Source organism: Achromobacter sp. RT286_PF, assembly GCF_059760425.1.
This window is the reverse complement of sequence record NZ_JCBAMR010000006.1, coordinates 113,562-216,286: the sequence shown is the minus strand read 5'-3', so window position 1 is coordinate 216,286 and position 102,725 is coordinate 113,562. Positions and strand designations below refer to the sequence as shown.

The following is a 102,725-nucleotide window of genomic DNA, read 5'->3' as shown; positions in this document are numbered from 1 at the left end:
TCATACCTGCTACTTTAACTATCAGAGTCACATTTGTGTTGTATTGTTTTTTTTTTTTTTAAAAGCAAAGGACGGAATACGTTTTTTGTTCCGTGGTCTGGTGGGTGGGGAGTTGTGTGAAAGAGACACCTTTCCCCCGCCGCCGCCTGTCGTTCCCGGCGGCCCCGCCGTCGTGGTGGCCGCCGACGGCACGCCGCTGCGCAACTACCCCAGCCGCGACGGCATCTGGCGCTATCCGGTCACGCCGGACCAGGTGTCCCCGCGCTACCTGGAAACGCTGCTCACGTACGAGGACCGCTGGTTCTACTGGCATCCCGGCGTCAACCCGGTGGCGTTCGCGCGGGCCGGCTGGCAATGGGCCACGAACCGCCGCATTGTTTCGGGGGGATCAACCCTGACGATGCAGGTCGCCCGCCTGATTGACCCCCAACTGGCGGGCAAGCCCTCGCGCTCCATGTCGGCCAAATTGCGACAGGCGTGGCGCGCGGTGCAACTGGAAATGCACTACAGCAAGGATGAAATTCTGTCCTTGTACCTGACCCACGCGCCCATGGGCGGCATCGTGGAAGGCGTGGAAATGGGTTCGCGGCTGTGGCTGGGCAAGGCTGCCCGTGATCTCGGCCCCGCCGAGGCCGCCATGCTGACCGCGTTGCCGCAAGCGCCCTCGCGCCTGCGTCCCGACCGCCACCCCGAGGCCGCGCAGGCTGCGCGCGACAAGGTGCTGGACCGCATGGCCGAACTGGGCCGCTGGACCCCGGCGGAAGTTGCCGATGCCAAGATCGAAAACGTGATCGCGCCGCCGCTACGCGCACGTTGGCTTGCGCCCCTGGCCGCACAGCGGCTGTTGCAGGAAGCAGGTACCAAAACCACCGCAAGGCGGCCGGGCCAGCGCCCGCCGCTGGTCGCATCGACATTGGATGCTGACATGCAGGCATCGGTGGAACGAATGTTGCTGGACCGTGTCGATAATTTGCCGCCCAAGGTTTCCATGGCGGTGCTGGTGATGGATAACGATACGCTGGAGGTCAAGGCTTACGCGGGGTCCGCCGATTTTTCCGACGATACCCGTTATGCCCACGTGGATATGGTGCGTGGCGTGCGCTCTCCGGGTTCTACTCTTAAACCGTTTCTGTATGCGCAGGCGCTGGACGAAGGGCTGATTCATTCGGAAAGCCTGCTGATCGATGCACCCATGTCATTCGGCGGTTATGCACCCGGCAATTTCCAGGCCGCTTTTTCGGGCCCGGTCAGTGTGGCGCAAGCGTTGCAGCGGTCGTTGAATGTGCCTGCGGTGGACTTGCTGGACCGTGTCGACCCCGCCAGTTTCGCGTCGGTTATGCTGACTGGCGGCGTGCGGTTACGAATGCCGGCCGGGGCTGCCCCAAATTTAAGCTTGATTTTGGGCGGGGGTGGCACCACATTGGAAGAACTGGTCGGCGCTTACCGGGCTTTGGCCCGCGATGGCGTCTCGGGACGGCCCCGCCTTCGGACGGAGCAGCCTCGAATCGAGTCCCGTATGATGAGCCCTGGAGCCGCCTGGATCGTTCGCGATATTCTTGAAGGCGGCGGGCATCCCGACCGGCCTTTCTACCAGTCGGGCAGCCCGACCCGGCGGCTGGCCTGGAAAACCGGGACCAGCTTTGGTTTCCGGGACGCCTGGGCAATCGGGGTGACCGACAGATGGACGCTAGGCGTCTGGGTGGGTCGCCCGGACGGCACGCCGAACCCCGGTTTTTTTGGGGCGAATGTGGCGGCGCCGTTACTGCAAGATATTGTGGCCGCGTTGCCGGAAGGCGCGCAGCAGGTCCGTAGCCGGCCCGAAACGGTGCAGGCGGCGGTCACATGTTGGCCACTGGGTTATCGGTTGGGCAGCGTGCCGTCGGGGCAATGTCCCGAACAGCGCGCCGCGTGGCTGTTGAACGACACGGCGCCGCCGTCATTTGCCGGTTACGCCGACGCTACCCAAGGGCCGTTGCGCGTGGGTGGCGTGGCCAGCGGTTCGGTCCTTCGGCCCGTGCCGGGAAGCCGGCAAGTGGCGCTGGATGTAGATGTGCAAGGCGCCGAAGGAGAAGTATGGTGGATGCTTGATGGCCGCGTGGTGAATCACGGCGCGTCGAGTCATCCGTTTAAATTAGTGCTGGCGCAAGACGGCCGGTATACGCTAACCGTCATGGACACGCTAGGCCGCCACGATAGAGTGGTTTTTGAAATCGCTGGCGTTACGCCATGATCGGCATAGAATATGAATCGTGTATTTGACCGCTTCGATGCAATACGGAGGAAGCGTGATTTCTCAAGAGCTTGAAGTCAGCCTGCATATGGCTTTCGTCGAGGCCCGTTCGGCCCGGCACGAATTTATTACCGTCGAGCACCTGCTGCTGTCGCTGCTCGACAACGCTTCGGCAGTCGAGGTTCTGCGCGCATGCGCGGCCAACCTCGACGACTTGCGCCGCAACCTCCGTCAGTTCGTTTCGGAAAACACCCCGGTGATTCCAAGCGGCGCCGAGGTCGACACGCAACCGACGCTGGGCTTTCAGCGCGTGATTCAACGCGCAATCATGCATGTTTCCGCAGGCGGCACCGGCAAGAAACCGGTGACGGGCGCAAACGTGCTGGTGGCCATTTTTGGGGAAAAGGACTCGCATGCCGTGTACTACCTGCAACAGCAGGGCGTCACGCGCCTGGACGTGGTCAATTTCCTGTCGCATGGCATTACGAAACAGCCCCAGGTGGAGTCCGCCGCCGTGCAGAAAGAGCAGCAGACCAACGGTGAAGAGCAGGGCGAATCGCGTCAGTCGCCGCTTGACCAATACGCCACGGACCTGAACGCCGCCGCGCTGGCGGGCCGCATCGATCCCCTGATCGGACGCGAGCACGAAGTCGAGCGCGTCATTCAGGTGTTGTGCCGACGCCGCAAAAACAACCCGCTGCTGGTCGGTGAGGCCGGCGTGGGCAAGACCGCCATTGCCGAAGGCCTGGCCTGGCGCATCACGCGCGGCGAAGTCCCCGAAATCTTGCAAGCCGCCCAGGTCTTTTCCCTGGACATGGGCGCGCTGCTGGCGGGTACCAAGTACCGCGGTGATTTCGAACAGCGCCTGAAGGGCGTGCTCAAGCAGATCCGCGGCAACCCCGACGCGATCCTGTTCATCGATGAAATCCATACGCTGATCGGCGCCGGATCGGCCTCGGGCGGCACCTTGGACGCGTCCAATCTGCTCAAGCCGGCTCTGTCTTCGGGCCAGCTCAAGTGCATCGGCGCCACCACGTATACCGAATATCGCGGCGTCTTCGAAAAAGACCACGCGCTGTCGCGTCGCTTCCAGAAGATTGACGTGCCGGAGCCCAGCGTCGAGCAAACCGTGCAGATCCTGCGCGGCTTGAAGAGCCGTTTTGAAGAACACCACAGCGTGCGCTATTCCGCTGCCGCGTTGTCGGCGGCCGCTGAATTGTCAGCCCGCTTCATCAATGACCGCCATCTGCCCGACAAGGCGATTGACGTTATCGACGAAGCCGGCGCCGCCCAGCGCCTGCTGCCGCGCTCGCGCCAGAAGAAGGTGATCGGCAAGGTGGACATCGAGAACATCGTGTCCAAGATCGCCCGCATTCCGCCGCAGTCCGTCTCCAACGACGACCGCAGCAAGCTGGCCACGCTGGACCGCGATTTGAAAACCGTGGTGTTCGGCCAGGACGGCGCCATCGATGCCTTGTCCGCCGCCATCAAGATGGCGCGCTCGGGCTTGGGCAAGCCGGAAAAGCCTATCGGCGCTTTCCTGTTGTCCGGTCCCACCGGCGTGGGCAAAACCGAAGTGGCGCGTCAACTGGCGTTCACCCTGGGGGTCGAGCTGCTGCGTTTCGACATGTCGGAATACATGGAACGCCACGCGGTGTCGCGCCTGATCGGCGCGCCTCCGGGATACGTCGGATTCGACCAGGGTGGCCTCTTGACCGAAGCCATCACCAAGCAGCCGCACTGCGTGCTGCTGCTGGACGAAATCGAAAAGGCGCACCCGGATGTGTTCAACATCCTGCTGCAGGTCATGGACCATGGCACGCTGACCGACAACAACGGCCGCAAGGCGGACTTCCGCAACGTCATCCTCATCATGACGACGAACGCGGGCGCCGAGACCTTGAACCGTCCGTCGATCGGGTTTGCCAATTCGCGGATGCTGGGCGACGAAATGGCGGAAATCCGCCGCATGTTCACGCCCGAATTCCGCAACCGCCTGGACGCAATCATCCCGTTCGCCGCGTTGGACCGCGAGGTCATCCTGCGCGTGGTGGACAAGTTCCTGATGCAGCTGGAAGATCAGTTGCACGAGCGCCGCGTGGAAGCCGTGTTCACCACGAAACTGCGCGAACACCTTGCCAAGGAGGGGTTCGACCCGCTGATGGGCGCGCGTCCCATGCAACGTCTTATCCAGGACACCATCCGCCGCGCGCTGGCCGACGAACTGCTGTTCGGCAAGCTGGTGGACGGCGGTTCGGTTACGGTGGATCTGGACGACACGGGCAAGGTGACGCTGGACTTCGACGACAACGGGAAACCGCCGTCTTCGGATGCGCCGGACAAGCAGGAAGTTGAACTGATCGATTGATGACTGCGGACAGCCAGCCGCTGATCGAGTGCGAACATTGCGCAAGCGTTTATCGCCGACATCAGCTTGAACCTGGCGAGACCGCCAATTGCGCCCGCTGCGGGGCCACGTTGTGGCGCTACAGCGGGCTTACTTTGTCCAATTGGCTGGCGCTTGCCATCACGGCCCTGATCGTTTTCGGGGTGGCTAACGCCTACCCGGTCGCTTCCATGTCCGTGCAGGGCATGGTGCAAGAAGCGTCCCTGCTGGACGCCATTTCCATTACGTGGCGCCAAGGCCACTGGGTGGTCGCCGTGATGACGGGGCTGGCCGGTTTTGCCTTGCCGTTGCTGCAACTGACCGTATTGCTGTGGGTGCTTGGCCCTTTGTCGCGGGGCCACGAGCCCGTCGGATTCCGCGGCGCCATGCGTCTGCTGGGCTTCCTCTCGCCGTGGTGCATGGTGCCGGTGTTTTTGCTGGGCGTGCTGGTCGCGGTGGTCAAGCTGGCGGGCATGGCGGCGGTGCAACCCGGTATCGGCCTGGGCGCCTTCGGCCTGCTGACTGTTTTCCTGACGATGCTGGGGCGCTTGTCGCCGCACGTACTGTGGCGTTACGCCGAAACGGCGGGCGTGGCCCCCGTGCATATTCCCGAAAGCGGTCCGGAAACCGTGCTGGCCGGCTGCCATGTTTGTGGCCAGGTGCAGGCCCTGCCGCGCGATGCCGATCCCGAAGAAGAACATCACTGCGTGCGTTGCGATGCCATCGTGCATTACCGCAAGCCGGATCACTTGGCGCGCACCTGGGCGCTGCTGCTTGCCGCGGTCGTGTTCTATATCCCGGCTAACGTCCTGCCCGTCATGCAGGTCAGTTCGGTGTTGGGCGACAGCGCCCATACCATCCTGGGCGGCGTCGTCGAGCTCTGGCAGATGGGGTCCTGGGATATTGCGCTGATCGTGTTTATCGCCAGTGTGGCCGTCCCGCTGACCAAGCTGTTGGCGCTGATACTCTTGCTGCTGACCGAGCAATGGCGCAGCACCACCAATCTGCGGCCGCGTACCCGCTTGTATCAGATGGTCGAGTTCATAGGCCAATGGTCGATGCTGGATGTTTTTGTCGTTATATTGCTGGCGGCGCTGGCCGATTTCCAAGGGCTGATGGAGATCAGCGCCGGCGCGGGGGCGGCGGCGTTTGGCGTCGTTGTGATCCTGACCATGCTGGCGGCCATGAGCTTCGATCTGCGCCGCAGTTGGGATCTTGAAGGCGAGGTCGACGTCGACTTCGACGCGCCCGAGATCGAGGGCCGGGCGCATCCGGCCCAGGCGGCGCATCATGCGCCGTCCGTGACAAGCAGGGAAGTGGGCTAGCAACAACCGTGGTTCCCGCTCAAGAAGAAAAAAGGAAAGTAGATGTCCGACCAAGCACCCGGTGCCGGTGAAGAGAAGTTCAAATCGCCGACTATCTCGCGCAAGCAGAAGCGCCGGATTTCATGGATATGGCTCGTGCCCATCGTGGCTGCGCTGATGGGCATGTCGCTTGTCATACGCACCTGGATGCAGGCCGGCCCGGATATCTCGATCTCGTTCAATACGGCCGAGGGGCTGGAAGTGGGCAAGACGCAGCTGCGCTACAAAGACGTGAACATCGGCACGGTGAAGTCCATCGGCTTTAATTCCGACCGCAGCAAAGTCGTGGTGAAGGCCGAGCTGGCCAAGGAAGTGTCGGACCTGGCGCGTGAAGGCACCAACTTCTGGGTGGTGCGTCCGCGTCTGGACGTCAGCGGCGTATCGGGCCTGGGTACCTTGTTGTCGGGCGCCTACATTGGCGTGGACGCGGTGGAAGGCAAGAACGGCGAGGAAAAGGCCACCAAGTTCAGCTTTGAAGGGCTGGAAATCCCGCCTGCCGTCACGCATGACCGGGCCGGCAAGCGCTTCATGCTAAAGGCGTCGGACCTGGGGTCCCTGGACATCGGCTCGCCGGTCTATTTCCGTCGCATCAATGTGGGCCGCGTCATCGGCTACGAGCTCGACAAGACCGGCACGGCGGTCAACGTCGAAGTGTTTGTCGACGCGCCCAATGATAAGTTCGTCACCAACGGCACGCGCTTCTGGAACGCCAGTGGCGTGGACTTCAGCGTCAACGCCGATGGCCTGAAGGTACGCACGCAGTCGCTGGTGTCGATGGCGGTGGGCGGCGTGGCATTCGAATCGGTGCAAAGCGTGCGCGATGGCAGCGCCGCCGCGCCGGCCGACGCGCACTTCGATCTTTACCCCACCGAGGCCGCCGCCAAGGCCAACCCCGACGGCGAAGCCTTCCCGATCCGCATGCGCTTCGATCAGTCGATTCGCGGCCTGACCGTCGGAGCGCCCATCGACTTCAACGGCATCACGCTGGGCAACGTTACGCAGATCAATCTGGACTTCGACCCCGCCACCAAGCGCTTCTATTCCATCGTGGACGCCACGCTGTACCCGGAACGCCTGGGCCGCGTGTACGAAGAAGTGCGCGAACGCGCGCTCAAGGACGGCGACGAGGCCGGCAACCGCCTGCTGGGCGTGATGATCAAGTACGGGCTGCGCGCGCAGCTGCGCACCTCGAACCTGCTGACGGGCCAGCTGTACGTGGTGCTGGATAACTTCCCGAATGCCAAGCCGGTGGAATTCACCCCGTCCGACCCCGCCGTAATTCCTACTATCCCGGGCAACCTGGATCAGTTGCAGCAGCAGGTCAGCAACATCGTTGCCAAGATCGAGAAAATTCCGTTCGACAAGATTGGCGAGGATCTGCGCACCACCCTGGCCAGCACGTCCAAGCTGATGAACCGGCTGGACAAGCAGGTGGCCCCGGAGGCGCAGGGCATGCTCAAGCAGGCCCGCGAATCCATGGCGAACATCAACTCGATGCTGGCTTCCGACGCGTCCCTGCCGGTCAATACCGAAAAGGCCATGCAGGAACTGAGCCGCGCCGCGCGCTCGTTGCGGGCATTGGCCGATTTCCTGCAATCGAACCCCGAAGCCTTGCTGCGCGGCCGTGGCAAAGACCCGATTCCCGGCTCCGGCCCTGTCAGGAACTAAAGAATCATGACTTTATCTTCCCTGCGTCCTGTCCTGTCCTTGCTGGTGCTGAGCGCCGCCCTGGCCGGCTGCGGCTCGTCGCCGCCCGTGCATTACTACACGCTGCAAGGGCCCGCCGCGCCGTCCACCGCCGCGCCCGCCGGCTCCGCGGACTTTTTGATCGAGGTACAACCGGTCAGCCTGTCCACACAAGCCGACCAGCCCCAGTTGATGGTGCGCACGGGCGACGGCAGCGTATCGGCACTGTATTCCGAGCGTTGGAGTTCGCCGCTGGGCGACGAGCTGCGCGGCGCCTTGTCCGATGCTCTGAAGGGCGAATTGGGCGCGCTGGACGTGCAGATGGTCAAGCCTGGCCCGGGCGCGCCCGTGTGGCGGGTGCAAACCGACGTCCAACGCTTCGAGCTGGTCTCGGGCAGCATGGCGCAGCTGGATGCCACGTGGCGCGTCCGGCCGGTCAATGCCAAGGGTACGGGGTTGCTGTGCCGCAGCGTCGTAACCGAAAAGGTGTCCGAGACGGGCATTCCGGCGCTGATCGCGGCCCAACAGCGCGCCGTCGTGGCGCTAGCCGGTGCCATGGCGTCCGCCATACGCGGTCAAACCCCGGCGGGCTCGGCGTCCGTGCAGATGCTGGGATGTTCGCCCCTGAAGGACTCGCCGAAAGACCAGGACTGACATGGGCGCTTCCCGGTAAACCTGCGCCAAGTCAACTGGTTAACCTAGGGTTAACCTTAATACAAGCCGGGTTGCAACCTGTTTAGCATACGGTCCTACCCATACTGGGTTTCGTTCGAGTCCAGTATCACCTTTGCCATGCGACAGGAAGCAATCTCTTATGGCCAGCACGACCCTCGGCGTCAAAGTTGACGACGCACTGCGCGACCGCCTGAAGGCGGCCGCGAACAAGCTCAACTGCACGCCCCACTGGCTGCACAAGCAGGCAATCCTTTCTTATCTGGACAAGATCGAGCGTGGCCATCTGCCCGCCGAAATGTCGCACCTGGGCGTGGACGCCGGCACGGAAGACGACACGGGCGATGCGCCCGCTGCGCCCACGCCACCGTTCTACGAGTTTGGGCAGGACGTGCAGCCGCAGTCCGTGCTGCGCGCCGCGATTACCGCTGCGTATCGCCGCCCCGAGCCCGAATGCGTGCCGCTGTTGCTGGGCCAGGCCCGCGTGCCCAATCTTGAAAAAGTGCACGCGATGGCCTCCGACCTGGTCAAGAAGCTGCGCGGTAAGCGTAGCGGCGGTGGCGTTGAAGGGCTGATCCAGGAATTTTCGCTGTCCAGCCAGGAAGGCGTGGCGCTGATGTGCCTGGCCGAAGCGCTGCTGCGCATTCCCGACCGCGCCACGCGCGACGCGTTGATCCGCGACAAGGTCGCCCGTGGCGACTGGAAGTCGCACATGGGCGGCTCGCAATCGCTGTTCGTCAACGCCGCCACCTGGGGCTTGATGATCACCGGCAAGCTGGTGGCCGTCAGCAGCGAACAATCGCTGTCCAAAGCGCTGACCCGCTTGATCGGCAAGGGCGGGGAACCCCTGGTGCGCAAGGGCGTGAACATGGCCATGCGCATGATGGGCGAACAGTTCGTCTCGGGCCAGACCATCTCTGAAGCCCTGGCCAACAACCGCAAGATGGAAGCCCGCGGCTTCCGCTATTCCTACGACATGCTGGGCGAAGCGGCCACCACGGCCGAAGACGCCGAGCGCTATTACGCGTCGTATGAGCAGGCCATCCACGCCATCGGCAAGGCCGCGGCCGGCCGTGGCATCTATGAAGGTCCGGGCATCTCGATCAAGCTGTCCGCGCTGCACCCGCGCTATTCGCGCAGCCAGCGCGAACGCGTCATTGCTGAACTGCTGCCGCGCGTGAAGGCACTGACGGCGCTGGCTCGCAGCTACGACATCGGCCTGAACATCGACGCCGAAGAAGCCGACCGCCTGGAAATCTCGCTGGATCTGCTGGAAGCGCTTTGCTTTGCGCCCGAACTCGAAGGCTGGAACGGCATCGGTTTCGTCATCCAGGCTTATCAAAAGCGCGCGCCGTTCGTGATCGACTACGTGATCGACCTGGCCCGCCGCAGCCGCCATCGCATCATGGTGCGCCTGGTCAAGGGCGCCTACTGGGACAGCGAAATCAAGCGCGCCCAGGTCGACGGCCTGGAAGGCTACCCCGTCTACACCCGCAAGCTGTACACCGACGTCGCCTACCTGGCCTGCGCGCGCAAGCTGCTGGGCGCACCCGAAGCGGTGTACCCGCAGTTCGCCACGCACAACGCATACACGCTGGCAGCCATCTACCAGCTGGCCGGCCAGAACTACTATCCCGGCCAATACGAATTCCAGTGCCTGCACGGCATGGGCGAGCCCCTGTACGACGAAGTGGTCGGCCCGCTGGCGCAAGGCAAGCTGAACCGGCCGTGCCGCATCTATGCGCCGGTCGGCACGCACGAAACGCTGCTGGCTTACCTGGTGCGCCGCCTGCTGGAAAACGGCGCCAACACCTCGTTCGTCAACCTGATCGGCGACGACAGCATTCCGGTGGAAACGCTGGTGGCCGACCCGGTGGACGCGGCGTCGCGCATTGTGCCGCTGGGTGCGCCTCACGAAAAGATTCCGCTGCCGCGCGAGCTCTACGGCAATCTGCAACAAGGGGCGCGCGCCAACTCGGCCGGCCTGGACCTCACCAACGAACACCGTCTGGGCTCGTTGTCGGCCGCGTTGCTGGCCAGCGCGGGCACGCCGTGGCGCGCCGGCCCCATGTTGGGCGAAGGCGAACAGGCTTGGGACGCGGCGCGCGCCGTTGAAGTGCGCAACCCGTCCAACCTGCGCGATGTCGTCGGCCACGTGATCGAAGCGCAAGCGGACGAGGCCGGCGCCGCCTTGCGCGCCGCCGCCAATACCGCGCCCATCTGGCAATCCACGCCCGTGGCGGAACGCGCGCAGTGCCTGCGCCGCGCCGCGCAATTGCTGGAAGAGCAGATGCAGATGCTGCTGGGCCTGATCGTGCGCGAGGCCGGCAAGTCGCTGCCGAACGCCATCGCCGAAGTGCGCGAAGCGGTGGACTTCCTGCGCTACTACGCGGACCAGGCCGAACGCGAATTCAGCAACGACACGCACCGCCCGCTGGGCACCGTGTTGTGCATCAGCCCGTGGAATTTCCCGCTGGCCATCTTCACCGGCCAGGTCGCGGCCGCGCTGGCCGCCGGCAACACCGTCGTGGCCAAGCCCGCCGAACAAACGCCCTTGATCGCGGCGCAAGCCGTGGCCATTCTGCGCGCCGCCGGCGTGCCGGCTGGCGCCGTGCAGTTGCTGCCGGGCCGTGGCGAAACCGTGGGCGCGCAGCTGGTTGCCAGCCCCGCCGTGCGCGGCGTGATGTTCACCGGGTCGACCGACGTGGCGCGCATCATTGCGCGCACGCTGGCCGACCGCCTGGACGACGACGGCCACACCATTCCGCTGATCGCCGAAACCGGCGGCCAGAACGCCATGGTGGTGGATTCGTCCGCGCTGTCCGAACAAGTGGTGTTCGACGTGTTGAGCTCGGCCTTCGATTCGGCCGGCCAACGTTGTTCTGCGCTGCGCGTGCTGTGCGTGCAGGAAGACAACGCCGACCACGTGCTGACGATGCTGCGCGGCGCGATGCGCGAGCTGTCCGTGGGCAACCCTGACCGCCTGTCGGTGGACGTGGGCCCGGTGATCGACACCGACGCCCGCAACGGCATCCAGCGCCACATCGAGACGATGCGCACCGCCGGCCATCGCGTGGACCAGGTAGAACTGAACGGCGAATGCCGCCACGGCACCTTCGTTCCGCCCACCATCATCGAAATCGACCACATTAGCGAATTGACGCGCGAAGTGTTCGGGCCGGTGCTGCACGTGGTGCGCTATAAGCGCGACGAACTGGATGCCTTGCTGGATGCCATCAACGGCACCGGCTATGGCCTGACGTTTGGCGTGCACACCCGCATCGACGAAACCATCGCGCACGTGACGGGGCAGGTGCATGCCGGCAACGTCTACGTCAACCGCAACATCGTGGGCGCGGTCGTGGGCGTGCAGCCGTTTGGCGGCGAATGCCTGTCGGGCACGGGCCCCAAGGCGGGCGGCCCGCTGTATATGTACCGCTTGCTGGGCACGCGCCCGGCCGGCCTGCCGCCGGCGCTGGACGCCGCCGCGCCGCTGCCCCAGCGCATCGCGCTGCCGGGTCCCACCGGTGAAACCAACACCTATATGGTCGAACCGCGTGGCGCCGTGTATTGCGTGGCCGCCACCGAAGCCGGTGCGCGGGCGCAGTGGTCGGTTGCCCGTCTGACCGGCAACCACGCCTGGTTTGCGGACACGCCCGCTGCCCAGGCGCTGCTGGCCACGCTGGACGCCGAGCAACAAGGGCAAGCCGGCATCCTGGCTGACGATGAGGTCGATCAGGCCGACTACCAGGCGGTTCTGTTCGAAGGCGATGGCGACGCGCTGCAAGCGCTGAACCAGCGCATCGCGCAGCGCCCGGGCGCCATCCTGTCGGTGCATGGCCTGACGTCCGACGCCCTGGCGGCCGGCGCCAGCTACGTGCCGGAGCGCCTCTTGACCGAGCGTTCCATCAGCGTCAATACGGCCGCCGCCGGGGGCAACGCCAGCCTCATGACGATCGGCTAAGGGTGACCGAGGGGTAACCCTCGATGACCGAGGGTTATCTCCAATATCGGGCAGGTTGCACTGGAACGAAAATCCGGTCGCACTTCAAGTCCGGATGTCGCAACCCGACATCCGGACTTTGCAGAAAATGCATACGCGGGACCGGGCCACAGCCCGGCTCGCGGTAGTAGAAAAAACCAAAAGCCTGGCTAAAAGCTCAGGTATAACAAGGCCTTAAGACCAAGGCCAACTGTCCCGATACCCGGAGGGTTTTCCCATGAAGTTCCGCACCACTTTGAAGCTTCTCGCCGCCAGCATCGCCGCTGTGGGCATGACGGCCGCCGCGCAGGCCGCCGACATCAAGCTTGGCTTTGCCGCCCCGCTGACCGGTCCGCAATCGCACTACGGCGAAGACATGCAGAACGGGCTGAACCTGGCTTTGGAAGAAGCCAACAAGAAGGGCATCAAGGTCGATGGCCAGCCCGCCAAGTTCGTGCTGGTGTCGCGTGATGACCAGGCCGACCCGCGCGTGGGCGTGCAGGTGGCGCAGCAGCTGGTCGACCAGGATGTCGTGGGCATTCTGGGCCACTTCAATTCGGGCACCACCATTCCCGCGTCGCGCGTCTACCATGAGGCCGGTCTGCCGCAGATCGCCATGGCGACCTCGCCGGAATACACCAAGCAAGGCTACGAAACCACGTTCCGCATGATGACCAGCGACACCCAGCAGGGCGCCGCGGTCGGCAAGTTCATGGTGCAGAACCTGAAGGCCAAGAAGGTCGCCATCATCGACGACCGCACGGCTTACGGCCAGGGCCTGGCCGATGAAGTGGAAAAGGCCGTCAAGGCTGCCGGTGGCGAAGTGGTCCGCCGCGAATACACCACCGACAAGGCCAACGACTTCACCGCCATCCTGACCAACATCAAGGGCGCGGCGCCCGACGCCATTTTCTACGGCGGCCTGGACGCGCAGTCCGGACCGATGAAGCGCCAGTTGGCCACGCTGGGCCTGAAGGCGCCGCTGGTCTCGGGCGAAATGACCCGCAGCGACACCTTCATCAAGCTGGCCGGCGACGCCGCCAACGGCACCTTCGCCTCGCTGGCCGGCGTGCCGCTGGACAAGATGACCGCGGGCAAGGACTTCGAACAGCGCTATCAGGCGCGCTTCAAGAAGGCGCCGGGCGTGTACGCGCCGTACGCCTATGACGGCGCCTGGAACATGATCACGGCCATTGAACAGGCCGGTTCGTCCAAGCCCGAGAAGTACCTGCCGGTGCTGGCCAAGCTGGACCGCAAGGGCGCCACCAGCGAGCACATTTCCTACGACGCCAAGGGCGACCTGAAGGAAATCTCGGTCACCATCTACGAAGTCAAGAACGGCAAGTGGGAGATGGTTGAAACGATGGTCAGCCAAGCCAACTAAGGCCGGCTGAACCCGTAGGGCGGACGTGCCGGCGCTGCCGGCGTCCGCCAACGCTTTGCGCACACGCCGCTCGGCGTGTCGCCGCGAGCGCCGCGTTCCATGCATCATGGCGCGGGCCGCTGCAGCGCGATTTTTCCAGGCTTATTTTCGCGGCCCCTATGGATATCTTCATTCAACAACTGATTAACGGCGTCACGCTAGGCAGCGTGTACGCCCTGGTCGCCCTTGGCTACACCATGGTGTACGGCATCATCGGGCTGATCAACTTCGCGCATGGCGACGTCGTCATGATCGGCGCCATGGCGGCCACCACGATCGCCATTTCACTGGTGGGCGGCGACCCTGGCGTGTCGGCGTTCGTGGTGCTGGGCGTGGGCCTGCTGGTGTCCGTGCCGCTGTGCATGGCGGTGGGCTGGACGGCCGAACGCGTCGCCTACCGGCCGCTGCGACGCGCGCCCCGGCTGGCTGCGCTGATCACCGCCATCGGCGTGTCCATCATTCTGCAGAACGTGGCCATGATGGCCTGGGGCCGCAATTACTTGAACTTCCCGCAGGTGCTGTCGCCGCGCGTGTTCGAGTTTGCCGGCGCGCGCATGAGCACGCTACAGATCGCCATCGTGGTGATCGCGGCGCTGATCATGGGCGGCCTGCTGGCCATCGTGCACAAGACGCGCCTGGGCACGGCGATGCGCGCCACCGCGCAGAACCGCGAGGTGGCGGGGTTGATGGGCGTGAACATCAATACCGTGATTTCGGCGGCGTTCCTGATCGGCTCGGCGTTGGCCGCCGTGGCGGGCATGATGGTGGCCACCTATTACGGCGTGTCGCAATACACCATGGGCTTCATGCTGGGCCTGAAGGCGTTTACCGCCGCGGTGCTGGGCGGCATCGGCAGCATGGTGGGCGCGATGGTCGGCGGCCTGTTGCTGGGCGTGATCGAATCGCTGGGGGCCGGATACATCGGCGACATCACCGGCGGCTTCCTGGGCAGCCATTACCAGGACGTGTTTGCGTTCTTCGTGTTGGTGCTGGTGCTGATCTTCCGCCCCTCGGGCCTCTTGGGCGAACGCGTGGGAGACCGGGCATGAACACCTCCTTGAAACACAGCGGGCTGTCGACGCGCAACCTGATTGGCATTGCGCTGATCGGTGTCGTGCTGGCGGTGCTGCCCTTTGTGATCGGCATGGCCGGCCAAAGCTGGGTGCGCATCCTGAACTTCGCGTTGCTGTACGTGATGCTGTCGCTGGGCCTGAACATCGTGGTGGGCTTTGCCGGGCTGCTGGACCTGGGCTATATCGCGTTCTACGCGGTGGGCGCCTACACATGGGCGCTGCTGGCGTCGCCGCATTTCGGGCTGCACCTGCCGTTCTGGGCGATTCTGCCGATTGCGCTGGCGGTGGCCTGCCTGTTCGGCGTACTGCTGGGGGCGCCCACCTTGAAGCTGCGGGGCGATTACCTGGCTATCGTGACGCTGGGGTTTGGCGAGATCATCCGCATCTTTCTGAACAACTTGAATGCGCCGGTCAACATCACCAACGGGCCGCAGGGCATCAACCGTATTGATCCGTTCAAGGTCGGTGAATTCACGTTCGGGCGTACCGAGACCTTGATGGGCATCCGCTTCACCGGGCCGGAAAAGTACTACTACCTGCTGCTGGCGCTGACGCTGATCATCATCGTGGTATGCGTGCGTTTGCAGAATTCGCGTATCGGCCGCGCCTGGGAAGCCATCCGCGAAGACGAAATCGCGGCCAAGGCCATGGGCATCAATACGCGCAACATCAAGCTGCTGGCGTTTGCAATGGGGGCGTCTTTTGGCGGCGTGGCCGGTGCGTTGTTCGCGTCGATGCAAGGCTTTGTCAGCCCCGAAAGTTTCTCGCTGATGGAGTCGATTTCGATTCTGTGCATGGTGGTGCTGGGCGGTATGGGCCACATCCCGGGCGTGATCCTGGGCGCGCTGATCCTGGCGGCCTTGCCGGAGTTCCTGCGGGCCGTGGTGGAACCCTTCCAGCACATGGTGTTTGGCGCAGTGGTGCTGGACCCTGAAGGCATCCGCATGCTGTTGTTCGGCCTGGCGATGGTCTGCGTCATGCTGTTCCGCCCGGCCGGCCTGTGGCCGTCGGCGGTGCGCAAGCGTGAACTGTCCACCAAGACGCAAGGGGGTCCGGCATGAGCAAACTGCTGCAAGCCCAGGGGCTGGGCAAACGCTTTGGCGGCCTGCAAGCGCTGTCCGACGTCAGCTTCGATATCGAGCAGGGCGAAATCTATGGCCTGATCGGCCCGAACGGCGCGGGCAAGACCACGCTGTTCAATGTGCTGACCGGCCTGTACATCCCGGAAGACGGCAGCTGCACGTTCAACGGGCAGTCGATGTCGGGCAAGAAGCCGCACGAAGTCGCCCACGCGGGCCTGGCGCGCACGTTTCAGAACATCCGGCTGTTCGCGAATTTGTCGGCAATTGAAAACGTGATGATCGGCCGGCACCTGCGCACGAAGGCGGGTGTGTTCGGCGCGGTGCTGCGCACACGCCGCACGCGCGCTGAAGAAGCGGCCATCGAGGCGCGGGCGCAGGAACTGCTGGACTACGTGGGCATCGGCCATCGCGCCAACGACGTTGCGCGTTCGCTGCCGTATGGCGACCAGCGCCGTCTGGAAATCGCCCGCGCCCTGGCCACGGACCCGAAGCTGCTGGCGTTGGACGAACCGGCGGCCGGCATGAACGCGTCGGAAACGGTGGTGCTGCGCAAGCTGGTCGAAAAGATCCGCAACGACGGCGTCACGGTGCTGCTGATCGAGCACGACATGAAGCTGGTGATGGGCCTGTGCGACCGAGTGCTGGTGCTGGAATACGGCAAGGTGCTGGCCATGGGCAAGCCCGCTCAGGTGCAGCGCGACCCCAAGGTCATTGAAGCGTATCTGGGCGCGGGCGCCGCGCAAGACCCGCAGATTCACAAGGAGAGCCCGGCATCATGACGGCATCCCAACCCTTATTGGAATTGCGCGGCCTGCAAGTCGCGTATGGCGGCATCCGTGCGGTGCGCGGCATCGACCTGCGCGTGGACGCAGGCGAACTCGTGTGCCTGATCGGCGCCAACGGCGCGGGTAAAAGCACGACGCTGCGCGCCATCTGCGGCCTGGTGCCGCTGGCGGGCGGCGAAATCGTCTATGACGGGCAGTCCATCGTTGGCCAGAAGTCGCACGAGCTGGTGCGTCGCGGGCTGGTCATGGTGCCCGAAGGTCGGGGCATCTTCGGCCAGCTGACCATTGAAGAAAACCTGGCCATGGGCGCGTACATCCGCCGCGACGCCGCGCAGGTCAGGCAAGACACCGACCGCGTGTTCACGCTGTTTCCGCGTCTTGCCGAACGCCGCAAGCAGGCGGCCGGCACCTTGTCGGGCGGCGAGCAGCAGATGGTGGCCATGGGCCGCGCCATGATCGCGCGCCCCAAGCTGTTGCTGCTGGACGAGCCCTCGATGGGCCTGGCGCCCTTGATGGTCGAGAAGGTGTTCGAGGTGGTGCGCACCATCGCCAGTGAGGGCGTCACGATTCTGCTGATCGAGCAGAATGCGCGCCTGGCGCTGGAGAACAGCCATCGCGGCTATGTGATGGAATCGGGCGAGATCATCCTGTCCGGGCCGGCCAGCCAGATGCTGCACGACCCCAAGGTCAGGGCGGCGTATCTGGGCGAAGTCGAGGACGCTCCGGCCTGACGGCGACGCGCGCTTTGACGTGCGCAACAAAAAAAGCCCGGCATGTGAATGCCGGGCTTTTTCTTGCGGATGCGAATTGACGCGCCTAGGTGGGCTTAAGCGGGCCTAAGCGATCTTAAGCGGGCACAGGCACCACCCGCTTCTTGCCGATTCGCAGTGCAATCACCGCGGCGATCAGGCCCGTGGCGCCGGAAATTAAAAAGGCCATCATGTAGCTGCCCTGGGCTTCCCGGATCGCGCCGGCCATCCAGGCGGCGCTGGCTGCGCCCAGCTGGTGGCCCGCGACAATCCATCCAAACACAATGCCGGCGTCGCGTTCGCCGAAGGCTTCCGTCGTCAGCCGCAAGGTGGGCGGCACGGTGGCGATCCAGTCCAGGCCGAAGAAAATGGCGAAGATCGACAGGCTGTAGAACGAGAAATCGGAATAGGGCAGGTAGATCAGCGACAGGCCGCGCAGGGCGTAGTAGACAAACAGCAGCTTGCGCGGGTCGTAGCGGTCGGTCAGCCAGCCGGATGCCGTGGTGCCGACCAGATCGAACACGCCCATCAGCGCCAGCAGGCCGGCGGCTTGCACTTCCAGCATGCCGTGGTCGCCGCACAGCGCGATCAGATGCGTGCCGACCAGGCCGTTGGTGGTGAACCCGCAAATGAAGAACGTGGCGAACAAGAACCAGAATGTGGGGGTCTTCGAGGCCCGGGCCAAGGCGCCAAAGGTGGCGGCCAACATGCCGGTGCGCGGCGCGACGGGGGCGGGCGGCGCGTCGGGGTCGCTGCCGAATGGCGTCAGGCCGACGTTGGCCGGGCGGTCGGGCACCAACCACCAAGCCAGCGGCACCATGGCGGCAGCAGCGGCTGCAACCGTCCACACCACGCGCGTCCAATCCCCGGACGAGGCCAGCGTGGCCAGCACGGGCAGGAAGACCAGCGTGCCGCTAGCGGTGCTGGCGGTCAGCAAGCCCATTACCAGGCCCCGATGCTTGGTGAACCAGCGGTTCACGATGGTGGCGCCCAGCACCGAGGCCACCGCTCCGGAACTCAGGCCCGAGAACACGCCCCACGTCATCAGCAGGTGCCAGGGCTCGGTCATGTAGGCGCTGACGGCGCTTGAGGCGGACATCAGCACCAGGGCGCTGATCAGCACCCGGCGCAGGCCGAAGCGTTCCATCGCGGCGGCGGCGAAGGGGCCGACCAAGCCATACAAAAAGATGCCAGCCGCCGCCGCGAACGAGATCGAGCTGCGGCTCCAGCCGAAGGCTTCCTCTAGTGGCACCAGCAGCACGCTGGGCGTGGAGCGCAAACCGGCGGAAACCAGCAAGGCCAGGAAAATGACGGCAACCACGACAAAGGCGTACTTTTGTCCGGCGCGCTGAAAGGGAAGCGGAGGTTGGGCTATACTCATGTTACTGACCGGTACGTATCTGGTTTGCGATCAGCGAATAGTACGTACCGGTCAGTAACATCGTCAAGCGATTTTTCGGCGATTTGTTTTTTGAAGGCGCGGCCGTCCGCTCGTGTTGCGGGAACGCCATTCGCCTTCCGTTTCAGGAGTCCAGCATGGCCAGCAAGCCTTCCAATGCCTCAGGCGCCACCGCAAAAGCCGGCCCCAAGCCGCTACTGGCGGCAGACCGCATCCGCAAGACGGCACGCGAAATGTTCTACCGCGACGGCATCCGCGCCGTGGGAGTTGACGCCATCGTCAACCAGGCCGGCGTGACCAAACCCAGCCTGTACCGCAGCTTTTCGTCCAAGGATGAATTGGCGGCGGCCTATCTGCGCGACTACGACGCCGAATTCTGGGCCCGCTTCGACGCCGCCTGCGCCGCGCATCCCGGCGATCCGCGCGCACAGTTGCTGGATTATCTGTCGGGGCTGGCAACGCGGGCCGTGGCAAACGGGTATCGCGGCTGCGGGCTGACCAATGCCGCCGTTGAATACCCTGAACCCGAACACCCCGCGCGCGCAGTGGCCGTCGAGCACAAGCTGCAATTGCGCCGGCGCCTGAACGAGATGGCGTTGGGCATGGGCGCCCGAGACCCCGCGGCCCTGGCGGACGGCCTTCTGCTGTTGATTGAGGGCGCGTTTGTCTCTAGCCAGCTGTTTGGCGAAGGAGGCCCGGCGGCGCGGGTTGCCGACATGGCCGACAAGCTGATCCAGGCGCATCGGGCCGGCTGAATGGGGGAGGGCGCTGCACAAGACTAGTGCTTAATGTGGTGCTGCATGCACCGTTATGGTGGTGTTTGTCCCCATTGCGCAACGATTAAAAAAATGCTTGAAGTTTTTATTGCGACGCAACAAACGCGGATCTAACATCAAGTCGTGTTGTTCCACATCGCGCTTTCTCAAGGAGAGAATCATGAGCGATACCGCGTTGAAAAATGCCCGTATGTCGGATGCGCTGGAGCGGTCCTTGATCCGCGAGGCCGTCAAAGCGGAAACCTTGTCCGGCCCCTTCAACCGCGGTCTGTGGTTGCGCCTGAAGGTGCGCATGGCCTCGTTGGGCGGCGCCGTCGGCGAAATCCTGCACGACATGGACGCCGGTCGACAGCAGCATCCGGTGATCTCCGCCCGCCACTGAAGCGCCCGGGGCCAGCTAAAAAAACGCCAGCATATGCTGGCGTTTTTTTTGGGCGAGCCCGCTTCAAGCCACCATGTCGATAAGCAGATAGCCATCAAGAATGACGATCCCGACGGTGGCGCCGACGGCGGCCCAGGCCCAGGCGCCGCGCAGCGCGTATGCGCCCATCACCTGTTTGCGGCAGGCCAGCACCACCAGCGGTCCCAACGCGAAGGGCAGCGCCAGGCTCAGGATGACCTGGCTTAACACCAGCAGTTCGTCGGGGTCCTTGCCACCGGTGAAGATCAACAGGCCGACGGCCGCCGCGCCGGCGATCAAGCGCGTGGCCAGCGCCCGGCGCCGATCCGACCAGTTGCTGCGAATCTGAAACCCCTTGGACAGGATGCGCCCGGCCAGCACGCCGGTAATCGTTGAACTTTGGCCCGCCGCATACAAGGCAACGGCAAAGACGATGGCGGCGCCCACGCCCAGCGTGTGGCCGATGACGGCATGCGCGTCGTCCAGGCTGGACACGATCAGGCCGGATCCGGACAGCGATGCCGCCGCCACGATCATGATGGCCGAGTTGATCAGCATGGCCACGCCCAACGACACGATGGTGTCGTTGCGCGCCAAGCGCATGGCCATGTCGCGCGCCGAAGCTGGCAGGGACTGCGCGCGCTCGGCCAACGAGCCGGAATGCAGGTAGAGGTTATGCGGCATCAACGTGGCGCCCAGGATGCCCAGCGCGATCAGGAAACCTTGGGGGTCGCGCAACGCCTGGCCGGTCTGCGTCATGCCGTGCGCCACGGCGGTCCAGGCGGGGTTCGCCTTGAACAGCAGGAAAACGAATGACGCGGCAACCACGCCCAGCAACACCGCGATGACGCGCTCATGGCGGTCGGCATTGCCGCGCGTCAGCGCCAACACCGCGAATGTGCCGACGCCGGTCACCGCCACGCCGGCGATCAAAGGCAGGCCGAACAGCAGGCGCAGCGCAATGGCGCCGCCGATGAGTTCGGCCAGGGCGGTAGCCAGGATGGCGGCCTCGCCGGCCAGCCAGGCCGCCTTGGACCAGCGCGGCGACAGGTGGCGGGCCGTCAGCGTGGCCAGGTCTTGGCCGGTGGCCAGCGCCAGGCGCGATACCAGAATCTGAAAACCCAGCGCCAGGAATGCGGAGCAGATGACGACCATCAACAGGCCGTATCCAAAGCCGCTGCCGCCCGCGATGTCGGTAGCCCAGTTGCCCGGATCGATGTAGCCCACGGCCACCAGGATGCCCGAGCCGACCATGCGCCGCAGGTTGGCCGACACCCGCGCGTCCTGAGCCAAGGCGGCCTTGCCGCCAGAAATTGCGTAGATGAATCCGGTCATGCGGCACTCCTGAGAATGGTTCTCATTTTCTGGAAGTGCCGGAAGACCGTCAAATTGATTTTGCCCAAGCCCGGGATAGGGCCGACCAATGGCGCGCCCGGGACAGGACGCGCCATTGGCCAGGCGCAGCGCTTAGGACTTGAGCTTGGCGTCCATGGTGATCTTGGCGTTCAAGACCTTGGACACCGGGCAGCCCTTTTCAGCCTTGCGGGCGGCGTCTTCGAACGCCTGCGCGGTGGCTCCCGGGATGACGGCTTCCACGGTCAGGTGCACGGCGGTGATGGAAAAGCCGTCGTCGACTTTGTCCAGCGTCACTTCCGCCTTGGTGTCCAGGCTGGTGGCCACCAGGCCGGACTCGGACAGGATGTTGGACAAGGCCATCGTGAAGCAGCCTGCGTGCGCCGCGCCCAGCAGCTCTTCGGGGTTGGTGCCCGGCGTGTCGCCAAAGCGCGTGTTGAAGCCATAGGGCTGGGCCTTGAGCGCGCCGCTTTGCGTGGAGATCGTGCCTTTGCCCGTCTTCAAGTCGCCCGACCAGGCGGCGGATGCGGTTTTCTTCATAGTGACTCCTGTAGAGGGGGCGCGCGCGTGGTGCGCGGCCGGTGCAAAAAACGACCGCCGTTGACGGCGGTGTGCGTTGCCTTGCAAGGCATGAACGATGATACGGCGATGCCGGGGGGCGGACGCGGAATCCACCGGTGCGCAACGGCAAGCCGATGTAACGGCCCACGGCCATCAGGCAAAATAGCGGCATCCGTTTCAACCGTCCCAAGAGCTGCTGTCATGTCTCGCACTTTTCTACGCTATGCCTGCGCCGTTGCGCTGGCGCTGCCCGCCTTGTCCGCCCATGCCGAAATCGTCATTGGCGTGGATGTGTCCACGACCGGCCCCGCCGCCGCCATCGGCATCCAGACCAATAACGCCATTCGCCTGTGGCCGCAGACGCTGGGCGGCGAACCGGCGCGCTATGTGGTGCTGGACGATGGCACCGACGTCAGCCGCGCGGTGAAGAACATGCGCAAGCTGACGTCCGAAGACAAGGTCGACGCCATCGTCGGCCCCAACACCACGGCGGCTGCCCTGGCCGCGCTGGACGTGATGGCTGAAACCAAGACACCCATGATTGCGCTGGCCGCCTCAAGCGTCATCGTGGAACCTTTGTCCGACCCCAAGCGCGCCTGGGCGTTCAAGATGCCCCAGAACGATTCATTGATGGCCACCGTGCTGGTGGACGACATGAAGAAGAAAGGGTTCAAGAACGTGGCCTTCATCGGCTTCGCGGATTCCTACGGCGACAGCTGGTGGAAGGAATTCACCGCGGCGGCCGGCACTGACTTGAAGATCGTGGCCCAGGAACGCTTCCAGCGCACGGACGCGTCGGTGGTGGGGCAGGCGTTGAAGGTGATTGCCGCCAAGCCGGACGCGGTGCTGATCGCAGGCGCGGGCACGCCGTCGGCCCTGCCGCAGAAGACGCTGCTGGAACGCGGTTACACCGGCGCCATCTACCAGACGCACGGCATCGGCACGCTGGAATTCCTGCAAGTGGGCGGTCGCGATGTGGAAGGCACGCTGTTCCCGACCGGCCCCGGCGTCGTGGCGCGCGAGCTGCCCGACAGCAACCCGGTCAAGAAGGTTGCTGTGGAATTTGCCGACAAGTATGAAGGCCAGTACGGCGCCAACACGTTGACGCAATTCGCGGGCGACGCCTATGGCGCCTGGATGCTGCTGGATTCGGCAGTGGGCCGGGCACTGAAAACGGGCGCCAAGCCCGGCACGCCGGAATTCCGGGGCGCCTTGCGCGACGCCCTGGAAAACACCCGCGACCTGATCGTTCCCAATGGCGTCCTGAACATTTCCAAGGACAACCACCAGGGCTTCGACGAGCGTGCGCGGGTGATGGGCGTGGTCAAGAACGGGCGCTTCTCGTACGCCCAGTAGCCGCTGCCATGGATTTCTACGTACCGTAACGTTTGCTAACGCTCCATAGGGCAACGGACGCTAAAAGCGGGCTTAGGCCCGCTTTTTTACGCCCATATGATTAGTGTAGAAATCATTTAATAGCGTATTATTTTTAGCGAAGCCATGCACCTAGAAATAGATTCGGGAGAAATCATTCATGACCTTGCTGCAATCCAAACGCTTGCTGTTGGCCCTGGGCCTTGGCGTGTTGGCCGCGTGTTCGGACTCGGGCGGAGACAAGCCCGCGCCCGCTGCCGGCGGCGCGCCGGCTACCGCAACCAGCACGCTTGACGCCGCCAAGGCGGCCGGCAAGATCCGTATCGGCTATGCCAACGAGGCGCCGTTTGCGTACATGGACAGCAAGGAAGCCAAAGTCACCGGCGAATCCGTCGAGATTGCGCGCGTGGTGCTCAAGCGCATGGGCATCAATGAAGTGGAAGGCGTGCTGACGGAATTCGGCTCGCTGATTCCCGGCCTGGCCGCCAAGCGTTTCGACATCATCGCCGCCGGCATGTACGTCACCCCCGAACGCTGCCAGCAGGTCGCGTTTTCCCACCCCACCTACGGCGTGGGCGAGGCCTTCCTGGTCAAAGAGGGCAACCCCAAGAACCTGCACAGCTATGAAGACGTGGTGAAGAACCCCGACGCCAAACTGGGCGTTGTCGTGGGCGCCATCGAAGGCGAGTACGCAGAAAAAGTGAAGGTGCCCGCCGGCCAGGTGGTGGTCTTCCCCGACGCCGTCAGCGCCTTGTCCGGCGTGCAGGCGGGCCGTGCGGACGCCTACGCGGCCACGGCGCTGACCATCAACGACCTGATGGGCAAGACACAGGCGGGCAGCGGCCTGGAAAAGGCGGAGCCCTTCACCGACCCGGTGATCGACGGCAAGGGTGTGCGCGGCTATGGCGCGTATGCCTTCCGCACCGACGACAAGGCCTTTGCCGATGCCTTCAACGCCGAACTCGCCAAATTCATCGGCACCGACGAGCACAAGAAACTGGTGGCGCCGTTTGGCTTCACCGATCAGGAACTGCCGCAGGGTGTGACGGCCGCCAAGCTCTGCGCCGGCCAGTAAGGAGCGCCGATGCAAGTCGTTTCCGAACACATCGCGACACTCGTGCCGCCCTTGCTTGAGGGGCTGGTGGTGACGCTGCAAATCATGGGGGGCGCCGTCTTATTGGCGGTGCCGCTGGCCCTGGTATCCGGAATCGGGCGCTTGTCGCCCGTGCGGCCATTGCGGTGGCTGTCGTCCGTGTACGTTGAAGTCTTCCGGGGCACGTCGGCCCTGGTCCAGCTGTTCTGGTTCTATTTCGTGCTGCCGCTGTTTGGCGTGCAACTGCCGGCCATGCTGGTGGGCATCGTAGTGCTGGCCCTGAACGCGGGCGCCTATGGGGCCGAAGTCGTGCGCGGCGCGATCCGTGCCGTGCCGCCCGGCCAGCGCGAGGCGGGCGTGGCGCTGAACCTGACTCGCGCGCAGATCCTGCGGCGCATCGTGGTGCCGCAAGCGATTCCGGCCATGCTGCCGCCCGCCGGCAACCTGCTGATCGAACTGATGAAGAACACCGCGCTGGTCTCGCTCATCACCATCACGGACCTGACCTTCCGCGGCCAGCTGTTGCGCAGCGAAACCCTGCGCACGACCGAGATCTTTGCCTTGATGCTGCTGATGTACTTTGCCGTCGCCCTGGTGATCACGGCCGGCGTGCGCGCCCTTGAGCGGAGGGTCCGAGTCCGATGACACCGATATTCGATTGGGCTTTCGCGCTGGAGATCCTGCCTACGCTCGGTTCGGCGCTCATCATCACGATCGAGGCCACGGTGCTGGGCATGCTGGTGGCCGTCACCCTGGGTCTGGTCCTGGCGATGATGCGGCGTTCGCGCCTGCGCATCGTGTCGCTGCCCACCGCCTTCGTGATCGAGTTCATCCGCAGCACGCCACTGCTGGTGCAGATGTATTTCCTGTTCTATGTGCTGCCGCTGACGGGGGCGCAGATGTCGCCGCTGGCCACCGGCATTGTGGCGCTGGGGCTGCATTACGCCACGTATTGCGCCGAGGTCTACCGCGCCGGCATCGAAGCGGTGCCGCGTGGGCAGTGGGAAGCGGCCACGGCGCTGAACATGTCGCGCTGGCGCACGGCGGTGGGCGTGGTGTTGCCGCAGGCGATTCCGCCCGTGGTGCCGGCGCTGGGCAATTACCTGGTTGCCATGTTCAAGGACACGCCGCTGCTATCGGCCATCACGGTGGTTGAACTGCTGCAACAAAGCAAGATGATCGGGTCGGCCACGTTCCGGTACACCGAACCGCTGACGCTGGTGGGCGTGCTGTTCCTGGCGTTGAGCCTGGTGGCGGCATGGGGTGTGCGCGGCCTGGAGGCCCGCCTGCAACGATATGGAGGAAAGCGATGAGCGCCAGCTTGACCATCAAGAATCTGCACAAGCGTTACGGAGAGCTGGAGGTGCTGCGCGGCATCAATCTGGAAATTCCAGCGGGCCAGACGGTGGCCGTGATCGGGCCGTCGGGTTCGGGAAAATCCACCTTGCTGCGGGTGCTGATGACGCTGGACCAACCCACCAGCGGCGACATTGAAATCGACGGGCAGCCGATGTGGACCGATGATCAGGGCCGGCCGGTGGGCGTCAATTCCGAATACCTGCGGCGCGTGCGCGGCAAGATCGGCATGGTGTTCCAGCACTTCAATCTGTTCCCGCACATGACGGCGCTGGGCAACACGATGGAAGCGCCGGTGCACGTGCTGGGCATGACGAAGGACCAGGCGCGTGAACGCGCCGTGGAATACCTGGACATGGTGGGGCTGGGCGACAAGCTGGACGTTTACCCCGCGCAGTTATCCGGCGGCCAGAAGCAGCGCGTGGGCATCGCGCGCGCGCTGGCGATGTGCCCGGAAATCATGCTGTTCGACGAAGTGACCTCGGCGCTGGACCCCGAGCTGGTTGGCGGCATCCTGGAGATCCTGCGCAAGCTGTCGGCCCGCCGCAGCATGACGATGATCATCGTGACGCACCAGATGAAGTTCGCCGAACGCAGCTCGGATCGCACGCTGTTCTTCGACCAGGGCAACATCGTCGAGGACGCTGAATCGTCCGTGCTGTTCAGCCAGCCGAAAGAAGCGCGCACGCGTCAATTCCTGGATTCGGTGATCGAAGGTCAATAGGGGCAGCGACCGCACGCATTTAACCCTGACGGGGGCGATGGGATTGCGGCCGGTGTCATGGCCGGGGCGCTATGCTTTCGCATCCCAAGCCCGGAGGCCTACATGAGTCACCTGTTCAGTCCCACGTCGGTTGGCAACGTCCAGCTGTCCAATCGCATCGTCATCGCGCCGATGTGCGAATACTCGGCCGAAAATGGCTGTGCCAACGACTGGCACATGATCCACCTGGGTCACCTGGCCCTGTCCGGTGCGGCGCTGCTGTTTACGGAAGCCACCGCCGTCGAGCCCGACGGCCGGATTTCGCCGGGGGATCTGGGCCTGTGGTCTGACGAGACGGAAGCGGCACTGGGCCGCGTGGTGGCGGCGGTGCGGCGCTATTCGCCCATCAAACTGGGCATCCAGCTGGGCCACGCGGGGCGCAAGGCGTCCAGCGACGCGCCCTGGAACGGCGGCCAGTTGGTGCCGCCGTCGGCAGGCGGCTGGCAAGGCTGGGCGCCGTCGGCCATCGCGCACAAGGCCTCCGAACCGCCGCCCCATGCGCTGGACGAAGCCGGCCTGGCGCGCGTGCGCAACGCCTTCGTGGACAGCGCGCGGCGCGCCATCAGGCTGGGCTTTGACGCCATCGAAGTGCATGCCGCGCACGGCTATCTGCTGCATCAATTCCTGTCGCCGGTAGCCAACCAGCGCGACGATGCCTATGGCGGGTCGCTTGAAAACCGCATGCGCTTTCCGCTGGAAGTCTTCCAGGCGCTGCGTGAAGTCGTGCCGGCGTCGATGGCTTTGGGCGTGCGCGTGTCGGCCACTGACTGGGTCGAGGGCGGCTGGGACCTGGACCAGACCATTGCGTTCGCGCATCGGCTGAAGGCGCTGGGATGCGAGTTCATCGACGTGTCCAGCGGCGGCGTATCGTCGCAGCAGCAGATTCCCGTGGCGCCGAACTACCAGGTGCCGTTCGCGGCCGAGATCAAGCGGCAGGTTGGCATGCCGACGATCACGGTGGGCCTGATCACCGAGGCGCAGCAGGCAGAGGACATCCTGGCGCAAGGGCAGGCCGACATGGTCGCGCTGGCGCGCGGCATGCTGTATGACCCGCGCTGGCCGTGGCATGCGGCCGCGCAACTGGGCGGCCAGGTCGCCGCGCCGCATCAGTACTGGCGTTCGCAGCCGCGTGAGTTCAAGGAACTGTTCGGCGAAACGCGCTTCGGCCAACGCTGACATCCCGGCCAGCCGGGGCGCAAAAAAAATCGCCGCGTATCGCGGCGATTTTTTTGTCCGAACGAGGATAGCTTCGGATTACTTCAGGCGTGCGTAGGCCTGTTCCAACTCGCGCGCCATCGCATCGGCAAAATCGGCGCTGGTCGGGTCCAGTTGCGACAGCAGGCGCGCCAGCACCACGTTGTCTTCTTCGCCGTTCCAGATCTTGATGTACGTGCCTTCCTTGTACCCATGTTGCTGGCGGAAGATGTTCAGCACGTTCTTGGACACGTACTGGGTGTAGGCGTCGTTCCAGCTCATTTCGCACGCCGTCATGGTCTGCTCCAGCACCTTGTAGCTGGCGCGGCCGCAAACGGCCAGGCCGCCGATCAGCTCCAGCAGTTCCGGCACGGGCAGGCCGTCCAGCGCGTAGGCGCGGCCATCAAGCGTGACGGAGGCGGGCGTGGCCAGGTCTGCCATCAGCGCGCTGGCCGCCTCGGCTTGCTGGCCGCCAGCCTGGACGATGGTGTGCGACAGGTAAAAGTGCAGGATGTCGACCAGTTCCATTTGCACCTGGGGCAGGTCGATGGTCTGCTTTTTCCACCATTTCCAGCCGTAGTGCTCAAGCGCCTCGGCCGATTCGACGAAGGCGGCGCGCAGGAAGCGCGAACCGCCGTTGACCCAGTCAGGATTGATCATGCTGTTCAAGTGGTCTTGCAACTTCAGCATCGTGGCCGCCTGGGCCTGGTTCAATCCGACAACGTTATTCACTTTCACTCCGTAATTCTTCAAGGGTCTTTGCGACAGCGGCGGAAATGTTAGCACCATTGCCGTGCGCGTCCGCCCGGCTTCAGCTGTCCTTGCGATACGCAGACGCCTTCAAGGGCGGCAGCTTGCCCGGCGACATGCCGCGCGGCTTGCGCGCGCTGCCGGCCGCCTTGAGCAGCATGAAGGCGAAGAACGCCAGGAACACGGCGGGCATCAGCTGATCGAGCTCGAAGTGCGAAGCCCGCAGGGCGCGGAACGCGATGTTGACGGCCGCCCACCCGGCCAACACGCCGCCGATGGTCAGGATGATGCCAACCTTGCGCTGGCGGGCGCGCCCCGCCAGCGATGCATCGGCCGCGTCCGACGGGGCAGTGGCGCCCGGCGCGCCGGCGGACGAGCGCGGCGATGCGGTATTGCCCCAAGGGGCGGTGGACAAGGAATCGCCCGTGGCGGGCGCGGGCACGGCTACCGTGGCTGTCGCCTGAGCGGACGCACGGCGCTTTTCCGGCACCTTGCCTGGCGTGACGCCGCCCGCCTGCGACAGGTTTTCGATGTAGCGCGCGAAATCGCCGTCTTTGGGCTCCAGGTCTATCGCCATGCCAATTCTCCGATCAGTTGCTGCGCCGTTGCCGCGCCGGCTGGCGGCGCTTGCGCACCATCGCCAGCAGAAGCCCGCATCCTAGCAGCACTGAGAGGCCCGCGCCGATCATCATGGCGATCTGCTGCGCATTTTCAGCGGTACCCAGACTGCGCGCGGTGATGTAGCCCGGCGCCAGCATCAGCGGCATCCATAGCAGGGCCGACATGACGTTGGCCAATTGGAAGCGGTGATGCGCCATGCCCATCACACCGGCCACCGTCGGGATGGTCGAGCGAATCGGGCCGAGGAAACGGCCTATCAGTACCGACGCAAAGCCATAGCGGTAGAAAAACAGCCGCGCACGCGCCACGCCGGTGCGTTGCTGCTTGAGCGGCCAGCGGCGCAACACGCCCGGGCCGGCCCAGCGCCCCAGCCAATAGGAAATTGCATCGCCGACGATGGCGCCCGCGATGCCCCACGCGATGACGCCCCAAGGGTCCAGCGTGCCGGCGCCGATCAAGCCGCCGGTCAGCAACATCAGGGCCGTGGCGGGGATGAACAGGCCCACCAACACCAGCGATTCCCCAAGCGTCAGCAGGAAGGTGATCGGGCCGGCCCACGCCTGGTTGGCCTCGATGAACAGCCCGATTTTGTCGATATATTGATCCATGAAGGCGAAGTCTGAAAATTAGCTGAAAGCAATCGGGTATCTTAACGCCTACCTGGATGGCCAAATGTTATCTAGGCTGTCTGATTGATGCGATGCGACTGACGGGGTTGATTGGGAAACTATGGATTCGGTAACACAAGCGGTGCTGGGCGCGGGCATACAGGGCGTCATGCTGGGGCGGTTTCAGGGGCGCCGGGCGTTGGTGTACGGGGCGGCGTTGGCAACGGTGCCCGACCTGGACGTGCTGATGCGCTATCCCGACCCGGTGTCGCTGATGACCTACCACCGGGGCTTTTCCCATTCGATATTCGTGCTGACCGGGCTGGCGCTGTTGCTTGCCTGGCTGATACGCAAATATTGGCCGCAGGCGCCGTATAGCGGCAAGCGGCTGTTCCTGACCTTATGGCTCGTGCTGGTGACGCACCCGGTGCTGGACGCGTTCACCGTGTATGGCACTCAGCTTTTCTGGCCACTGACGCCCGTTCCCGAAAGTTGGTCGGCAATCTTCATCATTGACCCGGTCTATACCGTGCCCTTGCTGCTGGCGGTGTTCTTCGCCATCGCCGTCGGCATGACGGGCCGCGCGCGGCGCCTGATGGCCGGCGCGCTGATCTTCAGCACGGCGTACCTGGGTTTCGGCCTGGCCAGCCGCATGGTGGCCGAAGACCGCGTACGCGACGCGATGCGCCAGGAAGGCATTGCCGTGACCGAGCTGCGGGCCGTGTCGATGCCGTTCAACACCCTGGTGTGGCGGGTCATCGCCAAGACGGCGGACGGCAATTATTACGAAGCCGTCAGCAGCCTGCTTGACCGCGACCGGCCGGAATGGCTGCGCCAGCCGCTGAACCTGGACCTGGCCCGGGTGCTGGACGATGTGCCCTTGCACCAACGCCTGCGCTGGTTTACCGATGATTGGCTGCGCTATGACGCCATTGGCGACGCGCTGGTCGTCAGTGACCTGCGCATGGGCATGGCGGGCCATTACACCTTTCGCTTCAAGATGGCCGAGCGCACGCCCGGCGGCGGTTGGAAGCCGGTGACGCCGTCCACTTGGCCTAGCGAGCGGGGCGGTTGGGCGGAATTGAAGCTGGTGCTGGCGCGCATCCTGCATGCGCAGCCGCCGTTGCCGCTGGCGCAGTGGTCCACGCTTGCCGACCGCTAATCCTCCGCGTTGAGTCCACGCGGTCCCAGCTCCCAAGCCCCCGGCGCCCCGGGGGCTTTTTCTTTGCGGCAACGATCGGTATTGACCGCGTTCCGCGCCCGCATTATTCTTGTTCTCTATTAAGGAACCCAGGTTCCGTTTTATGGAACAAGCATGAGCATTCTCGATGGAGTCCAGCGCGTCCTGTCGCTCTACGCGGACGGCGCCATGGAGCTGAGCTTTACCGACGTCGCGGCGCGCCTGGCCATGCCCAAGAGCACGGCATCGCGCCTGCTGAACCATATGCAGCGTTACGGCATGCTGGATCAGGACCCCGCCACGCGCCGCTATCGGCCTGGCGCCTTGCTGGCGCAGGCGGTACGCGCCGGCATGGCCGCCACCCCGCTGGACGAAGCCTGCCGCGATGTGCTGGTACGGCTGTCCGAAGACAGCGGGCTGACCGCCTACCTGTCCACCTTGAACCAGCGCGAAACCGTGGTGCTGCAACGTTTGAACGGGTCCCATCCCGTGCAGGTGCTGTCGCCGCCCGGTTCCCGCCGCAACGCGTCGGGCACCGCCATGGGCCGCGCACTGCTGTCGCGCTTGAGCGATGCCGAATTCCAGGCGCTTTATGGCGCCGACCCCGCGCAGCCGCTGCCCACTGAAGGCCGCGATTGCCCCGCTACCGTGGGTGACCTGGCGCGGCTGGTCGAGCAGACGCGCGCCGATCACTACGGCGTCGCCATCGACCAGGCCATGCCCGGCATCGGCGCCGTGGCCGCCGCCGTGCGCGACCCGGCCACTGGCGAATTGCGCGGCCTGTGCCTGTCGTTCGTGTCGTTTCAGGCTGATGCCGAGCGCGTGGCGCGCTTGCGCGAATTGGTCCTGACGCAAGTGGCCGGCCTGGGCCGCAAGTTGAACGACCCCTACTGGCTGACCTGAATTCTTCCCTTTGCCTTGTTGATGGAATCTTCCCCATGAACCTTTTGCTACTCAGCAATTCCAGCAGCGACGCCGGCTACCTGGTGCACGCCATGCCGGATATCCGCGAGCTGATCGAATCCTTGCCGCAAGGCGCGCCCGCCGTCTTTGTGCCGTTCGCCGGCGTCACGCGTGACTGGGACGACTACACCGCGCTGGTGGTATCCGCGCTGGCGGACACCGGCCTTGCCATCGAAGGCCTGCACCGCGCGCAAGACCCGGTAGCGGCGCTGGAAAAGGCCGCCGTCATCATCGTGGGCGGTGGCAACACGTTCAACCTGCTGGGCCAGCTGCGCCGTCAAGGCCTGCTGGACGTGGTGAAGCGCCGCGTGCGCGCGGGCGCCGCGTATCTGGGCTGGAGCGCGGGCTCCAACCTGACGTGCCCCACCATCTGCACCACCAACGACATGCCCATTACCGACCCGGGTGGTTTCGACGGCCTGGGCCTGATCACGTTCCAGATCAACCCGCACTACACCAACGCGCATCCCCCCGGCCACCGAGGCGAAACGCGGGCCCAGCGCCTGGCCGAGTTCTGCACCCTGAATCCCGACATGCCGGTGTTGGGGCTGCCCGAAGGCGCGGGGCTGCGCGTGCGCGGCGCCAAGGTGGCGCTGGTCGGCCCGCATGATGCGCCGTTGTTCCTGGGTCACACCGAGCCGCGCGTGTTCCGCCCCGGCCCGCTGGAGATCGCGGCATGAAGCAGGTGATAGACACCATCGAACTCCTGTCCTCGGCGCACATCACCGGCGAGGCGGTGGCGCGGGTGCTGCGCGACGCGGGCGATTGCGAGGTGCAAGTCACGCACCTGGAACGCGACGGCGCGGCAACCGATTTTTTGTCCATCGTCATTCCGGGCCTGGATGCATCCGCGCCGCAACTGGGCATAGTCGGCCGCCTGGGCGGCATCGGCGCGCGGCCTGCCGTGACCGGCCTGGTGTCCGATAGCGACGGGGCGGTGGTGGCGATTGCCGCGGCGCTCAAGCTGATGGCCATGGCGCGCCAGGGCGACGTGATGCCGGGCACCGTGCGCATCCGCACGCACATCTGCCCGCGCGCCGGCACGCGTCCGCATCATCCCGTGCCGATGATGCGCTCGCCTTTTCCCATGCGCGAAATGATGTCGCACGAGGTGGACCCGCGCATGGACGCCATCCTGTCCGTGGACACCACGCGCGGCAACCGCCTGGTGAACAAGCGCGGCGTGGCGCTGACGCCGGTGGCCAAGCAGGGCTATCTGCTGCGCATTCCCGAAACGATGCTGGACGTGATGGGCTGGGTCAGCGGCGAACTTCCCGTGACGCTGCCTTTGACGACGCAGGACATCACGCCCTACGAAAACGGCCTGTGGCACGTGAACTCGCTGATGCAACCGGCGATCGTCACCGACGCGCCTGTCGTTGGCGTGGCGCTGACGGCGCAAACCACCGTGCCCGGCTGCGCCACCGGCGTGACCAACGCGGTGGATGCCGACGTAGCGATGCGTTTCTGCATAGAAATTGCCAAGCTGTATGGCCAGCGCACGATGACGTTCTTCGATGATGCGGAATGGCGCGCGCTGCAATCGCGATACGGATCCATGGCGCACTTGCAAACCGTTGGGCATGACGATGGCGGTGCGGCATGAGCGCCGCCGTGACACGTCGCGTGGCGTTCTTCACCATCGGCCAATCGCCGCGCAGCGACGTCGTGCCCGAAATGGCCCGCCTGCTGGGCGAGCCCGTACACATCGATGAATTTGGGGCGTTGGACGGCTTGGACGCGGCCGCGCTGGCTGCGATGGCCCCGCGCGACGGGGAATATCGCTTTGCCACCCGCATGCGCGACGGCACGCAAATCGAGCTGGACGCCGCCGCCGCCGAAGCCCGGTTGGCCCAGGTGATGCGGCAGGCGGACGACGCCGGTTACGACGCGCTGGTGCCCCTGTGCACGGGCACCGCCATCGCGCCCATGCGCACCTTGGTGGTTGAGCCGCAGCAGGTCGTCGACCACCTGGTCGCGGGCCTGTCGCAGCACTGCCGCAACGTGGGGTTGGTTGTGCCCCTGGCTGAACAGGTCGACTTCTTTCACCTGGCGGTGCCGCTGGCCTGCGGCACGCAGATCGTGCACGCATCGCCCTATGAAGCCGATGCGCTGCGGGCCGCGCAGAACTTCGCCCAAGCCGGTCAGGCCTTGGCATCGTGCGACCTGATCGTCATGCATTGCATGGGCTATGGGCAGCAGATGCGCGACGCGGTAGCCCAAGCCTCGGGCCGGCCGGTGCTGTTGTCCAACCGCATCGTGGCGCAGGCCTTGTCGCAATTATTGGAATAAAGCCGCCGATGTTTCAGCACGGCGTGGCGGTGGCATTTTCATGCCGCCGTCATGCCGGATGAGCGGCATGGGGAGACGAAGCTGTCTTCGTCAATTTATTGTTGGGAGTTGTTTTCATGTTCAGCCGTACCTTGCACCGCGCCGTTGGCGCCTTGTCCGCCGTTACTGTCTTGACGGTCTTGCCCGCGCTGTTGGCGCCTGCCCACGCTGCCGACGCGTGGAAGCCCACCAAGCCCGTGCGGCTGCTGGTGGGCTTTGCGCCCGGCGGCTCGGCCGACACCTTGGCGCGTCTGCTTGCCGATCCGCTGTCCAAGCGCCTCGGGCAGTCCGTTGTGGTTGAAAACCTGGCCGGCGCCGGCGGCAACATCATGGCGTACCGCCTGTCGCAATCGGCTGCCGACGGCTACACCATCGGCATCGCGGCCGCCGGTTCCATGGCCATCACGCACGTCCTGAATCCCAAGGGCACGAACTACAAGCCGTCCGACTTCACGCCGATCACGCTGGCTGCGGTGCAACCCAACGTGGTCATCGTCAACAAGGACGTGCCGGCCAATAATCTGGCCGAGTTGAAAGCGTATTTTCAGAATACGCCAACCGCTACCTACGGCACGGCGGGCGTGGGCATTTCCAACCACCTGATCGCCGAGACCATGCTGTACAAGTTGGGCGTGAAGGTGCCGCACGCGGCCTATCGTGGCGCAGCGCCGGTCATCACGGATTTGCTGGGCGGGCACATCGCCATGACGATGGACAACATCTCGACCGCCGCGCCGCTGGCCTCGCAAGGCAAGGTCAAGGCGATTGCCGTGGCCTCGCTCAAGCGCGCGCCGCAGTTGCCCAATGTGCCGACGCTGGATGAGCAAGGCCTGAAGGGCTTCGACATGCCAACGTGGCAGGGCGTGTTCGCGCCCGCGGGTTTGCCGGCCGACGTGCTGGCTGCCTATTACGCCGCGCTGCAAGACGTGCTGAAAGACCCGGCGCTGGTTGAAAAGATGGCGGGCCTGGGTTCCGAGCCGGTCACGGAAATGACGCCGGAGAAGACGGCGCAGTTTCTTGAGAAAGATCGGCAGCAATGGGCCGATATCGTGAAGGCCGCGAACATTAGCCTGGAGCAGTAAAGCAGAAGGGCCCGCAAGGGCCCTTCTTTTTTTGCTGGGGGATATCGGGTCGGAAAAGATCCGGCCGAAACGAATCAGGCCGAAACGAATCAGGCCAGAAAATATACTAGTCCGGTACGCGCGCCGCGATTTCAGCGATCAGGCGGCGGGCCGCTTCCAGCTTGTCGCCCGCCGGCAGCGGGTGCGCGCCTTGCTCGTCGAACAGCACCAGTTCGGTGGTGTCGGCGTCCATGACCTTGTGCGCCAGGTTGCCCACCAGCAGCGGGATGCCCTTGCGCTGGCGCTTGGCTTCGGCATGTTCGGCCAGCTTTTCGGTCTCGGCCGCAAAGCCCACGCACCACGGGCCGTTTTCCAGCTTGGCCACTTCAGCCAGGATGTCCGGATTCGGTTCGAATTCCATCACCGGCGCGCCGCCGCCTTCGCTGGTCTTTTTCAGCTTTTGCGTGCTGACGTTCTTCACGCGCCAGTCGGCCACGGCAGCCACGGCGATGAAGATGTCGGCGTCCGCCGCGCTGGCCATGACCGCGTCGTGCATCTGGCGCGCCGTCATGACGGACAGCGCCGTCACGCCGCGCGGCACGGGCAGGAACGTAGCGCCGGTAATCAAGGTGACGCGAGCGCCCGCTTCACGCGCGGCGCGGGCCAGCGCGTAGCCGGTCTTGCCCGACGAACGGTTGCTAAGCACGCGCACCGGGTCCACGGGTTCGGACGTGGGGCCGGCGGTCAACAACACATGGCGCCCGGCCAGCAGCTTGGGCTGAAAGAAAGCGATCAGGTCGGTCAGAAGCTCGTGCGCTTCCAGCATGCGGCCGTCGCCCGTTTCGCCGCAGGCCTGCTCGCCAGCCGACGGCCCCAACACGCTGACGCCATCCGCGCGCAGTTGCTGCACATTGCGCTGCGTGGCCGGGTTGGCCCACATCTCGCGGTTCATGGCGGGCGCCACCAGTAACGGGCAGGCGCGCGCCAGGCATAGCGTGGACAGCAGATCGTCGGCCATGCCGTGCGCCAGCTTGGCCATGAAGTCGGCGCTGGCGGGCGCGATCAGCACGGCGTCGGCGCCGCGCGTCAGGTCGATGTGCGCCATGTTGTTGGGCACGCGCGCGTCCCAGGCGTCCACAAAAACCGGGCGGCCCGACAGGGCCTGCATCGTCACGGGGGTGATGAAGTGCGTGGCCGCCTCGGTCATCACCACATCGACGGTGGCGCCTTGTTCGGTCATGCGCCGCACCAGCTCGGCGATTTTGTAGCAGGCGATGCCCCCGGTCAGACCGAGGACGATGCGTTTGCGGGCGAGATCGAGCATGAGGGCGTGGCGGCGGGTTCAGCGCCGTGAAATCAAGGAATGGAGGGTGATTTTATTCTGCATTGCGGCATTGCGCCGTTCGTCATGCATTCAGGGGGTATCAAGCGAGGCAAAAGCCGGGGGGGGGCAGGGGCGGCCGGGGCAGAGCGCCCCGGCGCGAAGGCGTCAGGCCTGAGGCTTCTTACGGGCGCGGAGCAACTCGTCCAGCACCAGCAGCACGGCGCCGCAGCTGATACCCACGTCGGCCAGGTTGAAGGCCGGAAAGTAGGACTCGTTCCAGTAGAAGAGCAGGAAGTCCACCACGTGGCCATAAGCAACACGATCAATGACGTTGCCGATGGCGCCGCCCAGGATCAACGTCAGCGCCAGGCTGAAGCGCGGCTGGCCATGCGTGCGACGCAGGATGATCGTGATGACCACGGCGGCCACGCAGCCCAGGCCGGTGAACAGCCAGCGCTGCCAGCCTTCCTCGGACGCCAGGAAGCTGAACGCCGCGCCGCGGTTGTACATCAGCGTGAAGTCGAACACCGGCAGCACGTTGACGCGTTCGCCATACTGAAACGAGGTGTTGAAGTACACCTTGGTCAGTTGGTCCAGCACGATGATCAGCAGCGCCAGCGCCAGCCAGCCGCCCACGCGCGCGGGCGCGGCGCGGGTGGCTGGGGCGGCCGAGGCTCCGGCGTCAGAGGGGCGGGCCATGTTCACGCCTTGTCGCGCGCTTCGCCCGAACCGAACAGGTTCGACACGCAACGGCCGCAGATCTCGGGGTGGTCGGCGTCCTGGCCAACGTCCAGGCGCCAATGCCAGCATCGTTCGCACTTTTTGTGCGTCGACGGCGTGACATCGATGCGCGTCTCGCCTTCACCCGCGTGCACGGTGGCGCGCGACACGATCAGCACAAAGCGCAGGTCGTCGCCCAGGCTGGCCAGCAGTTGCTGGTCGTCGCCGCTGGCGTAAAGATCCACTTCGGCCTGCAACGACGAACCGATATCACCCGCCGTGCGCACCTCTTCCAGCTTGCGCTGGACTTCGGCACGAATGGCGCGCAGGCGCGACCACTTTGCGGACAGCGCCTCGGCGTCGGCAAACGGCGGCAACGCGTGGTAGACCTCGGTGAAGATGGTCGTGCGCGCGGCGTCGGCCTGGTGCTTGAGTGCCGAGCCAACCAGTTCCTTCCAGGCTTCTTCGGCCGTAAAGGACAGGATCGGGGCCATCAGCTTGAGCAGCGTCTGGGTGATATCCAGCAACGCCGTCTGCGCCGAGCGGCGCGCCACGCTGCCCGGGGCCGACGTGTACAGGCGGTCTTTCAGGATGTCCAGGTAGAACGCGCCCAGGTCTTCCGAGCAGAACGTCTGCAAGCGCGAGACCGCCGGGTGGAAGTCGTAGCGTTCGTAGTTGGCCTGCACTTCGGCCTGCATCTGCGCCGTCATGGCCAGCGCGTAGCGGTCGATTTCGAACAGGTCGCCGTAGGGCACGGCTTGCGACACCGCGTCGAAGTCGGCCACGTTGGCCAGCAGGAAACGCAGCGTGTTGCGGATGCGGCGGTAGCCTTCGACCACGCGCTTCAGGATTTCGTCCGAGATGGACAGCTCGCCCGAATAGTCGGTAGAGGCCACCCACAAGCGCAGGATTTCCGCGCCCAGCGAGTCGGACACCTTTTGCGGGGCGATCACGTTGCCCACCGACTTGCTCATCTTGCGGCCTTGGCCGTCAACGACGAAACCGTGCGTCAGCAGCGCCTTGTACGGCGGTTGGCCGTACAGCATGCAGCCGGTCAGCAGCGACGAATGGAACCAGCCGCGATGCTGGTCCGAACCTTCCAGGTACAGGTCGGCGGGCCAGCCCAGTTCGGCGCCGTGCGAGCCGGCGAAGTCGCCGTCCTTGCCGCCCAACACCGTGGCGTGCGTGCTGCCGGAATCGAACCAGACATCAAGCGTGTCGCGGTTCTTTTCGTATTGGTCGGCTTCGTCGCCAAGCAGGTCGCGCGGTTCAAGCGCTTGCCAGGCTTCAATGCCGCCTTGCTCAACACGCTGCGCCACCTGTTCCAGCAATTCGGTCGTGCGCGGATGGAGCTCGCCGGTTTCCTTGTGCACGAAGAAGGCCATCGGCACGCCCCACTGGCGTTGACGCGACAGGGTCCAGTCCGGGCGGTTCGCGATCATGGCGTGCAGGCGGGCGCGGCCCCAGGCCGGGTAGAAGGCCGTGGCGTCGATACCGGCCAGCGCCGATTCGCGCAGGGTCGGGCCGCCGTCTTTAGGGGCCACGTCCATGCCGGCGAACCATTGGCTGGTGGCGCGATAGATGATCGGCGTCTTGTGGCGCCAGCAGTGCATGTAGCTGTGCTTGTGCTTTTCGACGTGCATCAGCGCGCCGGCTTCGGTCAGCGCTTCGACGATCTTGGGGTTGGCGTCCCAGATGGACAGGCCGCCGAACAGCGCCAGGCTGTCCACGTACTTGCCGTCGCCCATGACGGGGCTGATGAAGTCGGTGTCTTTCATGCCGTGCGCCTTGCACGACACAAAGTCTTCAATGCCGTAGGCCGGGGCCGAGTGCACGACGCCCGTGCCCGAGTCGGCCGTGACGTAGTCGCCCAGGTAGACGGGGGCGCGGCGATCGTAAGCCGGGTTGAACTGCGCCAGCGGATGGCGGAATTCGATTTCGGACAGCGCTTGGCCGGGCGCCGTGGCGATGATTTCGCCTTCCAGGTTCCACGACTTCAGGCACGCTTCTACGCGGTCTTTGGCCACCAGCAGCAGCGGGCCGAACTTGGGCGCGGGCGATACACGCACCAGCGCATATTCGATTTCGGGGTGCACGTTCAGCGCCTGGTTGGACGGGATGGTCCAGGGCGTGGTCGTCCAGATGACGATCGCGCCGTTGTCCACCGAGTCCAGCCCGAAAGCCGCCGCCAGCTTGGCCGGTTCCGCGAACGGGAAGGCCACGTCAACGGCAGGGTCGACGCGGTCGGCGTATTCGACTTCGGCTTCGGCCAGTGCCGAACCGCAGTCAAAACACCAGTTCACGGGCTTCAGGCCACGGAACACATAGCCCTTGTCCAGGATGCGGCCCAGTGCGCGGATTTCGTCGGCTTCATTGCTGAAGTTCATCGTCATGTACGGGCGATCCCATTCGCCCAGCACGCCCAGACGCTTGAAATCCTTACGCTGGCGGTCGATCTGCTCAAGCGCGTAGGCGCGAGCCTTCGACTGCACTTCGGCCACGGGCAGGTGCTTGCCGTATTTCTTTTCGATCTGGATTTCGATCGGCATGCCGTGGCAATCCCAGCCGGGCACGTAATGCGCGTCATAGCCGGCCATGTTGCGGCTCTTGACGATGATGTCCTTCAGGATCTTGTTGACCGCGTGGCCGATGTGAATGTCGCCGTTCGCATAGGGCGGGCCGTCGTGCAGCACGAAACGCGGCCGGCCGCGGCTGGCCGCACGAATCGCCTGGTAGACGTGGTTTTCCTCCCACTGCGAAATCCAGGCGGGCTCGCGCTTGGCAAGGTCGCCCCGCATGGGGAAGGGGGTATCGGGCAGGTTGAGGGTCTTTTTATAGTCCATGAACGGCAAAATAGGCGCGCGCGTTTCGCGCGTCTTCGGCGATGGCGGCAGTCAGGGAAGGGAGGTCAGGAAATTTTTCTTCGTCCCGCAGCTTGTGCAGGAATTCGACGCGTACGAGTTTACCGTAAGCGTTGACGGTGTCGTCGAGCAGGTGTGACTCAAGTAGCACTCGGCCACGGTCTTCAACGGTTGGGCGCACGCCCAGGCTGGCCACGGCGGGCAACGGCCGGTCGGCCAGGCCATAAACCTGCACCACATAAATGCCCGAGCGCGCGGCGCAGCGTTCGGCCACGCGCAGATTCATCGTGGGGTAGCCCAGCGTGCGGCCCAGTTTCTGGCCGTGGATGACGTGGCCGCTGATATGGTACGGATGGCCCAGCAGATGGCGCGCACGGTCCAGATCGCCTACGGCCAAGGCCGTGCGGACTTCGGAACTGGAAATGCGATGACCTTGCTGGTCGGTGACGTCGGCAAGCGTCTGCACCTCGAATCCGTGGTGCATGCCGGCTTCACGCAGCAGGTCGATGTCGCCGCTGCGTTTATGGCCAAAGCGGAAGTCCTCGCCCACCAGCAGCCACTTGGTTTGCAGGCCCTGCACCAGCAGGTTTTCGATGAAGGCGTTGGCCGACATCTCGGCCAGCCGGGCGTTAAAGCGCTGCACCACGACTTGGGAAACGCCGTAGCGCGCCAGCGCCGACAGCTTGTCGCGCAGTCCGGAAACCCGGGTCGGCGCCAGTTCGGGGCGTTGGTTCAAGGTGGCGAAGTATTCCCGCGGATGCGGTTCGAACGTCATCACGGAAGGGGTAAGCCCGCGTTCGCGGGCGGCTTCGCAGACGCGCGCCAGCATGGCTTGATGCCCGCGATGGACGCCGTCGAAATTGCCGATCGTCAGCGCGCAAGGAGCGCGCCGGTCGGGCGGAGGCAGGGATCGGTAGATACGCAGCGATGGTTTCACGAGCGAGAGTTTACAATTTTGGATTCCGGGTTTGTTCCAATCCCCCCAATCGTTCACGCGCCGACCGGTTTTCATGGCGCGGGAAGAGGGCGGACAAGCCCGTTGCGCCAAGCGAACCGCGTCCCAGCCGGGCGCGTTGGGGGCCATCATTGGATTCTTTATCTTGCCGGAAACACAACTTTCTAAGCGCCGCCTTGTCATCCTGATTTCAGGGCGGGGCAGCAACATGCAGGCGCTGGCCGAGGCCTGCCGAAATGAGGGCTGGCCGGCTGACATTGCCGCCGTCATCGCCAGCCGCCCTGACGCGGGCGGCCTGGAATGGGCGGCCGCCCAGGGCATTCCCACCGCGGCCCTGTATCACAAGGACTACGCCAGCCGGGACGCTTTCGATGCCGCGCTAGCCGCCGAAATCGACCGCTATGCGCCCGATTACGTCATCCTGGCCGGCTTCATGCGCGTGCTGACGCCGGGCTTCGTCAACCATTACGCCGGTCGGCTGGTCAACATTCACCCGTCGTTGCTTCCGGCGTTTCCCGGCCTGCATACCCACGCGCAAGCGCTGGCCACGGGCGTGCGGGTGCACGGTTGCACGGTGCATTTCGTGACCCCGGTGCTGGATCACGGCCCGATCATTGCGCAGGGCTGTGTGCCGGTTCTGGCCGGTGATACGCCCGAACTGCTGGCCAACCGCGTGCTGGCAGTAGAACATCAGGCTTTTCCGGCCGCTGTGCGCTGGCTGGCCGAAGGCCGGGTTACCCTGACAACCGACCATCGAGTGGACGTGCAGGGGGATCCCGCACGCCTTTTCACCTGGTCGCCGGCCGCCTGAGCGGCCCCGAATCGCTTTTACCGGGCGGAACTCCTCCGCCCCACTGGAACACACCATGACTAAACCCCAATCTCCGCGTTCTCGTCCGGCAGGCTCCCCGAGGGCCGCTTCCGAAGGGCGCGACGGTCGGTCCTTTTTCTCGCGTCCGAAGGGCGAAGCCCGCGAGGCGCCGGCGCGCGAGCAGCGTACCGAGCGAGGGCGCGATGAGCGTCCCGCCCGCGATGCGGGCCGCCCGGCGCCGCGCGCGTCGTTTGACGCCCAACGTGGCGAAGGGCGCGGCGAAGGCCGTGCCGGGGCGCGCGGCGATCGCGGCTCCTTTGGCGGCGATCGCGGCTCGTTCGGAGGTGAGCGCCGGGAAGGGCAAGGCCAGGGCCGCCCGGCCCCCCGCCCGTCCTACGACGCCCCGCGCGGTGAAAACCGTGGCGGCGAGCGCGGTTCCTATAGCGCGGAGCGCCGTGGTGGCCAAGGACAAGGCCAAGGCCGCCCGGATTCGCGTCCGTCCTATGGCAACGGCCCGCGTGGCGAGAATCGTGGCGGCGAACGTGCTTCCTATGGTTCGGAACGTCGTGGTGAACAAGGGCAAGGCCAAGGCCGCCCGGATTCCCGTTCGTCCTACGGCAACGGCCCGCGTGGCGAGAATCGTGGCGGCGAACGTGCTTCCTATGGTTCGGAACGTCGTGGTGAACACGGCCAAGGCCAAGGCCGCCCGGATTCCCGTTCGTCGTACGGCAACGGCCCGCGTGGCGAGAATCGTGGCGGCGAACGCGCGTCCTATGGATCGGAACGTCGTGGTGAACACGGCCAGGGCCAAGGCCGCCCGGATTCCCGTCCGTCGTACGGCAACGGCCCGCGTGGCGAGAATCGTGGCGGCGAACGTGCTTCCTATGGTTCGGAACGTCGTGGTGAACACGGGCAAGGCCCAGGCCGCCCGGATTCTCGTCCGTCCTATAACAATGGTCCCCGTGGTGAAAGCCGTGGCGGCGAACGCGGTTCCTACGGGGCCGAGCACCGTGGGGGTGAACGCGGTTCCTCCTATGGCGCCGAGCGCCATGAACGTCAGCCGCGCCCGTCCTACGACGGCCCCCGTGGGGATGACCGTGGCGAACGCGGCCAGTATGCCGGCCCGCGCGGCGGTGACGCCGGGCAGGGCAATCGCGAACAGTCGTCGCAAAAGCCGCAGTTCAACCGTCCGCGCCAATCGTATGCGGCCATCCGCATCGATCAAGTCCAACGCGTGCTGGGCGAAATTCTGCAATGGACCTATCCGGCCGACGCCGCGCTGTCGCACTGGCTGCGCCACCACCCGAACCTGGGCGCGCGCGATCGTTCCGAGGTCGCCGAAGCTGTTTACGACGTGCTGCGTCACCTGCGTCGCTACCGCCAATTCGGCGAAAGCGGCGTGGGTCCCGCGTCGCGTCGCCTGGCTATTCTTGGTTTGAACGCCACCCTGGGCGCCGAAGCGCTGGAAGAGGGCCTGGATGCCGCCGAAGCCGAATGGCTCAAGCGCGTGTCGCAGATCGATTTGTCCACGTTGCCGCGCGCCGTGCGGGGAAGCATCCCTGATTGGCTCGACGAGCGCCTGGCGCTGATGGACAGCCCGGACACGCTGGTCGAAGCGCTGAACCGTCAGGCCAGCCTGGATCTACGCGTCAACCCGCTTAAGGTCGAACGCGACGCCATGCTGACGGAACTGCAACAAAGTGCAGGCCGCTACGAGCCCGTCGCCATGCCGTTTTCGCCCTGGGGCATCCGCATGGAAGGGCGTCCGGCGATCAACCGCTGGCCGCAATTCGAAAACGGCAGCATCGAGGTTCAGGACGAAGGCAGCCAGTTGCTGGCCCTGCTGGTCGCGCCGCGCCGTGGCGAAATGATCATCGATTTCTGCGCGGGCGCCGGCGGCAAGACGCTGCTGCTGGGCGCGCTGATGCGCTCCACCGGCCGCCTGTACGCGTTTGACGTGTCGGCCGCGCGCCTGGCCCGTGCCAAGCCGCGCTTTGCGCGCAGCGGTCTGTCGAACGTGGTGCCGGTTGTGATCGACAGCGAGAACGACGCCCGCGTAAAGCGCCTGGCCGGCAAGGCGCAACGCGTGCTGGTGGATGCCCCGTGCAGCGGTATTGGCACCTTGCGCCGCAATCCCGACCTGAAGTGGCGCCAGCACCCGCAGGCACTGGCCGAACTGGGCCAGTTGCAGGAGCGCATTCTGAACAGCGCCGCGCGATGCGTGGCGCCGGGCGGACGCCTGGTGTACGCCACGTGCAGCCTGCTGGCCGAAGAAAACGAAGTACAGGCCGAGCGCTTCCTGGCCAGCCATCCCGACTTTGAACGCGTGGACGCGGCCGAGATCCTGGCTTCGCGTTGCGAAAACCTGAAGCTGGAAGGCCCGTATCTGCAACTGCGTCCTGACGTGCACGGCACGGACGGCTTCTTCGCGGCGGTATTCGAGCGCAAAAAGAAGGGCGCGGCCACCGACACGGCAGCGGGTGCGGACGCCGTTGTGGCAGCGGAAGCGGCCGACGCCGATCTTCTGGAAGATGGCATCCCTGACGAGCAATCGGATCGGGAACTGGAAACGGCGACCGCGACGGCCACCCCGCCGGCAGCCGTTGATTCCGAGGCTGGGGACGATGCCCAGCTGATTCCTGAGTCGGCAGCGTCTGAGGCGGTATCCGATCCGGCAGCCGACGCCGGTAAGCAGGACAAACCCGCCTGACGCTCCGGGTGGGCGGCGACACGGTCGGTGGGCGGGTCCTGCGATCTTCGGATTGCTCCCCGCTTGCCGGGCCGAGCCTACCGGGCCGGCGCCACGCCGATGGTCGCGCTATAGCGCCGGGTGCCCAGCGTCTTGTTCTGGTATTTCACTTCCCAGGCCAGGGTGTCGGCGCCCGGTTGATCCGCGGCGTACACCACCTGCGATACCGGCACGGCCTTGTAAGCGCACCGCCCGCTGTCACTGGATTGGCCGCGCGTCTGCACGATGCTGGCCTTGCCCAGCGTCGGGTTTTGCGTGATCACCACTCGTGGCGCCCGCAGCGCCAGGCAGTCAGACCCTCGTATCTCGTAGTACGACGCCAGCACGGTTACATCGCCGGACTTCAAGTTCTGCGCTAGCGCGGGTGTGCGGGCGGTCAGCGCCATCATCGTCAAGGCCGCGAAAAATAAGGGACGGGTTTTTCTGAACAGCATGAGTGGGGCAAAAGAGACAGTTTTGGACCGCATTGAGCGCAACAAACAGGCATCGCAAGGCGCCTCGGCGGGCGGAACGCTGTTTGCTGACAGGAACTTTAGTACCGGAATGTAGCCAAAACCTGGTGTCTTTGCGAATACCCCCCACATAGAAGGGGTAGCCGGCCTCGAAGGCCGTCTATCGGCGAGACCAGCCTCGCGATCGGCCTGAAGCGGTCGCGAGAGAGGGTTTTTGTGCTCTGAAATCGGGGCTTAGTCCTTGATTTCGCTCAAAAACTATTTTGAAACTCCCTTGTCATAAGTCGGCAAAGGTAAGCTAAACTTCAGGCACTTAACAAGCGAGGCTCATAACAGCTTTATGGATTACATCCTCTCCTTCATTGCCGGTGGTCTGACCCAAGCCTCTTGGTGGCAGATCGTCGTATTCACCTTGGTCGTGACGCACATCACGATTGTTGCGGTCACCGTCTTTCTCCATCGCAGCCAAGCGCACCGCGGTCTGGATCTCCATCCTGCCGTCATGCATTTTTTCCGCTTCTGGCTCTGGATGACGACCGGTATGGTCACCAAGGAATGGGTTGCCATTCACCGCAAGCACCACGCCAAGTGCGAAAAGGAAGGCGATCCTCACTCGCCCATGTTGTTCGGCATCTGGAAGGTGCTGTTCCGCGGCGCGGAGCTGTATCGCGAAGAATCGAACAACAAGGAAACCATGGCCAAGTTCGGCCACGGTACGCCTGACGACTGGCTCGAACGCAACGTCTACAGCAAGCACAGCTTGTGGGGCGTGCTGTCCATGCTCGCCATCGACGTCGCCCTGTTCGGCGCGGTCGGCGTGACGGTGTGGGCGGTTCAGATGGCCTGGATTCCCTTCTGGGCAGCCGGCGTCGTCAACGGTATTGGCCACTATTGGGGCTACCGCAACTACAACAGCCCGGACACCAGCACCAACGTGTTTCCGTGGGGCATCGTGATTGGCGGCGAAGAGCTGCACAACAACCACCACGCCCACGGCACGTCGGCCAAGTTCTCGGCCAAGTGGTACGAATTCGACATCGGCTGGTGCTACATCAACATCCTGAAGTTCTTTGGCCTGGCCAAGATCAAGAAGGTTGCGCCCAAGCTGAAGCTGGACGACACCCGCACCGGCATCGACCTGCGCACGCTGCAAGGCGTGATCACGCACCGCTACGAAGTCATGGCCCGCTATGCGGACGTGATCAAGAGCGCCGCTCGCGAAGAGATGAACAAGCTGAAGGCCTCGCGCCAGGAAGGCAACGCAGACTGCGACTACACCAAGTTGCGCCAAGTGCGTCGTGCCATCCACCGCAACGAGGAAATCCTCCAGCCTGAACAGCTTGCCGCCGTGGATAGCGCCATTGCCAAAAACAAGTCGCTGTCGACCTTGGTGCAGATGCGTCGTGAACTCGGCCGCATCTGGGAAAGCTCCAGCGCCAGCAGCGAACAGCTTCTTCATGACCTGCAGGCCTGGTGCCAGCGCGCCCAGCAAAGCGGCATCGCCGGGCTCGAGCAATTCGCTCAGCATCTGCGCCGCTACGCGGCATGATGCTAGAGAAGCTCAACCCTGAACAACGCGCCGCAGTAACGTTAGAACCGCAGCACGCCCTGGTCTTGGCCGGGGCGGGCAGCGGCAAGACCCGGGTACTGACTACCCGCATGGCCTGGCTGATTCAAACCGGCCAGGCTTCGCCTTTTGGGCTTCTGGCGGTTACGTTCACCAATAAGGCCGCGCGTGAAATGCTGGCGCGTATGTCGGCGATCTTGCCGATCGATACGCGCGGCTTGTGGATCGGCACGTTTCACGGCCTTTGCAACCGCATGCTGCGCGCGCATCACCGCGACGCCGGCTTGCCGCAAAGCTTCCAGATCCTGGATGTGACGGACCAGCTTGCCGCCATCAAGCGCCTGATGAAGGCCAATGGCGTCGACGACGAAAAGTATCCGCCCCGGGACGTCCAGCGCTTCATCAACGGCGCCAAGGAAGAAGGCCTTCGTCCGCAAGACGTCGAGGCCTATGACGCCCATCGCCGCCGCCTGATCGAGATCTATCAGCTGTACGAAGCTCAGTGCCAACGCGAAGGCGTGGTCGACTTCGCCGAGCTGCTGCTGCGCGCCTACGAATTGCTGTCGCGCAATGCGCCGGTACGCGAGCACTACCAGCGCCGCTTCCGCCATATTCTGGTCGACGAGTTCCAAGACACCAACACGCTGCAATACAAATGGCTGCGCCTGCTGGCCGGCGGTGGCGCGGCCATCTTTGCCGTGGGTGACGACGACCAATCCATCTATGCGTTCCGAGGCGCGAACGTCGGCAATATGTCCGACTTCGAACGCGACTACGCGCACGGCACCGTCATCCGCCTTGAGCAGAATTACCGCTCGTTCGGCCACATCCTGGATTCCGCCAACGCGCTGATCGGCCATAACAGTGGCCGCCTGGGCAAGAATCTTTGGACGGATCAGGGCGAAGGCGAACCGGTGCGCGTCATCGAACAGCCCTCCGACGGCATGGAAGCCCAATGGATCGTGGACGAAATCCGTTCGCTGATCCACGACGGCAGCCTGCGCCGCGAGATTGCCGTGCTGTATCGCAGCAACGCGCAGTCGCGCGTGATTGAGCACGCCATCTTCTCGGCCGGTATTCCGTACAAGGTCTATGGCGGCCTGCGCTTTTTCGAGCGCCAGGAAATCAAGCACGCCCTGGCGTACTTGCGCTTGATGGCCAATCCGCATGACGACACGTCCTGGATGCGCGTGGTCAATTTCCCGACGCGCGGCATAGGCGCTCGCACGCTAGAGCAACTGGCCGACGCGGCCCGCGCGCACGACACCAGCCTGTACGGCGCGGTGGCCCTGGTGGCCGGCAAGGGGGGTTCCAACCTGGCGCAGTTTGCCCAGCTGATCCACCGCCTGATCGAAGAAACGCGCGATCTGCCGCTGCCGGAAATGGTCGAGCACATGCTCGAAACCAGTGGCCTGAACGCTCACTACAAGGCGGAGCGCGAAGGCGCCGAACGGCTGGAGAACTTGAACGAATTGATCACGGCTGCGGCCGTGTTCGCGTCGGAAGAAAACTACGATGGCATGCCTGCCGGCGTGGTGCCCGACCAGGCCACGTCGTCAACGCTGATGCCGGGCGTCGTCGACGCGCCCATCGTGGCCTCTGACGGGCTGACGCCGTTGGCGGCGTTCCTGTCGCATGCCGCGCTTGAAGCCGGCGATAACCAGGCCCAGCAAGGCCAGGACGCCGTCCAGCTCATGACGGTGCACGCCGCCAAGGGCCTGGAGTTCGACGCGGTTTTCATCACCGGTCTTGAAGAAGGCCTGTTCCCGCACGAGAACAGCATCCTTGAGCAGTCCGGGCTGGAAGAAGAGCGGCGCCTGATGTACGTGGCGATTACCCGCGCACGGCAGCGTTTGTACATCAGCCTGGCACAAAGCCGGATGCTGCATGGCCAGACGCGCTACGCGATGCGCTCACGCTTCCTTGACGAGATTCCCGAAGAGCATCTGAAGTGGCTGTCGCCCAAGGCCGGCTTGGCGCCGGTCAGCAGCACGGGCGCCGGCTGGGGCGGCGGCAATCGGGGTGATGCGTTCGGCCGCAAAGCCACCAATACCATTGCGCCGCGTCAACCTCGCGGCATCGCAAGCGGTGTCACGGTGGGCGACAAGCAGTATCGTGTGGGTCAGGGCGTGCATCACGCGCGGTTTGGCGATGGCACGATTATTGGCTTGAGCGGCGCTGGACAGGACGCCCAGGCGGAAATCCAGTTTCGTGACGTGGGCGCCAAAACCTTGGCGCTGGGTATCGCGAAGCTTGATATTGTTCAGGGTTAAACATGGCCAACAACGAGTCTCCGAAAGCCGAGCTGGCGTCCCTGCGTGCCGAGGTCGATGAAATCGACCAGCAGATCATGCTGCTGTTGGGCGTGCGGTTTCGCTGCACGGACATGATTGGTGAATTGAAAACCAATCACGGAATGGACCTGGTGGACCCGCAACGGGAAAGCCAACAGGTCGAACGCATTCGACGCCTGGCGGAAGAGGCTGGCGTGCCGCCCGCGTTGGCCGAGACCATTCTGCGCGAGGTGATCGACACGGTGATCGATCACCACACCCGCCTGCGCGAACGTCCTTACTCGTAATAAAAGAAGCGGGGGGCCAGTCGGCCCCCCGTTTTCCATAGCGATCCAAGCTGGTGCCGCTGTGCCGCTGTTGCGGGTTTTGCAGCGGTTGCAGCCGTGCGTTTGGATCATCCTTCGCTTTGGTCGATTTCTTCCAGCGAACCCTGGATTTCCAGCCATTGCTCTTCCAGCTCGTCCATGCGCTTGCCGTGTTCGCCGTGCTCGGCCATGACCTTTTGGCGCTCGGCGCGGCGGGCGTCTGAATACAGGTCGGCGTCGGCAATGATGGCGTCAAGCGCGTGCAATTTGACGCGCAGCTTTTCCATCTCGGCCTCGACCTTGGCCAACTTCGACTCCAGCGGTTTGCGCAGTGCGGATAGGCGTTGGCGCTGTTCGGCTTCAGCGCGGCGTTGCGCCTTGCGGTCCACGACGGGTTCGCTGCCGTCGGCATTTTCGCGCGCGGCTTCGGCGCGTTCGCCGGCGTTGCGGGCGGCCAGCCAGTCGCGGTAGTCTTCCAGGTCCCCATCGAATTCGCGCACCGCGCCATCCGCGACAATCCAGAAGCTGTCCACGGTAGTACGCAGCAGGTGCCGGTCGTGCGATACCAGCAGCATGCTGCCGCCGAAGTCGGCAAGCGCGGCGGCCAGGGCTTCGCGCGTTTCGACATCCAAGTGGTTGCTGGGTTCGTCCAGCAGCAGCAGATTGGGTTTTTGCCAGACAATCAAGGACAACGCCAGGCGTGCTTTTTCGCCACCGGACATCGGGCCGACTTTGCTGGTGACCGTGTCGCCCGAAAAGCCGAAGCCGCCTAGGTAATTGCGCAGCTCTTGTTCGCGCGTGTCCGGCGCCAGCCGTGCCAGATGGGCGATAGGCGTGCTGTCCACGTCCAGCATATCCAGCTGATGCTGGTGAAAGTAGCCAATCGCCAAGCCACGCGAGGCACGCCGTTCGCCTGCTTGCACAGGGATCTCTTCGGCCAGCGTCTTGATCAGGGTACTTTTGCCGGCGCCGTTGGCCCCCAGCACGCCGACACGGCTGCCCGCGCGAACCATCAACGTCACATCGCGCAGAATCGGAATGGCGTTGCCTGCCGCGTCCGTATACCCGGCCGACAGGTGTTCCAGCGTCAACAGCGGGTCGGGCACCTGGTCGGGCGAGGGGATGCGGATGTCGATGCCGGCTTCAGCGTGCAGCGGCGCCAGCACCTGCATGCGCGCCAGCGCCTTGACGCGGCTTTGCGCCTGCTTCGCCTTGGAAGCCTTGGCTTTAAAGCGGTCGATAAACCCTTGCAGGCGGGCCGTCTCGCGCGTCTGGCGTTCGTAGGCGATGTTGGTCTGGCGCAGGCGCTCGGCGCGTTGCGTCAGGAAATCACCGTAGCCACCGCGATACCGCACCAGTTTGGCGTGGTCGAAATGCAGGATGGACTTGGCCACCGCGTCCAGGAATTCCGTGTCGTGGGAAATCAGCATGACGGTGCCGGGATAGGCCCCCAGCCATTTCTCCAGCCACAGCATCGCGTCCAGATCCAGGTGGTTCGTGGGTTCGTCCAGCAGCAGCAATTCGGAAGGGGCCATCAGCGCGCTGGCCAGTGCCAGGCGCATGCGCCAGCCGCCCGAGAAGCTTTCGACCGGCAGCATCCATTCGTTGGGCTTGAAGCCCAGGCCGGCCAGCAACTGCTCTGCGCGCGAGGCGGCGCTCCAGGCGCCGGCTTCGATCAGCGCCGCTTCCACTTCGGCGATTTGCGTGCCTTGGTCGTCCGTCAGTTCGGCGCGGCGCGCCTGCAATTCGCGCAAGTGCGTGTCGCCGTCGATGACAAATTCACGAGCCGGGCGGTCGTCGGCGTCCAACTCTTGCTTGACGCTGGCAATGCGCCAGCCCGCCGGCAGGTTCACGGTGCCGGCATCCAGGTCCAGCGCGCCGGTCAGCAGCGCGAACAGCGAGGACTTGCCTGCGCCGTTCTTGCCAACGATGCCGACGCGCTCGCCGGGGTGTACGACAAATTCAGCGCTATCTAACAGCACTTTCGTGCCGCGGCGCAGGGTCAATCCAGTGGCGCGTATCACAGGCTGAGTTGCTCTCGGGTAAGCAGCAGGATCTGGTCCGACGCTTCTTCCGTGTCCAGCCAGACGGGCGAGAGCTGCGGGAAGGCGGCTTCGAAGAAGTCGCGCTCGTGACCGATCTCAAGCACGATCACGCCTTCAGGTGCCAGGTACTGTGGTGCCGACGCCAGGATGCGCCGCACCAGGTCCATGCCGTCGTCGCCACCCGCCAAGGCCAGCTGCGGCTCATGACGGTATTCCTGGGGCAGCACGTCCATCGAACCGCTGTTCACATAGGGCGGATTGCAGATGATGACGTCGTACTGGCAAGCCGGCAGATTGTCGAAGAGGTTGCTGGCATGCAGGTCCAGACGGTCGGCCAGGCCGTAGTCGTCGACGTTGCGGCGGGCAACTTCCAGCGCATCGGCCGACACGTCCACCGCGTCAACGTGGGCATTGGGGAAGGCCATGGCCGACAGGATGGCCAGGCAACCCGACCCGGTGCACATGTCCAGCACATTTTCCACGGCGTAAGGGTCCTGGAACCACGGGGACAGCCCTGCGTCCAGCAGTTCGGCAATGGGCGAACGCGGCACGATGACGCGCTGGTCCACGTAGAAGCGGTGGCCGCGCAGCCAGGCCTCGTTGGTCAGGTAGGCCGCGGGCACGCGCTCGGTCACGCGGCGTTCCAGCAGGTCCAGCACGCGGTCGCGTTCTTCACGGACCACGCGGGCGTCCAGGAACGGGTCAAGCGTGTCCAGCGGCAGGTGCAGCGCGTGCAGCGTCAGATAGACGGCCTCGTCCCAGGCGTTATCGCTGCCGTGCCCCAGCGCCACCTGGGCGCTGTTCAGGCGCGACACACCATAGCGGATCAGGTCGCGCAGCGTCAGCAATTCTTGGCGGGCGGATTGATACATAACAGGCCTTATATCCCCGTCCAGCATGCCGAACCGGGAAAAAACACGCCCCCTGTGAAGGGGGCAGAGCGCTTGCGCAGCGTGCGAAGCGCGGGGGTCTCTTTATTTCAGCAGCAGGTTTTCCAGCGTGCGCCGATAGATGTTTTTCAGCGGTTCCAGCGAAGCCACTTCGACGCGCTCATTCACCTTGTGGATCGTGGCGTTGCCGGGACCGAACTCGATCACCTGCGGGCAAATCTTGGCGATGAAGCGGCCATCGGACGTGCCACCCGTGGTGGACAGTTCGGCGGTCACGCCGGTTTCGCTGTGAATCGCCTGCACCAGCGCATCGGTCAACGAGCCGCGCGGGGTCAGGAAGGGCTCGCCGCCCAAGTCCCAGTCCAGCTCGTATTCCAGGCCGTGCTTATCCAGCACGGCGTGCACGCGCGCCTTCAGGCTTTCAGGCGTGCTGGCCGTGGAGAAACGGAAGTTAAACAACGCAACCGCTTCGCCGGGAACCACGTTGGTGGCGCCGGTGCCCGAGTTCAGGTTCGACACCTGGAACGTCGTGGGCGGAAAATACTCGTTGCCCTGGTCCCATTCAATCGAGACGATTTCGGCCAACGCGGGCGACAACTGGTGCACGGGGTTGCGCGCCAGATGCGGGTAGGCGACGTGGCCCTGGATGCCCTTGACCGTCAACTTGCCCGACAACGAGCCGCGGCGACCATTTTTGCAGGTGTCGCCCAGCACGTCGCCGGAAGTCGGTTCGCCGACGATGCAGTAATCCAGCTTTTCGCCGCGCGCCTTCAATGCGTCGCAGACGATGGCGGTGCCGTCGATGGACGGGCCTTCTTCGTCGGACGTGATCAGCAGCGCGATCGAACCGTCATGCTGCGGGTGGGCCGCCACGAATTCCTCGGCCGCCACCACGAAGGCAGCAATCGAGCTTTTCATGTCGGCCGCCCCACGGCCGTACAGCCAGCCGTCGCGTTCAGTGGGCACGAACGGGTCGCTATCCCACTTTTCGCGTGGACCCGGAGGCACCACATCGGTGTGACCGGCAAACACGGTCAGCGGCGCGGCGCTGCCGCGACGTGCCCACAGATTGGTGACGCCGCCCTGTGCGATGGTTTCGCACGTGAAGCCGATGCGCTCGAGCCGGGCGGCCAACGCCGCCTGGCAGTCTTCATCCGCCGGCGTGACCGACGGGCGGGCGATCAGGTCCTTGACCAGATCCAGTACGGCTGACGTGCTCATTACGCCCTCAGCAGATCATTGATGCTGGTCTTGGCGCGCGTTTGCGCGTCGACACGCTTGACGATGACGGCGCAAGCCAGGCTGTGCGAGCCGTCGGCCGACGGCAGCGAGCCCGGCACCACGACGGAACCCGACGGCACGCGGCCGTAGGTGATCTTGCCCGTGGCGCGATCGAAAATCTTGGTGCTTTGCGACAGGAACACGCCCATGGCCAAGACCGAGTTTTCTTCCACGATCACGCCTTCGACGACTTCCGAGCGGGCGCCAATGAAGCAGTTGTCTTCGATGATGGTGGGGTTGGCTTGCAGGGGTTCCAGCACGCCGCCGATGCCCACGCCACCCGACAGGTGCACGTTCTTGCCGATCTGCGCGCAAGAGCCGACGGTGGCCCAGGTGTCAACCATGGTGCCTTCGTCAACGTAGGCGCCGATGTTCACATAGGAGGGCATCAGCACGACGTTGCGGCCGATGAACGAGCCGCGGCGCGCGACAGCGGGCGGCACCACGCGGTAGCCGCCTTGCTTGAAGGCGTTGTCGCCGTATTCCGAGAACTTGAGCGGCACCTTGTCGTAGAACTGCAGCGGCGCCTGGCCCATGATGGCGTTCTCGTTCAGGCGGAACGACAGCAACACGGCCTTTTTGATCCACTGGTGCACGACCCAGTCGTCGTTGATTTTCTCAGCCACGCGCAGGCGGCCCAGATCCAGCCCGTCGATGGTGTGTTCCACCGCTTCGCGCACTTCGGCGCTGGCGTCGGAGGGAGTCAGGTTGGTCCGGTCGTCCCAGGCTTTTTCGATGGTGGTCTGCAGGTCGAGAGTCATAGCGGCTCAGCTTTTAAAGGTTGATCAAACAGAAGTATGTACAAAATGGGCGATGCGTTCGGCTGCTTGCACGCAATCAGCCAAAGGCGCCACCAACGCAATACGGATGCGGCCGTGGCCGGGATTGACGCCATGCGCTTCCCGCGCCAGGAAACTGCCCGGCAGAACGGTAACACCGGTACGGCCATAAAGGTCGCGCACAAACGCCGTATCCGAGCCCGGCGTGGCCGCCCATAGGTAGAAAGAGGCTTTCGGGCGTGACACATCCAGCACGTTTTCAAGTATGGGGACGACCGCGTCGAATTTTTCGCGATACAGGCGGCGGTTGTCTTTCACATGCGCCTCGTCGGCCCAGGCCGCGATGCTGGCCGCCGACACCAGGGGGCTCATGGCACTGCCATGATACGTGCGATACAAAAGGAACCGGCCGATCAGCGCGGCGTCGCCCGCCACAAAACCCGACCGCAAGCCTGGCACGTTGGACCGCTTGGACAGGCTGGAAAACGCCACCAGATTGCGGTAGTCGTCCCGGCCCAGGCGGCGCGCCGCCTGCAGGCTGCCCAGGGGGGCATCGCCTTCGTCCAGATAGATCTCGGAATAGCATTCGTCCGACGCAATCACAAAGCCGTAACGGTCGGACAGCTTGAAGAGGACTTCCCATTCATCCAGCGACATGACGTTACCGGCGGGGTTGCCCGGCGAGCACACGAACACCAGCCGGGTCTTCTTCCAGACGGCGTCAGGCACCTGATTCCAGTCGCTGGAAAAATTGCGCAACGGATCGGCGTTGACGAAGTAGGGCGTGGCGCCGGCTAGCAGCGTCGCACCTTCGTAGATTTGGTAGAACGGGTTGGGGCAGATCACGACAGACCCAGCGGACGGGTCAATCACGGTCTGGGTAAAAGCGAACAGCGCTTCGCGCGAACCCAGGGCGGGCAAGACCTGCGTGTCGGCGTCTGGGGCGGGAATGCTGTAACGGCGCGCCAGCCAGGCAGAAATCGCCTGGCGCAGCGCGGGATCGCCCTTGGTGGACGGGTACACGGAAAGCCCATCCATATGCCCGCGAATGGCGTCCGCCACGCATTCGGGCGCGGCGTGCTTGGGCTCGCCAATCGACAAGTTGATAGGCGTCAGACCGTTCTGCTGCGCGGCGGCGCAAGCCAGCAACGCGCGCAATTTTTCGAACGGGTAGGGGTGTAAAGCATCGAGGCGCGGATTCATGACGCAAGATTTTAACAAGCAAGCTACAATAGCGGGCTTGACCTTTAGCGAAGGTGGCGAAATTGGTAGACGCACCAGGTTTAGGTCCTGACGCCGTAACAGGTGTAGGGGTTCGAGTCCCCTCCTTCGCACCATACAACTGAAAGCCGTTGCTTGGCCCCCAGGGGCCGTGCTGAGTGCCGGCAAGGCGCTTTTGAATCAACGGCTTAGCGGGAATGGTGGGTGCCGATTGACTGCCCATAACAACTAGAATTTGCAGTCTTTCAGCCCCATCTTGGCCGCATTCCTCCGCACACAATAGATGGCCTGGCGCCGGCGCCGTTGGTGCCCCGGTTAGCTAACTACCCGAATGCATCCCCGGAATGCATCCCCGGGGTGCACCAACGGCGTTCAATCCGCTATCAGTTCTTGACCTTGATACGGTCGCGACGCTTTTCGGTTCTGGGTTCGACATCGCGGCCCAATTCCACGTCCATCAGGATGGCGGCATGGACTTTGGCGCGGCTGGCTTCGATGCGCGGCACGCATGCCCAGCCTCGATCGGCGGCCACCGACAATTTCTTGTCCAGTTCTTGATGGCGACGACGCTTGTTTTCCGTCGACATATTGCTGAGTTCTTGATCGGTGATTAAGCGCATGGGTTTCTCCTTGGTGAAACGATGTGGTTGCGATGGACATGGGTATTGCGAACAGGCGTGCGCCTGCATGGCGCGCGTGTATGCCAGGTCGCGCCACGATGTGTTTTTGTTATTCGGGAAATGGGGCGGGGGGGCGGGGCCGGGAATCGGGGGGCCCGCAGGGTGAAGCCAAGATCAAAGAGCGGGCGTAGTTTGACAGCTTAAATATTTATTGCAAGTCATTGAAAAATAAGAAGAAAAAGATATAAAAACCCCGCGTTCCATATACTTTTCCAGCGCTTTGGATACTTTCCCAGGGCCCGCGTTAATCAAGCCCGATATGCCGCGCGGACCAGGGTTTATCCTGATGCCCGCAAGGCTTGACACCCCTATGTCCAGCCCATAAAGTCACCGCACAGATTTAGATAAAAGACCATCTGTAGGGTGGTCTTTTATTGCGCGCAGTTTGCGTCGACCTCTTACAGAAATAATTCCAAGAGGAGACGACTGTGCAATCATCGACCGTAAAAATACGTGGCATCGACGATGTCATCGCTTTTATCGACTCACGCCCCGCTATCACCGGGCGGGCAGGCCTGATCTGGTGGCTGGCCCTGGGTGGACTGTTCCTGGATGCGTTTGCCAACTCCGCGTTAAGCGCGGGGCTGGGGCCCATGACGCGCGACCTGGGCCTTGCGGCCGGTCAAGTCGCGCTGATGACCTCGTTTGCCGCGTGGGTGGCCATTGCGTTCAATCCCATCGGCGGTTGGATGGCGGATCGTTGGGGCCGGATCCGGCCCTTGGTCATCGCAAAATTCCTGGCCGTCATCGGCGCGCTGCTGGTGATGTTTGCACCCAGCTTCGAAGTCATTCTGGTCGGCCGGTTTTTCGTAGGCGCCGCCTACGGAATCGACTTCGCCATCGCGATGGCCGTCCTGGCCGAATTCACCCCGCTTAAATTCAAAAGCCGCCTTAATACCTGGCAGGGCATGTGGTACACGGCCGTGTGCACGAACCTGCTGCTGGCGCTGTTGTTTTTCTCATGGGATGTGGGCGATTCCATCTGGCGTTATTCGGTTGCGGCTACCGCCGTCTTCGCGGTCGTGATCCTGCTGCTGCAAATGCGCTACATGGTGGAAAGCCCGATCTGGCTGGCCCGCAAAGAGCGTGTCGAGCAGGCGGCGCGCGCCATGACGCGCATCTACGGGCAGCCGTTCGCGGCGGCGCCGATGCACGAGCGTGTGCCGGTGGTCAACCAGGCCAGGCGCGGCATTGCCAACGTGCTGTTGATCTTTCGTGGCGTTTACCTGCCGCGCACGATCCTGGCGGCAACGGTCCAGATCGGCCAGTCGATCCAGTATTTCGCCGTGGGCTGGTATCTGCCCTTGATCAGCGCCGCGCTGTTCGGCAAGGACTTCGTCTTCGCCACCATCGGCGCGCTGGTGTTCAACGTGTTCGGCATTTTTGGCGGCTTTCTGTCGCCGTACATCGGCCGCAAGCTGGGCCTGCGCCGGGCGTCGGCATTCGGCTTTGCCGCGGTGTTTCTGATGCTGCTGATCCTTGGTACCTTCCACGGCAAGATGCCGCTGTGGCTGGCCGTTGTGGTGCCGTCGCTGTTCATCCTGTTCCATTCGGGCGGGCCGGGGGCCAACGGCAAGAGCCTGTCGTCGCTGTCGTTCCGCAGCGAACTTCGCGCGGGCGCCAACGGCATCATCGGCGCGCTGGGCTCCACGGGGGCCGCGATCGGACTGCTGGTGTTTCCGCTGTTTCGCGAAAACTACGGCCTTGAAAAGACCTTCCTGATTCTCTCCATCGTGCCGCTGATCGCCAGCATCATCTGCTTCACGATCAAGTGGGACCCCACCCGCACCCCCATCAACCCGGACAACGAAGCCGACGCGCCCCAGTTCAAGGACGACGCCGTGCTGCCTGCCCTGGACCCCGCCATTGGGAAAGCCTCGCGATGACAAACAACAAAGTGATTCTGGCCATAGACGAGGGCACGTCCGGCACGCGGGCGGCCACGGTGTCTCAGCACGGCCATGTATCTTGCCTGCAATACGTGGCGCTGCATGTCGACTCGCCCCGGCCGGGTGTTGTGGAGCAGGACGCTAACGACATCCTGGACCGCACCGTCCAGGTCTGCCGGGATGCCATCGCACAAGCGGTCGCCGAGGGGCAGGAAATTGCTGCGCTGGCGCTGGCCACACAACGGGCCACGGCCGTGCTGTGGGACACGCAGACAGGGCGTGCGCTGGTCCCGGCCATGGTCTGGCAAGACACGCGCTTTGTCGACGAACTGGACCAACTGGCGCCGGAATGGGACGCCCGGTTGCGAGAGCGCGTCGGTCGGCCGGTGGGGGTGCGCTCGTTGTATCTCTGGGCGGCGCGTCACCTGCGCGATTCACCGCTTGTTGCCCAGGCGTGGCGCGACAAGCGCTTGGCCTTCGGCACCGTGGACACGTGGTTGCTGTGGCATTTTTCACAGCGGCGCGAATGCGTGACCACGCCCACGAACGCGACCTCCGCCGGCGCGTACGTGCTTGCCGACCATCGTTACTACCTGGAGTGGATTCAGGAGCTTGGCTTTCCGCACGAGCTGCTGCCGACCCTGCGCCAGGACGCGGATGATTTCGGTAGAACTCGTCCGGAGCTCTTGGGTATCGACGTGCCAATCCTGGCGTCGGCCGGCGACCAGCACGCGGGCGCCATCGGCCTGGGATGCCTGAACCGGGGACAGGCGATGTGTGTGCATGGCACGGGCAGCTTCGTGGACCTGGTCATCGGCACCGAACCTCCCTTGGAAGCCGGCATGTCCGACGGGTCGTTGACCATGACGGCCCGGCGTCAGTCAGGCGTGTCGCACTTCGCGGTCGAAACCTTTGTGGCAACAACCGGGTCGGCATTGAACTGGGTCTGCGAAAAGCTGAAATGGTTCAAGGACGCCCACGAGATCAGCGCGTTGGCCGACACGGTGAACGCGTCGAACGGCGTGACCTTCGTGCCGGCCTTGACCGGGCTGCGCGTGCCCCGGATGGAAGCCGCGGCCCGCGCGTCGCTGACGGGCGTATCGATGGCCACGACGCAGGCCGAAGTGGCCTACGCCATTCTGGAGGGCATCGCGCATTCGGTGGCCAGCTGCATCGAAGCGGACGAGCAAGCCTCCGGCGTGCGGGTGTCCGAACTGGTCGTGGGCGGCGGCCTGTCGCGCAGCGACCCCTTGTTGCAGATTCAAGCGGACTTGATCGGCATTCCCATTCGTCGCATGCAAGAGGCCGATCGCGCCAGCTTGCGCGGCATCGCGTATCTGGCGGGCTCGGCGGGCTTGCTGTGGCCGTCATTGCACGAGGCCTGCAAAACCATCGTGACCGACGCCGTGTTTCGGCCCGCCGTTGACGCCGACGAACGTCGTCGCCGCCGCGCCTTGTGGCACGCCCGGGTGGGGTCGGAATTGGGCCACGTCAAACAGTTCAAGCAAGACAACCAGGAGGCATTGCACAAATGATCGGGTGGCTATCCAGAAAGCCCAGGAAGGACCGGGCCGACATGACCAGCACCGAACCCCTGCGCCTGAACCGGCACGAACAGCTGGATCGGTTGGGCAGCGAGCAGTTCGACATCCTGATCGTGGGGGGCGGTATCACCGGCGCCTATGCGGCGCTGGACGCCGCCTTGCGCGGCTATCGCGTGGCGTTGATCGAAAAGGACGACTTCGCCTCGGGCACCTCGTCCAAGTCCTCGAAGATGGTGCATGGGGGCTTGCGCTATATCGAACAGGGCAACCTGGGCTTGGTGCGCCATTCCCTGCATGAACGCCAACGGCTGCGGCGCAACGCGCGGCATCTGGTGCAGCGTCTGCCGTTTTTGTTTCCCATCCTGGAACGCGACGGGGTGTTCGACAAGCGCCTGTCCAAGGCATTTGAAAGCCTGCTGTGGACGTATGACGTGGCAGGCGGATGGCGCGAGGGCATCCTGCACCAGAAGCTGACGGCGGCCGAAGTGCTGTCGCATTGCCCAACGTTCAAGGAAGACGGACTGCTGGGCGGTTTCCTGTATTACGACGCCCGCGTCGACGATGCGCGCCTGACGCTGACGGTGGCGCGTACCGCCGCCTTTCACGGCGCGGCGGTGGCCAATCATGCGAAGGCGATCGAGGTCACGCGTGACACGCACGGCAAGGTGGACGGCGCGATCATCCACGCGGACAACAAAGAAATCCGCGCGCGCGCCCGGGTCGTCATCATGGCGACGGGCGTCTGGCTGCGCGATTGGACCGGGGCGAAAAAAGGCGATGAACCCGTGTTGCACGTGCGCCCGGCCAAGGGCGTGCACGTGGCGGTGCCCTGGATCAAGGTCCGCAACGATTGCACGGTGACCATTCCCGTGCCCGGTCGCAGCCGGCGCGCCACGATCACGCGCTGGGGCGACGTGTCTTACCTGGGTACCACCGACGAAGACTACGAAGGAAACCTGGACGATGTGTATTGCACGCGGCGCGAACTGGACTTCCTGCTGGAAGGCGCGCGCTCGGCGCTCAAGACCGATCTGCAAGCCGAAGACGTGGTGGGCAGCATCGCCGGCTGTCGCCCCCTGGTGGCGCCGCCCGGGGGCAAAACGCTGGAGATCAAGCGCAACCACGAAATCCGCGTGTCCGGCGACGGGCTGGTAACGATAGTGGGCGGCAAGCTGACCACGTCGCGGCATATGGCGGAACAGACCATCGACGCCGCGCAACAGGTGCTGGGGCAGCGCAATGCCTGCCAGACCAAGAAGGCCTATCTGCTGGGCGCCGCCGGATACGACCCGCAAGCCATCGTGGCGTCCGGCGGCATGTCGGCGCATCTGGGCGAACGCTATGGCACCGAGGCGCGCTTTGTCAGCGACTTGATGCAGGCGTCGCCGGCTTTGCTGACGCCGATTGTCGACGGCTTGCCCTACACCGAAGCCGAGGTGCTCTACGCCGTGCGCCATGAAATGGCCGGCACCGTTGAAGACGTGCTGGCCAGGCGCATGCGCACGCGCCTGATGGCGCGCGACGCCTCCGCGCTTGCCGCCGGCCGCGTCGGACAGATCTTGCAGGCGGAACTTGGTTTGCCGCCCGCCACCATCGCGCAGCAGGTGAACGACTACCTGGCTGCCATCAAGCACGAAAAATCCATACTCATGGGAGACGAACAATGATCAGCAAAGAAGCCATCAAGCGCGGCTACAACCGTGGCAATTACGTCGTGGGCGCACACACGCCGCCTGCCTATGCCGCCACCTTGACCGGCGCAGGCGCTGGCACCGAACCCGGCCTGCAACGCGACCCCGTGCGCGTCAGCGATGCGCAGGTCGATGCCCTGCGGCACGTGGCCGACAACGTCATGACGGCCACGGCCGACGTCGTGGCCTGGACGCGCGATTGGTGGGCGGGGTCCATGGTGTCGGAAACCGGCGGCAAGCCTGCTACGCCGCAAGCGGTGATCGTGACGGTGTCATCGGTGCAGCAGGTGCAGGCGGTCATGCGTTACGCCAACGCCGAAGCCATCCCGGTCACGGTGTCGGCGGGGCGCAGCAATGTCACCGGGGCCGCCTTGCCGGTGCGCGGTGGCATCGTGCTGGACGTCTGCCAGCTGAACCAGCTGATCGGCGTGGACCGCGAAAGCCAGATCGTGGAAGTGGAAGCGGGCATGTTCGGCGACGTCTTTGAACAGACCATCCAGAATGAATACGGGCTGACGATGGGCCATTGGCCGTCGTCGTTCGGCATCAGCACGGTGGGCGGCTGGGCGGCTTGCCGGGGGGCAGGGCAGTTGTCCACCCGCTACGGCAAGATCGAAGACATGGTGTTCGGTATGGACGTTGTACTGGCCGACGGCAGCCTGATCACGGTGGGCGGCTATTCCCGCGCGGCGGTAGGCTCGGACCTGCAGCAATTGTTCATCGGCTCTGAAGGCACGCTGGGCGTGATCGTGCGGTTGCGCCTCAAGCTGCATCGCCTGCCCGATTACGGCCGCGCCATAGCGTACGGTTTCAAGACATTCGCCATCGGCCTGGACGCGTGCCGCGAGATCATGCAGCGCGGCGCCAACCCGGCGGCGTTACGCCTGTATGACGAACTGGAAAGCGGGGTGCAGTTCAATCGACCTGACCTGAACGTGCTGCTGGTGGCCGACGAGGGCGCACGCCAGATTGTGGACGCCGTCATGCAGATCAGCGAAGGCGTCTGCGAAGAACTGGGCGAAAAGCTGGACGGCGACGCCATCTTTGAACGCTGGCTGGAAACGCGCTATCTGACCGGCAAGAGCGCCGAGGGCTTCAAGCGCAGCCCCGGGTTCGTGGCCGACACGCTTGAAATGTCGGGCCGCTGGAGCGACCTGTCCGCCATTTACAGTGAAGTGGTGGCGGCGGTGAACGCGGTGCCCGGCACGTTGGCGGGTTCCGCGCACCAGTCGCATGCTTACGTCGACGGGGCCTGCCTGTATTTTTCGTTGCGCGGCGACGTCGAGGTGGAGCGGCGCGCCCAGTGGTATCGCGCCGCATGGGATGCCGCCAACGCCGTGCTGATTAAATACAATGCGGCGCTCAGCCATCATCACGGCGTGGGCCTGCTGCGGGCGCCATACATGCAGGAATCGCTGGGTAGCGCTTTTAACGTGCTGCTTGCGGTCAAGCGTCAGTTGGACCCGCAAAACATTCTTAATCCCGGCAAGCTGGGCTTGAGCGATCAACGCCATTATGGTCAGGAAAGTCGATAACCATGGATAGGTCATTTGGGGCATGCCTGGCGCGTCATCCAGTCATTGCGACGCTTTATGGGCTTGAGCAAATCAACACGTTCGTGGGCAGCGTGGCCGAGATCGGCATCGTGGCCAACGTTGAGTTGCGCAAGCTGGCGCCGGTCATCGCCACCTTGAACCGCGCGGGCAAATTCGCGATCGTCAATATCGACAGCTGCGAAGGCCTGTCGCAGGACAAGGGCGGGGTGGAATACCTGGCTGATATCGGCGTGGCCAGCCTGGTTTCAACCCGCGTGGCCACCATTCAGCGAGCCAACCGTGCCGGTATGGTCACGATGCAAAAAGTATTTGTGACCGACCGTTCTACCTGGCCGCGCAGCGTCAAGGCGCTGGAACAAAGCGACCCCAACCTGGTTCAGCTGATGCCGGCGCCGATGCTGGCGCACATGGCCCCCCAAGACCTGAAAGCCCTGCCGCCCATCGTGGCGTCGGGCTTTGTCTGCAACCAGGCGGACATTGCCACGGCCATGAGGCACGGCGCGGTGGGGGTGTCGACCAGCGATCCGCAACTGTGGAGCCTGGAAGGGCGGCAGCTTAAGGGCTGAAAACGGGTAATCCAGCCCGCCGTCTCTACGGCACTTCGTCCAGTTGCGCGATCTGCGCGTCTTCCGGGAAGCCCTGCGTGCGGTAGCGCGCCGGGTAGCCCTTTTCACGCGCCAGCAGCGGTTGCAGCAGGTGCGCGGCCTGTTCCCATGACACCACGCGCACTTCGCCGATGTTGTCCTCGGAGTCTGGGCGCACCAGCGCAAGACGGTCCACCTTGGGCAGCGACGTGTCCACGCCGCGCGTCCAGGACGCCAGCGAAAACGACATGACGGGCTCTTCGTCGCTGGTGAAGAGGTTGTAGTTGGCCACGAAAATGTCCTGGCCCTGTTCTTCGTGGATATGGTCCAGCGCCTCTTTCTGCGCGTCGTATTCGGATTTGTCCAGCAGGCGCTCCAGATGCGCAAGCCGCTGCGCCAGCGCAGGGTTGCTCGGCACGTATCGAAGCGGTTGCCGATCTTCGTAGTGGTACATATGCGCGCTGACCGACCGCCCTTGCATGAGCGCTTGGTGCGCCACTTCCACCATGTTCGCCAAGCCAACGTCATCGTTGTCGCCGGCCACCAACAGCACGTCGCGTGTAGGCACCATGAACACCGGCCGGCCCCGCACCGGCACACGTTCGATCATGTCGGGCAGCAGGGCCCGGCTGATGTCGTAGCCGTCTGCCCAGGCGCCCCGATAGACGCCGGCAGCAATCTCGGCAAAGTCGTCCGGCGCGTCGCGCAGGTTGTCGATGGCAACCGCCAAGGCTTGGTCGAACGTCAATTGCCAAGCGGCCTCGGGGCCGTTGGTCAGGGTGGAGATGGCGTCTGGGTGGTCCAGCGCCAGCAGCACCACGCAATCCTCGCCAAAGGGCAGGTAGGCGGGATGGAACGCGGAATCGTCGCCTTCGGTGCGCACATGGTGCAGGCGCACGTCTTCCAGGGCGGTGCGGCTGCGGATAACGGCCCGCAGCATGGGGCGCGCCACCGTGGCCTGTTGCGGCGTCGACTGCTTGCTGCTGGCCAAGGCCGAGACAAAACCCTGCAAGGCGCGCTGTTGCTGCGCGCCCCGGGTGTTGTAGTAAGCGTGATAAGCGTTGTGCAGGTTGAAGAACGAACCTTCGCCCAGCAGCAAGCGGAATTCATCGGCCTTGTAAGTCAGGTCGCCCTCGAAGCCTTGCTTGCGAGCCGCCGCCACGAACAGTTTGGCAAATTGATCCGGCGTAGGCCTGCGCCGGAACAGCGTGTCGAAAAAACCCATGTGCCCGCCTTCAATCAGATGCTGGACGGCGCTTTGACCGTCCACGACGGGTCATTGTGGCCACGGTTCCGGGCCGCGTCCAGTGATAACGCCGCGGGGATGCGGCGCGCTTGCTCAGGACACCGTAAGTCGGAACTCAATACGCTCGGGGGGTTACCTTTCAGGCTCAAATCCCCACGATGACGACGTCACCCTTGCAGGCGAATTACCCCGGCCCATCGCACTATGACCGCATGACGATTGCGTTGCATTGGTTGACGGCGATTCTGGTCGTGGGCTTGTTTGCCCTGGCGGAAATCTGGAGCTTCCTGCCACGCGGCACGCCGACCCGTCGGCTGCTGCAATCGCTGCACATTTCGTTCGGCTTGCTGTTCACCGCGGTGTTCGTGCTACGCGTCGTGTGGCGGTCCACTGGTGGCCGGCGCCTGCCGCCCGCTGCCACCGGCTTGATGGGCCTGGCTAGTACAGGCGTACACGGGCTGCTGTACCTGTTGATGGCCGCGCAGATCGTGCTGGGCTTTCTGTTTCGCTGGGCGCAGGGAGAACCGTTTGCTTTCTTCGGGTTGTTCGACGTGCCCCGGTGGATTGCGATCGACCGCGAACAGCGCCACTTCATTGGTGGGCTGCACGACACGGTGGCGTGGACGATCATCGCGTTGGCCTTGGTGCATGCGCTGGCGGCGTTGGTTCACCATTACGCCTTGCACGATGGGGTGTTGCGCCGGATGCTGCGCAGCCGCTGAGGGCGGTGGGGAAAAATCGGCGCATGAGGTGAAATCGGGGCGGGGCAGGTTGTACATTACGCACTGTCACCTGCCTTATTCCTACAGGATTTTCCCATCATGACCGCACCAGAAGTCGTAATTTCCTCGTCGATCCACTGCGCCAATGACCGCCCCTTCGTGCTGTTTGGCGGCATCAACGTGCTGGAATCCCTGGATCTGGCGCTGCGCGCGTGCGAAGAATATCAACGCGTGACCCAAAAGCTGGGCATTCCGTACGTTTTCAAGGCGTCGTTCGACAAGGCCAACCGATCTTCCATCCATTCCTACCGGGGTCCCGGCCTGGAAGAGGGCATGAAGATCTTCGAAGCCGTCAAGAAAGAGTTCGGCGTGCCGGTCATTACCGACGTGCACGAACCCTGGCAGGCGGCGCCCGTTGCTGAAGTGGTGGACATCCTGCAATTGCCCGCCTTCCTGGCGCGTCAGACGGATCTGGTGGTGGCGCTGGCCAAGACGCAGCGCATCGTTAATATCAAGAAGCCGCAGTTTCTCAGCCCGACCCAGATGCTGAACATCGTTGAAAAGTTCACCGAAGCGGGCAACGACAAGCTGATCCTGTGCGATCGCGGCACCAGCTTCGGCTACGACAACCTGGTGGTCGACATGCTGGGTTTCGGCGTGATGAAAAAGGTGTCCGGCAACCGGCCCTTGATTTTCGACGTGACCCACGCGTTGCAGCAGCGTTCCGCCTTGGACGCCGCCTCGGGCGGTCGCCGCGAGCAGGTTGCCGAACTGGCGCGCGCGGGCATGGCGGTGGGCCTGGCGGGGCTGTTTCTAGAGGCTCACCCCGACCCGAAGAACGCCAAGTGCGATGGACCCAGCGCGTTGCCGCTGGACAAACTGGAACCCTTCCTGACCCAGCTCAAGCAGCTGGACGATCTGGTGAAATCCTTTGCGGACATCGATATCGAACCCTGACGCGCGCGGGCATGCCATCGACGGCAGCTTGCTATACGATCCAGGCCACACCACTACAGGGAGGCCCGGATGTCTTTTTACGTAATCGTCGCTGTTCGAAAAGAGCCCATCAGCGGGCACATTGCCTATGTGCGCTGGGGCCAGGCCGAGCGGGGCGTGCCAGGCTGGGTCACCGAGCCGGTCACGGCCTCGGCGTCCGAGGTGATTGACGTGATCAAGGAGGGGGCCGACGTGGAAACCGCCATCAGCGTGGACGGCACCAGCGTGGCGCTGCGCCCCGTGCGCGTGCTGACCACCGACGACGGCCACGAACTGCTGGCGTCCGTGCCGGTGCCTAGCTCGACCTTGCACACGCTGTTCGACCTACCCGAGTTCTAGGCGGCTTGGCGGCGGCCTTCGGCAAAGCTTTTCAGCGCGTCGTCGGTCAGGCGGTAGCGGACCCACTCATCCAGCGGCACCGCGCCGATCGATACGTAGAAGTCGATTGCCGGCTTGTTCCAGTCCAGCACGCTCCATTCCAGCCGCCCGCAGCCGTTGGCCACCGCTTCTTGCGCCAGGTGGCGCAGCAGGTCCCGTCCGGCCCCGATGCCGCGATGCTCGGGCGTGATGTACAGGTCTTCCAGGTAAATACCGTTCTTGCCGAGCCAGGTGGAATAGCTGTAGAAATAGACCGCATACCCGATAGGTTTGCCATCCGCCAGGCACATCAGCGCCTTGGCGGGCGCCTGCTGGGCAAAAAGGGTACGGGCGACGTCGTCTGCGCTGGCGATTACTTCGTGCGCGGCGCGCTCGTACACGGCCAGTTCAGTAATGAAGGCATAGATCTGGGCCGCATCCGAGGGGATGGCGGGGCGGATGGCGATATTCACGTTGACTTCCTCCAAATAGGAGGGCCATGCTACCCGCTATTCCAGGCGCTTGCTGACGGGCGATCCGGTCTGACGCGTACACGAAGGAGACATCCTCGATGGCTGAGTCTGGTTCTGCCGCAGCTCGCACGCCGCCGCGCAAGGGGCGCCGCGTTTCCTGGATCTGGCTGGTCCCGGTGGTGGCCGTCATCGGCGGATTGCTGCTGGTGGTGCAGGCCTGGCTGAATGCAGGGCCCACGGCTACCGTCCACTTCCAGACCGCCGAAGGCCTGGAAGCGGGCAAGACGCAGGTTCGCTACAAGGAAGTCAATGTCGGCCTGGTTGAACGCGTCAACCTGAACCAGGACCGCACGGGCGTGGTGGTCACGATCCGGGTGGACAAGGACGCCGCCAACCTGTTGCGCGACGGCACGGTATTTTGGGTGGTGCGCCCGCGGCTGACGCTCAGCGGGGTGTCGGGCCTGGGCACGCTGTTGTCGGGCTCGTATATTGGCCTGGACCCAGCCGGCGGCCAGGGCAAGGGCGGCGCCCGCAGCGAGCGTAAAAGCGAATTCACCGGTCTGGAAGTGCCGCCCGAGGTTGCGCAGGACCGGGCCGGAAAGCGCTTCACGCTACACGCCAACGATCTGGGCTCGCTGGACGTCGGCTCACCCGTGTACTACCGCCGCATTGCCGTGGGGCAGGTGGTGAACTACCGGTTGGCCAAGGATGGCGATGGGGTCGATGTGCAGGTGTTCGTCGACGCGCCGAACGATTCCTACGTCAATGAGAGCACGCGCTTCTGGAACGCCAGCGGCGTCGACTTCAGCGTGGATGCGCGCGGTTTGCAGATGCGGTCCCAGTCGCTGGTTTCCGTAATTGTGGGGGGCGTGGCATTCGACACCCTGGAACGGGCGGCCAGCCAGCCCGCGGCGGCGGGCGCGGCGTTCCCGCTTTTCTCCAGCGAAGAGTCGGCCCGGGCCGAACCGGACGGCGCGCCGCTGCACGTGCGCATGCGTTTCGATCAATCTGTGCGGGGGCTGGTGGTGGGGGCGCCTGTCGACGCGTATGGCGTCACGGTCGGCAAGGTGGACGCCATCGACCTGGACTTTGATCAGTCGGCCAAACAGTTCTACGCGCTGGTATCCGCCACGCTGTACCCGGAGCGGCTGGGCGACAAAACGTTCCACCAGATCAAGAACTTCGCGGGCCCGGATGTCAAACACCCCAGCGGCAGGTTGATGACAGCCTTGGTCGCACGGGGCACCCGGGCGCAGTTGCGCATCGGCAACTTGTTGACCGGCCAGCTGTATGTCGCGCTGGCGGAATTTCCTGATGCGCCCGCCGCCACTTTCAAGATGGAAGATCGACCGTTCATCCCCACCGTGCGCAATAACCTGGACCAGCTGCAACAGCAGTTGAACAGCATCCTGACCAAGGTCGACAAGGTGCCGTTCGATGCCATCGGTACGGAACTGGCCGGGGCGCTTCGGGGCGCATCGCGCCTGGTCAAGCGGCTGGATACGCACCTGGCGCCAGAGGCGCAGGCCGTGCTGAGGCAAGCAAACCAGTCGTTGGCGGCCGTGAGCGCGTTGCTGGCCCCCGAGTCCGCGTTGCCGCTAAATACCGATACGGCGCTGCGTGAGTTGGGTCGCGCGGCGCGATCGTTGCGGCAGTTGGCGGATTATCTTCAGGCCCATCCCGACGCGCTGTTGCGGGGCCGGGCGCCGGATGCGGCGCCCGGGCGGTAGGTAGACACCGGCGTGCACGGTTTTGGGCATGACACTTGCTGGAAGCTTCTACGAACGGTTGCAGCACTGCGGCCGGCGGTGCGGTATCCGAGGGGGGACCACCGAATGGATCATAGTGAAATGATGGTGCGCATGATTTCCCAGCCGGTCGCGCCGGACCAGCTGGACGGCTGGGACGGCGTGTTGTCCGCGTATGCGGACTGCCTGTTGCAGGTACAGGGCAAGCTGACCGACGCGGACGTGAGCCGCTTCCTGGATGTCGGCGCCTTGGTTTTTCGTTCGTGTTGCCAGGACGAAGCACGCCTGCGGTGGACAGCTGAGGAACTGGCGGCTTTTCACCGCAAGCCGGAATGCGGCGCGTAGGCTTGGCAACAACGCGCTGACAATAATCGCCTGGAACAAAGAGCGTTCAGTACAAGCATTGGCTAAGCGCGAATTTACGGCCAAATGCATGGACCTCGTCACCGTCCACCGCCGCCGCCACATCCCAGTGGCCGCCGCGCGTCACCAAAAACGATTGCCCGGTCAGCGCATGCCGTAATGCAAAGCGCCAAAAGGCCGGTTCGGAGCCGATGGGCTCCAGGTCGTGGGGCCCGATCATCAGCCGGGTGGGGCGGGGGGTGGCGCCCAGCGACCATCGCACCGCAATCGTCAGGAAGGCGAACCGCGCGGACATCGACGACGGTTGAACGCAAAGGACTCGAATCTTGTTGCTCATGGGCGCCACCTTTTGCAGGTGCTTCTGAGCGTAGCAAAGACCCGCGTGACGTTCCATACCGCCTTTGCTGTATTTCGGTCCCAATGGTCTGACGATTGGCAGCATCGCGTGGACTTGCGTGATGCCGCCAATCAAGGCGCGTTACGCATCCGGCCCCGGCGCCACCGCCCGCGTCACGCGAGGCAGCAGGATCAGCGCCAGCGCCGGCATCAATGCAAACGCCGCGAACAGCCAGCCCGCGGCATGCCGAGCCCCTTCGACACCGCCAGGGTCGGCAAGCCCCGCGCTATTGACGACCACGCCGGCCAGCGCCGCCGTTACCGCCGCCGCGTAGAGCTGCACGGTGGTAATCGACGAAGACGTCAGCGTCTCTTCGCCCTTGGGCGCCGCGTTGAACACTTTGGTCAGCAGATGCGGCCAGGCCAGCCCGATGCCGAATCCCACCCCCGCCAACGCAACAATGTACGCGCCAAGGCCGGCCGGGGTGGCAAGCAGTGACGCCTGCGGTGTCATGATGCCCAGACCGATCAGCGACCCCAGGATCACGATGGGGCTGATGCGTATCAGCCGGTCGGCGTCGCGGCCCGTCCGGGTGGCACTGGGCATGGCGGCCAGCGTCCAGCCGGCGCCCATGGCAGCGGTCAGGTAGCCCGCCTTCAGCGGCGGCATGCCGTGGATGACTTGCAGGAAATAGGGCACGAATATCTCGGTGGCGATAGCGGCCACCACCAGGCACATCGTCGCGTACAACGCGCCCAGCGGCGCGCGCAGGCTATAAGCGCCGGTGGGCAGCAGGCGATGGCGAGCGCGGGCGTCGACCCGGGCGATAAGCAGGGCAATGATGAGCCCCGCCCCAATGCCCGCCACGTTCCACACTAGCTGCGTCGACAGGCTGGCCAGCGTGACGGCGATTACGGAGGCGACCAGCAAGGCCAACGTGCGCAGCGGCAGCACCGAACGCGGCGCAGGCGGTACCGACGCCCGTCCGCCCACCTTGAATGCGACGATCAACGCCAGCACGGCGGCAACCGGTAACAGGGCCCAGAACGCCAGCCGCCAGTTTCCCGACTGCGCGAATATCCCGCCGATGGCGGGCCCGGACAGTGTTGCAACGCCCCACATGCAAGACACCAAGGCCATGGCGCGGGACCACAACGGGGCGTCGAACACCAGCCGGATCAATGCGTAGCTCAACGCGAAAAGAATGCCGCCGCCCAACCCTTGCACGCTGCGTCCCGCCAGCAGTACCGGCATGCCCGGGGCCATCGCGCAGATGACGGCTCCGGCGCTGAAGACGGCCACGGCGAACAGGTAGGCGCTGCGCGGCCCTAGTGTTTCGATCAGCTTGGCCGACAGCGCGGATCCGATGATGGACGTCACCACGAACAGCGTCGTGTTCCAGGCGTAGTACTCCAGGCCGCCTATGTCCTCGATTACCGTGGGCAGGATGGTGGTGACGATATAAACGTTGATGGCGTGCAGCGCGACGCCGCCCGCCAGGGCAATCGACCGCAGGGCATTGGCGCCTTGAAGCAGGTCGGCCCACGAAGCGCTGGGGGCGGCGGGCTCAAGGATGGGGCTGGTGGGCACAGGCGCTCCGATAATTTAAACAAGCAAATGCTTTGATAATACGTGTGTTGCAGAAAGCGCACAACGCGGGCAAGGGAGGTTCCTTGCGGCGTGTCTCGATCCGGCTCCTGACCGGGTCCAGACTCCGACCCCGACCGAAGCCGGACCGTATCAAGGCCTGCGTCGCAAGCCACGAAGCATCAAGTCCAGGGTGTGCAGCGCATCATCAAGGCGATCCGATTCGCCGGCCGAACCGGCGATCCATAACGCGCTGTCCGTCAGCCCGCCATTGATGAAATTGGCGATGGCCCGGGGGTCGGCGGTTTCAATGAGCCCGTCGTCGATCAGTTGCTTCAGCAACGCCGCCATGGAGGCAATGCACTGCGACTGCGCCGCGTTCGGCCCCGCGCCCAGCACCGCCGGAGCGTCTTGCAACACAATCCGCCGAATGGCCGGCTCGGTTGCCATTCGCAAATACGCGTGGCAGCGTTCGCGCAGCGCCGTCCACGCGTCCGGAGCTTGATCCGAAATATCCTTCAAGCGCCGGTCCATATCGTCGTCGATCTGTTGGACCACCGCGGCAAGCAAGCCTTGTTTGTCATTGAAATGGTGATACAAGGCTCCTCGCGTCAACCCGACCCGGGCGGTCAGATCGTCCATGGACGTGGCGGCATAACCCACGTGTTCGAACGCGTGACGGGCGGTGGCAAGCAGCTTGGCGCGAGTCGCTTCGATCATTTCCGCGCGGGTGCGGGGCATGTGCGTCTCCCATGACATACGGTGCGCAGGTTAATTGACATACGGAATGTATGTGAATAGGATCCGCCTGTCCACCCAATCAGCAAAAGGTCTTCGGTGTCCAATCCGTATCGTGAGTTATTCAACGCGCCAGGCGCCCTTGGTTTCGTCCTGGCCGGCGCCATCGCGCGCCTGCCGTTGCCGATGATCGGGATCGGCATCATCACGATGCTGTCGGAAGTGCGGGGCGCTTACGGCATGGCGGGCGCTGTTGCCGCCACGTTTGCGTTGGCGACCGCGTTGCTGGCCCCGCGCATTTCGCGGCTGGTGGACCGTCATGGGCAAGGGCGCGTGCTGCCCGTCGCCGCGGGGATCTGCGTGGCCGCATTGCTTGGTTTATCGGCCTGCGTAGAGTGGAACGCGCCGGACTGGACGCTGTTCCTGTTTGCCGCGCTGGCGGGCACGTTGCCCAGCATGCCCGCGATGATCCGTGCGCGTTGGACCGAGATCTTTCGCGACCAGCCGCAACTGCGTACCGCCTATGCGCTGGAGTCGGTCGCTGACGAGGTCAGCTTCATCCTGGGTCCGCCCTTGGCCGTGGGCCTTAGCGTGGCGTTGTTTCCGCAAGCGGGGCCGCTGGTTGCCGCGTTGCTGTTGGCGGTGGGTGTGACGGCTTTCGTCTTGCAGCCCGCCACGGCGCCCACGGTGCAGGCCGTCCCGGCCGGGCGGCAGGCGTCGGTGTTGCGCATGCCGTCGATGTTCGCGCTGGTGGCCATGATGGCGGCCATGGGCGTCATCGTGGGCACCATCGACGTCTTGAGCGTGGCCTTCGCCCGCGCTCAGGGCGTGCCGGCGGGGGCAAGCCTTGTGCTGTCCACCTACGCACTGGGTTCGTGCGTGGCGGGGCTGGTGTTCGGTGTCATGAAGTTCCGGATGCCGCTGGCCCGCCTGCTATCGATCGCGGCGGCCGTGACGGCATTCACGACGTTGCCGCTGCTGCTGGTGAACGACCTGGTGACCTTGGCGTTGGGCGTGTTGCTGGCCGGCCTGTCCTTCGCGCCCACCATGATCATCGCGATGGCATTGGTGGAAAGCAGCGTGCCCGGCCAGCGTCTGACGGAGGGGCTGACCTGGCTGGTCACCGGGCTGGGGGCCGGCGTTGCGGCGGGCGCGGCGATAGCGGGCTGGGTCGTGGATCACCATGGCGTGCAAGCCGGATTCTGGACTGCCACGGTAGCTGGCGCGATCGTGTTGCTGGTGGCTTTGCCCGGCGCGCGCCGGCAGGGGGTGGCACGCGTCCCGCTGTAAAGCAAGGCGTCGCTAGAATGGCGGCTCCGGCGTGCTGTGGGGGCGCGCCGTTCACAGGAGCACGCATGTCCAGAACCGTTGTCAATCCCGATACCGTTTTCAACACCGTCCAGTACGGCTTCAGCCAGGCGGTGATCGTTACCGGGCAGCGCAGAATGCTGTTGTCTGGCCAGGTTGGTGTCGACATTAACGAACGCACCGTTGGCCCCGGGCTGCAAGAACAAACCCAGGCGGCACTGGACAATATCGAACGTGTGCTGGCCGCCGCGGGCACCAACCTGGCCCAGGTCATCATGCTGCGCATCTACATCTGCGAGACCGCGCGAGAGGATCAGGAAGTGATCGCCCAGGCGCTGCGCGCTCGCTTTCCAAACGACCCGCCGCCGTCCTCATGGATCATCGTCAGCGGGCTGTCACTGCCGGAATGGCTGGTGGAGATCGAAGCGGAAGCCATGCTGGATTGACATGGGCTTTGGCTAGGGCTTGTCGCGCCAGGGCGTCGAGGCGAAGGCTTCGCGCAGATGCGCCAGGAAACCGGCGGTGCGGGCCGATTGCTCCTGGCGCGACTTGACCAGCGCCACGACGTTGGCATCCGGCAAGTTCCACCCCGCCAGCAGCGGCACCAGCGCGCGCGCCTTCAGATGTTCCGCCACGTCCCATTCCGAACGCGCAACGATGCCGTGCCCGGCCAAGGCCCACTGCACGGCGGCCGCGCCGGTGTTGCTGGATAGCACCGGCGATACGCGTACGCCCACGGCGGGGCCTCGGCCGCGCTTGAATCGCCATAAGGTCACGTCTTCGTCGTTTTCGCGCAGCGCGATGCAGTCATGGTCGCGCAGGTCTTCCGGTTTGGCGGGCGCGCCATGGCGCGCCAGGTACGCCGGCGACGCGCACAAGATGCGGCGGTTGGGCGCCAGGGGGTAGGCCACCAACGTCGAGTCGCGCAGCTCTCCGATGTGGATCATGACGTCCCAGTTGTCCGTGGCCAAGCGGGGAGGGCCATCGGACAGCGTCAGGCTTGCGGTGATGTTGCCGCTGGTTTTTCGGAATTCCGCCACCAGCGCGGCAACGTAGCGTTGCCCGAAGCCCAGCGGCGCGACGACGCGCAAATGCCCCGCCACCACACCCCGGCGGCCGGCCAATTCGTCGGCCAGATCGCCGAGTTCGCCGCAGATCTGGCCGGCGCGCAACGCCAATAGACGGCCTTCGTCGGTCAGTGCGGTGCCTTTGCCGGATCGGTTTACCAGCCGGACGCCCAGACGCTTTTCCAGTGCATGCAGCCGTTGCGTAACGGCCGGGGGCGTCACGTCCAGCGCCCGGGCGGCCTGCGCAAGCGAGGGCGTCGCCGCGAGACTCAGGAAAAATCGCAGGTCGTCCGTTGTGATCATTCAGTTTCGACTTAATGAAAAATTAAGCTGACATTAAACACGTGCGCGTCGCGTGACGCCATACTTGGACCGACCAAATCAGAATATTCCGCATTGCCTTCGCCTTTTTCGAGACCCACTCATGACTCCCGCCACCCTTGCCGCCACCGTCGACAGCCTTGAAACCCCATGCCTGCTGCTGGACGAAACGCGCATGACGCGCAATATCCAGCGGCTGGCCACGCTGATGGCCAAGCACGGCGTGCAACTGCGCCCACACCTGAAAACGCCTAAGTCGATCGAGGTGGCGCGCCGGGTGATGAGCGGCCCCCACGGGCCGGCCGCTGTTTCGACCTTGCAGGAAGCAGAGCAATTTGCGGCCGCCGGCGTCACCGATCTGCTCTACGCAGTGGGCGTGTCGCCGGGCAAGCTGCCGCGTGTGCTGGCGCTGCGCCAGCGCGGCGTGGACCTGACGGTGGTTGTCGACAGCCTGGACGCGGCGCGCGCGGTAGCGGCGCAGGCGCAGACCAGCGGCGGCGGGATACCCGCGTTGATCGAAATCGATTGCGACGGCCACCGGGCAGGGGTGCAGCCGGGTAACGCCGAGCAATTGCTGGCCATTGCGCGGGTGCTGCACGCGGCCGACAGCCTGCGCGGCGTCATGACGCACGCCGGCGAATCCTATGGCTGCCGCAGCGTCGACGCCATCGCCGACATGGCCGAGCAAGAGCGCGCCGCTGCGGTCGGCTGCGCCCAGACCATCCGTGCGGTTGGACTGCCGTGCCCGGTTGTGAGTGTGGGGTCGACACCCACCGCCCATTTCGCCCGCAACCTGGACGGCGTGACGGAAGTGCGCGCGGGCGTGTATGTGTTTTTCGACTTGGTGATGGCGGGCCTGGGGGTCTGCTCAATGGACGACATCGCCGCCTCGGTGCTCACCACGGTGATCGGACACCAGCCGGATAAGGGCTGGATACTGGTTGACGCCGGGTGGATGGCCATGTCGCGCGACCGCGGCACCGCCAAGCAGGCCGTCGACCAGTTGTACGGCGTGGTCTGCGACGTAAAGGGAAACGTCTACCCCGATCTGCTGTTGGCCGAAACCAACCAGGAGCAGGGCATCATCAAATTGCGCGCGGGCAGCACTGCCCGCCTGCCGGACCTGCCCCTGGGTACCAAGCTGCGCATCCTGCCCAACCACGCCTGCGCAACGTGTGCCCAGCACGAGGCCTACGAAGTCGTTCGACCCGGCGAGCCCGGCGTGGTGGCGCACTGGGAACGGTTTCGCGGCTGGTGAATCGGCGCCCCGCGGGGGGCCGCCTATAATGCGCACGCCTCAACGATTACGGGGGAGACGTTCGCATGCAGTACGAATATTTGTTCTGGTCCATGGCCGCCATGGTGGCGGCCGCGCTGATCGGCGGTTCGCTTTGTGGCCGCCTGCGCTCGGTCAAGCAAGTGCTGCTGGGCGTGCTGGCCCTGGCCGTGGCCATCTGCGCTGCCGTTGTGCTGCTATCTCACCAAGGCGGCTTTGGCGACTTGTCGGCGATGCTGTCCATCGCCGCCTTCATGTTCAGCCTGGTGATCGGCACCGCGGCATCCTTGCTCACGCGGCGCATCCTGCAACGCCGCTGAGCCTTTATCTGTAGCCTTTACATCACTCTTCGGCGTCGAATTCCTCGGCGTCGTCCTCGTCGTCCTCATCCTGCTCCAGCGCGTCGTATCCCTTCCAGGTGATACGCCAGCGCGCGGCACCGGCATTGGCGGCGGTTTCGCTCACTTGCTTGACCAGGCCGGCATCGGCCAACAGGTCCAGATGATGCGCAATGACCTGCAAGCCCTGTTCTTCGGGGTGCGGCGCCAAAGCGGCGTTCTTGATGTCGTGCGTGCTCAGGTTGGGGCCGGGCGCGTCGCGCAGGGCGCCAAGAATCGTGACGACCAAGTCGAAATCGCGTTGCATGATGTTCACCGTAAGAAAAATAGTAGGCTGACAATAGCAGAGTTCCGTGGCGTGAATGCGACGGTGCGCAAGGCCGGGTTACAGTCGATGGTTCTCGACAACCGACACATACCTACAGAACTTTATGAAGAAACCCGCTGAACGCGATTGCCTTGCGGTGATCCCCGGTTATTCGGGCCAGGCCGCCAAGCTTTACCTGACGCGTGGCGAAGACGAGCGCATCGAAGGCGTGACGATTTTCGACTTGCTTGGCCACGTCAAGCAACAAGGCGACGCCGATGCCGCCGCCGCCTGGATCGGCGAATGGCTGGCCCAGGAAGCCGACAACCGCAGGGCGCGCCGTACGCAGCTGCAGGCGCAGATGTTCATCTGCAAGCTCACCGGCGATGACAAGAGTGCGTTCCTGGCCGCCCAGAAGCCGCTGATCCGCGTCCTGACCGATGCAGGGGTGCGCTGCCGTAGCGTAGCGGCCACGTCTGGGGCCGCTCGCCAGTCGCTGGGCCCAAATGTCAAAAAACATTAGGCGAAGGCTGTTATAGTCGCGCCTGGGCGTGAGATTGCACCTTCACGGTGCGTGCGTCCAAGCGGGCCCAGCCCGCTGATCAAGGAAGATTGAACATGGAAATAGTAAGTCGGCACCTTGCCGACGTAGAGGGCGGCGTCGAGCTGCTCACGACGCTGGATGGCGAGCCCATCAGCGTCTACGTGGTGGTGGGCGTAACCGATCTCAATGCGATCGCTGACATCGTCCCCATCGAAAAAGTCGAAGCCGGAGCGGATATACACGCTTCAAATGTCGACAATGTTGATAATGCGCAAGAACAAATCGACCCGGTCCTGGAAAATATGAATCCCGGCGACGTGGCGGTTTTCCTTTGCTCGGGATCCGATGCTTTTGGCGCGGCTCTCGATCTGTTGGGTTTACCTATCGACCAGTAAGCCTGACGGCAAACCAAAGTGCTGATCCGAATGACGTATGAAAGACGTATGCGTTAAGACAGCATTTATATAAGCCCCGATTGTTTTTTTATGTTGTATGGGTGTTTACACCTATGCAGGGACAAGTTTTGCCTATGAAAACGTGCAAATTTTCAACGCAGTTTCTCTTTGTTGCATTATTGGCACGTATTTTTTAGGATTATGTTGACTTGTGAGGGGAACATAACGATAGTGTCGGCACACGATCACAAGCGTTGCGATTTTCGTTCAGTGCCGTGCCTTTTCCGGCTCAGCGTTATTGTTCTACTGTCCCCTCCTTGATTGATTCGTGACCTCCGGGCATTTGCCCATTATCTCTAGGAAATACAGTATGGAAACCGGCGTCGTTAAGTGGTTCAATTCGGAAAAAGGCTATGGCTTCATCACCCCGGAAGCGGGTGGTAAGGATCTGTTCGCTCACTTCTCCGAAATCCAGGGTTCTGGCTTCAAGTCTCTGGAAGAGAACCAGCGCGTCAGCTTTGTGACGGCCAATGGCCCCAAGGGCCCGCAAGCCACGAAGATTCAGGTCCTGTAAAGGTCTGAGTTTTCGCAAAAAAGCCCCTTCGGGGGCTTTTTTTGTTTTTGCGGCGCGCTATTCTGCACCTGCCAGCGCGGCCACAGCGCCGCGCTGGCCTGTACCGCTTCAATGTCTTCAGGACGGCTTCCATGACTGCTTCTTCGCCGATGGCCCTAACCACGCAACCGACCGATGTCGTGGCCTTCTGGGCCGATGCAGGGCCGCAGCAGTGGTATCGCAAAAGCGATGCGTTCGACGCCGAGTTCCGGCAGCGCTTCGAAACGGCGCATTGGGCCGCCGCGTCGCGGCAGCTAGATGCCTGGCAAGAAGATGCCGATGGCGCGCTGGCCCTGATGATTTTGCTGGATCAGTTTCCTCGCAACGCGTATCGCGGCACGGCGCATATGTTCGCCACCGACCCATTGGCGCAGTATTTCGCCGAACGGGCTATCGCGGCAGGGCACGATCTGGCGGTGCAGCCGGTGATGCGGCAATTCTTCTACATGCCGTTCGAGCATTCGGAAAGCCTGGTCATGCAAAACCGTGGGGTTGCGCTGATGGAGCCGCTGGAGCCGGATACGCTGCGCTGGGCCATCTTGCATCGGGACATCATCAAGCGCTTTGGTCGCTTCCCGCATCGCAATGCCGTGTTGGGGCGACAGACCACTCAGGCCGAACATGAGTTCCTGGCTGCCGGCGGATTTGCCGGCTGACCGAGCTTGCACCCCATGCGCTGACGCGAAGTCAGTGGGTATCGGCATGTATCTTTTCATACCAATGTGAAAATATTCGTCCTTATATGCCCCGCGCCTGCCGACAACCTTCGCGCATGCGTCGACCATTCGCATATTTGACGTTTTTCCGGGTTCACCAATACACTGAGTTCAGCGAGATTTTCAAGCGACGCGGTCTGCGTCAACTTGTCGCCGTCAGTGGTGCTGCGGTTGCTTCCTCTCCCATCCTTGATGATCTGGCGCCCCGCGAGAAATCGCATCTTTTAGGTTCAAGGACAATCCATGGCAACCGGCATCGTTAAGTGGTTCAACGCCGAAAAGGGTTACGGCTTCATCATGCCCGACGACGGCAGCAAAGACCTTTTCGCCCATTACTCTGAAATCCGCAGCGAAGGCTATAAGTCCCTGCAGGAAAACCAGCGCGTCACCTTCGAGGTTGGTACCGGTCCCAAGGGTCCCAGCGCCAAAAACATCAAGGTCGCGGCCTGACGCTTTGCGGGTAGCGCCCCGGGTGCGCCCGGTGTTCGGCCCATAAAAAAGCCCCCACACGCAATGTGTGGAGGCTTTTTTTTACGACAAACGCAACGCGTCGGCGCGCGCGTCTTAATGCCTTGCTGTCTTAGTGCCTTAGTGCCTTAGTGCTTATGCACGGCCGGAGTCGACAGCTTGTCGACCAGCGCGATACCCAATGCGGACAGTATGAACAACGCGTGGATGATTGTTTGCCACATGACGCCGGCTTCGGTGAAACGCGCGTTCGGCGTACCGATCGTGCCCGCCTCGATGAACGTGCGCAGCAAGTGGATGGACGAGATGCCGATGATCGCCATCGCCAGTTTCACCTTCAGCACGCTGGCGTTCACGTGGCTTAGCCATTCCGGTTGATCCGGATGGTTCTGCAAGCGCAGTCGTGACACGAAGGTTTCGTATCCGCCGACGATCACCATGACAAGCAGGTTCGAGATCATGACCACGTCGATCAAGCCCAACACCAGCAGCATGATTTCCATTTCGCCAAAGCTGTTGGCGTGGGTCAGCAGGTGCCATAGCTCTTTCAGGAACAGCATGACGTAGACGCCTTGCGCCACGATCAGCCCAAGGTACAGCGGCAATTGCAGCCAGCGCGAACTGAAGATCAAACTGGGCAATAGGCCCAGGCGGGGAGGGGAGGGTTCAATCATGTTGGGTGCGAGCCATTTGTTGTTTGCGATAAAAGCGCGGCGGCAATTCTAACAACGCCAAGACGACGCCGGCAGCAGATTTTTATGACAAAGCCGCGTCGTGTCGTCGCGGCCCGCTAGCACTTCCGCACAGGGTTTGCCCGACTTTTATGTAAGCGAAACTGCCATTTGCGAAACTCTGTGGCGAAACGCTTGGAGCGCTTTCGGCATATATAGAATTGCCGCCTCGCTCGCATAGAGTCAGTCAAGAGGAGTTTGTTCCCATGAAGATCCGCTACACCGTTGCCGCGTTGACCGTCGCGCTTGCCCCTTATTCCGCGTCGCATGCCTTCGACATCGGCGGCCTGGTGGGCGCCGGCAGCAAGGTTGTGCAAGCTGCCACCTTGAGCGACGCCGAAATCAAGACCTTGTCGGACAAGGCGTGCGCGCAAAGCGATTCCCAAGAAAAGATTGCCGCGCCGGGCAGCAAGTACGATGCGCGTCTGCAAAAGATCGCCAAGGCGCTGGGCGGCACCGTCAATGGTCAAAAGGCCAACTACAAGGTCTACATCACCAAGGACGTCAATGCCTGGGCCATGGCCAACGGCTGCATCCGCGTCTATAGCGGCTTGATGGACATGATGACGGACGACGAAGTCATGGGCGTGGTCGGCCACGAAATCGGCCACGTTGCGCTGGGCCATAGCAAGAAGGCCATGCAAACTGCCTACACCGTGTCCGCCGCGCGCGATGCCGCCGGTGCCGCGGGTGGCGCCACGGTTGCAGCTCTGAATTCGTCGCAATTGGGTGACCTGACCGAAAAGTTCATCAACGCGCAGTTCTCGCAATCACAGGAAAGCGCTGCGGACGACTATTCGTTCGATCAGTTGCAGGCCAAGAAGCTCAATACGCGGGGCTTGGTCACGGCTTTCCAGAAGCTTGCCGAGCTTGATGGCGGCAAGAGCGATATGATGAGCTCGCACCCGTCCTCGGCCAAGCGCGCTCAACACATCGAAGACCGCATCGCCAAGGCCAAATAAGGCGTCAAAGCGACGTTCGCCCTCCCTTTTCGGGCGGAAAACGGGGCGCGAGTATCCGGGCAATTCCGGGGCTCGCGCCCCTTTGCGTCAGGGTTCCGGAAGTTTCCGGTAAAATGGCGCGTTTATCCGCCCGTAATCTCATCTCTCGGAAAATAGGTCTTTTAATGCAGCCTGTGGTTGAAACCCTCTCCGGCCTGGAGCGCCGTGTTGATCTGGCCGTCTCGGTGGCCGACGTCGAAAAGGAAGTCCAGGCGCAATTAAAGCGCGTGGCTCGCACCGCCAAGGTCCCCGGCTTCCGCCCGGGTAAAGCTCCGCTCGCCATGCTCGAGCGTAGCCATGGCCCCAGCATTCGCTACGACGTGATCAATAGCCAAGTTGGCCGTGCCTTCGAACAAGCCATCGACGGCGCCAAGCTGCGCGTCGCTGGCGCCCCGAACCTCGAACCCAAGACTGAAGGCGTTACCGACGACACGCTGGCGTTCACCGCCACGTTCGAGGTCTACCCTGAAGTTGCCGTGCCGGATCTGTCGGCGCTGGCTGTCACGCGCTACGAAACCGCCGTCACCGACGCCGAAGTTCAACAAACCCTGGACGTTCTGCGCAAGCAGCGCGCCACGTTCGAAGCCCGTGAAGGCCGCGCCGCGCAAGATGGCGACCGCGTCACGCTGGACTTCGCCGGCACCATCGACGGCGTGCCGTTCGAAGGCGGCAAGGCCGAAGACTTCCCGTTCGTGCTCGGCCAAGGCCGCATGCTGCCGGAATTCGAAGAAGCCGCTCGCGGCCTGAAGGCTGGCGAAACCAAGGTCTTCGAACTGAAGTTCCCGGATGACTACCAAGGCGTGGAAGTCGCCGGCAAGACCGCCGAATTCACCATTACCGTCAAGGAAGTGGCTGAAGGCGTTCTGCCCGAACTGAACAGCGAATTCGCCAAGTCCCTCGGCCAAGCCGAAGGCGACGTCGAAAAGCTGAAGGCCGACATCCGCAGCAACATCGAGCGCGAAGTCAAGGTCCGTTCGGCTGGCCGCACCAAGTCCAGCGTCATGGACGCCTTGGTCGAAGCCGGCAAGTTCGACGTGCCGAAGGCGCTGGTCGACAACGACGTTCAAGGCCGTGTCGCCGCTGCCCGCGAAGAGCTCAAGCAGCGTGGCATCCCCAACGCCGAGTCCGTGCCGATCCCGGCTGAAGCTTTCTCGACCGAATCCGAACGCCGTGTCCGCCTGGGCCTGCTGGTGTCGGAACTGGTCAAGCAAGCCCAGTTGCAAGCCAAGCCCGAGCAAGTTCGTGCGCGCATTGAAGAATTCGCGGAAAACTACGAACAACCCGCTCAGGTTGTCAGCTATTACCTGGCTGACCGCCAGCGTCGTGCTGAAATCGAGGCTATCGTGCTGGAAGACAATGTCGTCGCGCACGTTCTGGAAAAAGCTAAGGTCACCGAAGAAAAGGTGCCTTTCGATCAGTTGATGGGGATGGCGTAACACTATGCAGAGATTCACCGATTTCTATGCGGCAATGAATGGCGGGTCTTCGGTGACCCCCACCGGCCTGGGCTACATTCCCATGGTTATCGAGCAGTCGGGGCGCGGCGAGCGCGCCTACGACATCTATTCGCGTCTGCTCCGCGAACGGCTCATTTTCCTGGTGGGTCCGGTCAATGACGCAACGGCCAACCTGGTTGTGGCGCAGTTGCTGTTCCTGGAATCGGAGAATCCTGACAAGGACATTTCCCTGTACATCAACTCGCCTGGCGGGTCGGTGTATGCGGGAATGGCCATTTTTGACACCATGCAGTTCATCAAGCCGGACGTATCGACCCTGTGCACCGGCCTGGCGGCCAGCATGGGCGCGTTCCTGCTGGCGGCTGGCAAGAAGGGCAAGCGTTTCACGCTGCCCAACTCCCGGATCATGATCCACCAGCCGTCGGGCGGCGCCCAGGGCCAAGCGTCCGACATCCAGATCCAGGCTCGCGAGATCCTGGACCTGCGCGAACGTCTTAACCGGATCCTGGCCGACAACACCGGCCAGTCGATGGAGCGAATCGGCCTGGACACGGAACGTGACAACTTCATGTCCGCCGAAGATGCGGTATCGTATGGATTGGTGGACAAGGTGATGAGCTCCCGCTCGGAAGGCTGACTTCCAGGTTGATCCGAACCCGCTGCCACCAAGTTTGAGTAAGCGCATGCGCTGGACCCGTTATCGGTCTGGCGCATCTTTACCTGAGATACGAAACAAATATGCCTGAAAAAAAGGGATCGGCAGACGCAAAAGTGCTGCATTGCTCGTTTTGCAATAAAAGCCAGCATGAAGTCCGCAAGCTGATCGCGGGTCCGTCGGTGTTCATCTGTGATGAATGCATAGATCTGTGCAACGACATCATCCGCGAGGAAGCGCAAGCGACCGCGCGCGCGGCGATTCGTTCCGAGCTGCCCACTCCGGCCGAAATCAAGACCTTCCTCGATCAGTACGTCATTGGGCAGAACTCGCCCAAGCGCATGCTGGCCGTGGCGGTTTACAACCATTACAAGCGCATTCGTCACGGCGAGATCAAGGGTGACGAAGTCGAGCTCTCCAAGAGCAACATCATGCTGATCGGGCCCACGGGCTCGGGCAAGACGCTGTTGGCGCAGACTTTGGCGCGCATGCTGAATGTGCCTTTCGTCATGGCTGACGCCACGACGCTGACCGAAGCCGGCTACGTCGGCGAAGACGTCGAGAACATCATTCAGAAGTTGCTGCAAAACTGCAACTACGAAGTCGAGAAAGCGCAACGCGCCATTATCTACATCGACGAAATCGATAAGATTTCCCGCAAGTCGGACAACCCATCCATTACGCGCGACGTTTCCGGCGAAGGCGTGCAGCAGGCGTTGCTCAAGCTGATCGAAGGTACGGTTGCCTCGGTACCCCCGCAAGGCGGACGCAAGCATCCGAACCAGGACTTCGTGCAAGTGGACACGACCAACATCCTGTTCATCGTGGGCGGCGCCTTCGACGGACTGGAAAAGGTCATCCGTGACCGTACCGAAAAGTCCGGCATCGGGTTCTCGGCCTCGGTACGTGCCAAATCCGAACGCGGTGTAGGCGAGCTGTTCTCGGAAGTCGAACCCGAAGATCTGATCAAGTTCGGCTTGATCCCGGAACTGGTGGGTCGTCTGCCCGTGGTCGCCACGCTGGACGAGCTGGACGAAGCGGCATTGGTTCAGATCCTTACCGAGCCGAAAAACGCTTTGCTCAAGCAATTCCAGAAGCTGTTCGCCATGGAAGGCGCCGAGCTGGACCTGCGTCCTGCGGCATTGAAGGCGATTGCCCGCAAGGCGCTCAAGCGTAAGACGGGTGCCCGGGGCTTGCGTTCGATCATCGAACAAACGCTTTTGGACACCATGTATGAGTTGCCTTCGCAGGGCAACGTAAAGCGTGTGGTCGTCGACGAGAACGCAATCGAAGGCGAGGGCAAGCCCTTGCTTATCTATGCGGACGAAGCCGGCGAATCCGACAAGCCGGAGCGTGGAGAAGTCCGCGACGCTGCAGCCTGATATTTCAAAAAAGCCCGTTCCTGTAACGGGTTTTTTTGCCGTAGGAGTGCCCTCCGGGGCATTTTTTTTTGCCTTTTGCCTATCCGGCAGCCGGGATCTTGAATTTTCGGCTATTGTTCCCATAACAGACGTAACTGACGCGGATAGCCCGGGTACTCTCTCCCAGGCTCCCCGTCCCCGATACGCCGAGTCATACCGAGGAACCTCCTATGTCTGCCAGCCAGACCCTGCCTTCCGACCCGATCGACCTGCCTTTGCTCCCACTTCGCGACGTCGTGGTGTTTCCGCACATGGTCATCCCGCTGTTCGTCGGCCGTCCGCGCTCTATTCGCGCGCTCGAGGTTGCGATGGAAGCGGGCAAAAGCATCATGCTGGTGGCCCAAAAATCCGCCGGCAAGGATGATCCCACCCCCGAAGACGTCTACGAGATCGGCTGCGTTGCCGGCATCCTCCAGATGCTCAAATTGCCCGACGGCACCGTTAAGGTTCTGGTCGAAGGCACTCAGCGTGCCCGCATCAACAGCATCGAAGATGCCGATTCGCATTTCACCTGCCAGGTGACGCCGATCGAGCCGGACGCCATGCAGGGCTCCGAAACCGAGGCCCTGCGCCGCGCGATCGTTGCCCAGTTCGAACAGTACGTAAAGCTCAACAAGAAGATCCCTCCGGAGATCCTGACCTCGTTGGCCGGCATCGACGATGCGGGTCGCCTGGCTGACACGATCGCCGCGCATCTTCCGCTGAAGCTCGAGCAGAAGCAAAAAATGCTCGAGATCGTCGGCACGTCCGAGCGCCTTGAAGGTCTGCTTACCCAGCTGGAAACCGAAATCGACATTCTTCAGGTCGAGAAGCGGATTCGCGGCCGCGTGAAGAAGCAGATGGAAAAGAGCCAGCGCGACTACTACTTGAATGAGCAGGTCAAAGCCATTCAGAAGGAGTTGGGCGAGGGCGAAGAGGGCGCGGACCTCGAAGAGCTTGAAAAGAAGATCATCGCTGCCCACATGCCCAAAGAGGCGCGTAAAAAGGCCGATGCCGAGCTCAAGAAGCTCAAGCTCATGTCGCCCATGTCGGCCGAAGCCACCGTGGTGCGCAACTACATCGATACGCTCATCAACCTCCCCTGGAGGAAGAAGAGCAAGATCAACAACTCGATCGCCAACGCCGAGACGGTGCTGGACAACGACCATTACGGTCTGGAAAAGGTCAAGGAACGCATTCTCGAATATCTTGCCGTGCAACAGCGCGTAGACAAGGTCAAGGCACCGATCCTGTGCCTGGTCGGCCCCCCGGGCGTCGGCAAGACCTCGCTGGGCCAGTCCATTGCCAAGGCCACGAACCGCAAGTTCGTGCGTATGGCGCTGGGCGGCGTGCGTGACGAGGCCGAGATCCGAGGCCATCGCCGTACTTACATCGGTTCGATGCCCGGCAAGATCGTGCAGAACATGTCCAAGGTCGGCGTGCGCAATCCCTTGTTCCTGCTTGATGAAATCGACAAGCTGGGCATGGACTTCCGCGGCGATCCTTCTTCGGCGTTGCTTGAAGTGCTGGACCCGGAACAAAACCACACGTTCCAGGACCACTACATCGAAGTCGACTTCGATTTGTCCGACGTCATGTTCGTCGCCACCAGCAACACGCTGAACATCCCGCCGGCTCTGTTGGACCGTATGGAAGTGATCCGCCTGTCCGGTTACACGGAAGAGGAAAAGATCCATATCGCTCGCGACCATCTGCTGCCCAAGCTGATGCAGAACAACGGCGTGAAGGACAACGAACTGACGGTCGATGACAGTGCGCTGCGCGATATCGTTCGCTATTACACCCGGGAAGCCGGTGTGCGCGCCCTTGAACGCGAAGTGGGCAAGATCTGCCGCAAGGTCATCAAGCAGTTGCTGACCCAGAATGATCGTGCCAAGGCGGAAGGCAAGACCATCGAGGTCAAGCCGGTCAACGTCACGGGCGACAACCTGAGCGACTACCTGGGCGTGCGCCGCTATACCTTCGGCATGGCCGAGAAGGAAAACCAGATTGGTCAGGTGACCGGTCTGGCCTGGACCGAGGTCGGTGGCGATCTGCTGACAATCGAAGTGGCGGACATGCCGGGTAAGGGCGTGATCCAGCGTACGGGTTCGCTTGGCGACGTGATGAAGGAATCGGTGGAAGCGGCTCGCACGGTGGTGCGGTCCCGCGCTCGTCGCCTGGGCTTTGCCGACAGCGTCTTCGAGAAGCACGACATGCACGTCCACGTGCCGGAAGGTGCGACGCCCAAGGACGGCCCGTCCGCGGGTATCGCCATCACCACGGCCATGGTTTCGGCGTTGTCGCGCATTCCGGTTCGCGCCAATGTTGCCATGACCGGTGAGATCACGCTGCGCGGCGAAGTGCTGCCTATCGGTGGCCTGAAGGAAAAGCTGCTGGCGGCCCACCGTGGCGGTATCAAGACGGTCTTGATTCCCGAGGAAAACGTCAAGGACTTGGCGGAGATCCCGGATAACGTCAAGAACCAACTTGAGATCGTGCCGGTCCGCTGGATCGACAAGGTGCTGGAATTAGCGTTGGAGCGTCTGCCGGAGCCTCTGGCCGAGGAAGAAGCCGTCAAAGACGCGCTGGTGACCAAGCCTGCCGAGCCCGGCTCGACGGACCCGGTTCTGAAGCACTGATCAGCTGGTATGGCTGGACGTCCGAAGTATGGTCGCCCAACAAAAAACCCCGCCACGTGGCGGGGTTTTTTATGGCCATCGTTTTGGCCATCGCGGTGACTTTGGCTATGGCTATTGCCAAGCGAACGCTACGGCAAGGCTAGGCAGACCGTGCCTGATCTACCCCCGTGCCGCGTCAGTGCAACGCGTGCGTACGGATTAAACCGACGGCGATGCCTTCCAGCGCGAACTCTTGGTCTGCTTCAACGATGATGGTTTGAAAGTCCGGATTTTCCGGCAGCAGTTCGATGTGCCCATTGGTGCGTTGCAGGCGCTTGACCGTCACGTCGTCGCCCAAACGTGCCACGACGATCTGGCCGTTGCGCGCTTCAGAGGCCTTCTTCACCGCAAGCAAGTCACCTTCCAGAATGCCCGCATCTCGCATGCTCATGCCGCGCACCTTCAGCAGGTAATCGGGCGCTTGGGCAAAAAGATGGGGGTCCACGCCAACCTCGCGTTCGACGTGTTCGGCCGCAAGGATAGGGCTGCCTGCCGCAACGCGCCCGACCAACGGCAGCAGCAACTGCGCCAAAGAAGGTATGGCCAGAGACGTCTGAGACTGGGAGGGCCCGTCTTTCAAGCGTATGCCGCGCGAGGCGCCGGCGGTGAGCTCGATGGCTCCCTTGCGGGCTAATGCCTTAAGGTGGTCTTCTGCCGCATTCGGTGAACGGAAACCAAGGGCCTGGGCGATTTCGGCACGCGTTGGCGGGAAGCCCGTGCGCGTGACGGTCTGCCGGATGAGGTCCAGGATTTGTTGCTGGCGGTCGGTGAGTTTGCTGGCCATGGCGATGATCCGGTATGAGCGGACTGTACATATATACAGCGCCATTCTGGGGGACGTAGCGGAAAAAAGCAAGCCGGCGGCGGGCCCGAAAGCAAAACGGAGCCTTAGGGCTCCGTTTCGTCATAACAGGGCCGTGGACGGCCCGTACTGGCAGGGGTTACAGCACGGCGGCGATGCCGGCAGCTACCTTGTCAATGTTGCCGCTGTTCAGCGCAGCCACGCAGATGCGGCCGCTGGACACCGCGTACACGCCATGCTCTTCGCGCAGGCGATCCACTTGAGCCGACGTCAGGCCCGAGTACGAGAACATGCCGCGTTGCTGCAGGACAAAGCTGAAGTCCTGCTTGGCGCCGTGTTCCTTGATCTTTTCCACCAATTGCTTGCGCATCAGGCGGATGCGGTCGCGCATGCCGGCAAGTTCTTCTTCCCACATGGCGAACAGTTCCGGCGTGTTCAGCACCGTCGACACCACCGTCCCGCCGTGGGTTGGCGGGTTGGAATAGTTGGTGCGAATGACGCGCTTGAGCTGGCTCAGGACGCGGCCCGCCGCTTCCTTGCTGCCAGCGACGATCGTCAGTGCGCCCACGCGTTCACCGTAAAGCGAGAACGACTTCGAGAACGACGAGCTGATGAACATGGTCATGTCCAGATCGGCGAACATGCGCACGACAGCGGCGTCCTCGGTCAGACCCTCGCCAAAGCCCTGGTAGGCGATGTCCAGGAACGGAACCAGGTTGTTTTCCTTCACAACCGCGGCGATCTGCTTCCATTGCTCCGGCGTGGGGTCCACACCGGTCGGGTTGTGGCAGCACGCGTGCAGCACGACGACGGTCTGCGCCGGGGCTGCCTTCAAGTCCGCCAGCATGGCTTCGAAGTTCAGGCCGCGAGTGGAGGCGTCATAGTACGAATACGTGCCGACCTCAAAGCCGGCGCGCTCGAACAGCGCACGGTGGTTTTCCCAGCTGGGGTTGCTGATCAACACCTTGGAAGAGGGCAGCAATTGGCGCAGGAAGTCGGCGCCAATCTTAAGCGCGCCGGTGCCGCCCAGCGCTTGGGTGGTCAACACGCGACCGGCTGCGGCCAGCGCGGAATCCTTACCCAGCAACAGGGCTTGAGCTCCCTGGTTGTAGCCGGCGATGCCTTCGATGGGCAAATAGCCGCGAGCGGCGGCCGCTTCGATGCGGGCGGTTTCGGCCTTGCGAACGGCGCCCAACAAGGGGATCCGTCCCTGGTCGTCGTAGTACACGCCCACGCCCAGGTTGACTTTACCCGGACGCGTGTCCGCGTTGAATTGTTCGTTCAGACCAAGAATGGGGTCGCGCGGCGCGAGTTCGACGGAATCGAAAAGGTTGCTCATGGGACTCTGATGAGGATGGGTGGACGCAGTACGAGGTGCTGTGGATAATGGGGGGTTTACCCTGGAACAGTCTAGCATGCCAAACAGCCCAATAGACCCGAGCGGCGCGGGAGATCTGGCCCAGAATCTCGCTGGAAATGCCGTGGTACCAGTATCGGCTGACGCACCGCCCGTTGCTGGCGCGGAACCGCGCTTTGTGGAATATCCCGGTAGCCCGTTCCAGCTGTTCCAGCCCTATCCTCCGGCCGGCGATCAGCCCACCGCGATCAACGGGTTGACCCAGGGTATCGAAGACGGCCTGATGTTCCAGACGCTGCTGGGCGTGACGGGCTCGGGCAAGACCTACACCATGGCGAATGTGATCGCGCGGTTGGGACGCCCTGCGCTGGTGTTGGCGCCCAACAAAACGCTTGCGGCGCAGCTATATGCCGAAATGCGGGAGTTCTTTCCGAAGAACGCGGTCGAGTATTTCGTTTCGTACTACGACTATTACCAGCCCGAGGCCTATGTCCCGACGCGCGACCTGTTCATTGAAAAGGATTCGTCCATCAATGAGCACATCGAACAAATGCGTCTATCGGCTACCAAGAGCCTGCTTGAACGCCGCGACACCATTATTGTCGGCACGGTGTCTTGCATCTACGGTATTGGTAATCCCGGCGACTACCACGCGATGGTTTTGATTCTGCGCAGCGGTGACCAGATCTCGCGGCGGGAAATCCTGGCGCGTCTGGTTGCCATGCAATACACCCGCAATGACGCCGAATTCACGCGGGGGGCGTTCCGGGTCCGTGGCGAAACCATCGACATCTTCCCGGCAGAAAGCCCCGAGCTGGCGCTGCGCCTGACGCTTTTTGATGACGAGATCGAAAGCCTGGAGTTGTTTGATCCCCTGACGGGCCGCATTCGGCAAAAGCTGCCACGGTTTACCGTGTATCCCGGGTCGCATTACGTCACCCCGCGCGATACGGTTCTGCGCGCGATTGAAACGATTAAGGTGGAACTGCGAGAGCGTGTCAAACGCTTCGTGGACGACGGCCATCTGGTCGAAGCCCAGCGGCTGGAACAGCGCACGCGGTTCGATCTGGAAATGCTGCAGGAGTTAGGCTTTTGCAAGGGGATCGAAAACTACTCCCGCCACCTGTCCGGCGCCGCACCAGGCGAGCCGCCACCCACGTTGATCGATTACCTGCCGTCCGACGCGCTGATGTTCATCGACGAAAGCCACGTGACTATTGGCCAGCTCAGCGCCATGTATCGCGGCGACCGGTCGCGCAAGGAAACGTTGGTGCAATATGGGTTCCGGTTGCCATCCGCGATGGACAATCGGCCCCTCAAGCTTGAAGAATTCGAGGCGCGGATGCGCCAATGCGTCTTCGTGTCGGCCACGCCAGCGGCTTACGAGAAAGAACACGCTGACAACGTCGTTGAGCAGGTCGTTCGGCCCACCGGCTTGGTCGATCCTTTGGTCGAGGTATTGCCGGCCCGCACCCAGGTGGACGACTTGCTGGGCCAAATTAAGGCGCGGGTATCGGTGGGCGAGCGGGTGCTGGTCACCACCCTGACCAAACGCATGGCTGAGGATTTGACGGATTTTCTTAGCGAACACGGCGTCAAGGTGCGCTACTTGCACTCCGACATTGATACCGTCGAGCGCGTGGAAATCCTGCGCGACCTGCGCCTGGGCACCTTTGATGTGTTGGTGGGCATCAACCTGCTGCGCGAGGGGCTGGATATTCCCGAAGTTTCGCTCGTGGCAATTCTTGACGCCGACAAGGAAGGCTTCCTCCGATCCGAACGCAGCTTGATCCAGACGATTGGCCGGGCGGCCCGCAACTTGAACGGCCACGCCATTCTCTATGCAGACCGCATTACGGATTCGATGCAGCGCGCGATGGAGGAAACCAGCCGTCGGCGCGCCAAGCAGCTGCAGTTCAATATCGACAATGGCATTACGGCGCGCGGCGTCCGCAAGGCCGTGCGTGAGCTGATCGACGGCATCGTCGCGCCAGTGCAGCACGACGCCCTCGAAGCCGCCGTGCCGGCCGAGTTCCTCAAGGACGAGAAGGCCTTGGCTCGCGAGTTGAAGCGCTTGGAGAAGCTGATGATGGACCACGCTCGAAATCTGGAATTCGAGCAGGCCGCTGCCGCGCGCGATGCGCTTACCGCGCTGAAGCAACGTGTTCTTCTTGATGGGGCCGTATAAGCGCTCGCGCCGCGCAGCGCGTCGGTATGGGCTGACAGGTAGCTGACATAATGCTGAAAATGGTGCGGAGGACGGTCGATATGCGCGCACAGCAGGAAAGGGCGCCTGGCGCCCACTGGGGGTGGAGGGGTGACGTTTAAATATCTCGATAACTAATTGATATTAAAGGGATGTTTTAACGCTCGGGCCGACCTTTACTCATTTGTTTCTTTGCAAAAAAAGCTTGCCTTATCTCGGGTTTTCCCTCACACTTACTCCCATGATGACCAAGGTACTTTTCGTTTGCATGGGCAATATCTGTCGCTCGCCGAGCGCAGAGGGCGTGTTTCGCCATTTGGTGAATGACGCGGGGTTGAGCGACGTTGTTCGCATTGACTCTGCGGGCACGCATGCGTTTCATATCGGCGAGGCGCCTGATGCCCGGGCGCAGGCTGCGGCACGTAAACGCGGCTACGAGATCACGCACTGTGAGGCCCGTCAGGTCACCGCAGAGGATTTCCGCGACTTCGATCTTATCCTCGCCATGGATTGGGACAACCTGTCTGCGATGCAGCAGCAGTGCCCCAAGACCTATCAGCACAAGCTGATGCTGCTGATGCGCTTCGCCAATGAGTTTGAAGAGGCCACTGTGCCCGATCCTTACTACGGCGGCGCGGATGGTTTTGGCAAGGTTCTCGATTACTTGGAAGACGCCTGCCAAGGTGTCCTGGAATTGGTCCGCAAGCGCGCTACCCAGTACCAAGCGGCCTGACCGCTTTTCCGTAGAGCCGCCCACAGTGCGGCTCTTGGGGTACATGGCAACGAAAAAACCGCGCAACAGCGCGGTTTTTTCTGGCCAGGAGCCATACCAAATTAGTCGGGAATAGGCTATACTTGACCCAATTACTCGGGTATTGACCGCCGGATTCGCTGGCGGCCATTGCCGAATCACAGGGAACCCACCATGCGGCTAACTACCAAAGGGCGTTTCGCCGTGACTGCCATGATCGATCTCGCGATGCGCCAGCACAGCGGCCCGGTCACTCTTGCGGCCATCAGCCAGCGTCAAAACATCTCGCTTTCCTATCTGGAACAGCTGTTCGGGAAATTGCGTCGCCACGAACTCGTGGACAGCGTGCGCGGCCCGGGCGGCGGTTATTCGCTTGCGCGCCTTGCACGCAATGTGACCGTCGCGGACATCATCTTTGCAGTGGACGAGCCGCTGGACGCCACCAGCTGTGGCGGCAAGCGCGACTGTACAAGCGGCAATGACGGCAAGCCCGGCAAGTGCATGACGCACGAACTCTGGGCGACGTTGAACCGCAAGATGGTCGATTACCTGGATTCGGTGTCCCTGCAAGATCTGGTCGATCAGCAGCGCGTGCGCCAGTTGCAGGAAGCCAGCAATCAAGCGCAGGCCTGCGCAGTACGTGTCAATCGGGTGGGCGGCGCCAATGCCGCTGCCAATTCCCCGACCACGACCGTCGCGGCTAACGCCACCGTATAAGCAGTATCAGGAGTTGTAGACATGACCACCCGTCCGATTTATTTTGATTATTCGGCCACCACCCCCGTCGACCCGCGCGTCGTGGACAAGATGGTGCCGTGGCTGTACGAGAACTTCGGCAATCCGGCCTCCCGTAGCCATGCGTATGGTTGGGATTCGGAAGAAGCCGTCGAACGCGCCCGCGAAGAAGTCGCCAAGCTGGTCAACGCCGACCCGCGAGAGATCGTCTGGACTTCTGGCGCGACCGAGTCCAATAACCTAGCCATCAAGGGCGCTGCGAATTTCTACGCGGAACGCGGCAAGCACGTCATCACCGTCAAGACCGAGCACAAAGCGGTGCTTGATACCTGTCGCGAGCTGGAGCGCCAGGGTTTTGAAGTCACCTACCTGAACGTGAAGGACGACGGTCTGATCGACCTGGACACGTTCAAAGCCGCGCTGCGACCTGATACGGTGCTGGTGTCGGTGATGATGGTGAACAACGAAATCGGCGTTATCCAGGACATCGAATCGCTGGGCGAAATCTGCCGCGAAAAGGGCATCATTTTCCACGTCGACGCCGCTCAGGCGACTGGCAAGGTGGAAATCGACCTGCAAAAGCTGAAGGTTGATCTGATGTCGTTTTCGGCGCACAAGACGTACGGCCCGAAGGGTATCGGCGCGCTGTATGTGCGTCGCAAGCCGCGCATCCGTATCGAAGCGCAAATGCACGGTGGCGGCCACGAGCGCGGTTTCCGCTCGGGCACGCTGGCTACGCACCAGATTGTCGGCATGGGCGAGGCTTTCCGCCTGGCGCGCGAAGAAATGGGTACCGAGAACGAGCGCATCCGCATGCTGCGTGATCGGCTGTGGAATGGCCTGTCGCAGATCGAAGAGGTCTATCTGAACGGCGACATGGACCAGCGTGTACCGCACAACTTGAACGTCAGCTTCAACTATGTCGAAGGCGAGTCCCTGATCATGGCGATCAAGGAACTGGCCGTTTCCAGCGGCTCGGCTTGCACGTCTGCCAGCTTGGAACCGTCGTACGTATTGCGTGCCCTGGGCCGCAATGACGAACTGGCGCACAGTTCCATCCGTTTCACGCTCGGCCGCTTCACGACCGAAAAGGAAGTGGACTACGCGATCGAATTGCTCAAGAGCCGCGTTGGCAAGCTGCGCGATATGTCGCCGCTGTGGGAAATGGCCAAGGAAGGCATTGACTTGAACACCGTGCAGTGGGCCGCGCACTAAGCGCCCGCGCCAAGAAATACGTGGAGAAATAACATGTCTTACAGCACCAAAGTTCTGGATCACTACGAAAACCCGCGCAACGTCGGTTCGTTCGACAAGTCGGACGAATCGGTTGGCACCGGCATGGTCGGCGCGCCCGCCTGTGGCGACGTCATGAAGCTGCAGATCAAGGTCAATGAAGCCGGCGTGATCGAAGACGCGCGTTTCAAGACCTACGGCTGCGGCTCCGCCATTGCGTCCAGCTCGCTCGTGACCGAATGGGTCAAGGGCAAGACGCTGGATCAAGCGATGAACATCCGCAACACGCAGATCGCCGAAGAATTGGCGCTGCCGCCGGTGAAGGTGCACTGTTCCATCCTGGCCGAAGACGCTATCAAGGCCGCGGTGCAGAACTACAAAGAGAAGCATTCGGCCCCGGCCGAAGCGGTGGCAGGCTGATCATGTCCGTTACCCTGACCCAACAGGCTGCCACCCACATCGGCCGCTACTTGCAAAAGCGCGGAAAGGGTATCGGCTTGCGGCTCGGCGTTAGGACGACGGGCTGTTCCGGCATGGCCTACAAGTTGGAATATGTGGACGACTCGACGCCGGAAGACGTCGTGTTCGAAAGCTTCGGCGTAAAGGTCTTCATTGACCCCAAAAGCCTTGCTTACCTGGACGGAACCGAGCTTGATTACGCCCGGGAAGGCCTGAACGAAGGCTTCAAGTTCCGCAACCCCAACGAGAAGGCGACCTGCGGCTGCGGCGAGTCGTTCACGGTGTAAGTCTTGGCTGTAGACGACCATTTCAGCCTGTTCGGCTTGCCGGCCCGCTTTGACCTGGATGCGCAAGCACTGGAAACGTCGTGGCGAGCTGTCGCGGCGCAGGTGCATCCCGATCGCTATGCCACCGCCAGCCCCGCCGAGCGCCGTGTCGCCATGCAATGGGCCGCACGAGCCAACGAGGCGTATCGCGTTTTGCGCGATCCCTTGCTGCGGGCCCGCTATCTGTGCGAACAGGCGGGCGTGGACCTGCAGACCGAGAGCAACACGTCCATGGACACGGCGTTCTTGATGCAGCAGATGACGTGGCGCGAAATGCTGGACGACGCGCGTGACGACGCTGACGCGCTGGCGGCCCTGCGCACGGAACTGGACGAGGCTCGCGTGTCGATGCGCGCCACGCTCAAGCGCCTGCTGGACGATGAGCACGACCATGCCGCCGCGGGCCTTAAGGTACGCGAATGGATGTTCGTGGAAAAACTGGCGCAAGAGCTGGCGCACGCCCAGCCCGCTGGATAGCCAACGCTGCGTTGTGGCGCCCGAGCACCGGGTGCCTGCACATCGCCGCCAACTGACCAGAAAAAATAGATCATGGCCTTATTGCAGATATCCGAGCCCGGTGAATCGCCCGCGCCGCACCAGCGCAAGCTGGCGGTGGGCATCGATCTGGGCACTACCAATTCCCTCGTTGCGGCAGTGCGCAGCAGCGTGGCTGAAGTGCTGCCCGATGCGCAGGGCCATGCCCTGCTGCCGTCGGCGGTGCGCTACCTGCCGGGTGGCAAAGTCACAACGGGCCGCGAGCCCCTCGCGCAGCAAGCCGAAGACCCCTTGAATACCGTAGTTTCCGTGAAGCGATTCATGGGCCGTTCGCTGGAAGAGGCGCGTGCCACGCGTGCGCCTTATGAATTCGTGGACGCGCCCGGCATGGTCCGCATCCGCACGGTGCAGGGCGATTTGAGCCCTGTTGAAGTGTCGGCCCAGATTCTGGCGGTGCTGCGTCAGCGCGCCGAAGACGTATTGGGCGATGACTTGGTGGGCGCGGTGATTACCGTGCCCGCTTACTTTGACGACGCCCAGCGCCAGGCAACGCGCGACGCCGCGCGGCTGGCCGGGCTGAACGTGCTGCGCCTTCTGAACGAACCGACGGCTGCCGCCATCGCCTATGGCTTGGACCACGCATCGGAAGGCGTTTATGCCGTCTATGACCTGGGCGGCGGCACCTTTGATATTTCCATCTTGCGGCTGACGCAGGGCGTATTCGAAGTGATCTCCACCGGCGGCGATACGGCGCTGGGGGGTGACGATTTTGATGCGTTGATTGTCGATCACGCTGTGGCCAAGCTGGCGGCCGGCGAGTTTTCTGCCGCTGACCGGCGTGGTTTGTTGATGGCTGCGCGCGCCGCGCGTGAAGCCTTGTCCAGCGCGGACAGCGCGACGCTGAAGCTGGCGCTGGCCGACGGCCGCAACGTGGATCTGGTACTGACCCGCGCCGAATTCGAAACCTTGGCCCAGCCGCTTATCGAACGCACGCTGGATTGCGCGCGCCGCGCGCTGCGCGATGCGTCGTTGACGCCGGCGGACGTGAAAGGCGTGGTGATGGTGGGTGGCGCGACGCGCATGCCTGTCGTGCGGGCCGCAGTGGGCAAGGTGTTTGGCACGGAGCCCCTGACCGACCTGGACCCGGATCAAGTCGTCGCGCTGGGCGCGGCGTTGCAGGCGAATCTGCTGGCCGGTAATCGCGCACCGGGTGAAGATTGGCTGCTGCTGGACGTGATTCCGCTGTCGCTGGGTCTGGAAACCATGGGCGGGCTGGTTGAACGGGTGATCCCGCGCAACAGCACCATTCCCGTGGCGCGCGCCCAGGAGTTCACCACGTTCAAGGACGGCCAGACCGCCATGAGCATTCATGTGGTGCAGGGCGAACGCGACCTGGTGGCGGACTCCCGTTCCCTGGCTCGCTTCGAACTGCGCGGCATTCCGCCGATGGTGGCGGGCGCCGCGCGCATCCGCGTGACGTTCCAGGTGGATGCCGACGGCTTGCTCAGCGTGACTGCGCGCGAGCAAAGCACGGGCGTCGAGGCCGCCGTGTCGGTCAAGCCGTCTTACGGATTAAGCGACGACGAAATTGCCCAGATGCTGGCCGACAGCGTGGCGCAAGCCGATACCGACGCCCGCGCCCGCATGTTGCGCGAGCAGCAAGTGGACGCGCGCCAGTTGGTGGAATCCGTGCAAGCCGCGCTGGCGGTTGACGGCGACCTGCTGGACGCCGACGAGCGCCGCCGCGTTGATGAATGCCTGCAAGCCGCCATCGACGCCCAAGCGGCCGACGATGTGGACACCGTGAAGGGCGCCGTGCAGGCCTTGTCGGCCGCAACCGACGACTTCGCCGCGCGCCGCATGGACCGCAGCATTCGCGCCGCCTTGGCGGGTCGAAAACTTGATGAGATTGCCTGATAAGACGCTATGCCGAAACTGACTGTATTGCCTCATCCCGACTACTGCCCTGAAGGCGCCGTAATCGAGGACGCGCCCAAGGGCGTGTCGATCTGCCGCATTTTGCTGGACAACCATATCGACATCGAGCACGCCTGCGAACTATCGTGTGCGTGCACCACCTGTCATGTGGTCATCAAGCAGGGCTATTCCGCACTGGAAGACGCGACGGACGACGAAGAGGACTTGCTGGACAAGGCTTGGGGCTTGACGCCCACGTCGCGCCTGTCGTGCCAGGCGCTGGTGACCGATGCTGATCTGACGGTTGAAATTCCCAAGTACACCATCAACCATGCCAAAGAGGGCCATTGATGAAGTGGACCGATACCTACGACGTTGCGGCCGCCCTTGTCGACGCGCATCCTGACGTGGACCCCAAAACGCTGCGCTTCACGCAGCTGCGCGAATGGGTCATGGCCTTGCCTGGTTTCAACGACGACCCCGCCCACTGTGGCGAAAAAATCCTTGAAGCCATCCAGATGGCCTGGATCGACGAAGCGGACTGACCGCATCAAACAAAAACGCTCCCGGATGGGGGCGTTTTTGTTTGCGCGGCCGTCGTGCCGCCGTGCCGCCGTCAAGCGGCCACGTTATCATCAAGGATCCGTACGTTGTGTTCCACCTTGTCCGAGTCTACTGATGCCCGCTGCTCCATTGCGCTTTGGCCTGGCCGCCAACCGGCTGCACCACGAAACCCCCGATGCCGCTTTGTTCACCTGGTTGCGCGCGTGCTCGTCCACGATACGCGAGCTGGGCGTCCAACTGCACACCGTCGGCCGCACCCATGACGCCATCGTGCGCGAAGGGATGTTGCAGGGCTACAGCGGGCTGATCCGGTATCCCTACGGGCGCGAAGGCGGACTGATGAAGCTGGTGGCGCGCGTGACCGAAGGGCGCGACGGGCAGGCGCCGTTCGACGGCGCTATCTATCTGATCGACCCGGTGGATCCGTCGTCGATTTTCCCGGAAGCCTTGGCGTTAAAGCGTCAGTGCATCACGCATGGCCGACCGTTTATTTCAACGGTGGCCGGTGCTATCGAATGGATGGAAGTGGAACGCGTGCATGCCGGGTTGGCGCCTGATGCGTCCGTGTCGCGCCTGTTCAACTTCACGGGCCAGACGCTGGCCATGATCGCGCACGATGCGCTCAAAGACGAGATGGTGGCGTTTGCCAGCGAGCATTTCGACGTGTTGTCGCAGTTTGCCCGGCGCGTGGCGACAGGCACCACAGGCGGCCGGCTGAACGAATTGGCATGGTCGCGCGGGTGGCCCAAGGATACGCCGTGGGTGCATCGCTACCTGAGCGGTCCGCTGGGCGGCGACGCGCAGATTGCCGAACTGGTGCTTGAGCATCAGTGCCAGCGCGTGATCTTCTTCGAAGACCCGCATGTGGCGCGCCAGCACGAGGCCGACATTCAACTACTTGAACGCGCCGTGCGCGTGGTGACCGACTCCGCCACCTGCGCAACCTCGCCGACCGTGGCGCGGCGCTGGGCGCAGGCGGTCGAGAAGCGCGTCGGCCTGATCTGACACGCGAGCTAGCCGGGCAAGCCGCCATCGATGATAATCCGGCTTACCCGGTCCGCCACGGCGGTGGCCGCCATGGACAGCGGCAGCACGTCCGAACGGCATAGGAATACCGGCCGCGTCAGGCGCGGCGCTTTTATCCGGCGCAGCGACACCTCGCCGCGCATTGCCTCTTTGCGCACCGCTTCGTAGGACAGGATCGTGTGCGCCAGCCCGGCGTGAACCAGTTCTATCAATTGCGGGATCGCGTTGGCTTCTGCAATGACGCGAAACGCCGTGCGTTCCTGCTGCTGATAATTGTCCAGCAGCCGCCGCAAACTATGTGGATTGCCGGGCAAAACCAGCGGTAGTTTGGCCAGGGCGCCTAACCCCATCTTAGGTAACGTGGCCAATTGCCCGGACCACGCTTGTGCGCCGCCGCTTGCTGCCGGTGGCGACACCACCACCAGTTCCTCATCGGACGCCACTGAAAGACATTACGGTGCTGGATCTGAGCAAGGTGCTGGCCGGCCCGTTGTGCGGCCAGTATCTGGGCGAGCTGGGCGCGCGCGTCATCAAGGTTGAGCCCGTGGGCACCGGCGACGACACGCGCGCCTGGTTGCCGCAGGACGCCGGGCAATCCGCCACGTTCCTGGCCGTCAACCACAACAAGCGCAGCCTGGCCGTCGACTTGAAATCCGACGCGGGCAGGGCAGTGGTGCACCGGCTGGCCCAGCAGGCGGATGTGGTGTTGCAGGGGTTCGGCGGCAAGACCGCCGCGCGGCTCGGTGTTGACTACGACACGCTGGCCCGCCTGAATCCGACGCTGATCTATTGCGAAATTTCCGGGTATGGCCGCGAAGGGCCGATGGGTGATGAGCCCGGTTATGACGTGATGCTGCAAGCCTTCAGCGGCATGATCAGCACCATGGGCGAGCCGGGCGGCAACTTCGCCCGCGCCAGCTTTTCGCCGGTGGACCTGGGCACTGGGTCGTTTGCGTTGAGTGGCATTCTGGCGGCACTGCTTCAGCGTGCGCAGACGGGGCAAGGCCAGTATCTGGACGTGTCGTTGCTGGATACCTCATTGGGCTTGATGTCGTACATGGCGCAGAATTATTGGCGCACTGGCCAGATTCCGCGTCGCATGGGCACGGGCCACCCGGCGATGTGCCCGTATCAGGCGTTTCGCGCGGCGGATGGCGACCTGATGCTGGGCGTGGGCAATGACGCACAATGGAAGCGCTTTTGTGCCGTCGCCGGTTTGCAGGACAAGGTGAACGATCCGGAATTCGCCAGCAACGCGGCGCGCGTGCGCAACTTTGACGCGACCGTGGCATTGGTGCAGGCGCGGATTGCAACGCGAACGGTGGCCGACTGGATCGCCACGCTCAAGCCCGCCGGCATTGCCTGTTCGGCCATACACACGCTGGACCAGGCGCTGTCGCACCCGCAGGTGGCGGCACGCGAGCTCATCGTCAGCAGCCAGCATCCGGTGCTGGGTACGGTTCAGAACGTGGGCTTGCCCGTTCGGTTCGGCAAGCAGCCGCGCCAAGCCGCCATGCCTGCGCCGCTGCTTGGACAGCACAGCCGCGAGATTCTGGCAGACTTGGGCTACACGCCCGACGACATCGACGCCTTGCTTGCCGCCGGCAGCGTGCAGCAAGCACCCCAGCAAACACCCCAACAAGCACCCCAACAAGCACCCCAACAAGCACCCCAAGCGTCGCCCCACACAGCACCCGGAGAACCATGTTGACCTATCTACGCTACGAAGTGCGCGACCGGATCGCCGAGATTCACCTGTGCCATGCGCCGGTCAATGCACTGGATGTGGACATGCTGGATGCGTTGATCGCCGCGCTGGAGCGCGCCAATGCCGATACGGCCGTGCGCGCGGTGCTGCTGGCCAGCGATCTTCCCGGCCGCTTCTGCGCCGGGTTGGATATGAAGAAACTGATGGCTAGTTCAGCCGGCGAAATCCATGCGCTGTTGTCCCGGCTGTACGTCAAGCTCTACGACGCGCAATTCAACCTGACCAAGCCGTCGATATCCGTGGTGTCGGGCGCCGTGCGCGGCGGCGGCATGACGGTGGCCATTTCCAGCGACATGATCGTGGCTGCCAACAACGCCACGTTCGGGTATCCCGAGATTGATGTTGGTGTGCTGCCGGCCATTCACTACGCGCATCTGCCTGCCATCGTGGGCAAGCATCGCGCGTTTGATCTGCTCTTTACCGGCCGCACATTCAGTGCGCAGGAAGCGCACGCGCTGGGCCTGGTGGCGCGCGTTGAAGAAGAAGCGCAGTTGTTGGCGCAGGCGCGCCAGTTGGCGCAATCGTTGGCAAGCAAGCCGCCACAGGTGCTGGCCATGGGCCGCCGCGCGTTCGTGTTTGCCAACGATAACGACTACCGCCGCAAGCTGGCGACCGCCGTCGAGGTGTTCTGCAACGCTGCCGCCACGCCGGATGCCGCCGAGGGACTGTCGGCATTCGTGGAAAAGCGTGCACCGGTGTGGAAGCAAGCGTAGGGAACAGCAACGGCGGGGAGGGTCCATGAAGGCCGCGCGCCGCTCACGAACCCCTAACGCCCCCGCCCGCGCTATTACCCCTTGAACTGCGGCGCGCGTTTTTCGCGGAACGCGCGCACGCCCTCGGCAAAGTCCGCCCGACCCGCGGAATCCAAAAAGCGCGCCGTCTCCTCGGCCAGTTGCGTCTCCAAGGTGGCGTGCTGCGCGCTGCGCAGCAAAGCCTTCGCGCCCGCAATACCATGCGGCGCATGGCGGGCCAGTTCCTGGGCGTAGCGTGCGCCCGCCTCGGCCAGATCCGAAGCGGGCGCGCTGCGGTTAAGAATGCCCCATGCCAACGCATCGCTTGCCGTGAAGGCATCGTGTCGCAGCAGCAGGTCCAGCGCGCGCCGTGCGCCGAGCACGCGAACCAGCCCGTGCGTCATACCCGCGTCGGGCGTTGCGCCCAGCTTCAGGTACGCAGTCATGAAGCGTGTGTCGTTATCGGCAATGGCCAGATCGCAGGCCAGCACCAGCGACAAGCCAGCGCCCGCCGCGACGCCATGCGCTTGCGCCAACCAGATCTTGTTCATGCGTGCGATGCGCGCGATGAAATCATTTAGCGGCGTGAACAGGTCCAGCAAGGTGGCGCGCACCTGCGCCGCTTCGCCGGTGAACATGCTGATGTCGCCGCCGGCGCAAAACGCCTTGCCCGCCGCACGCAACCGAACGACCCGAATATCCTTCTGCGTTTCCAGCCATTGCGCGGCGCGTTGCAGGTCGCGCGCCATGGCGACGTCGATGGCGTTAAGCGTGTCGGGGCGGTTCAGCGTGACGGTGGCCAGCGTGCCGTCCGCCTCCAGCAGCACGGAATCGAACGTGGGAAGTTCCTGGGTCATGGCGTGTCTCCGTTATCGGGTAAGTACCAACTGTCGATCCAAAAACCGCGATGCTATGGTCTGAACCGAGCGCTTGCTTGGTTTTGTTTTAAGCAGGCCTAGCGTAACGCATAGCACTGCCGCATAGCACTGTCGCATTGAACGATTTTCCGGCGCTGGATTGGCGTAGGTAAAAGACAGGTTCGTTGCATCGCCTGCCTGGCGGGTCGCCCGATTCATCGCCCAAAAAAAATGTCCGCC

At 63.5% G+C, this 102,725-nt stretch carries 96 protein-coding genes and 1 tRNA gene; 68 read left to right on the top strand and 29 right to left on the bottom strand.

Annotated features, from left to right (window positions below; all coding sequences use genetic code 11):
• The first annotated feature begins 112 nt into the window (after positions 1-112).
• The 11 genes from pbpC to AC6LJY_RS08150 all read left to right on the top strand — a co-directional run bounded on the left by pbpC (position 113) and on the right by AC6LJY_RS08150 (position 17,414).
• A complete protein-coding gene (pbpC, locus tag AC6LJY_RS08200; RefSeq protein ID WP_498135701.1) occupies positions 113-2,230 on the top strand; it encodes a penicillin-binding protein 1C in 2,118 nt (705 codons plus the stop codon).
• Positions 2,231-2,285: 55 nt separating this feature from the next.
• Complete coding sequence (gene clpA, locus AC6LJY_RS08195; RefSeq protein WP_039884291.1) at positions 2,286-4,598, top strand: ATP-dependent Clp protease ATP-binding subunit ClpA; 2,313 nt, start codon at positions 2,286-2,288, stop codon at positions 4,596-4,598.
• Positions 4,598-5,941 (top strand): paraquat-inducible protein A, encoded by a 1,344-nt coding sequence (locus tag AC6LJY_RS08190; RefSeq protein ID WP_104144422.1) that lies wholly within the window; start codon positions 4,598-4,600, stop codon positions 5,939-5,941. The genes clpA and AC6LJY_RS08190 overlap by 1 nt, the downstream gene beginning before the upstream one ends.
• A 42-nt stretch (positions 5,942-5,983) precedes the next feature.
• Entirely contained in the window at positions 5,984-7,648 is a 1,665-nt protein-coding gene (locus AC6LJY_RS08185; RefSeq protein WP_120156245.1) for a PqiB family protein, read from the top strand.
• 6 nt (positions 7,649-7,654) lie between these two features.
• Positions 7,655-8,320, top strand: a complete 666-nt coding sequence (locus AC6LJY_RS08180; RefSeq protein WP_314358586.1) for an ABC-type transport auxiliary lipoprotein family protein — start codon at positions 7,655-7,657, stop codon at positions 8,318-8,320.
• A 160-nt stretch (positions 8,321-8,480) separates the two neighbouring features.
• Complete coding sequence (putA, locus tag AC6LJY_RS08175) at positions 8,481-12,302, top strand: trifunctional transcriptional regulator/proline dehydrogenase/L-glutamate gamma-semialdehyde dehydrogenase (protein ID WP_498135700.1); 3,822 nt, start codon at positions 8,481-8,483, stop codon at positions 12,300-12,302.
• Positions 12,303-12,558: 256 nt separating this feature from the next.
• Entirely contained in the window at positions 12,559-13,704 is a 1,146-nt protein-coding gene (locus tag AC6LJY_RS08170; protein ID WP_046804693.1) for a branched-chain amino acid ABC transporter substrate-binding protein, read from the top strand.
• A 158-nt stretch (positions 13,705-13,862) separates the two neighbouring features.
• Positions 13,863-14,792 carry a branched-chain amino acid ABC transporter permease gene (locus AC6LJY_RS08165; RefSeq protein WP_006220267.1) on the top strand — a complete coding sequence of 310 codons (930 nt, stop codon included), beginning with the start codon at positions 13,863-13,865 and terminating at the stop codon, positions 14,790-14,792.
• On the top strand, positions 14,789-15,877 hold the full coding sequence (locus AC6LJY_RS08160; protein WP_485132779.1) for an ABC transporter permease subunit: 1,089 nt from the start codon (positions 14,789-14,791) through the stop codon (positions 15,875-15,877). The genes AC6LJY_RS08165 and AC6LJY_RS08160 overlap by 4 nt, the downstream gene beginning before the upstream one ends.
• Complete coding sequence (locus AC6LJY_RS08155; RefSeq protein ID WP_046804691.1) at positions 15,874-16,677, top strand: ABC transporter ATP-binding protein; 804 nt, start codon at positions 15,874-15,876, stop codon at positions 16,675-16,677. Before AC6LJY_RS08160 ends, AC6LJY_RS08155 begins: the two co-directional genes overlap by 4 nt.
• Positions 16,674-17,414 carry an ABC transporter ATP-binding protein gene (locus AC6LJY_RS08150; protein WP_498135699.1) on the top strand — a complete coding sequence of 247 codons (741 nt, stop codon included), beginning with the start codon at positions 16,674-16,676 and terminating at the stop codon, positions 17,412-17,414. Before AC6LJY_RS08155 ends, AC6LJY_RS08150 begins: the two co-directional genes overlap by 4 nt.
• Positions 17,415-17,529: 115 nt before the next feature.
• Here AC6LJY_RS08150 and AC6LJY_RS08145 read toward each other — a convergent pair whose 3' ends face one another.
• Positions 17,530-18,813, bottom strand: a complete 1,284-nt coding sequence (locus AC6LJY_RS08145) for an MFS transporter (RefSeq protein WP_046804689.1) — start codon at positions 18,811-18,813, stop codon at positions 17,530-17,532.
• A 155-nt stretch (positions 18,814-18,968) separates the two neighbouring features.
• On the opposite strand from AC6LJY_RS08145, the gene AC6LJY_RS08140 reads away from it, so the two are divergent.
• Together AC6LJY_RS08140 and AC6LJY_RS08135 are read left to right on the top strand one after the other, a co-directional pair.
• Positions 18,969-19,586 (top strand): TetR/AcrR family transcriptional regulator, encoded by a 618-nt coding sequence (locus AC6LJY_RS08140; RefSeq protein ID WP_314358572.1) that lies wholly within the window; start codon positions 18,969-18,971, stop codon positions 19,584-19,586.
• 181 nt (positions 19,587-19,767) lie between these two features.
• Positions 19,768-19,989 (top strand): XRE family transcriptional regulator, encoded by a 222-nt coding sequence (locus tag AC6LJY_RS08135; protein WP_104144431.1) that lies wholly within the window; start codon positions 19,768-19,770, stop codon positions 19,987-19,989.
• A 63-nt stretch (positions 19,990-20,052) separates the two neighbouring features.
• Here the strand turns inward: AC6LJY_RS08135 and AC6LJY_RS08130 are convergent, their stop codons facing one another.
• On the bottom strand, positions 20,053-21,342 hold the full coding sequence (locus AC6LJY_RS08130; protein ID WP_498135698.1) for an Nramp family divalent metal transporter: 1,290 nt from the start codon (positions 21,340-21,342) through the stop codon (positions 20,053-20,055).
• A 132-nt stretch (positions 21,343-21,474) separates the two neighbouring features.
• The gene (locus tag AC6LJY_RS08125; protein ID WP_046804685.1) at positions 21,475-21,900 is read right to left on the bottom strand and encodes an OsmC family protein; all 426 of its coding nucleotides are present in this window, start codon (positions 21,898-21,900) and stop codon (positions 21,475-21,477) included.
• Positions 21,901-22,122: 222 nt separating this feature from the next.
• Here AC6LJY_RS08125 and AC6LJY_RS08120 point away from each other — a divergent pair, with 222 nt between their 5' ends.
• The 6 genes from AC6LJY_RS08120 (at position 22,123) to AC6LJY_RS08095 (ending at position 27,683) form a co-directional block, all read left to right on the top strand.
• The gene (locus tag AC6LJY_RS08120) at positions 22,123-23,277 is read left to right on the top strand and encodes an ABC transporter substrate-binding protein (protein WP_498135697.1); all 1,155 of its coding nucleotides are present in this window, start codon (positions 22,123-22,125) and stop codon (positions 23,275-23,277) included.
• 178 nt (positions 23,278-23,455) lie between these two features.
• Positions 23,456-24,370, top strand: coding sequence for an ectoine/hydroxyectoine ABC transporter substrate-binding protein EhuB (gene ehuB, locus AC6LJY_RS08115; protein WP_498135696.1), 915 nt, complete (start codon positions 23,456-23,458; stop codon positions 24,368-24,370).
• A gap of 9 nt (positions 24,371-24,379) precedes the next feature.
• Positions 24,380-25,033, top strand: a complete 654-nt coding sequence (gene ehuC / locus AC6LJY_RS08110; protein ID WP_314358562.1) for an ectoine/hydroxyectoine ABC transporter permease subunit EhuC — start codon at positions 24,380-24,382, stop codon at positions 25,031-25,033.
• Positions 25,030-25,701 (top strand): ectoine/hydroxyectoine ABC transporter permease subunit EhuD, encoded by a 672-nt coding sequence (ehuD, locus tag AC6LJY_RS08105; RefSeq protein WP_046804682.1) that lies wholly within the window; start codon positions 25,030-25,032, stop codon positions 25,699-25,701. The genes ehuC and ehuD overlap by 4 nt, the downstream gene beginning before the upstream one ends.
• Entirely contained in the window at positions 25,698-26,468 is a 771-nt protein-coding gene (ehuA, locus tag AC6LJY_RS08100) for an ectoine/hydroxyectoine ABC transporter ATP-binding protein EhuA (RefSeq protein WP_104144436.1), read from the top strand. Before ehuD ends, ehuA begins: the two co-directional genes overlap by 4 nt.
• 102 nt (positions 26,469-26,570) lie before the next feature.
• Positions 26,571-27,683 (top strand): NADH:flavin oxidoreductase/NADH oxidase, encoded by a 1,113-nt coding sequence (locus tag AC6LJY_RS08095; RefSeq protein WP_046804680.1) that lies wholly within the window; start codon positions 26,571-26,573, stop codon positions 27,681-27,683.
• Between the two features lie 78 nt (positions 27,684-27,761).
• Here AC6LJY_RS08095 and AC6LJY_RS08090 read toward each other — a convergent pair whose 3' ends face one another.
• The 3 genes from AC6LJY_RS08090 to AC6LJY_RS08080 form a co-directional block, all read right to left on the bottom strand.
• Positions 27,762-28,415: a dUTPase gene (locus AC6LJY_RS08090; RefSeq protein ID WP_120156234.1), complete on the bottom strand. Its 654-nt coding sequence runs from the start codon at positions 28,413-28,415 to the stop codon at positions 27,762-27,764.
• Between the two features lie 97 nt (positions 28,416-28,512).
• On the bottom strand, positions 28,513-29,028 hold the full coding sequence (locus AC6LJY_RS08085; RefSeq protein WP_219990431.1) for a hypothetical protein: 516 nt from the start codon (positions 29,026-29,028) through the stop codon (positions 28,513-28,515).
• Between the two features lie 13 nt (positions 29,029-29,041).
• Positions 29,042-29,680: a DedA family protein gene (locus tag AC6LJY_RS08080; protein WP_314358552.1), complete on the bottom strand. Its 639-nt coding sequence runs from the start codon at positions 29,678-29,680 to the stop codon at positions 29,042-29,044.
• A gap of 121 nt (positions 29,681-29,801) precedes the next feature.
• Between AC6LJY_RS08080 and AC6LJY_RS08075 the strand changes: the two genes are divergently transcribed.
• The 6 genes from AC6LJY_RS08075 (at position 29,802) to AC6LJY_RS08050 (ending at position 35,236) form a co-directional block, all read left to right on the top strand.
• The gene (locus tag AC6LJY_RS08075) at positions 29,802-30,842 is read left to right on the top strand and encodes a metal-dependent hydrolase (protein WP_498135695.1); all 1,041 of its coding nucleotides are present in this window, start codon (positions 29,802-29,804) and stop codon (positions 30,840-30,842) included.
• 153 nt (positions 30,843-30,995) lie between these two features.
• Positions 30,996-31,763: an IclR family transcriptional regulator gene (locus AC6LJY_RS08070; protein ID WP_046804675.1), complete on the top strand. Its 768-nt coding sequence runs from the start codon at positions 30,996-30,998 to the stop codon at positions 31,761-31,763.
• A gap of 35 nt (positions 31,764-31,798) precedes the next feature.
• A complete protein-coding gene (pepE, locus tag AC6LJY_RS08065; protein WP_498135694.1) occupies positions 31,799-32,503 on the top strand; it encodes a dipeptidase PepE in 705 nt (234 codons plus the stop codon).
• Positions 32,500-33,429 carry a DUF1177 domain-containing protein gene (locus tag AC6LJY_RS08060; RefSeq protein ID WP_485859002.1) on the top strand — a complete coding sequence of 310 codons (930 nt, stop codon included), beginning with the start codon at positions 32,500-32,502 and terminating at the stop codon, positions 33,427-33,429. Before pepE ends, AC6LJY_RS08060 begins: the two co-directional genes overlap by 4 nt.
• Complete coding sequence (locus tag AC6LJY_RS08055) at positions 33,426-34,115, top strand: AroM family protein (protein WP_498135693.1); 690 nt, start codon at positions 33,426-33,428, stop codon at positions 34,113-34,115. Before AC6LJY_RS08060 ends, AC6LJY_RS08055 begins: the two co-directional genes overlap by 4 nt.
• Before the next feature lie 116 nt (positions 34,116-34,231).
• Positions 34,232-35,236, top strand: coding sequence for a Bug family tripartite tricarboxylate transporter substrate binding protein (locus tag AC6LJY_RS08050; RefSeq protein WP_498135692.1), 1,005 nt, complete (start codon positions 34,232-34,234; stop codon positions 35,234-35,236).
• Between the two features lie 106 nt (positions 35,237-35,342).
• Here the strand turns inward: AC6LJY_RS08050 and coaBC are convergent, their stop codons facing one another.
• From coaBC to AC6LJY_RS08030, 4 genes are all read right to left on the bottom strand, one after another.
• Positions 35,343-36,539 (bottom strand): bifunctional phosphopantothenoylcysteine decarboxylase/phosphopantothenate--cysteine ligase CoaBC, encoded by a 1,197-nt coding sequence (coaBC, locus tag AC6LJY_RS08045; RefSeq protein WP_046804670.1) that lies wholly within the window; start codon positions 36,537-36,539, stop codon positions 35,343-35,345.
• 165 nt (positions 36,540-36,704) lie between these two features.
• Entirely contained in the window at positions 36,705-37,238 is a 534-nt protein-coding gene (gene lspA / locus AC6LJY_RS08040; RefSeq protein ID WP_104144446.1) for a signal peptidase II, read from the bottom strand.
• 2 nt (positions 37,239-37,240) lie between these two features.
• The gene (gene ileS, locus AC6LJY_RS08035) at positions 37,241-40,102 is read right to left on the bottom strand and encodes an isoleucine--tRNA ligase (protein ID WP_498135691.1); all 2,862 of its coding nucleotides are present in this window, start codon (positions 40,100-40,102) and stop codon (positions 37,241-37,243) included.
• Positions 40,092-41,057: a bifunctional riboflavin kinase/FAD synthetase gene (locus AC6LJY_RS08030; RefSeq protein WP_046804667.1), complete on the bottom strand. Its 966-nt coding sequence runs from the start codon at positions 41,055-41,057 to the stop codon at positions 40,092-40,094. Before AC6LJY_RS08030 ends, ileS begins: the two co-directional genes overlap by 11 nt.
• A 163-nt stretch (positions 41,058-41,220) precedes the next feature.
• Between AC6LJY_RS08030 and purN the strand changes: the two genes are divergently transcribed.
• Both purN and AC6LJY_RS08020 read left to right on the top strand, forming a co-directional pair.
• Positions 41,221-41,886 carry a phosphoribosylglycinamide formyltransferase gene (gene purN, locus AC6LJY_RS08025; RefSeq protein ID WP_120157530.1) on the top strand — a complete coding sequence of 222 codons (666 nt, stop codon included), beginning with the start codon at positions 41,221-41,223 and terminating at the stop codon, positions 41,884-41,886.
• 1,234 nt (positions 41,887-43,120) lie between these two features.
• Complete coding sequence (locus AC6LJY_RS08020; protein ID WP_120156225.1) at positions 43,121-44,596, top strand: RsmB/NOP family class I SAM-dependent RNA methyltransferase; 1,476 nt, start codon at positions 43,121-43,123, stop codon at positions 44,594-44,596.
• Positions 44,597-44,673: 77 nt separating this feature from the next.
• Here the strand turns inward: AC6LJY_RS08020 and AC6LJY_RS08015 are convergent, their stop codons facing one another.
• Entirely contained in the window at positions 44,674-45,069 is a 396-nt protein-coding gene (locus AC6LJY_RS08015) for a hypothetical protein (protein ID WP_498135690.1), read from the bottom strand.
• A 358-nt stretch (positions 45,070-45,427) separates the two neighbouring features.
• Here AC6LJY_RS08015 and AC6LJY_RS08010 point away from each other — a divergent pair, with 358 nt between their 5' ends.
• Genes AC6LJY_RS08010 through AC6LJY_RS08000 form a run of 3 tightly spaced genes read left to right on the top strand, consistent with a single transcriptional unit; the run spans position 45,428 to position 49,235 of the window.
• Positions 45,428-46,636 carry a DesA family fatty acid desaturase gene (locus AC6LJY_RS08010; protein ID WP_498135689.1) on the top strand — a complete coding sequence of 403 codons (1,209 nt, stop codon included), beginning with the start codon at positions 45,428-45,430 and terminating at the stop codon, positions 46,634-46,636.
• Positions 46,633-48,927, top strand: a complete 2,295-nt coding sequence (locus AC6LJY_RS08005) for a UvrD-helicase domain-containing protein (RefSeq protein WP_104144452.1) — start codon at positions 46,633-46,635, stop codon at positions 48,925-48,927. Before AC6LJY_RS08010 ends, AC6LJY_RS08005 begins: the two co-directional genes overlap by 4 nt.
• 2 nt (positions 48,928-48,929) lie before the next feature.
• Positions 48,930-49,235: a chorismate mutase gene (locus AC6LJY_RS08000; RefSeq protein WP_046804661.1), complete on the top strand. Its 306-nt coding sequence runs from the start codon at positions 48,930-48,932 to the stop codon at positions 49,233-49,235.
• A gap of 107 nt (positions 49,236-49,342) precedes the next feature.
• Here AC6LJY_RS08000 and AC6LJY_RS07995 read toward each other — a convergent pair whose 3' ends face one another.
• From AC6LJY_RS07995 to dapC, 5 genes are all read right to left on the bottom strand, one after another.
• A complete protein-coding gene (locus tag AC6LJY_RS07995) occupies positions 49,343-51,277 on the bottom strand; it encodes an ABC-F family ATP-binding cassette domain-containing protein (RefSeq protein WP_104144453.1) in 1,935 nt (644 codons plus the stop codon).
• Positions 51,274-52,170, bottom strand: coding sequence for a 50S ribosomal protein L3 N(5)-glutamine methyltransferase (gene prmB, locus AC6LJY_RS07990; protein ID WP_498135688.1), 897 nt, complete (start codon positions 52,168-52,170; stop codon positions 51,274-51,276). The genes AC6LJY_RS07995 and prmB overlap by 4 nt, the downstream gene beginning before the upstream one ends.
• A 102-nt stretch (positions 52,171-52,272) precedes the next feature.
• Entirely contained in the window at positions 52,273-53,409 is a 1,137-nt protein-coding gene (gene dapE / locus AC6LJY_RS07985; protein WP_046804658.1) for a succinyl-diaminopimelate desuccinylase, read from the bottom strand.
• On the bottom strand, positions 53,409-54,230 hold the full coding sequence (dapD, locus tag AC6LJY_RS07980; protein ID WP_314359129.1) for a 2,3,4,5-tetrahydropyridine-2,6-dicarboxylate N-succinyltransferase: 822 nt from the start codon (positions 54,228-54,230) through the stop codon (positions 53,409-53,411). The genes dapE and dapD overlap by 1 nt, the downstream gene beginning before the upstream one ends.
• A 24-nt stretch (positions 54,231-54,254) precedes the next feature.
• Positions 54,255-55,451, bottom strand: a complete 1,197-nt coding sequence (gene dapC / locus AC6LJY_RS07975; protein ID WP_046804656.1) for a succinyldiaminopimelate transaminase — start codon at positions 55,449-55,451, stop codon at positions 54,255-54,257.
• Between the two features lie 47 nt (positions 55,452-55,498).
• Between dapC and AC6LJY_RS07970 the strand changes: the two genes are divergently transcribed.
• Positions 55,499-55,585 (top strand) — tRNA-Leu (locus AC6LJY_RS07970).
• A 267-nt stretch (positions 55,586-55,852) separates the two neighbouring features.
• Here AC6LJY_RS07970 and AC6LJY_RS07965 read toward each other — a convergent pair.
• A complete protein-coding gene (locus AC6LJY_RS07965; protein WP_046804655.1) occupies positions 55,853-56,089 on the bottom strand; it encodes a hypothetical protein in 237 nt (78 codons plus the stop codon).
• Positions 56,090-56,577: 488 nt separating this feature from the next.
• Here AC6LJY_RS07965 and AC6LJY_RS07960 point away from each other — a divergent pair, with 488 nt between their 5' ends.
• From AC6LJY_RS07960 to AC6LJY_RS07940, 5 genes are read left to right on the top strand one after another with little or no spacing between them, the layout of a single operon-like run.
• Positions 56,578-58,035, top strand: a complete 1,458-nt coding sequence (locus tag AC6LJY_RS07960) for an MFS transporter (RefSeq protein WP_498135687.1) — start codon at positions 56,578-56,580, stop codon at positions 58,033-58,035.
• Positions 58,032-59,573 carry an FGGY family carbohydrate kinase gene (locus tag AC6LJY_RS07955; protein ID WP_498135686.1) on the top strand — a complete coding sequence of 514 codons (1,542 nt, stop codon included), beginning with the start codon at positions 58,032-58,034 and terminating at the stop codon, positions 59,571-59,573. The genes AC6LJY_RS07960 and AC6LJY_RS07955 overlap by 4 nt, the downstream gene beginning before the upstream one ends.
• Complete coding sequence (locus AC6LJY_RS07950; RefSeq protein ID WP_046805819.1) at positions 59,570-61,249, top strand: glycerol-3-phosphate dehydrogenase/oxidase; 1,680 nt, start codon at positions 59,570-59,572, stop codon at positions 61,247-61,249. Before AC6LJY_RS07955 ends, AC6LJY_RS07950 begins: the two co-directional genes overlap by 4 nt.
• The gene (locus AC6LJY_RS07945; protein WP_498135685.1) at positions 61,246-62,808 is read left to right on the top strand and encodes an FAD-binding oxidoreductase; all 1,563 of its coding nucleotides are present in this window, start codon (positions 61,246-61,248) and stop codon (positions 62,806-62,808) included. Before AC6LJY_RS07950 ends, AC6LJY_RS07945 begins: the two co-directional genes overlap by 4 nt.
• A gap of 2 nt (positions 62,809-62,810) precedes the next feature.
• On the top strand, positions 62,811-63,395 hold the full coding sequence (locus AC6LJY_RS07940; protein ID WP_104145005.1) for a glycerol-3-phosphate responsive antiterminator: 585 nt from the start codon (positions 62,811-62,813) through the stop codon (positions 63,393-63,395).
• Between the two features lie 25 nt (positions 63,396-63,420).
• Here the strand turns inward: AC6LJY_RS07940 and AC6LJY_RS07935 are convergent, their stop codons facing one another.
• The gene (locus AC6LJY_RS07935) at positions 63,421-64,683 is read right to left on the bottom strand and encodes a DUF1444 domain-containing protein (protein WP_498135684.1); all 1,263 of its coding nucleotides are present in this window, start codon (positions 64,681-64,683) and stop codon (positions 63,421-63,423) included.
• A 134-nt stretch (positions 64,684-64,817) separates the two neighbouring features.
• Between AC6LJY_RS07935 and AC6LJY_RS07930 the strand changes: the two genes are divergently transcribed.
• From AC6LJY_RS07930 to AC6LJY_RS07920, 3 genes are all read left to right on the top strand, one after another.
• On the top strand, positions 64,818-65,381 hold the full coding sequence (locus AC6LJY_RS07930; protein WP_219990417.1) for a cytochrome b: 564 nt from the start codon (positions 64,818-64,820) through the stop codon (positions 65,379-65,381).
• A 99-nt stretch (positions 65,382-65,480) separates the two neighbouring features.
• Positions 65,481-66,338, top strand: a complete 858-nt coding sequence (gene kdsA / locus AC6LJY_RS07925) for a 3-deoxy-8-phosphooctulonate synthase (RefSeq protein WP_104145006.1) — start codon at positions 65,481-65,483, stop codon at positions 66,336-66,338.
• A gap of 69 nt (positions 66,339-66,407) precedes the next feature.
• Positions 66,408-66,716, top strand: a complete 309-nt coding sequence (locus tag AC6LJY_RS07920) for a carbohydrate isomerase (RefSeq protein WP_046805814.1) — start codon at positions 66,408-66,410, stop codon at positions 66,714-66,716.
• Here AC6LJY_RS07920 and AC6LJY_RS07915 read toward each other — a convergent pair.
• A complete protein-coding gene (locus AC6LJY_RS07915) occupies positions 66,713-67,207 on the bottom strand; it encodes a GNAT family N-acetyltransferase (RefSeq protein ID WP_498135683.1) in 495 nt (164 codons plus the stop codon). The genes AC6LJY_RS07920 and AC6LJY_RS07915 overlap by 4 nt on opposite strands.
• Positions 67,208-67,305: 98 nt before the next feature.
• Between AC6LJY_RS07915 and AC6LJY_RS07910 the strand changes: the two genes are divergently transcribed.
• Positions 67,306-68,937, top strand: coding sequence for a PqiB family protein (locus AC6LJY_RS07910; RefSeq protein WP_120156172.1), 1,632 nt, complete (start codon positions 67,306-67,308; stop codon positions 68,935-68,937).
• Positions 68,938-69,042: 105 nt separating this feature from the next.
• Entirely contained in the window at positions 69,043-69,300 is a 258-nt protein-coding gene (locus AC6LJY_RS07905) for a hypothetical protein (protein ID WP_046805812.1), read from the top strand.
• Between the two features lie 46 nt (positions 69,301-69,346).
• Here AC6LJY_RS07905 and AC6LJY_RS07900 read toward each other — a convergent pair whose 3' ends face one another.
• The 3 genes from AC6LJY_RS07900 to AC6LJY_RS07890 all read right to left on the bottom strand — a co-directional run bounded on the left by AC6LJY_RS07900 (position 69,347) and on the right by AC6LJY_RS07890 (position 71,983).
• Positions 69,347-69,655: a hypothetical protein gene (locus AC6LJY_RS07900; RefSeq protein ID WP_498135682.1), complete on the bottom strand. Its 309-nt coding sequence runs from the start codon at positions 69,653-69,655 to the stop codon at positions 69,347-69,349.
• Between the two features lie 141 nt (positions 69,656-69,796).
• The gene (locus AC6LJY_RS07895; RefSeq protein WP_498135681.1) at positions 69,797-71,245 is read right to left on the bottom strand and encodes an MFS transporter; all 1,449 of its coding nucleotides are present in this window, start codon (positions 71,243-71,245) and stop codon (positions 69,797-69,799) included.
• A gap of 150 nt (positions 71,246-71,395) precedes the next feature.
• The gene (locus AC6LJY_RS07890) at positions 71,396-71,983 is read right to left on the bottom strand and encodes a TetR/AcrR family transcriptional regulator (RefSeq protein WP_314358998.1); all 588 of its coding nucleotides are present in this window, start codon (positions 71,981-71,983) and stop codon (positions 71,396-71,398) included.
• A 96-nt stretch (positions 71,984-72,079) separates the two neighbouring features.
• Between AC6LJY_RS07890 and AC6LJY_RS07885 the strand changes: the two genes are divergently transcribed.
• The gene (locus tag AC6LJY_RS07885) at positions 72,080-73,270 is read left to right on the top strand and encodes an MFS transporter (RefSeq protein ID WP_498135680.1); all 1,191 of its coding nucleotides are present in this window, start codon (positions 72,080-72,082) and stop codon (positions 73,268-73,270) included.
• A 65-nt stretch (positions 73,271-73,335) separates the two neighbouring features.
• Entirely contained in the window at positions 73,336-73,734 is a 399-nt protein-coding gene (locus AC6LJY_RS07880; RefSeq protein WP_498135679.1) for a RidA family protein, read from the top strand.
• 12 nt (positions 73,735-73,746) lie between these two features.
• Here AC6LJY_RS07880 and AC6LJY_RS07875 read toward each other — a convergent pair whose 3' ends face one another.
• Complete coding sequence (locus AC6LJY_RS07875) at positions 73,747-74,658, bottom strand: LysR family transcriptional regulator (RefSeq protein WP_143215426.1); 912 nt, start codon at positions 74,656-74,658, stop codon at positions 73,747-73,749.
• 121 nt (positions 74,659-74,779) lie between these two features.
• Here AC6LJY_RS07875 and AC6LJY_RS07870 point away from each other — a divergent pair, with 121 nt between their 5' ends.
• A complete protein-coding gene (locus AC6LJY_RS07870) occupies positions 74,780-75,934 on the top strand; it encodes a DSD1 family PLP-dependent enzyme (protein WP_498135678.1) in 1,155 nt (384 codons plus the stop codon).
• A gap of 65 nt (positions 75,935-75,999) precedes the next feature.
• Positions 76,000-76,272: a hypothetical protein gene (locus AC6LJY_RS07865; RefSeq protein ID WP_046805806.1), complete on the top strand. Its 273-nt coding sequence runs from the start codon at positions 76,000-76,002 to the stop codon at positions 76,270-76,272.
• A gap of 22 nt (positions 76,273-76,294) precedes the next feature.
• Here the strand turns inward: AC6LJY_RS07865 and AC6LJY_RS07860 are convergent, their stop codons facing one another.
• A complete protein-coding gene (locus tag AC6LJY_RS07860) occupies positions 76,295-76,597 on the bottom strand; it encodes a DUF2513 domain-containing protein (RefSeq protein ID WP_046805836.1) in 303 nt (100 codons plus the stop codon).
• 124 nt (positions 76,598-76,721) lie between these two features.
• On the opposite strand from AC6LJY_RS07860, the gene AC6LJY_RS07855 reads away from it, so the two are divergent.
• The 5 genes from AC6LJY_RS07855 to AC6LJY_RS07835 all read left to right on the top strand — a co-directional run bounded on the left by AC6LJY_RS07855 (position 76,722) and on the right by AC6LJY_RS07835 (position 79,315).
• Entirely contained in the window at positions 76,722-77,120 is a 399-nt protein-coding gene (locus AC6LJY_RS07855) for a hypothetical protein (protein ID WP_498135677.1), read from the top strand.
• A gap of 95 nt (positions 77,121-77,215) precedes the next feature.
• Positions 77,216-77,536, top strand: a complete 321-nt coding sequence (locus AC6LJY_RS07850; protein WP_498135676.1) for a hypothetical protein — start codon at positions 77,216-77,218, stop codon at positions 77,534-77,536.
• Positions 77,537-77,906: 370 nt separating this feature from the next.
• Complete coding sequence (locus AC6LJY_RS07845) at positions 77,907-78,110, top strand: cold-shock protein (RefSeq protein WP_006220190.1); 204 nt, start codon at positions 77,907-77,909, stop codon at positions 78,108-78,110.
• A gap of 131 nt (positions 78,111-78,241) precedes the next feature.
• Entirely contained in the window at positions 78,242-78,805 is a 564-nt protein-coding gene (locus AC6LJY_RS07840; protein WP_485859015.1) for a DUF924 family protein, read from the top strand.
• 303 nt (positions 78,806-79,108) lie between these two features.
• Positions 79,109-79,315, top strand: a complete 207-nt coding sequence (locus tag AC6LJY_RS07835; RefSeq protein ID WP_006225311.1) for a cold-shock protein — start codon at positions 79,109-79,111, stop codon at positions 79,313-79,315.
• Between the two features lie 146 nt (positions 79,316-79,461).
• On the opposite strand, the gene AC6LJY_RS07830 is transcribed toward AC6LJY_RS07835, so the two are convergent.
• Positions 79,462-80,007, bottom strand: a complete 546-nt coding sequence (locus AC6LJY_RS07830; RefSeq protein WP_046805801.1) for a TIGR00645 family protein — start codon at positions 80,005-80,007, stop codon at positions 79,462-79,464.
• A 263-nt stretch (positions 80,008-80,270) separates the two neighbouring features.
• Here AC6LJY_RS07830 and loiP point away from each other — a divergent pair, with 263 nt between their 5' ends.
• From loiP to lon, 5 genes are all read left to right on the top strand, one after another.
• Complete coding sequence (gene loiP / locus AC6LJY_RS07825; protein ID WP_006220185.1) at positions 80,271-81,026, top strand: metalloprotease LoiP; 756 nt, start codon at positions 80,271-80,273, stop codon at positions 81,024-81,026.
• A gap of 164 nt (positions 81,027-81,190) precedes the next feature.
• Complete coding sequence (tig, locus tag AC6LJY_RS07820) at positions 81,191-82,501, top strand: trigger factor (RefSeq protein ID WP_046805800.1); 1,311 nt, start codon at positions 81,191-81,193, stop codon at positions 82,499-82,501.
• A 4-nt stretch (positions 82,502-82,505) separates the two neighbouring features.
• Positions 82,506-83,159 carry an ATP-dependent Clp endopeptidase proteolytic subunit ClpP gene (gene clpP / locus AC6LJY_RS07815; protein WP_006220183.1) on the top strand — a complete coding sequence of 218 codons (654 nt, stop codon included), beginning with the start codon at positions 82,506-82,508 and terminating at the stop codon, positions 83,157-83,159.
• Positions 83,160-83,260: 101 nt separating this feature from the next.
• On the top strand, positions 83,261-84,559 hold the full coding sequence (gene clpX / locus AC6LJY_RS07810; RefSeq protein WP_046805799.1) for an ATP-dependent Clp protease ATP-binding subunit ClpX: 1,299 nt from the start codon (positions 83,261-83,263) through the stop codon (positions 84,557-84,559).
• A 209-nt stretch (positions 84,560-84,768) separates the two neighbouring features.
• The gene (gene lon / locus AC6LJY_RS07805) at positions 84,769-87,219 is read left to right on the top strand and encodes an endopeptidase La (RefSeq protein ID WP_498135675.1); all 2,451 of its coding nucleotides are present in this window, start codon (positions 84,769-84,771) and stop codon (positions 87,217-87,219) included.
• 175 nt (positions 87,220-87,394) lie between these two features.
• Here the strand turns inward: lon and lexA are convergent, their stop codons facing one another.
• Positions 87,395-88,042: a transcriptional repressor LexA gene (lexA, locus tag AC6LJY_RS07800; RefSeq protein ID WP_046805797.1), complete on the bottom strand. Its 648-nt coding sequence runs from the start codon at positions 88,040-88,042 to the stop codon at positions 87,395-87,397.
• A gap of 157 nt (positions 88,043-88,199) precedes the next feature.
• On the bottom strand, positions 88,200-89,399 hold the full coding sequence (locus AC6LJY_RS07795; RefSeq protein ID WP_104145018.1) for an amino acid aminotransferase: 1,200 nt from the start codon (positions 89,397-89,399) through the stop codon (positions 88,200-88,202).
• 76 nt (positions 89,400-89,475) lie between these two features.
• On the opposite strand from AC6LJY_RS07795, the gene uvrB reads away from it, so the two are divergent.
• The 11 genes from uvrB (at position 89,476) to AC6LJY_RS07740 (ending at position 99,108) form a co-directional block, all read left to right on the top strand.
• Positions 89,476-91,605, top strand: a complete 2,130-nt coding sequence (gene uvrB, locus AC6LJY_RS07790; RefSeq protein ID WP_319305195.1) for an excinuclease ABC subunit UvrB — start codon at positions 89,476-89,478, stop codon at positions 91,603-91,605.
• 259 nt (positions 91,606-91,864) lie between these two features.
• Positions 91,865-92,356, top strand: coding sequence for a low molecular weight protein-tyrosine-phosphatase (locus AC6LJY_RS07785; protein WP_046805835.1), 492 nt, complete (start codon positions 91,865-91,867; stop codon positions 92,354-92,356).
• Positions 92,357-92,548: 192 nt separating this feature from the next.
• Complete coding sequence (iscR, locus tag AC6LJY_RS07780) at positions 92,549-93,091, top strand: Fe-S cluster assembly transcriptional regulator IscR (RefSeq protein WP_006220176.1); 543 nt, start codon at positions 92,549-92,551, stop codon at positions 93,089-93,091.
• Positions 93,092-93,112: 21 nt separating this feature from the next.
• Positions 93,113-94,324 carry an IscS subfamily cysteine desulfurase gene (locus AC6LJY_RS07775; protein ID WP_046805794.1) on the top strand — a complete coding sequence of 404 codons (1,212 nt, stop codon included), beginning with the start codon at positions 93,113-93,115 and terminating at the stop codon, positions 94,322-94,324.
• Positions 94,325-94,357: 33 nt separating this feature from the next.
• The gene (gene iscU / locus AC6LJY_RS07770) at positions 94,358-94,762 is read left to right on the top strand and encodes a Fe-S cluster assembly scaffold IscU (protein ID WP_006220174.1); all 405 of its coding nucleotides are present in this window, start codon (positions 94,358-94,360) and stop codon (positions 94,760-94,762) included.
• Between the two features lie 2 nt (positions 94,763-94,764).
• Positions 94,765-95,088 carry an iron-sulfur cluster assembly protein IscA gene (gene iscA, locus AC6LJY_RS07765; RefSeq protein WP_314358940.1) on the top strand — a complete coding sequence of 108 codons (324 nt, stop codon included), beginning with the start codon at positions 94,765-94,767 and terminating at the stop codon, positions 95,086-95,088.
• Positions 95,089-95,091: 3 nt separating this feature from the next.
• Entirely contained in the window at positions 95,092-95,604 is a 513-nt protein-coding gene (gene hscB, locus AC6LJY_RS07760) for a Fe-S protein assembly co-chaperone HscB (RefSeq protein WP_498135674.1), read from the top strand.
• A gap of 72 nt (positions 95,605-95,676) precedes the next feature.
• Entirely contained in the window at positions 95,677-97,539 is a 1,863-nt protein-coding gene (gene hscA, locus AC6LJY_RS07755) for a Fe-S protein assembly chaperone HscA (protein ID WP_120156162.1), read from the top strand.
• A 9-nt stretch (positions 97,540-97,548) separates the two neighbouring features.
• On the top strand, positions 97,549-97,890 hold the full coding sequence (fdx, locus tag AC6LJY_RS07750) for an ISC system 2Fe-2S type ferredoxin (protein WP_046805791.1): 342 nt from the start codon (positions 97,549-97,551) through the stop codon (positions 97,888-97,890).
• Positions 97,890-98,084, top strand: coding sequence for a Fe-S cluster assembly protein IscX (iscX, locus tag AC6LJY_RS07745; protein WP_046805790.1), 195 nt, complete (start codon positions 97,890-97,892; stop codon positions 98,082-98,084). Before fdx ends, iscX begins: the two co-directional genes overlap by 1 nt.
• A 133-nt stretch (positions 98,085-98,217) precedes the next feature.
• Positions 98,218-99,108: a methylglyoxal synthase gene (locus AC6LJY_RS07740; protein WP_104145022.1), complete on the top strand. Its 891-nt coding sequence runs from the start codon at positions 98,218-98,220 to the stop codon at positions 99,106-99,108.
• A gap of 8 nt (positions 99,109-99,116) precedes the next feature.
• Here AC6LJY_RS07740 and AC6LJY_RS07735 read toward each other — a convergent pair whose 3' ends face one another.
• A complete protein-coding gene (locus tag AC6LJY_RS07735) occupies positions 99,117-99,548 on the bottom strand; it encodes a LysR substrate-binding domain-containing protein (RefSeq protein WP_498135673.1) in 432 nt (143 codons plus the stop codon).
• Between AC6LJY_RS07735 and AC6LJY_RS07730 the strand changes: the two genes are divergently transcribed.
• The gene (locus AC6LJY_RS07730) at positions 99,536-100,840 is read left to right on the top strand and encodes a CaiB/BaiF CoA transferase family protein (protein WP_498135705.1); all 1,305 of its coding nucleotides are present in this window, start codon (positions 99,536-99,538) and stop codon (positions 100,838-100,840) included. The genes AC6LJY_RS07735 and AC6LJY_RS07730 overlap by 13 nt on opposite strands.
• Positions 100,837-101,610 (top strand): enoyl-CoA hydratase/isomerase family protein, encoded by a 774-nt coding sequence (locus AC6LJY_RS07725; protein ID WP_498135704.1) that lies wholly within the window; start codon positions 100,837-100,839, stop codon positions 101,608-101,610. The genes AC6LJY_RS07730 and AC6LJY_RS07725 overlap by 4 nt, the downstream gene beginning before the upstream one ends.
• A gap of 74 nt (positions 101,611-101,684) precedes the next feature.
• On the opposite strand, the gene AC6LJY_RS07720 is transcribed toward AC6LJY_RS07725, so the two are convergent.
• Positions 101,685-102,485 carry an enoyl-CoA hydratase/isomerase family protein gene (locus tag AC6LJY_RS07720; RefSeq protein ID WP_498135672.1) on the bottom strand — a complete coding sequence of 267 codons (801 nt, stop codon included), beginning with the start codon at positions 102,483-102,485 and terminating at the stop codon, positions 101,685-101,687.
• Between the last annotated feature and the right edge of the window lie 240 nt (positions 102,486-102,725).

Excerpts from the sequence above, each read along its gene's own strand:
- AC6LJY_RS07905 (WP_046805812.1), top strand. The coding sequence starts at position 69,043 with ATGGATCATAGTGAAATGATGGTGCGCATGATTTCCCAGCCGGTCGCG.
- AC6LJY_RS08190 (WP_104144422.1), top strand. The coding sequence starts at position 4,598 with ATGACTGCGGACAGCCAGCCGCTGATCGAGTGCGAACATTGCGCAAGC.
- AC6LJY_RS07830 (WP_046805801.1), bottom strand. The coding sequence starts at position 80,007 with ATGATTGAACCCTCCCCTCCCCGCCTGGGCCTATTGCCCAGTTTGATC.
- lexA (WP_046805797.1), bottom strand. The coding sequence starts at position 88,042 with ATGGCCAGCAAACTCACCGACCGCCAGCAACAAATCCTGGACCTCATC.
- clpX (WP_046805799.1), top strand. The coding sequence starts at position 83,261 with ATGCCTGAAAAAAAGGGATCGGCAGACGCAAAAGTGCTGCATTGCTCG.
- ehuA (WP_104144436.1), top strand. The coding sequence starts at position 25,698 with ATGAGCGCCAGCTTGACCATCAAGAATCTGCACAAGCGTTACGGAGAG.
- uvrB (WP_319305195.1), top strand. The coding sequence starts at position 89,476 with ATGCCAAACAGCCCAATAGACCCGAGCGGCGCGGGAGATCTGGCCCAG.
- dapC (WP_046804656.1), bottom strand. The coding sequence starts at position 55,451 with ATGAATCCGCGCCTCGATGCTTTACACCCCTACCCGTTCGAAAAATTG.
- coaBC (WP_046804670.1), bottom strand. The coding sequence starts at position 36,539 with ATGCTCGATCTCGCCCGCAAACGCATCGTCCTCGGTCTGACCGGGGGC.
- AC6LJY_RS07845 (WP_006220190.1), top strand. The coding sequence starts at position 77,907 with ATGGAAACCGGCGTCGTTAAGTGGTTCAATTCGGAAAAAGGCTATGGC.
- AC6LJY_RS08140 (WP_314358572.1), top strand. The coding sequence starts at position 18,969 with ATGGCCAGCAAGCCTTCCAATGCCTCAGGCGCCACCGCAAAAGCCGGC.
- AC6LJY_RS08155 (WP_046804691.1), top strand. The coding sequence starts at position 15,874 with ATGAGCAAACTGCTGCAAGCCCAGGGGCTGGGCAAACGCTTTGGCGGC.
- AC6LJY_RS08145 (WP_046804689.1), bottom strand. The coding sequence starts at position 18,813 with ATGAGTATAGCCCAACCTCCGCTTCCCTTTCAGCGCGCCGGACAAAAG.
- AC6LJY_RS07720 (WP_498135672.1), bottom strand. The coding sequence starts at position 102,485 with ATGACCCAGGAACTTCCCACGTTCGATTCCGTGCTGCTGGAGGCGGAC.
- AC6LJY_RS07785 (WP_046805835.1), top strand. The coding sequence starts at position 91,865 with ATGATGACCAAGGTACTTTTCGTTTGCATGGGCAATATCTGTCGCTCG.
- ehuB (WP_498135696.1), top strand. The coding sequence starts at position 23,456 with ATGACCTTGCTGCAATCCAAACGCTTGCTGTTGGCCCTGGGCCTTGGC.
- AC6LJY_RS08000 (WP_046804661.1), top strand. The coding sequence starts at position 48,930 with ATGGCCAACAACGAGTCTCCGAAAGCCGAGCTGGCGTCCCTGCGTGCC.
- AC6LJY_RS08125 (WP_046804685.1), bottom strand. The coding sequence starts at position 21,900 with ATGAAGAAAACCGCATCCGCCGCCTGGTCGGGCGACTTGAAGACGGGC.
- AC6LJY_RS08165 (WP_006220267.1), top strand. The coding sequence starts at position 13,863 with ATGGATATCTTCATTCAACAACTGATTAACGGCGTCACGCTAGGCAGC.
- AC6LJY_RS07920 (WP_046805814.1), top strand. The coding sequence starts at position 66,408 with ATGTCTTTTTACGTAATCGTCGCTGTTCGAAAAGAGCCCATCAGCGGG.
- AC6LJY_RS08130 (WP_498135698.1), bottom strand. The coding sequence starts at position 21,342 with ATGACCGGATTCATCTACGCAATTTCTGGCGGCAAGGCCGCCTTGGCT.
- lspA (WP_104144446.1), bottom strand. The coding sequence starts at position 37,238 with ATGGCCCGCCCCTCTGACGCCGGAGCCTCGGCCGCCCCAGCCACCCGC.
- AC6LJY_RS08120 (WP_498135697.1), top strand. The coding sequence starts at position 22,123 with ATGTCTCGCACTTTTCTACGCTATGCCTGCGCCGTTGCGCTGGCGCTG.
- AC6LJY_RS08160 (WP_485132779.1), top strand. The coding sequence starts at position 14,789 with ATGAACACCTCCTTGAAACACAGCGGGCTGTCGACGCGCAACCTGATT.
- AC6LJY_RS08005 (WP_104144452.1), top strand. The coding sequence starts at position 46,633 with ATGATGCTAGAGAAGCTCAACCCTGAACAACGCGCCGCAGTAACGTTA.
- prmB (WP_498135688.1), bottom strand. The coding sequence starts at position 52,170 with ATGTATCAATCCGCCCGCCAAGAATTGCTGACGCTGCGCGACCTGATC.
- AC6LJY_RS08015 (WP_498135690.1), bottom strand. The coding sequence starts at position 45,069 with ATGCTGTTCAGAAAAACCCGTCCCTTATTTTTCGCGGCCTTGACGATG.
- AC6LJY_RS07850 (WP_498135676.1), top strand. The coding sequence starts at position 77,216 with ATGGAAATAGTAAGTCGGCACCTTGCCGACGTAGAGGGCGGCGTCGAG.
- tig (WP_046805800.1), top strand. The coding sequence starts at position 81,191 with ATGCAGCCTGTGGTTGAAACCCTCTCCGGCCTGGAGCGCCGTGTTGAT.
- AC6LJY_RS07840 (WP_485859015.1), top strand. The coding sequence starts at position 78,242 with ATGACTGCTTCTTCGCCGATGGCCCTAACCACGCAACCGACCGATGTC.
- AC6LJY_RS07890 (WP_314358998.1), bottom strand. The coding sequence starts at position 71,983 with ATGCCCCGCACCCGCGCGGAAATGATCGAAGCGACTCGCGCCAAGCTG.
- AC6LJY_RS07795 (WP_104145018.1), bottom strand. The coding sequence starts at position 89,399 with ATGAGCAACCTTTTCGATTCCGTCGAACTCGCGCCGCGCGACCCCATT.
- ileS (WP_498135691.1), bottom strand. The coding sequence starts at position 40,102 with ATGGACTATAAAAAGACCCTCAACCTGCCCGATACCCCCTTCCCCATG.
- putA (WP_498135700.1), top strand. The coding sequence starts at position 8,481 with ATGGCCAGCACGACCCTCGGCGTCAAAGTTGACGACGCACTGCGCGAC.
- AC6LJY_RS08150 (WP_498135699.1), top strand. The coding sequence starts at position 16,674 with ATGACGGCATCCCAACCCTTATTGGAATTGCGCGGCCTGCAAGTCGCG.
- AC6LJY_RS08170 (WP_046804693.1), top strand. The coding sequence starts at position 12,559 with ATGAAGTTCCGCACCACTTTGAAGCTTCTCGCCGCCAGCATCGCCGCT.
- clpP (WP_006220183.1), top strand. The coding sequence starts at position 82,506 with ATGCAGAGATTCACCGATTTCTATGCGGCAATGAATGGCGGGTCTTCG.
- AC6LJY_RS07860 (WP_046805836.1), bottom strand. The coding sequence starts at position 76,597 with ATGCAACGCGATTTCGACTTGGTCGTCACGATTCTTGGCGCCCTGCGC.
- AC6LJY_RS08185 (WP_120156245.1), top strand. The coding sequence starts at position 5,984 with ATGTCCGACCAAGCACCCGGTGCCGGTGAAGAGAAGTTCAAATCGCCG.
- AC6LJY_RS07835 (WP_006225311.1), top strand. The coding sequence starts at position 79,109 with ATGGCAACCGGCATCGTTAAGTGGTTCAACGCCGAAAAGGGTTACGGC.
- AC6LJY_RS07865 (WP_046805806.1), top strand. The coding sequence starts at position 76,000 with ATGCAGTACGAATATTTGTTCTGGTCCATGGCCGCCATGGTGGCGGCC.
- AC6LJY_RS07950 (WP_046805819.1), top strand. The coding sequence starts at position 59,570 with ATGATCGGGTGGCTATCCAGAAAGCCCAGGAAGGACCGGGCCGACATG.
- fdx (WP_046805791.1), top strand. The coding sequence starts at position 97,549 with ATGCCGAAACTGACTGTATTGCCTCATCCCGACTACTGCCCTGAAGGC.
- lon (WP_498135675.1), top strand. The coding sequence starts at position 84,769 with ATGTCTGCCAGCCAGACCCTGCCTTCCGACCCGATCGACCTGCCTTTG.
- dapD (WP_314359129.1), bottom strand. The coding sequence starts at position 54,230 with ATGACTCTCGACCTGCAGACCACCATCGAAAAAGCCTGGGACGACCGG.
- ehuD (WP_046804682.1), top strand. The coding sequence starts at position 25,030 with ATGACACCGATATTCGATTGGGCTTTCGCGCTGGAGATCCTGCCTACG.
- kdsA (WP_104145006.1), top strand. The coding sequence starts at position 65,481 with ATGACCGCACCAGAAGTCGTAATTTCCTCGTCGATCCACTGCGCCAAT.
- AC6LJY_RS07870 (WP_498135678.1), top strand. The coding sequence starts at position 74,780 with ATGACTCCCGCCACCCTTGCCGCCACCGTCGACAGCCTTGAAACCCCA.
- loiP (WP_006220185.1), top strand. The coding sequence starts at position 80,271 with ATGAAGATCCGCTACACCGTTGCCGCGTTGACCGTCGCGCTTGCCCCT.
- AC6LJY_RS08085 (WP_219990431.1), bottom strand. The coding sequence starts at position 29,028 with ATGGCGATAGACCTGGAGCCCAAAGACGGCGATTTCGCGCGCTACATC.
- pepE (WP_498135694.1), top strand. The coding sequence starts at position 31,799 with ATGAACCTTTTGCTACTCAGCAATTCCAGCAGCGACGCCGGCTACCTG.
- iscA (WP_314358940.1), top strand. The coding sequence starts at position 94,765 with ATGTCCGTTACCCTGACCCAACAGGCTGCCACCCACATCGGCCGCTAC.
- AC6LJY_RS07875 (WP_143215426.1), bottom strand. The coding sequence starts at position 74,658 with ATGATCACAACGGACGACCTGCGATTTTTCCTGAGTCTCGCGGCGACG.
- AC6LJY_RS07930 (WP_219990417.1), top strand. The coding sequence starts at position 64,818 with ATGACGACGTCACCCTTGCAGGCGAATTACCCCGGCCCATCGCACTAT.
- AC6LJY_RS07900 (WP_498135682.1), bottom strand. The coding sequence starts at position 69,655 with ATGAGCAACAAGATTCGAGTCCTTTGCGTTCAACCGTCGTCGATGTCC.
- dapE (WP_046804658.1), bottom strand. The coding sequence starts at position 53,409 with ATGAGCACGTCAGCCGTACTGGATCTGGTCAAGGACCTGATCGCCCGC.
- iscR (WP_006220176.1), top strand. The coding sequence starts at position 92,549 with ATGCGGCTAACTACCAAAGGGCGTTTCGCCGTGACTGCCATGATCGAT.
- hscA (WP_120156162.1), top strand. The coding sequence starts at position 95,677 with ATGGCCTTATTGCAGATATCCGAGCCCGGTGAATCGCCCGCGCCGCAC.
- AC6LJY_RS07910 (WP_120156172.1), top strand. The coding sequence starts at position 67,306 with ATGGCTGAGTCTGGTTCTGCCGCAGCTCGCACGCCGCCGCGCAAGGGG.
- AC6LJY_RS08095 (WP_046804680.1), top strand. The coding sequence starts at position 26,571 with ATGAGTCACCTGTTCAGTCCCACGTCGGTTGGCAACGTCCAGCTGTCC.
- AC6LJY_RS07965 (WP_046804655.1), bottom strand. The coding sequence starts at position 56,089 with ATGCGCTTAATCACCGATCAAGAACTCAGCAATATGTCGACGGAAAAC.
- AC6LJY_RS07855 (WP_498135677.1), top strand. The coding sequence starts at position 76,722 with ATGAAGAAACCCGCTGAACGCGATTGCCTTGCGGTGATCCCCGGTTAT.
- iscU (WP_006220174.1), top strand. The coding sequence starts at position 94,358 with ATGTCTTACAGCACCAAAGTTCTGGATCACTACGAAAACCCGCGCAAC.
- AC6LJY_RS08010 (WP_498135689.1), top strand. The coding sequence starts at position 45,428 with ATGGATTACATCCTCTCCTTCATTGCCGGTGGTCTGACCCAAGCCTCT.
- AC6LJY_RS08180 (WP_314358586.1), top strand. The coding sequence starts at position 7,655 with ATGACTTTATCTTCCCTGCGTCCTGTCCTGTCCTTGCTGGTGCTGAGC.
- AC6LJY_RS08080 (WP_314358552.1), bottom strand. The coding sequence starts at position 29,680 with ATGGATCAATATATCGACAAAATCGGGCTGTTCATCGAGGCCAACCAG.
- AC6LJY_RS08050 (WP_498135692.1), top strand. The coding sequence starts at position 34,232 with ATGTTCAGCCGTACCTTGCACCGCGCCGTTGGCGCCTTGTCCGCCGTT.
- AC6LJY_RS08075 (WP_498135695.1), top strand. The coding sequence starts at position 29,802 with ATGGATTCGGTAACACAAGCGGTGCTGGGCGCGGGCATACAGGGCGTC.
- AC6LJY_RS07880 (WP_498135679.1), top strand. The coding sequence starts at position 73,336 with ATGTCCAGAACCGTTGTCAATCCCGATACCGTTTTCAACACCGTCCAG.
- AC6LJY_RS08060 (WP_485859002.1), top strand. The coding sequence starts at position 32,500 with ATGAAGCAGGTGATAGACACCATCGAACTCCTGTCCTCGGCGCACATC.
- iscX (WP_046805790.1), top strand. The coding sequence starts at position 97,890 with ATGAAGTGGACCGATACCTACGACGTTGCGGCCGCCCTTGTCGACGCG.
- AC6LJY_RS07955 (WP_498135686.1), top strand. The coding sequence starts at position 58,032 with ATGACAAACAACAAAGTGATTCTGGCCATAGACGAGGGCACGTCCGGC.
- AC6LJY_RS07940 (WP_104145005.1), top strand. The coding sequence starts at position 62,811 with ATGGATAGGTCATTTGGGGCATGCCTGGCGCGTCATCCAGTCATTGCG.
- AC6LJY_RS08055 (WP_498135693.1), top strand. The coding sequence starts at position 33,426 with ATGAGCGCCGCCGTGACACGTCGCGTGGCGTTCTTCACCATCGGCCAA.
- ehuC (WP_314358562.1), top strand. The coding sequence starts at position 24,380 with ATGCAAGTCGTTTCCGAACACATCGCGACACTCGTGCCGCCCTTGCTT.
- AC6LJY_RS08135 (WP_104144431.1), top strand. The coding sequence starts at position 19,768 with ATGAGCGATACCGCGTTGAAAAATGCCCGTATGTCGGATGCGCTGGAG.
- AC6LJY_RS07945 (WP_498135685.1), top strand. The coding sequence starts at position 61,246 with ATGATCAGCAAAGAAGCCATCAAGCGCGGCTACAACCGTGGCAATTAC.
- AC6LJY_RS08070 (WP_046804675.1), top strand. The coding sequence starts at position 30,996 with ATGAGCATTCTCGATGGAGTCCAGCGCGTCCTGTCGCTCTACGCGGAC.
- AC6LJY_RS07775 (WP_046805794.1), top strand. The coding sequence starts at position 93,113 with ATGACCACCCGTCCGATTTATTTTGATTATTCGGCCACCACCCCCGTC.
- AC6LJY_RS07740 (WP_104145022.1), top strand. The coding sequence starts at position 98,218 with ATGCCCGCTGCTCCATTGCGCTTTGGCCTGGCCGCCAACCGGCTGCAC.